This window comes from Thioalkalivibrio sp. ALJ2 (genome assembly GCF_000378325.1).
GTDB lineage: Bacteria > Pseudomonadota > Gammaproteobacteria > Ectothiorhodospirales > Ectothiorhodospiraceae > Thioalkalivibrio.
Genome location: NZ_KB899555.1, coordinates 222,902 through 336,438, shown reverse-complemented (window position 1 = coordinate 336,438; position 113,537 = coordinate 222,902). Strand labels below are relative to the sequence as shown.

Sequence of the window (113,537 nt, the reverse complement as noted above, 5' to 3'; positions counted from 1 at the left end):
ATCCGGCCCGGATGGCACCCAGGCCCGCGGTACCGCCCGGCGCTGGACCACCACCCGCCACGACGACCAGACCCAGCAGATCCGATTACGCGAAGGTACCGAGGCCATCATCCTGGTCGGCGAAACCGAGGCCCACGGCTTCCGCGTATTCGCCGGCCGCGCCGGCTTCGGCATGGAACCCGTCTTTCGCGACACCGCCCGCGGCTTCCGAGTGCAACCCCACACACAGCCCGACGGCCGCATCCGCGTGGATATTTATCAGCTGCACGAACAGCCACCCCACACCACCATGGGCCGCGTGGAACGCCAGTCCCTCGAATCCTCCATCACCATCGACCCCGGTGCATGGCACGAACTCGCCGGAGTGGGCCGCACCCTCGACCTCGGCGAACGCGGCATAGCCTCCCGTCTCACCACCCGCGAACGCGACGCCCTGTCCCTTCAGATCCGGGTCGACCCGATCGATTGACCACCCGATCAAGGGACGCGGACCTTTCTTCGAGACCGTCGGCGCTCCGTGTAGCGCCCAGCGCCTCGCGATCGTCATTCCGGAAGCCGCGCAGGAATGATCGGCGATCGGGGTGCGTCGCTCGTACCCACCACTTTGCCAATCTCGACGTTATGGATACTGGCCTACCGCTCCACTACGGCCGGCGTGAGGCGATCCAACTGGGCTCCAACGGTGACCCAGGCCGCAGCAGGTCGGTCCAGCTTCGGTCGACGCTTCTGCGACAAGCGGCTTAAAGATAAGCCGGTTCCGGGGACATGTGGGCCAAAAAAAGAAGGCCCACTGCTATAGCGGGCCTTCTGCGGTAGTACTAACGGCAGCGTCGGCTACTGGAACCGATAACGCATCCCGAGATTGAGCGCGGTCTCGTCTCCCGCGCGCACTTCGCCCACAAAGCTGAGGTTGTCGCTGACCAGCTGCTCCATGCCGCCCACGAACCCCAGCTCTCGCTGGTTTCGCATACTGAGCGTGTCGCTCTGACCATCCAGTTCACTCGACCACGAGCTGGAGCGCACCACGTCATAGTCCGACTTGATCCGGCTGTACTTGATGCCGCCGTAAGGACGGAAGCTGCCAGTCGTTCGCTCGACAACCAGGGCTGCATGCCACTCCTCGCTGGAATAGCCATCGATGTCCAGCCGATCTCCGCCGCCATTGTCAGACGCGAGGTTCCAGCTCGCATCGGCATCACGCCACTGATACATCACATCCAGATTCAGCGCCGCGTTCTGCGCTTCCCATTCGTGAAGGTTGAACTTGCCGCCCACTGCGGCCACCCAGCCCGTATCGGTGCGCCCCGAACTCAACTCGTCTCCGGACCGTCGCACCGAGTCTCGCTGAGTGAATTCGTCTTCGCCAGACTGCACTCGCGTGGTCCAATGGTTGTCGAAATCGCTGAATCCACTCAGCCGGGTCCGGCTGGCACCAAGACGTCCATACAGTTCGATCCTCGGCGTGACCGAAAAGTTGATCTGGGCGAACAGGTCCGAGTGATCTTCCCGGGCGTCAATACCACTGATGGATTCGTACTCCGTAGCAACCGGCACCTCGCCTACTTCGCTCACGAGGATGTCACGTTCTAACAGGGATTCCGATCCAACTCGCGTCTCGCCACGCTGCTCCACATCGCGCCGCGAGTGTTCCACCCCAATCGTCACACTCCAGCGGTTATCACTGGAGGTAGCAAAGTTACCAACCGGCGCGGCGGAACCAATGGACGGCGCTATCATCGCCGCCGAGCCCAAAGCGATTGCAGCCACGAGTGCGTTTCGCTTGAAAGCGGTGCTGGTCATATTCTCCCCCTAGACAAACAAGATCGGATCGGGCGTGTATAAAAAGCCCGAGACGTGTGCGTGAGCGAACCATAAAGGTCTACCCAGAAGGGGATCAACGAATCTGGCGCGATTTATCTGCCCATCCGTTACCTGGGCGTGAGGTTGCAACGCATACGCCCGCCTTAGAGGGCCAACTCGGCACGGGGTTGCGCACGCTTCAAGATGGACCGCACGTCGCGCGTACCATTCGCCGCCACCAAGACATCACTTGAAACGCAGGCAGGAGAGTCACTTCACTACGCGCCATGGCGCGTAACTTGGATCACACGGTAGTCACGCGTGTCCGCATTGCCTCGGCGCACTACAGCCCTTCGGGAAGGCCTCAACAAAAAAGCCCCGAACGGGGCCGAAGGTTGTGCATAAAAAGCGGGGCCCCTGGGGGCCCCGTAAAACAAGCTAGTGCTTGTTGTTATACCGCTTGTAGGGAGTGCTTGGGCTTAGAAGGACACCCGCATGCCGGCACCCACACCGGTGAAGGACAGGCTGCGACCGGTAGGCTCGATCACCTCTACGCCATCGTCCTCAACCAGGCGATAACCCAAGTCATCGGTGGAGTTGTAGCCCACGCCGGCGAAGGCCATCACGCGGTTGCTGAAGCTGTGCTTAACAGCGATCGCGGCGTAGTCGGTGTTCGGGATGCTGTTGCCATCGATGCTGTCACGGCGGGTGTGACCCAGGTTCAGCACGAAGTCGTTGCGGCCCATCGTATAGGTGCCGGACAGGAAGTAGGTATTACCTTCGGCGTACAAGCCATCTTCACCGTATTTGAAATCTTCAACTTCGCCGACCACGCGGAACGGGCCGGTCGACCAGTCAACACCAATCTTGCTGTTGCGCTGGGTACTGGCGCCACCCTGGAAATCACCGTAATCCGCGTGCGCGACGTACAGTTCAACCGGGTCGAGATCGATGTTCACGCGGGCGGAGAATGCCGTGTCGGAATCGTCGTTATTGTCGATGAACGCACCAACGTCCAGCCCCACGATTCCGAAGCTGTTGGAATAGCGAATACCACGCTCAACGTAGCCGCCATTACCGAATCCACCAAGTCCGCCGAGGCGAGCACCGTTCGTGCGGCCTTGCATGAAGGTGGCATTCAGCGGGTCCTTACCAGCGGTGTTGTAGGACGACGTCATACGACCAGCGATAACCTGGCCGAAATCGCCACGCAAGCCGACATAGATATCACGCATGCCGCTTTCGAAGCCGGGCTCGTCGCTAGCCGCGCCAGTCTGGAAGTCACCTTCGAATTTGGCCAGGGCGGTCAAGCCATTGCCAAGGTCATGATTGACGTTAACACCCAACCGGTTCGGCCCGGCGCCATCACCGGCACCGCCCGGGAATGCGAAATTGCCCGCACCGAATGGCGCGTCACCGAACTCACTGCTAAGCGCATCCGAGAGAGCACCGCCGGCGATGCCACCCGCGTCGTACTGACGGAAGCCACTCTCGAGCGAGCCACCAGAGGAGCTGGTGTGAACGACCTGCGTCTGCAGCTGGCCGAACAGGGTGACGGAGGAGTCAGCGGCGGCGAAGGCCGGGACTGCGAAGGCGCCGGCAACGGCGACTGCGAGAATCTGTTTTTTCATGTTGCGTATCTCCCAGGAGAGGTGTTTGGTTCGTTTCTACGCCTGCATCCACGGTCGATGCCGCGAATGACAGGTGTTTTATATACACCACGGTGTCGCATTTCAACCCTTTGTGGCGAAAAAATGTCGAGTGCGTTGGAAGTTTGCGCCTCGGTAACCGGGAGGAACGCATGGATACGGGTGAAAGACAGTGCAGAACTTCATCGCAAGGCACTGAATAAGCGCAATAATGGCAACTGCCGAGGATGCACGGTAGTTGTGATGGAGCACCCATATAAGGATGATCTTATTTTGTAGAAAAGTGCGCTTTCAGGCGGGTTAGAGGATGGAATACGGCCGCCCTGAAGCTGTTGCATATGTGCAACGAAGCGGTACAGGACAGGCGTTCGAGAGTATTTGTTGCGGGAAGGCGACAATTGAGCCGACGGCGCGAAGGCTGGAGTGGAGTGATGCGTTTCGCTTGGTTCAACGCATCCTGCGGCGTGCAAGGCGGAAGATGGAGTTGTAGGAGGCCAGCCCTCTGGCCGATTGGGAGTCGCCCAATGCCCGATCGGCCAGAGGGCTGGCCTCCTACAGGGGGTGTGGCAGCGATTGCGCTAATCGAGGCCGAAGGCGCGGCGGGCGAGGCGGCGCTTGACGGGGTCGGCCTGGTCGACCAGGCGCAGGCCGAGGCCGCGCAGTTCGGGGAGCCCGGCGGCCTGGGTGCCGAAGAGGAGCTTAAAGCCGTCCATCGCGCGTTGCATGAAGGCGTTTTCCGGGCGGCGGGCGCGGGTGTAGGCGCGCAGGACGGTCTCCGCGCCCGGGTCGTGGCGGGCGGGGCCCCGCAGCCCGTCGACCAGGGTACGGGCGTCGGCCAGGCCCAGGTTCAGGCCCTGGCCCGCCAGCGGGTGGATGGTATGGGCGGCGTCGCCGGCCAGTACCACACGGCCGGAGTGGTAGGTCTTGGCGTGCCGCGCGGTGAGCGGGAAGCTGGCGCGCGGGGAGGTGGCGGTAATCGCGCCCAGGCAGCCATCGGTCTCCTGCTCCAGCGCCGCACAAAAGGCCTCGTCGTCCAGGGCCAGGGTGTCTTCGGCCGCCGGCCATTCCGGCTGCGACCAAACGATGGAGCAGCGCCCGTCCGCCAGCGGCAGGAGCGCGATGATCCGGTCCTCGACGAAGCGCTGCCAGGCGGTGTCCTGGTGCGGGTGCTCGGTGGTGATGGTCGCGACAACGCCGCGCGCGTCGTAGTCGTGCCCGGTAAACGGGATACCGACGTAGTCGCGGACACGGGAACGCGCCCCGTCGGCCGCGACCAGCAGACGGGCTGAGGCGATCGGCTGCCGGTGGTCACCGTGCACATCGACCCGGTCCGGGCGGCGGTCGAGGGACTTCCATTCGGTCTGCGGGTACAGGGCAACGCCGGCGGCCTCGAGTTCGCTCCATAGCACCGACTCGAGCGCGGCGAGCTCGACCGTCCAGCCAAGCGCCGGGACGCCCAGCGCATCGGCATCAAAGCGGATGTGGCCGGGACCGTTCGCATCCCATACGTACATGCCGGAGAACGCATGGGCGCGGCGCTGCTCCAGCGCCTTGCGCACGCCCAGCTCGTCGAGAAAGGCCATGGAGGCGGAGTTGAGCGTGGCAACCCGCGTGACCGGTGTCGTCTCCGGATCGAACTGGGGCGCGGCGTTGCGTTCCAGCACGCCAACCCGCAGGCCCTGCCGCGCGGCGCCCAGGGCGATCGCCCCGCCGACGGCGCCCGCGCCCACGACCAAGACGTCCAGCGTTTCGTGGGTGCCTTTCGTCATGGCGTGCCCTGCCCGGCTGCGGGTAGATGGGCGAGCGTATGGCGCGGCAGCGGACCCAGCCCCATTGCGGAGCGGGCCAGCGCATCGCGCGCAGGGCGCAGGCGATCGACCGCCATCATGCCGGCCCCCAGCCCGTGGCCGCGCAGCCCGGCGGCGTGCAGCAGGCCCCGGGCGAGGAAATCGGTGGCCGCGACGACGCTACCCACATCCTGTCGCCGCTCTTTCGCATAAGCCTCCAGCACGGCCGCCGCACCCGGGTCAGCGGCAAACGCGGGCGTGCCATCGACTTGCCGGCCCGTGCGCAGCGCACCAAGCAGGCCCGCCACGTCGCGCAGCGACAGGTTGAGCCCCTGCCCGGCGACTGGATGCACGGAGTGCGCGGCATTGCCGAGCAGCAGCGCACGCTCGGCGACCGGGTCCGGCGCGTGGACGCGCTCCAGCGGGAAACGCACGACCGGCCCCGCCGGACGCAGGCGCCCGAGTGTCCAGCCAAAGCGGGCCTGCAACTCGCGCAGGCGTTCCGCCTCGCCCTGCTCCAGGCGCTGTTCACAAGTCTGCGGCGGCGCCACCCAGACGACATTCATGCGGCCATCGGCCTGCGGCAGCAGGGCCAGTGGCCCCTCGTCGGTGAAGCGCTCGAAGGCCTGGCCGTTGTGCGGGCGATCCGGGCGTACGTCGAACACCAGGGCATCGGCGTCGTAGCGCAGACGCTGCACCGGGAGGCCCAGGGCCTTGCGGGTCGGGGAGCTCACGCCGTCCGCCGCGAGGATCAGACGGGCGGACCAGGCCGACTCACCCTTTGCTCCCTGGATGTGCAGCGTCCGCCGGTCGCCCTCGGCCGGATCGAGGCCGTCCAGGGTCGAGTCGTAGTGCAGGTCCACGCCAGCCGCGCGACAGGCCTCGTTCAGCATCGGATCCAGGGCGGCGGCCGGAACGACCTGCCCGAGCGCGGCGCGGCCGTGGTCGCGCGCGTTCAGGTGGACCCGCCCCAGCCCGCCGCGACGGCTGACCACGATGGATCGGATGGGGGTGGCCTGTTCGGCCACGGAGGACCAGTAGCCGAGGTCGTCCAGCAGCTGGACGGAGCCAGCGGCCAGGGCGTAGCCGCGGGTGTCGGGGCGGGTGGTGTCCGGCTTCGGCGCGGCTCCGCGCTCGAACAGGGCCACGGAGTAGCCGGCCCGGGAGAGCGTCGCGGCAGCCAGGCTGCCGACCGGGCCGCCGCCGATGATGGCGATGTCGGGGGTTTGCACGCTCATCTCAGCGCCGCACCCGGTCATTGCGAGGCTCCGAAGGGGCCGTGGCAATCTCCGGACGCTGGCACAGCGGCCGGATCCGGTGGCTTCGGAAGGCGATCGCCGCGGCGCTGCGCGCCTCGCGATGACGGTACCTGGGGCCACGAACCTTCGTAGGATGCCGATGAGCGCAGCGAATCGCATCAAAGGTGTGGCCACGCCCCAGCGACCGGTGCGTTTCGCAAAGCTCAACGCACCCTACGGTTTTGGGGTGGGCCGGGCTTTGGCGGGAGCGGGGACCCGAAGGGGCCGTGACAATCTCCGGACGCTGGCGCAGCGGCGAGGTCCGGTGGCTGTGGAAGGTGATCGCCGCGGCGCTGCGCACCTCGCGATGACGGTACCCGGGGCCACGAACCTTCGTAGGATGCGGATGAGCGTAGCGAATCGCATCGGGGGCGAGGGCACACCCCGGCGATCGGTGCGTTTCGCGGGGCTCCACGCACCCTACGAATTTTGGGTTGGCCGGGTTTGGGCGGGAGCGCATGGTCAGGTCCAGCCCGGGAGGTCGCCGGCCATGCAGGCTTCGATGTCGTCGGGGGTCTTGGGGCAGGCGGCGGTCAGGACTTCGTGTCCGTCGCGGGTGACGGCGACGTCGTCCTCGATGCGGATGCCGATGCCGCGCAGGGCCTTCGGGGCCTCGGAGTACGGGCCGAAGTAGAGGCCCGGCTCCACGGTGGTCACCATGCCCGGCTCCAGCAGGCGCCAGGCGTCGCCGACGCGGTAGTCGCCGACGTCGTGCACATCCAGCCCCAGCCAGTGGCCAGTGCGGTGCATATAGAAAGGCCGGTAGGCGTGGTCCTTGAGCAGCTTGTCGAGCCGGCCCTTGAGCACGCCCAGATCCTTGAGCCCGCGGGTCAGCTCGCGCACCGCGGCATCGTGCGGGTCGTTCCAGTGGTTGCCCGGGCGGGTCTGCTCGATGGCCGCGTGCTGGGCGGCCAGCACGCACTCGTAGACCTCGCGCTGGGTGTCGCTGAAACGGCCGGAGACCGGGAAGGTGCGGGTGATGTCGGAGGCGTAGCCCTGCACCTCGCAGCCGGCATCGATCAGCAGCAGGTCGCCGTCGTTCAGGACATCGCGGTTCTCGATGTAGTGCAGGATGCAGCCGTTCTCGCCACCGCCGACGATGGAGGGATACGCCGGCTCGGTGCCATGGCGGTGAAACTCGTGCAGCAGTTCGGCCTCGACCATGAACTCGGTCACACCCGGTCGCGCCGCCTGCATCGCGCGGATATGGGCCTGGCAGGAGATCGCGGCCGCGTGGCGCATCATGCGCAGCTCCGGGGCCTTCTTGAACAGGCGCTGCTCGTGCACGTAGTGCTCGACCGCGACGTATTCATGCGGGGCCCGTACGCCGTTGCGCGCCTTCGCGCGGACCCGATTGACCCAGCCGAACAGCCGCTGGTCCAGCGCCTCGTCACGCCCGAACGGGGCACACAGCACGCGCCGATTCTCCATCAGGCCCGGCAGGATCTCGTCGATGTCCTCGATCGGGAACGCGCACTCCGCGCCGTAGTGTTCCATCGCCCCGTCCGGTCCGGCGCGCCGCCCCTGCCAGGTCTCCTGCGTGGGGTCGCGGTCGCGGCAGAACAGGATGTACTCCCCGGCCTCGCGTCCGGGGACGAACACGGCGACCGCATCCGGCTCCGGGAAGCCCGTAAGATAGAGGAAGTCGCTGTTCTGTCGAAACGGGTAGTCGACATCGCGATTGCGCACCTGCTCGTGCGCCGCGGGCACCACGATGATCGAGTCGCCACCCACGCCGCGCATCAGGCGCTGACGCCGCCGGGCGAACTCGGCCAGGGTGATGGTCGGGGTCTTGCCGGGCAGCGGGGGGCGCGTGGGGGCATTCATTGCATCGGGATCCGTTTCGGGTCGTCCGGGGCGAGCTCGTCGGCGATCAGCAATACACCGACGCGCACGTATTCGTTGAGTTCCTCGAAGGCGGCGGCGTTGTCTTCGTCGTCCTCCGGCTCCAGTTCGATGCGCGCAATCTCGGCAAAGTCGCGCAGGATTTCACTGGCCTCGGCCGAGGGCTTCATCTGCTGTAGCCGGGGCATCTGCCCGAAACCCGAGATAAAGCCGTCGACCCACTCGGACAGGGCCTGGGCACGCGCCTCGATCGGCTCGTCTTCCGGCAGCAGGGGCCCGAAGCCGAGCTCGACGTCGTACAGCTGCGCCAGCAGTGCCCGGCGGATCGCCTCCACCGTCGCGCGGAAGTCGTCCGGCGCGGCATCGGTCAGCGGCAGCGCCTCGCCCAGGCTTTGTTCCAGCGCCTCGACATCCGCGCCGGGGTCCGCGACCACACAGCCGGTGAACAGCCCGTGGGCGGAGGCCGGCGTTTGCGCGAAGCCCATGCGGCGCAGGCCATGCGCGAGCTGCTCGGCCAGCGCGGTCGGGTCGGATTCAAGGCCGCCGCGCGCCTTGGTCGATTCGCCGGTCGGAGCAGCCATCAGAAGGACTCCAGACGGGCTTCGTACGGAAACAGCAGGAAGCGGTAGAGGTCGTCACCGACCTGCAGATGGGTGAACTGCGGCTCGCCCAGCTTGATCGCGCTGGACCCGGTGGCCGACAGCGCATTCAGACCAAAGCGCTTCTCCGCGATCAGGTCCGCCAGCAGTTGCTCCAGATCCGCGCGCGGGATCGCCCCGGTATTGTCCACGATGCGGCAGGGCTTGCCGTTGTGGGCGGTGCCCTCGATCACGGTGGCCTGCGGGTCGGGTTCGGGGGGCTGAATCATGGGCGCGGCAGTTCCTGAGAAATGATATGCCGCCTATTGTGACCAGCCCGCCATAGGAGTCGCAACAAAGCGCCGTGTCCGCGCGCGTTTGGCCCTGTCGCCGCCGGCAGTCGCGGATGGCAATAGTGAAGGCGCTCCCGCAAAAAGGTCACACAAGTTGACGATTTGCGGGGGGGCCTCCTAGACTCCATGGACTGCGTCGCGCGCCGTGCGCGGTCGCCTTCACCGAACTGGGGCCTGTCGCCATGTCGTCCGAGGATTCCAGCCACGATCCCGTCGAGCGCCTCGAGACCGCGATTACGCGGCTGCTCGATGAACATGCCGCCCTGCGCGAGGAGAACAATCTGCTGCACGAGCAGATTCGTCAGCTCAAAAGCGAGCGCGCGGCCTTCAAGGAACGCAACGAACAGGCCCGCCACCGGGTCGAGACGATGATCGCCCGCCTGCGGTCGATGGAGCACAGCGAATGAGCCAGTCCGAACCCGTACGCGTCTCGATCCTGGGCAAGGAATACCAGATCGCCTGCCCGCCCGAGGAACGCGCCGACCTGTTTGCCTCCGCCTCCCTGGTCGACGAGCGCATGCGCGAACTGCGCGACACCGGCCGCGTGGTCGGCGCCGAGCGCATTGCCGTGATGGTGGCGCTGAACCTCGCTCACGAGATGCTCGAATGCCAGGAGCAGCTCAAGCGCGCCGAGCAGACCGGCCCGGCCCGCATCACCGCCATCGCCGACCGCATCGAACAGTCGCTGGGCACGCCCCGCTCCTGAAGTTCGCGGCCAAGGCCGCTCCCACAGCGCCGGCGGCCAAGGCCGCTCCCACAGCGCCGTAGGATGGGATGAGCCAGGCGAATCCTATCAAGGGTTCCCACGGCGCACGGCACGGTGCGTTTCGCGGTGCTCAACCGCACCCTACTCCTGCCCCCACCCCGCACTGTAGGATGGGATGAGCCAAGCGAATCCCATCAAGGGTTCCCACGGCGCGGCGAATGGTGCGTTACGGCCGATAGATATCCACCCCGGATGGCGGATCGAAGGTAAACGCAGCCTCGTCGACCGGCGCATTGCGCTCGCTTCGCTCGAAGTGAATCTCGGTCTCCTGACCAAAGATGTCGCGAAAGGCCATGCGGGTCAGGTCACCATCCGGCGTCAGGTCCAGCTCGAGATGCGTAAAGTCCGCCTGTTCGTTGCGCGGGATCAGCAGCAGGCGCAGGGCCGAGGCATCACCTACCGGCAGCACATCCATGCGGAAGTGTTCGTCCAGCCGCTCCGGCTGGGTGATCGCCGCGATCGGTGTCGCATCGAAGGCATCCCCCAGCGGGCGCACGGTCGCCTGCGCCAGGTCCGGGTCATAGGTCCACAGGTCCTCGCCATCGGACACGATCGTCTGCGGGAAGGGCTCGGTCACCTCCCAGCGCAGTCGATTCGGCATGCCCAGCTGCATCGAGCCGTCGGACTCCTGCAGCACATAGCCCGTCTCGTCGCGTACCGTCTGCGTGAACTCGGCCGTAAAGGTCTCCAGTCCCTCGACAAAACGGTCCAGCGCCGCGCGCGCATCCGGCGCCGGGCCGCGCTCGGCCGCCAGCGGCCCGGCGAACAGGAACATCGTCGTCGCGGCCAGGGCGAGCAACAGACGGGGGACAAGACGAACGATCATGCGGACTCCGGTTGGGTGTTTACGATGATCCTGCGCCCGGTCGCTTAACCGGACGTGAATACCACAACAGAAAGGTCGAGCCGGATCACAGGATCCGGTACATGGACCCGGCCGAGCGTTAGGGAAACACTGATTAATGTACACACTCGCGTTGGCACCCCAGGTTTTCCGAGACAAGGCGCGTCGCGCAGCGGGTAGTGGTTCTACCTGCAAGCGGCGCAACGCAGGATCGGGGAACCTGGGGTGCCAACCCCGAAGGGGCTCGGCCGCTTTTGCGCGCGCACGGCGTTGCGGCTCCCTTGTGCAGAATGACTGCACGGCAGTCACCGCGCCTTGTTCGCACGCAAAAGCGACTCGAGCGCGAGCGTGTACATTGATCAGTGTTTCCCTAGTCGTTCGGCCCCGGGACCAGGACCTCGCGATTGCCATTGGACTGCACCGGGCTGACCAGCCCGGCGGCCTCCATGTCCTCGACCATGCGCGCGGCACGGTTGTAGCCGATCTTCAGGCGGCGCTGGATGAACGAGATCGAGGCCTTGCGCGTCTCGATCACGATCTGCACAGCCTGGTCGTAAAGCGGGTCGGTCTCCGCCTCGCCATCGCCCGGTGCCTCCAGCCCCGGGATCGCGGCGGCCCCGGCCTCCGGCTCGTCGAGGATCGCCTCGTTGTAGTTCGGCTCGCCGGTAGATTTCAGGTACTCCACCACCTGATGGACCTCGTTGTCGCCGACGAAGGCACCATGTACGCGCTCCGGCATCGCCTTGCCCGGCGGCAGGTAGAGCATGTCGCCGTGGCCCAGCAGGTGCTCGGCCCCCATCTGGTCGAGGATGGTGCGCGAGTCCACGCGCGAGGAGACCTGGAAGGCGATACGGCTGGGGATGTTCGCCTTGATCAGGCCGGTGATCACGTCCACCGACGGGCGCTGGGTGGCCAGGATCAGGTGGATACCGGCGGCGCGCGCCTTCTGCGCCAGGCGTGCGATCAGCTCCTCCACCTTCTTGCCCACCACCATCATCATGTCGGCGAACTCGTCGACCACGATCACGATGAACGGCAACGGCTCTAGCTCCGGCGCCTCGGTCTCGGTCAGCGCCTCCTCCGGCTTGAACAGTGGGTCCTTCAACGGCTCGCCGGCGGCCTCGGCATCGCGCACCTTCTTGTTGAAGCCGCCGATATTGCGCACGCCCATCGCCGACATCAGCTTGTAGCGCCGTTCCATCTCTGCCACCGCCCAGCGCAGGGCGTTGGAGGCATCCTTCATGTCGGTCACGACCTCGCACAGCAGGTGCGGGATGCCGTCGTACACCGACAGCTCCAGCATCTTCGGGTCGATCAGGATCAGGCGTACGTCGTCCGGCGTGGACTTGTACAACAGCGACAGCAGCATCGCGTTCACGCCGACCGATTTCCCGGAGCCGGTCGTCCCGGCCACCAGCAAATGCGGCATCTTCGCCAGATCCGCCATCACCGGGCCGCCACCGATGTCCTTGCCGAGCGCCATGGTCAGCGGCGACTTGTTCGAATCGAACAGATCCGAACGCAGGATCTCGGAGAGCGCCACGATCTCGCGGTTCTCGTTGGGGATCTCCAGGCCCACGGTGGACTTGCCCGGGATCACCTCGACGATGCGCACCGCCATCACCGACAGCGAGCGCGCCAGATCGGTGGACAGCCCGGAGATGCGCGAGGCCTTGACCCCGGCCGCCGGCTGCAGCTCGAAGCGCGTGATCACCGGGCCCGGCTGCACCGCGACCACCTCGACCTCCACGCCAAAGTCCTTCAGCTTCAGCTCGACCAGGCGCGAGAGTGCCTGCAGCGACTCCTCCGAGAAGCCATCCGGCGGGGGTGGCGCCTCGTCCAGCAGGGACAGCGGCGGACGCGGATCGGCCCCGGACCCTTCGGTGAACAGCGGGACCTGCTTTTCCTTCTGTACGCGCGGGCTGGGCGCGGGCGCCTCGATGCGCGGCTCCACGCGCGAGGGCGCGCGCTTCTCGGTGCGCTTGCGCTCCTTTTCCACCCGCGTCTCGCGCTCGGCCCGCTCGCGCGCGCCGATGCGGCGATCCCGGGCCGAATCCAGCTGAGCGCGAAGCCGCTCGAAGCCACGGATGGTCAACTGACCCAGCCGGTCCATCAGCAGGAACCAGGACAGGCCCGTGAACAGCGTCACCCCGGCCAGGAACAGCGCCAGCAGCACCAGCGTCGCCCCGACCAGGCTCAGCCCGGCCACGGCCCAGCCGGCAAACAAGTCTCCGAGGATGCCGCCCGCGTGCACCGGCATCCCGCCCGGGAGCAGGTGCAACGCGGCCAGCGCCGCGCCCGAGATCAGTGCCACAATCAGCGCGACCCCGCGCACGGTCAGTTCCATCGGGCTGGCGATCCGCGCCTCGCGGCGATGCCGGAACAGCCACCAGCCGATGCCGCCGACCGCCAGCGGAATCAGGTAGGCCAGATAGCCCAGCAGGTGAAACGCGATGTCCGCAAACCAGGCGCCGGTGGTGCCACCCAGGTTGCGCAGGCTCTCGCCATCGCCGGTGGTGGACCAGGCCGCATCGCCCGGGTGATAGCTCACCAGGGCGACCAGCAGATAAAGCGCCAGCATGCCGAAGATCAGCAGCGCACCCTCGCGCAGCCCGCGCAGCAACTGCCCGCTCAGGCTGGGTGCCGCAGCCGGCTCTGCCGTCTTCCTGCCCTTGCCCCCGGATTTGGCCTTGCTTGCGGCCATGCGCTCCCCATTGTGTTCGGCCCGCGACACGGGCATTGCGAATCATCGCGCAGTTTACCGATTAAGACGTCGTTCGTGGGGGCCGATCTCCCTCCCTGCGAAACGGGTCCGGATCGGCCGACCAGATCCAGCCCTCGCGGCCCGCCAGCGCCGCCTCATCCGCGGTCGGCGCGACTGCGTGTCCGGCCAGGAAATCGACCCCGGCCAGCACGCACAGCGCCGCATCCAGCGTATCGTCGGTGGCGACACTCAGGTCTGGCACGGGCCCCTCGAAGGCCTCGGGCAGCCGGGCCCGGACATCGACACGGGTATCCCAGCCACGGACCCTGCGCAGGGCGGCCGGATACACCTCGATCGCAGCTGAATCGGCAACCGGCCCAGCAACCCGGGGCAGCGGAAGCGCCCGTCCGCTCTGGTCGCGCAGCGCTTGCAGCAGATTGACCGCCGCCAGCGCAGTGCGCGCGATGAAGTTCGCCCCCACCTCCAGCGGGCGCTTGCCGAGGCGCTCCCGAATCACCCGGTCGGTATGGCGGTGGAACATCGCATCCGCGTCCGCCGTAATGCCCGCACCGGCCTGGTGCCCCGACAGTTCCCGCGCCAGGGCGCTGGGCCAGCCGAGCGGGGCATCCAGGCACAGCAGAACGGGTCCCGGCGTATCCATCCAGCCGGCCACGATCGCGGCCGCCGGCTCGCTCGGGTGCGCGCGGCGGGCTTCCTCCAGGCGCAAGTCGTCGCCGGACCAGCGGGCACAGGCCAGCCCGGTCTTGCGCGGCTGGGTGGCACAGTCGACGCCGATGATGCGGATGGGGTTGCTCACGGACACCGGCCCCAGACCGCGAACACCGGGTCGGCATAATCCAGGCGCCCGGCATAAGGGTCGTCCGGCGGGCGCGGCAGGCCGCGCAGCGAGAGCGTGGAAAGGTCGTCGAACCCTGCGCGCAGGAACAAATCGAGCACCAGCCCCATGCGCTCGAAGTCGTACAACTGCTCCCAGACCGCGATCGCCTTGGTCGGGAAGCAGCGATCGGAGAACGCCACCACGAACACCCCACCCGGGCGCAGAAGCTCGCGCACCGAGGCGAATACCGCTTGGGGGCGCGTCAGGTATTCCACCGAGGCGGTGCACACCACCGCATCGAAGCTCGCGGGCGGCAGCGGAATCGCCGGCTGCCGGTTCAGGTCGTGCACCAGGGCCTGATCCAGGGCCTCGTTGGCGGCCAGCTCCTCGTGGTTCATGCCCAGCCCGACAACCGCCTCGGGCCCTCGCAGCTGATCGAGGTGCGATGCCCAGCTGCTCATCAGGTCCAGCACCCGTGCACCCTGCGGGATCAGCGTGGCGTACAGCGCCGCGATCCGGGCACGGGCCGTGGCATCCAGGTGATGCACCATGCATGGCCCGGCGTAGAACTCGCGATCGGGCGCGGGATCCTCGCGCTCACAGGCCTCCCCAGACCAGAAGTCCGTCGGCCGCCCGTGCCACCGCGCCTGCATCCCCGGGCCGCGCGCCGTCAGCATCCGGGTAACAGCCACCGCCCGATCGTCTTCGCGTCCCTGCTCGTGAAACGCCATTACCCGAGCGCGCAGCTGCAGGTCGTCCATGCCCGCCAGCGGATGGTTCAGGTCCGCGACGAGCCGCGCGTCTTCCAGCTTGCCGATGCGGAACAGCTCGCGGTCGCCGGCCTCGATGCCGGCATGGCCGGCGATGAACGCACGCGGATAGAAACGCCCGGCCCGGGGTTCCACCACCCGATGCCGGCGCAGGCGGCGATTGAACGCCGCCGGCGGCAGTTCGACCTCCCCGGCCGGGTCCCACCCCGGGACCAAAGGTGCCCCCGGAACGTCTACTGCCTCGCCGACATCCACGCCGGCCAGCTGCGACCCGATGGCGCCCGGCCAGACGTCGTGCGCCGGCATCAGCCACGGCAGGAACAGGCACTCGCGATGCCGCACCTCGGCACTGCTCCAGTCCAGGGTAAAACCGACATCCAGCGCCGGGCGCGGCGTACCCATGGCCGTTGGCGCGCGTTCCGGGCAGGCAAAGGGGTCGTACATCCGTTGGTGTTTCCCTGTGGGCATTCCCGGTATGGTACGGCGAATCACCTTGAGGATATGCCCATGCCCCGTAGCGGTCGCGCTCTGTTGTACCTGATCGTTCTGACTGTGCTCGCGGGGCTGCTGGCTGCCCCTGCCGCGGCCCAGCCCCCCGGGGCCACGGCAGGCTCCGATCTCGGTGAGACGGAAACACTGCGGGTCGGCACCCGCTTCGTACCTCCCTTCGTGATCCCGCCGGACGATGCCGAGGGCCACCCCACCGGCATCGCGATCGAACTGTGGGAGCGGGTCGCGGAGCGCCTGGAGCTGGACTACGAGTACCGCGAGACCAGTCTCGAGGGGCTGATCGACGGGCTGGGGGACGGGCGTATCGATGTCTCGGTCGCCGCCCTGACCGCCACCTCGGACCGCGCCGAGCGGGTCGATTTCACTCACCCCTATTACACTACCGGGCTGTCCATCGCCGTGCCTCAGCAGGGCAACCCGGTGGCCGGGGCGCTGCGGGCCTTCATCTCCGTTCCCTTTCTGATGGTGGTACTGGCCCTGGCCGGACTGCTCCTGCTGGTGGGCGCGCTGCTGTGGCTGTTCGAGCGTCGGCGCAACGCCGACGAGTTCGGTGGCAACGCCGCCCAGGGGCTCGGCTCCGCGTTCTGGTGGGCCGCAGTCACCATGACCACGGTCGGCTATGGCGACAAGGCCCCGCGCACCCTGCCAGGACGCATGATCGCGCTGGTCTGGATGTTCGCCGCGCTGATCCTCGTGTCTACATTTACTGCCGCGATCGCGACCACGCTGACGGTCAGCTCGCTGGATACCGGCATCCAGAATGTCTCCGACCTGGAGGGTCAGCGTATCGCCACCATCGGCGGCTCCAGTGCTGCCGCCTGGCTGAACGATCAGGGCTTTGCCTACCGCGACCACCAGGACCTGACATCCGCCCTCACGGCGGTGGCCGAGGGGCGCGCCGATGCGATGGTCTACGACGCCCCGCTGCTGCGCTACCAGACGCGCGAACACTTCGCCGGCGAACTGGAGGTCCTGCCGGTGGAGTTCCTGCGCCAGGACTACGCCCTCGCCCTGCCCCAGGGCTCGCCCCTGCGCGCCCCGATGAACGTTGCCATACTGGAGATTCTGGAATCCGACGACTGGCAGCGCGTGCTGCGCCGCTATCTCGGCAACTGACCAGCCGGGCGGGGAGTAAAGACATCATGGCTGAAACATTTCTGGTGGCCATCGTCGATCAGGATCGCGAGGACCTGGCGCTGGCGATCGCGGCCGAGGAAGGCGGCGCGGACGGCACGGTGATGCACGGCGCGGGGCTCGGCTTTCCGGACCACATGACCTTTCTCGGCGTGACCTACCAGGGCCGGGAGTCGATCTGCATCTGGGAGCTGGACGAGGAACGCGCCGAGCGCATCGCCCGCCGCCTGAACCTGGAACTGGACCTGCTGCAGCCGTACAACGGCCTGGCCTTCACACTGGATGCCCAGGCCCTGGCGGGCATGCAGTTCGCGGGTACCCCCGCCCAACCCTAAGGAAACACTGATCAATGTACACGCTCGCGTTGGTACCCCAGGTTTTCCGAGACAAGGCGCGGTGCGCAGCCGGTAGTGGTTCTACCGGCAAGGGCCGCAACGCAGGATCGGGGAACCTGGGGTACCAACCCCAAGGGGCTCGGCCGCTTTTGCGCGCGCACCGCGTTGCGGCTCCCTTGTGCAGAATGACTGCACGGCAGTCACCGCGCCTTGTTCGCACGCAAAAGCGACTCGAGCGCGAGCGTGTACATTGATCAGTGTTTCCTAATCTTCTGCGCGAGGAACGCCATGCAATTCGTACTGCTCGCCGCCGTGGTCCCGCGCAACCGGGCCGACCGTGCCATCGAGACCGTGCGCCGCGAGGGCGCCGCCGGCCTGACGCTGCTGGAGGGCCAGGGCATTGCCCAGCTGCGCCGCACACCGATCATGGATCTGAAGGACTCCGCGGCCCGCAACGTGCTGCTAATGATCCTGGAGGCCAGCCTCGCCGAACGGCTGCTGAAACGCCTGGACGAAGAACTCGCTTTGAGCGAGGTCGGCAACGGCTTCGCGTTCACCCTGCCGATCAAGGACATCGCCGGCATCAAGCCGGAGCAGATCGAGCACCTGCGCAAGACACTGGAGCAGGGCTCGCCTTAGGGAAACACCGATCACGAAGGCGCTTGCCGCTACTTGCCTCGGACTTCGCCACGGAATACTGTATTTATGAACAGTTATCCGTGGAGCACCCGCCGTGTCCCTGACCGCGCGCCAGCAGGCCATCCTCGACTACATCAGCGAGACCGTCGCCACCCAGGGCACGGCCCCAACGCGCAGCGAGATCGCCCGTGCCTTTGGTTTCCGCTCGCCCTATGCGGCCGAATGCCACCTGAAGGCCCTGGAGAAAAAGGGCGCGATCGAACTGGTGGGCGGGGCCGCGCGCGGTATCCGCCTGGCCGGTACGCATGCGGCCCGACCGGCCGAACTACCTCTGGTCGGGCGCGTGGCCGCCGGCTCGCCGATCCTCGCCACCGAGCATATCGAACGCCACTACCGGATCGACGACAGCCTGTTCCGGGCCCGCCCGGACTACCTGCTGCGCGTGCATGGAGAAAGCATGCGCGACGCCGGCATCCTCGATGGCGACCTGCTGGCCGTCCGCCAGACCCCGGAGGCCCGCCCCGGCCAGATCGTCGTGGCCCGCATCGAGGACGAGGTGACGGTCAAGCGCTTCGAGCAGGACGGTGCCCGCGTGCGCCTGCTGCCGGAGAACCCCGACTTCGCCCCGATCGAGATCGACCTGGAGCGCCAGGAGCTGGCGATCGAGGGTATCGGGGTCGGCGTACTGCGCGATCTTGAAGCGCAGGGCTAAGCCCGTGCCCGGCATTGATGCCCTGCTCGATCATCCGGCGCTGTGGCGCGGGCGCAGCGCCGCCCCTGCCGCGAATGCCCCGGTCTGGCCGAGTGGTCACCCGGCGCTGGACCGGGCCCTCGGGGGCGGCTGGCCGCGCGGCCAGCTGATCGAACTCCTGGGCTCCCCCTTTGGCTGTGGCGAGACCCGTCTGCTGGTCCCCATGCTCGCGGCCTGCGGTCGCGAGGGGTACTGGATCGCACTGCTGGCGCCGCCCGCCACGCCCTGGCTGCCGGGCTGGCAGCCGCTTGGCATCCCGCCGGAACGGTTGCTGCTGATCCGCACCGAACACAACCGCGACACCCTCTGGGCCGGCGAACAATGCCTGCGCGACCCGGCCTTCGGGGTCCTGCTGGCCTGGCTGGGCGGCCCGGTGGAAACCGCGTTGTTGCGTCGGCTGCGCCTGGCCGCGGCCGAAAGCCAGGCCTGCGCCATCCTGTACCGCCCGCCGCGCGCCGCGGAGCAGCCCTCCCCGGCCCATCAGCGCCTGCGCTGGCAGCCCGCCACCGACGGCCTCGAACTGAACTGCCTGAAGGGCATCGGCGACTGGGCCCGTTCCGGCCAGGCCCTGCACATCCCGGTGCCCTGAGATGGGCCATCCGGAGCGACCACAAGCCGTCCCGCACCCGCGTGCCTCGCGCCCGGCCCGCGCATGGCACCAGGCAGCACTGATTCCGCCCTCGATTGCACCCTCGGAGCATCCAGCGGAGTCCGGCCCTGCCCCACGGATCGGACCACGCTCAGCAAACGAACAGTGGATGGCGGTCGAGCTGCCGCACCTGGCGCTGGAGACCCTGGCGCGTGCCGAGGCAGACCGTTCACGGCTGACCGAACGCCCCCTGCTGGTGGTCGAGGCCGGCGCCGCTCCACGCGTGCATGCCGCTAATCGCGCCGCGCGCCGCACCGGGGCCCGACCGGGCATGGCGCTGGCCGATGCCCTTGCCATCCTCGACACCCCGGAACTCGTCGAGCACGACCCGCAGGCCCAGACCGCGCAGATCGCCATGCTGGCCGGCGTGCTGCTGCAGTTCTCCGATCACGTGCACCCGGAGCCGGAGGCCCGGCGCATCCTGCTGGAGGTCGGCCGCAGCCGGCGCCTGTTCGGCGGGCTCGCCGCCCTGCGGGAACGGGTGCGGGGCACCCTGGAGGGACTGGGCTTCCACCCGCGCATCGGCCTGGCACGCAGTCCGGCCGCCGCTCGCCTGCTGGCCACCCTGCGTAATCCCGCGATCCCCGAAGATAGCGAGGCCCTGCGCCGCACCCTGTCACCGGTCCCGCTGGAGACCCTGCCGCTCTCCGCCGCGACCCGGGAGGGCCTGCGGGCCATCGGCCTGCGCCAGCTCGGCGACCTGCTGCGGCTGGCGCGCCCCGAACTCGCGCGCCGCCACGGCCCGGAGTTGCTGGCACTGCTGGATCGGCTGCTGGGGCGGCGCACGGAGACCCTGCCGCGCTTCGACCCGCCCCCGGAACTGGACCTGTCGCTACGCCTGGAACACGAGATTCATGCGACCGAGGCCCTGGCCTTCCCGCTCAAGCGCCTGCTGCGCCAGGCCGAGGCCCAGCTGCGCGGCCTGAACCGCAGCCTGCAGGGTATGACGCTGGAGTTGAAGCATCGCGAGGCGCATGCACGTATTACCTCCTCTACCCGAATAACGCTGGAGCGCGGCCACCCCGGTATCCGCGCCGAGGACTGGCTGCCCCTGTGGCAGACCCGGCTGGAACGCGAGGCCCTGCGCGCCCCGATCATCGGTCTGCGCCTGCGCGCCACGCGGCTGCTGGACCCGCCCGCACAGGGCGCCAGCCTGCTGGCCGAGACCCCGGGCCACCCGCCGCCGGATGCACAGTTGCCGGCCGTGCTGGCCCGCCTGAGTGCCCGCCTGGGCGAGCAGGCGATCGTCCGGCTGACCGCAAGCGGCATCCCGCGTCCCGAGGCCGCCCAGGACGCGCGGCACGATCTCGACTCGGCGGCGACCTCGCCCCCACTGCCGACACCCGCACAAAAAACCTGCGGCACGGCGCTCTGGCTACAGGACCCGCAGCCGGTCCCGCCCCCGCTGCATACGCACGGGCTGGGCCGGCTGGAGGATGGCTGGTGGGACCGCGGGCAGGATGTGCGCCGCGATTACGCAGTCGCACGCGACCGGCAGGGGCGCAGGCTGTGGCTGTACCGCTGCCTGCGCAGCGGCCAGTGGTTCCGGCAGGGGTACTGGGGGTAGCGCGCCAGTACGGCGCGCCCGGGTTACTGATCAGACGCGGTAGTACTCGCGATACCACTCGACAAAGCGGGCGATACCGTCTTCCACCGCGGTCGCGGGGGCATAGCCCACGTCCTCGCGCAGGGCCTCGACATCGGCGTAGGTGTCCGGCACATCGCCCGGCTGCAGGGGCAGGAGGTTTTTCTCGGCCTTCTTGCCCAGACAGTCTTCCAGCACCTCGATGTAGCGCATCAGCTCCACCGGCTCGTGGTTGCCGATGTTGTACAGCCGGTAGGGGGCCGCACTCGTCGCCGAGTCGGGCTCGGCCCCGGTCCACGCGGGATTGGACCGTGCCGGACGGTCCAGCGCACGGATCACGCCCTCGACGATGTCGTCGATGTAGGTGAAGTCGCGGCGGTGATGGCCGTAGTTGAAGACGTCGATCGGCTCGCCCGCCAGGATCTTCCGGGTGAACAGGAACAGCGCCATGTCCGGCCGGCCCCAGGGGCCGTAGACGGTAAAGAAGCGCAGGCCCGTCACCGGGAGCTGGTACAGATGCGCATAGGTATGCGCCATCAGCTCGTTGGCCTTCTTGCTCGCGGCGTAGAGGCTCAGCGGGTGGTCGACGTTATCGTGCACCGAGAACGGCATCGTGGTGTTGGCGCCGTAGACGGAGCTGGAACTGGCGTAGACCAGGTGCTCCACGCCGTTGTGCCGGCAGCCCTCCAGGATATTGCCGAAACCGACCAGGTTGGTGTCGACATAGGCCGCCGGGTTCTCCAGCGAGTAGCGCACCCCGGCCTGAGCCGCCAGGTTGACCACCCGTTCCGGGCGATGCTCGCGAAACACCCGCTCCATCGCCGCGCGGTCGGCGATGTCCTCGCGGACCTCGGTATAGCTCGGGTGGTCCTGCGTGCGCGCCAGGCGTGCCTCTTTCAGCGAGACATCGTAGTAGTCGTTGAGGTTGTCGACGCCGATGACCTCGTCGCCCCGCTCCAGCAGGCGCAGGGAGAGGGCGCTGCCAATAAAACCGGCGCTGCCGGTGACCAGGATTCTCATGGACGGATCATGTGCCTTATGCCGATGTTAAGCCGATGGAGGCCGGGGCAACCCGCCGTAGGAGGCCAGCCCTCTAGCCGATGGGGGCCGGGTCTGGCTCCCCATCGCTCAGGGGGCTGAGCTCCTACAGCGAGAGACGGGCTGAACATATGCTAGCCCCGATCGTCGGGCAGGGTGATATTCAACTCCAGCACCTCGCAGTCGCCCTCGCGGTCGACGTTCATCTGCACGGCGTCGTCGTTGACCTTCACGTACTTGCGGATGACCTGCAGCAGTTCCTGCTGCATCGCGGGCAGATAATCCGGCCCGCCCCGGGCCGCACGTTCGCGCGCCACGATGATCTGCAGGCGTTCCTTGGCAACACTGGCGCTTTTCTGCCGCGGCTGGCGGAAGTAGTCGAAGATGCCCATGGTCAGCCCCCGAACAGGCGTCCGAAGAAGCCCTTCTTCGGTACATCGACAAAGCGAAGCGGGCGCTCCTCGCCCAGGAAGCGATCCACTGCATCCTGGTAGGCCTGACCGGCGTCGGATTCCTCGTCCAGCACCACGGGCTGGCCGGCATTCGAGGCGTTCAGCACGGCCTGCGACTCGGGGATCACACCCAGCAGGTCGATGGCCAGGATCTCACCCACGTCCTCGATACTGAGCATCTCGCCGCGCGCGGCGCGCTCCGCGGCATAGCGGGTCAGCAGCAGGCGCCCCTGGATCGGCTCGCCGCCCTGTTCCACCTGCCGGGTCTTGCTGGCGAGGATACCGAGGATGCGGTCGGAGTCACGCACCGAGGAGACCTCGGGGTTGGTGACGACGATGGCCTCGTCAGCAAAGTAGGCCGCCATCAGCGCGCCCCGCTCGATACCGGCCGGGCTGTCGCAGATGATGTACTCGAAGTCCTCGGACAGCTCGTTCAGCACGCGTTCCACGCCTTCCTGGCTCAGGGCATCCTTGTCGCGCGTCTGCGAGGCCGGGAGGATGTACAGGTTGTCCGCGCGCTTGTCGCGGATCAGCGCCTGTTTCAGGTTGGCGTCGCCATTGATCACGTTGACGAAGTCGTACACCACACGGCGCTCGCAGCCCATGATCAGGTCCAGGTTGCGCAGACCGACGTCGAAATCGATCACGGCCGTCTTGTGGCCGCGCAGGGCCAGACCGGTGGCGATCGCGGCAGAGGTGGTGGTCTTGCCGACCCCGCCCTTGCCCGAGGTAATCACTACGATGCGTGCCATGGTGGCTGCTTCTCCTTGGTCGTCGTGCGAGGGCATGTGCAAGGCCGAGCGGCCCCACGCCGCTCGCTCAGATTTCAGCGATCTTGAGGCTTTCGCCCGCGAGTGTCACCAGCCGGTTCTCGCCGCGCTCGGACTCGGCGATATCCTCGGCCACCCGGTAATGTCCCGCGATAGACAAAAGCTCTGCATCCAGTCGCCGGCAGAAGATCCGAGCCGTCTCCAGGCCCCGCACGCCGGCGAGTGCCCGCCCGCGCAGAGGACCCAGCACATGGATGTGGCCATCCGCGAGCAGTTCAGCACCGGCGGACACCGCCCCGGTCACCAGCAGGTCGCCGCCGCGGGCGTAGATCTGCTGCCCGGAACGGACAGGACGATCCACCACACGGGTCGCGCTGTGGACCGCGGGGGCGGCCTCGGCCAACCTGTCCGCGGATTTCTTGCCCTTCTTGCTCGGCGCCGGCTCCGGCGGCTCGCCTTCATCCAGGGGCACCTCGCCACTGGGCGCGCCACCGCGGCCACCCAGTTGCAGCACGGGCAACACATCGAATAGCTCGGAATAGCTCTGCAGACGCTCGGCGACCTCGCCGGCATGCAGGCCGATCAGCTTGAAGCCCTCGGCGCGTACCTGCTCGATGGTCGCTTGCAGGTCGCTCTCGGGGGCCTCGGCCACCGGCTCGAGGTCCAGCACGATGGGCATGTCGCGCATCAGATCCGGGGCCTGTTCACGGTGTGCGATCAGCTGCTCGCCGAGTTGCCGGGGGTCAGTCTGGAACACCCGCAGCACCGACACCAGCATCATGCGCCCTTTCAGTTCAATGGTCTGGACGGGACTCGGCGTAGCGCTCATGCGTGCGTAGGGCCCTGCTGTGAGATCGGCGATCGGGAAACACGGCCTCCGACGCGCGTCGGAACACCGGAAAGATGCGCGCTTTATAGCGCGGACGGGGAAAGCACAGCAAGGGAGTACCACCGAAATCGGCGGCGGATCCGTGTTTCCTTAAGATCGTGGCGGACCCGGGATCAGCGTATTGGTGCGCCGCGCATAGTCCGCATAGCCCGGCCGCGAGGCATGCAGACGTTTTTCCAGTAACGTGACGCCCGACACACGCAGGATCAGCACGATCATCAGGATCGCCGAGGGCACCGCCCACCAGCCCCCGGCGGCCAGCGCGAGCAAGCCGTAGCCCACCCAGACGACGATCTCGCCGAAGTAGTTCGGGTGCCGACTGTAGCGCCATAAACCCTGGTCCATGACCTTGCCCCGCCTTGCAGGATCGCCCCGGAAGCGCGCCATCTGCGCGTCCGCGACCGATTCATACAGCGTGCCCAGCACCCAGACCGCCACGCCCAGCGCCGCCAGCGGCCACCAGATGCTTGCGGCATTCGTCACCGCCAGCATCGGCAGGCCGATTACGGCCACCAGCGCACCCTGCAGCCAGAAGATCGTGACCAGGCTGCGCGCGGCGAAGGCCCGGTCCGACAGCCCCTCGCGCATGTCGGTATAGCGCCCGTCCTCGCCATGGCCCCAGTTGCGCCAGGTAATGAACAGCGACAGCCGCAGACCCCACACCAGCACCGGGATCGCGATCCAGAGGCCCTGCGACGGCCAGCCCGCAAGCCCCCACCAGACCAGCGTCACGACCACGAAGCCCAGCCCCCAGTAACGGTCGACCAGGCTGGCGTCGTGGCGCCATACGCTGCCGGCCCAGACCAGGGTCATCAGGCCCATGCTGGCCAGAAGCCCCCAGAGAAACGCCATCAGTGTCTCCATCGCGATCAGTCTCCCGGCCGTTCGAACAGCACATGGGAGACGAACCACTCGTCGCCGCCGCCGTAGTCGAACAGCTCCGCGCAGGCCATGTAGAAGATCCGCCAGCGCTGGCACCAGAGTGCCGCCTGCTGTGCACCATAGGCCGTCTCGAACAGGGGCATCAGCGTGTCGCGGGCACGATCCTGGCGGGCCAGCCACGCATTGAGCGTGCGGGCATAGTGCTGCCCACCGACGCGCCACTGGCGGATCACACGCAGGTCCTCCTGGAAGTGCCGCGCGAGGTCGTCCGACGGCATCAGGCCGTCGCGGAAGAAATACCGCCCCATCCAGTCGTGCTCGCCCTCGGACTCGAACACATACGCGTGTTCGCGATGGGCGAACACATGCATGAAGAAGCGCCCGCCGGGATTGAGCCATCCGGCAATGCGCCGCAGCAGTTCCGGCCAGTTGCGCATGTGCTCGAACATCTCGATCGAGACCGCCCGGTCAAAGCCCGGCGACGGCGGGGCGAACGTGTTCATGTCCGCGGTCAGGACCTCGAGATTGGCGAGCCCGAGGTCATCGCGGCGGGCCTCGATAAAGGCCCGCTGGGTATTGGAGTTCGAGACGGCCGTAATCTCTGCGCCAGGGTACTGCTCGGCCATCCACAGCGACAGCGACCCCCAGCCGCAGCCCAGTTCCAGCACCCGCTGGCCATCGGCAATCCCGGCGCGCTCGCAGGTCAGGTGCAGCATCGCCTCTTCGGCCGCATCGAGGCTGTCGACGCCCTCCGGCCACCAGGCGCTGGAGTACTTGAGGCGCGGGCCCAGGCAATGCTCGAAATAAGCGGTGGGGATCTCGTAGTGCTGCTCGTTGGCAATATCGGTGGACAGGGCAACGGGAGAAGCGCGCATGGATTCGATCAGGGCGTAGCGCCGCTCCATGGTCTCCTCGGCCGTGCCGGAGACCTCTGCCAGGCGCTCCGCCAGCAGCAGGCGGATCCCCGCACGCACCAGCATATCCGGCACGCGTCCCTGCTCCGCCCATTTCATCATCTGCTGCATGCCGCATCTCCCCCTGAGTCCCAGATGGACCCCGGGAAATGTGCCCGGTTCCCGCGATTCAACGCCTACGCATCGCTGCGACGGTCTCCGTAGCCACCGCCGCCGGGTGTGCGTATCTCGATCGCATCCCCTGGCTCTACATGGCGGCGATCGCAGGCGGACATCGGTTCGCGCGTGCCGTCGGCGCGCAGGATCGCATCATCCCCCGTCGCACCCGGCCCGCCACCGGCGATCCCGAACGGCGGCACCCGGCGACGGTTGGACAACAGCACGACCTCCATCGCCTGGTCGAACCCGAGCCGGCGGATCACCCCATCACCGCCCGGATAATGCCCCTGCCCCCCTGAGCCGCGGCGGTAGGCGAAGCGCTCCACCCGCACCGGGAAGCGGCTCTCCAGCACCTCGGGGTCGGTCAGCCGCGAGTTGGTCATGTGGGTCTGCACCGCGCTGGCCCCGGCGTAACCCGGCCCCGCGCCGGCCCCGCCGGCGATCGTCTCGTAGTACTGGTAGTCGGCATTGCCGAAGGTCAGGTTGTTCATCGTGCCCTGGGCCGCCGCCTGCACCCCCAGCGCCCCGAACAGGGCATCGGTGACCACCTGCGAGGTCTCGACATTGCCGGCCACCACCGCGGCGGGCGGCGCCGGGTTCAGCAGGCCGTCCTCCGGAATGACCAGGTCGACCGGCGTCAGGCAGCCATCGTTCAGCGGGATCGCATCCTCCAGCAGGGTACGCAGTACATACAGCACCGCCGCGCGCACGATGGAGCTCGGCGCGTTGAAGTTGTCCCCGCGTACCGCGCTGGTACCGGTGAAGTCGATGCGCAGGCGCCGGTCGGCGGGATCGGGGGCGACCTGTACCCGCACCTCGGCGCCGTTGTCCATCGCATACGCGAACGTGCCGGCCTCGAGCTGCGGGATCAGCCGTTCCACCGCCTCGGCCGCGTTGTCCAGCACGTGGCCCATATAGGCTGTCACCATGGCCGCGCCGTACTCATCCAGGAGCCGGCCCAGCTCCTCCAGTCCCTTGCGGTTGGCCGCGACCTGGGCCTCGAGATCGGCGAGGTTCTGATCGGGGTTGCGCGTCGGCCACGGCCCCTCGCCCAGCAGCGCGCGCATGCGGTCGCTGTCGAATACCCCGTCGCGCACCAGCCGGGTGGGCGGGATCAGCACGCCCTCCTCCTCAAGGCATGTGGAGAACGCGGGCATGGAGCCCGGGGTAATGCCGCCGACATCGGCGTGATGCCCGCGCGAGGCGACGAAGAACGCGGGGGCACCGGCCGCTGCAGACGGGTCTTCGGTCACCTGTTCACCCCCATCCAGGAACACCGGCGTGACCACGGTGATGTCCGGCAGGTGGGTGCCGCCGTTGTAGGGGTCGTTCAGCACGAAGGCATCGCCCGGGCGCAGGTCGCCGGCGAACGCCTCCACCACCGCGCGCACGCTGGCCCCCATGGAGCCGAGATGAACGGGCATGTGCGGGGCATTGGCGACCAGACGGCCCTCGGTGTCGAACAGTGCACAGGAGAAATCCAGGCGCTCCTTGATGTTCACCGAGTGCGCGGTGTTGCGCAGGGTGAAGCCCATCTGGTCGGCGATCGCCATGAAGCGGTTGTTGAACACCTCCAGCAGGATCGGATCGCGCGGGACGGCCTCGGGGCTTGTTGCCGCCGCGCCCGGACGCCGCGCGCTGCCCCGCTCGCGATCCAGCCGCAGGGTCCCGTCCGCCTCGATGCACCCGGCCCAGCCGGGCTCCAGCACCAGCGTCGCGGTCGGCTCGATCACGATGGCCGGACCGGCCAGGGTCATGCCGGGCTGCAGGGATTCCCGCCGGTACAGCGGCACATGGCGTTGGTCGCCGTCGATGACCATCGCGACCGTATCCGCCTCCGGCGCAGGCCCCTGGGCCGCCGCTGCCGCCATGCGCTCCGGTGCGGTCTCCCTCGGGGCGGCGATCGCCTCGGCCGTCGCGATCGCCACCACCAGCTCACGATCCGGCGGGGCAAAGCCGTAGCGCGCGCGGTAGGCCTCGGCAAAGGCCGCCATCAACGCCGCGGGCTCGCCCGCCGGGACCTCCAGCGCGGTGTCCGAACCGGCCAGGCGCAGATGCAGCCGCCGCTCGATGCGCATGTCCGCTGCTGCCACGCCCTGATCCGTCAGCGCGGCGCGGGCAGCCGCGACCTGTTCCGCCAGGGCGGACTCGATCGCCCCGGCATGCGGCTCGTCCAGCGGCCACTCCAGGCTGCGTTCGCGCAGGGCGCGCAACTCGCCCAGCCCCATGCCGTAGGCGGACAGCACGCCACCGAGCGGATGAAACAGGATATGCCGCATGCCCAGCTGCTCCGCCACGCGGCAGGCGTGCTGCCCCCCGGCGCCCCCGAAACAGACCAGCGCATAACGCGAGACGTCATGCCCGCGCTGCACCGATATGGTCTTGATCGCCTGGGCCATATGCTCCACCGCGATCTGCAGCGCCCCCTCGGCCAGACTCTCCGGGGTCGCGGGTTCCCCGGTCGCGGCCGCCACCGCGGCGGCCAGCTCCGCGAACTGTCGGCGCACCGGCTCCGCATCCAGTGGCCGGTCGCGATCCGGCCCGAACACCGCCGGGAAGTACTCCGGGCGCAGCCGCCCCAGCAGCAGGTTGCAGTCGGTCACGGTCAGCGGCCCGCCCTGGCCGTAGCAGGCAGGTCCGGGCTGGGCGCCGGCGGACTCCGGTCCCACGCGCAGACGGATGCCATCGAAGCGGCAGATCGATCCGCCCCCGGCCGCGACCGTATGGATATCGAGCATGGGCACACGCAGCCGCGCACCGGCCACCTCGCTCTCCTGGCGGCGCTCCAGCGCCCCCGCCAGATGCGCGACATCGGTAGAGGTGCCCCCCATGTCGAAGGTGATCAGGCGTTCGAAGCCGAGCGGACCGGCGGTCTTGAGTGCCCCGACGATCCCCCCGGCCGGCCCCGACAGGATCGCGTCGCGCCCGCGAAACCGGGCCGCGTCCACCAGCCCGCCATGCGACTGCATGAACCGCAGGGGTACACGGCCCAGCTCACCCGCCACCTGTTCGACATAACGGCGCAACACCGGCGAGAGATAGGCGTCGACCACCGTGGTTTCGCCGCGCGGGACCAGCTTGATCAGCGGGCTGGTCGCGTGGCTGGTCGCGACCTCGGCGAACCCCAGTTCGCGCGCCAGCGAGGCGATCGCCTGCTCGTGCGCCGGATAGCGATAGCCATGCAGGCAGACGATGGCCACACACCGGATGCCGTCCGCCAGCGCCGCCTGCAGCCGCGGCCTCAGCGCGTCCAGATCGACCGGGATGAGGACCTCGCCGGCCGCATTCACCCGTTCGTGCACCGGCTCCACCCGTGCGTAGACCGGGGACGGCAGGTGGATCTCGCGGGCGAAAAGATCGGGGCGCGCCTGATGGCCGATCGCCAGCGCATCCTCCAGCCCCTCAGTGATCACCAGGAGTGTGGGCTCCCCCTTGCGCTCGAGCAGGGCGTTGGTGGCCACGGTCGTGCCCATGCGCACCTCGTGTACCACGCCCTCCGGAATGGGTGCTTCGGCCGGGAGCTCCAGCAGATCGCGAATACCCTGCACGGCCGCATCGCGGTAGGCCTCCGGGTTCTCCGACAGCAGTTTGCGGGTGTGCAGGCGCCCCGCCGGATCACGTGCGACCAGGTCGGTGAACGTCCCGCCCCGGTCCACCCAGAAATGCCAGTCTTTCGCCGCTGTGGCTTGAGTCATGTCCACCGCTCTGGTTTGATCGCCCGAACTCGCGCCCCGTGACCCGGTCGCAGGCTCGTAATTCACGGGCCTTAAACAAAGGAATTATCGCGCATGGACCCCATTACCCACGCCAGTCTCGGCGCCGTGATCGGCGGCCTCACCCTCGGCTCCCGCCTGGGGCGCAAGGCCGTGGTACTGGGCGCCGGTGTCGCGCTGCTGCCCGACCTGGACGCGTTCATAGCTTACGGGGACGCGGTATCGGAGTTCATCCACCACCGGGGCTTTACGCACTCCTGGCTGGTGCAGTTGCTGGTGGCCACCGGCGTCGCGGGGCTGCTCGCCAAGGTCCCGGCAACGCGGGAAATCGGCTTTGGCCGCTGGTGGCTGTTCTTCTTCCTGATCTGGGCCACCCACTCGCTGAACGACCTGCTGACCACCTACGGCACCCAGGTACTCTGGCCATTGCCAGTCGGCCCCCTGTCCACGGGCTCGATCTTCGTGATCGACCCGTTCTACACCCTGCCGCTGCTGGTCGCGGCGATCGGCGCGCTGTTCTACCGCTTCGCCCCGCGCCTGCTGGTCGCCGGGCTCGTACTCTCGACCGTCTATGCCGGCTCCGGCCTGGCATTGAAAGCCTGGATCGACCACCGCATCCAGCCCGTGCTGGCGGCGATGGAGCTGGAAGAGCAACCGCGAATGGTCCAGCCGACCCCGTTCAACCTGCTGCTGTGGCGTGTCACCGTGATCAACGGCGACGAGTTCCTGGATGCCTGGGTCGGCATCTTCGACGACCCGATCCGACCCGACTTCGAACGCTTCGAGCGCGGTGACCCGGAGCTGCGCGAAGCCGCGCTGGCCCTGGACGACGGGCAGCGCCTGCAGTGGTTCTCCGGCGATTTCCTGCGCTTTCATCGTGCCGCGCGCGACGCGGGCCCCGACCGGCTCGTGGTCACCGACATCCGCCTGGGGGTCCCCGGCTTCTTCCCGTTCGGCTTCGAGATCGCGGAGGAGCGCAACGGCGACTGGGAGCCCATCACCTCGCGCCAGGTCGGCGAACTCCCCCGGCGCGACAGCCTCGACGCCCTCGGCGGCATGCTGCAGCGGATTGTCGATCCCGAGGGCGCGCCCTGCATTATGGACCTGGGCGATCCGGCCTACGCGATCACCGAGCCGCCCCCGCGCTGCCGCATGGGTGGCCGCACATCGCCTCCCGCCGGGGGCGCGCACGACATGCCGTGAGCCAGGACGAAGCCATGACGCCCGGGGTGCCCGGCCCGCCACCGGCCTGCGGGCTGTGCGGCCGGTCGATGGACGACCTGACGCGGCATCACCTGATCCCGCGCAAGCAGCACCGCCGCAAGCGCATCCGGCGCCTGTTCAGTCGGAGCGAGCGCGAACAGCGAATCCTCTGGGTCTGCCGCCCCTGCCACGACCACATCCACAAGCAATTTGACGAGCAGACCCTGGCCGAGCGCCTGAACACCGCGGAGGCCCTGCTCGCCGAGCCGGTCGTGCAGGACTTCGTCGTCTGGATCGCGCGCCACCCGCCCGGCTTCAAGCCGCGCAGCTAGGGAGACGCTGACTTAATCGCACGTCCGCGCTCGAGTCGCTTTTGCGTGCGAACAAGGCGCGGTGACTGCCGTGCAGTCATTCTGCACAAAGGAGCCGCAACGCTGTGCGCGCGCAAAAGCGGCCGAGCCCCTGCGTTCAATGGCTTGTGGGGTTGGTGCCCCCTGTTCCCCGATCCTTCGTTGCGCCGCTTGCGGGTAGAACCACTACCCGCTGCGCGACGCGCCTTGTCTCGGAAAACAGGGGGCACCAACGCGGACGTGCGATTAAATCAGCGTCTCCCTAAAGCAGCTGGATCTTAGAGCTCCCGCAGCCCCAGTACGTCCTGCATGTCGTACAGGCCGTGTTCGGCACCAGCCAGCCATACCGCCGCACGCACCGCCCCCGAGGCGAAAATCCCGCGGTTGGAGGCCTTGTGGGTGATCTCGATGCGTTCCCCCTCGCCGGCGAACAGCGCGGTGTGTTCGCCCACGATGTCGCCGGCACGCACGGTCGCGAACCCGATGGTGCGCCGGTCACGCGCCCCGGTCTGGCCCTCGCGGCCGTAGACGGCGTCGTGCTCCAGGTCGCGCCCCAGGACCTCGGCCACCACCCGGCCGAGCTTCAGGGCCGTGCCCGAGGGGGCATCCACCTTGTGCCGGTGGTGCGCCTCGAGGATCTCGACATCCACGCTGTCGCCCAGGGCACGGGCGGCCAGCTCGACCAGCTTGAAGGTCAGGTTCACCCCGACGCTCATGTTCGGCGCATAGACGATGCGCATCGCCCCGGCCGCGGCTCGCAGCCGCTGCTCCTGCGCGGCATCCAGGCCCGTGGTACCGATCACCAGCGCCTTGCCGTGCGTACGGCACAGCTCCAGGTGCTGCATGGTCGCCTCAGGGCTGGTGAAGTCGATCAGGACATCGAAGTCATCGGCCACGGTCGCCAGGTCCTCGACCAGCTGGACCGAGGCCGCCGACCCCACGGAGGTACCGAGACGCTCGCTGCCCGGTCGTTCGCTCGCCGCCCCCAGCGTGCCTCCGGGGTGATCCTCGACGGCCTGCACCAGGTTCTGCCCCATGCGCCCGGCGGCGCCCGCCACTGCCACTCGAATCATTGCCGTGTTTCCTTCGTTTCTGTTCATTCCCAGCCCGCGAAGACTACGGAAGATCCCGGGCATACGCGAGGAAGACCCCGTGGCCACCGGATTCGAACTCCAGCCAGATCAGCGGCAGATCCGGGAAGGCCTCCTCCACCGCGGGCTGGCTGTTGCCGACCTCGACGATCAGCGCGCCGTCCTCGGTCAGATGGCGGCGCGCATCGGCCAGGATGCGGCGCACGATGTCGACCCCGTCCTCGCCCGCAGCCAGGCCCAATTCGGGTTCGTGGCGGTACTCTTGCGGCAGCTCGGCCATGTCGCGGGCATCAACATAGGGCGGATTGCTCACGATCAGGTCGTAGCGATCCTCCGTCCCCAGCGCATCGAAGACATCGGAGTGCCGCACCTGCACGCGGTCACCGACGCCATGGCGCTCGATGTTGCGCGCTGCGACGGCCAGCGCCGGTTCGGAGACATCGCTCAGATCGACCTGTGCCTGCGGCAGGGCCAGCGCCGTGGCGATACCGATGCAGCCGCCGCCCGTGCACAGATCCAGCACCCGCTCCACCGAATCGGCCTCGATCCACGGTTCGAAACCGACCGCGATCAGCTCCGCCAGGGGCGAGCGCGGCACCAGCACGTGTTCGTCGACAAAGAAAGGCAGCCCGGCAAACCAGGCCTCGCCGGTCAGATAGGCCGCTGGCTTGCGGGTCTCGATGCGCGTGCGCAGCACCGCAATCACCCGCGTGCGTTCGGCCTCGCTCAGGTTCGACGACCACCAGCTCTCGGGCAGATCCAGCGGCAGATGCAGCGTATGCAGCACCAGCCAGGCGGCCTCGTCGAAGGCGTTGTCCGTCCCGTGGCCGAAGCTCAGCCCGGCCGCGCGAAACTGGCTCGCGCCAAAGCGGATGAAGTCGCGCAGCGTGCGCAGTCCTGTGGTGGATTCCATTTGGGCCTTTCCCATTGGCGTGGGGGCCGTCATCATACCGGCTCGCTTTCGTCCCGTGCGCCCGAACCGAGTATTCCAATGAGTGCCCTAGACCCCTGGCTGGCCCGAGCTTCCCACCTGCTGCCGCAGCATGCGCTGTCGCGGGTGGTGCACCGCCTGGCCCGCATCGAGAGCCCGCGCGTTCAGCCACTGCTGCGCTGGTTCGTGCGCCAGTACGGGCTGAACATGGACGAGGCGGCGGAGCCCGACATCGCGGCCTACCCCAGCTTCAATGCCCTGTTCACACGGGCGCTGCGCGAGGACGCCCGCCCCCTGGCGGGTGGCGACAACACGGTCGTGAGCCCCGCCGACTCGCGGGTCAGCGCGGCCGGGCGCATCGAGGCCGGCCAGATCTTTCAGGCCAAGGGCCACCACTATACGGTGCGGGAGCTTCTGGGCGGGGAGGAAGACCTTGCCGAACCGTTTCGCCATGGCCATTTCGTAACGCTCTATCTGTCCCCACGGCATTACCACCGGCTGCACATGCCGTTGACCGGCACGCTGACCCACATGCTGCATGTGCCCGGCCGGCTGTTCTCGGTCGCGCCGCGCATCGTGCGCCATGTCCCGCGCCTGTATGCCCGCAACGAGCGCGTGGTGGCCTGCTTCGACACGCATTTCGGGCCGATGGCCGTCGCCCTGATCGGGGCCCAGAACGTCGGCTCGATCGAGACGGTATGGGCGGGCGAGGTGACGCCGCCGGCCGGACAGCCCTACAGCTGCAGCGAATACCCGGATCGCGAGATCACGCTCGAGCGCGGGGCCGAGATGGGGCGCTTCAACCTCGGCTCGTCGGTGGTGTTGCTGTTGCCGGATCATCCGCTGGAGCTGGGCGCGCACCTGACGCCGGAGACCGAGGTGCAGGTTCGCGGCGCCCTCGGCCGTTTCTACTAGCCTCCGCCTGCCGGCCGGTTTCCGCACCAGTGCCTTACTATGCAGCCCCGCCTGTGGTCAGTTGCCAACGCCGATGAGGCTGGGCCTGGTTCGGCATCCGGGGTTTACGTGCCTTCGGTCCGCATACTGCCGTGCGCTCACTCGCGAGCGCGCCGCGAGGTACTTTCTTGCTTGCCCAAGAAAGTACCCAAAGAAGGGCACCCGGATTCCGCCCGGGACCCTTCCGCAAGGGGCTTCATACGGGGGGATAAGGTCAAGACAACGGCTGGCCTGACGTTCGTGCCAATGGATGGAGGCAAGGTGTCCCGACATCCTGGGCACGCGCGGCCTGCGGCCCTGGCGTGCCGCGCCCGCCAGCGGGCGCCAGACCCCATCGTAGGATGTGATGAGCGCAGCGAATCGCATCAGGGTTGCCCCGACGTTGGAACGGTGCGGGAATTAGGACAGGTGCGGGAACACCGTCGGTTTTGACTTTCCCTCCCGATATGAGCCCCTTGTGGAGGGCGTGACAGGCCGGACGATTCATAATAGACACGGGGCGCTGACTGTCTGAGCGAAGCCAAAGGCGCAGCGAGTTTCAGCGCCGCCGGCCTGGCGCGCCCGGAGCAAGGTTCCTGGGCGAATCCCGGGCGTGTTTCTTGGTTACTTCTTTGCACGAGCAAAGAAGCCCGTTTTTGATTAACAACGGACGCGGCGCGCTCGCGAGTGAGCGCTTGGCGGGCGGCGGACCGAAACCACCGTAAACACTGAAAGACGAACCAGGCCCAGCCTGAACGGCGCAGGGCGCGACGAAGCGCGATCAGTCGTGGGCGGCGGCGGGCGGCAGCTGGATGAAGTGTTCGCGGTAGACGCGAAGTTCGTCGATGGAGTCGCGGATGTCCTGCAACGCCTGGTGCGAGGCGTTCTTCTGCAGCTTCGAGAGCACGTCGGGGGCCCAGCGTCGGGCCAGCTCCTTGAGCGTGGAGACGTCCAGGTTACGGTAGTGGAAATAGGCCTCCAGCTCCGGCATCAGGCGCGCCATGAAACGCCGATCCTGACAGATCGAGTTCCCGCACATCGGCGAGGCCCCTTTCGGCACATAGTCGGACAGGAAGTCGATCGTCTCGCGTTCGGCGGCGGCCGCGTCCGTACTGCTGTGGCGGATGCGCTCGATCAGGCCGGAGGCCCCGTGCGTGCGCCGATTCCATTCGTCCATCGCATCCAGCACGTCGGCGGGCTGGTAGATCGCGAGGACCGGGCCCTCCGCCAGGATGTTGAGTTCCTTGTCGGTGACGATGGTGGCCACCTCGATGATTCGGTCGTTCTGGGGATCCAGGCCGGTCATCTCGAGATCGATCCAGATCAGGTTTTCGGCGCTCGCTGCCATGCCCGCTCCTTTCCTGTGCGCTCAAAGTCTATCATCATGGTCCAGGATGACGTTGTCCGTTTTGCTCACCTGCAACGCGGCCAAGGTCTCGGGGGCCATACGGCCCCGCCGGATCCATTCCCCACAAAGGAGGGAATCATGCGACTGATCATCTCAAGCCTTGCGGCCCTGGGCCTCGGTTTTTCGCTGGGCACCGCCCAGGCCGACGACATCCAGAAGGGCAAGAACCTGCATCAGGACAACTGCATCAGCTGTCATGCCGACATGGTCGGTGGCGACGGTACGGACCTGTACACGCGCGACAACCGGATCGTTGGCGACTATGACCACCTGGTCCGGCAGGTGAACAACTGCAACGCACAACTGGGCACCAACTGGTTCGACGACGAGATCGAGGCGGTGGTGGCCTACCTGAACGCGGAGTACTACCAGTTCGATGAGTGACCTGAAGACCAAGCACTGCCAAGCCTGTGAAGGGTTCACCGAGCCGATGTCGCGCGCGGACGCCGAGCGCGGCCTCGGCCAGCTGGACAGCCACTGGGGCATCGACGAGGCCGGCCGCAGCATCCAGCGCGGCTTCAAATTCAAGAACTTTCACGAGACGATGGCGTTCGTGAACGCGGTGGCCTGGATCGCCCATGTCGAGGATCACCACCCGGACATGGCGGTCGGCTACAACCGTTGCTCGGTGCAATTCTCGACGCACGCGGTGGGTGGCCTGACGGAGAACGACTTGATCTGCGCCGCCCGCATCGATGCGCTCTTTGACTAACAGCGTGACCAGCACGGCACCGGCTGGTCCGACCTCTTGAGCCGGGTCGGCCGGGTTCACGCCCGCCACAACCAGATGGCCGACATCGCAGCGCCGGCGAACGCGGTGCCGCGCCGCATTCGGCTGCACCGCCGGGTGAAGGATCTCGCCTGCGGTGATCGCGTGGAGATGGATGCGACCGGCGAGCAGGTTCAGCGGCGCCTGGCCCGGGACAATACCTTGGTGCGCCAGGACGGCTTTGGCCGGCGCAAGGTCATCGCGGCCAACATCGACACCGTCTGGATCGTGATCGCGCCCTCCCCGATGCCGGCGCGGTACTTGATCGACCGTTTCCTGGTTGCGGTATACAACCTCCCCGCACAGCCACGGATCCTGGTGAACAAGCAGGACGCGGGACCCGCCAACACGGGGGACTGGCTGGCCCCTTACGCTCACCTGGACCTTGACCCCCTGCATGTCAGCGCCCGCAGTGGGTACGGGCTGTCCGCCCTCGCCGAGGCCGCCCGGGGGCATACCAACATCCTGATCGGACAGTCCGGGGTGGGCAAATCCTCGCTGATCGCCGCGCTGCTGGAGCGCCACGGCAGCGGTGATATCAAGCTTCCGGAAACGGGAGATCTCGCGGTGTCCGGCGAGGGCCGCCACACGACGGTCACGGCACAGTGGTATTCATTGACAGGGGGTGGCGCCTGGATCGACTCGCCGGGCGTGCGCGACTTTACGCCGGAACTGGAATCCATCGATGCGCTGGTGCGCGGGTTTCCGGATATCGAAGCGCTTGCCGACAATTGCCGATTTCGCAATTGTCGGCACCAGTCCGAACCCGGCTGCGCGGCAAGGGAGGCCGTCGATCAAGGCACCCTGCCCGTGGCACGGCTCGAGGCCTGGACCGCCCTGCTGGGGACGCTGGAGAAACGCTAGGGGAAGGCGACTAGAACGTCAGCCCCATCTCCACGCCGACCACCGACGACGAAGAGTCGCGGGTACTCTCGAAATCGAGGCGATCGGACATCCAGTCGCTTGAGGTGTTCAGCGAGTAGTCGTCGTAATACAGGCTCAGCGACAACTCGGACTGATTCTGCAGGCGCAGGCGACTGTCGAGGCTGAGATACCCCGCGCTGCGACCCAACTCGCGATGACGGCCCCCGTAGCCGAAGCCGAGGGCATCGTCTCCACTCGTCAGTGACTGGCGCACGCCGACACGGAACTGGCTGTCAAAGCGGCCAGACCCGGACGCAAAGGTGGGGCCGAAGCTGAGGTCGGTGAAATAGGCCGTGGATTCAGTCTCCGGGCCCAGGTCCGACCAGCCCGGACGAGTCTCCATACCAACCCCCAGGTTCAAGCCATAACCAAAGCCCGCGCCCAGCTGCTGGTGGTAAGCCCCTTCCACCTCGAACAGGCGGCTGGAGAGGACGCCCATGCCGGTCTCGTCACCCGGAAGGCCACCAGTGGTCTCGGTGCGCAGCGTCAGTTGATAGCGCCAGTCGCGACTCGCCGAGGCGGGTTCCGGATCGGTCATCGGCAGGACGTTGGGCGCGGAGCGGGCAGAGCCACCGATCGGCTCCATGCCCACCGGGTCCACCACGGTCCCGCTCTCGGATTCGTACTCGGCTTCTTCATCGACGCGATCCGGCCCACCAAGCGTCGACTCGGTGCTGGTGGGGGTATACGTCAGGGAATAGCGATCGTCGGCATGCGCCACACTGGTGGCGGCCACTCCGAACAAGACGGCCAGTGCCAGCGCGACCGGCACACGCGCAGGCGCCAGCTGCGGGCTGTTGCCCCGCGCTGCTTGCCTGGCTTCACCGTGATGATTCCGTCGCGTCACGCCGTATCGTCCGTGTTGTGTTGTCTCGATCAGCCCGGGGGCCAGCTCAGCGCGCGACCGCCCAGTACGTGCATGTGTACATGGTAGACCGTTTGCCCGCCGTCTTGGTTGCAGTTCATCACGGTTCGATAACCGTTTTCCGCAAATCCGCGATCGCGTGCAATCTGTGCCGCCACGTGCGCCATGTGCCCAATCACCGGGGCCGTCTCGGCGGTCAGTTCGTTCAGGGTGGCGATGTGCTGTTTCGGGATCACCAGCACATGCGTCGGGGCCTGAGGATTCAGGTCTTCAAAGGCCAGGACCTGGTCGTCCTCGAACACGACCTTCGCCGGGATCTCCCCCGCGACGATCTTGCAAAAGATGCAGTCAGCCATCTTGTTCTCCTAAACGACGCGCGGGTTTATATCAGGAAACGGTAATGCATTCAATGCATCCCGAAAACCTGATCCCGATCAGTAATCGCGGCGCCCCGACAAGGCATGCGCCAGGGTCCCCGCATCGATGTACTCGAGCTCGCCCCCGGTCGGCACGCCCTGCGCGATGCGCGTAGCGCGAATGCCGTGGCGCGCCGCCATTTCAGCGAGGTAGTGCGCGGTGACCTCGCCCTCGACCGAGGTATTGGTCGCCAGGATCAGCTCGCGTACGCCCTCTTCCTGCAAGCGCGTCTCCAGCTGATCCAGCCCCAGCTCTTCGGGACCAATGCCATCCAGCGGCGACAACCGCCCGAGCAACACGTGGAAACGGCCGGCAAAGTCGGTCGCCGACTCGATGGCCATCACATCGCCCGGGCTCTCGACCACGCAGATCACGCCCGGGTCGCGCTCGGGATCCGCGCAGCGAGGACATACCTCTGCGGTAGTCAGCGTGCGGCACACTTGGCAGTGCCCGACGCGCTCGACCGCCTGATCGACGGCCCGTGCCAACCGGCGCGCACCGTCGCGGTCGCGCTCCAGCAGGTGCAGCGCCATACGCCGCGCGGACTTGGCACCGACACCCGGCAGGCAGCGCAGCGCCTGCACCAGTTCGTCGAGTTCAGCGTCCATCGCGCGCAGCGCCGGTTCCGACCCAGGGAGACGCGATCAGAACGGCAGCTTCATCCCGGCCGGCAGGCCCATACCTTCGGTCAGGCTGCCCATGCGCTCCTGGGTGGTGGACTCGACCTTCTGCACGGCGTCATTGATGGCCGCGGCCACCAGGTCCTCGATCATGTCGCGGTCGTCCTCCAGCAGGCTGGGGTCGATCTTGACCCGGCGCACCGCGTACTTGCCGGTCATGAGCACACTCACAAGACCGCCGCCTGCCTGGCCCTCGATCTCCATTTCGGCCAGCTCCGCCTGCATCTTCTGCATGTCTTCCTGCATCTTCTGGGCCTGCTTCATCAGGCCACCCATGCCACCTTTCATCATGATTTCGCTCTCCTGCCCTGCGCCTTGCGCAGGGGTTATCGTTCAATCGATTGCGACGCGGACGGCTCATCACCCGCACGGTCCTCGCGAATGCGTACCGCGCCCAGTTCGGCCCCGAAGGCCTCGCCCAGGGCCTGTACCACCGGATCCTCGCGCATCGCCGTTTCGGCGCTAGCCTGACGTTCCGCTGCGTCTGCCGCAAGCCGTGCAGCGGGCGTGGCCTGCGAGGGCTGTGTCTGGTCGACAATCTCCAGCCGCACCGAGTGCCCGAGGCGTTTCTCCAGGGCCTCCTTCAGGCGCGTACGGGTTCGATCGGTATAGAGCGTACCCGGGGCTACGGCGATCACGACGCTTTCGTCATCCAGTTGCTGCAATTCGCCATGCAGCGCGAGTTCGCGCACCGTGCCGGTCGGCAGACCTTCGGCAAAGCGATGCCAGTCAAAGGGCCCGGAATCCGGCTCCGGGGGCATGACAGGCTTGGCATCCCGGGGTGGCGGCGTAGACTCGGCCGGCCCGGTATCCGGGCCGGGATCCGGCTCGCGCACCCGCTCCTGAACCCGCTCGCGCGGCGGCTCCGGGATGGGGGGCGGAGCCGACCGCGCCGTGGTGTCGGGCCGGGCCGGGGCCGAACCCGCACTCGGGCCAGCTTGCGGTGCGGCCGGGGCCCCGCCCTGGCGCTCGACGGGCACGACCCCTTCGCCGGGCCCTTCCGGCCGAAAGGCCAGCAGACGCAACAGGGTCATCTCCACGCCCATCTGCGCATCCGGCGCCCAGGGCAGATCGCGGGCTCCATGGATCAGGATCTGGTAGGTCAGCTGCAGGGTTTCCGGATCCACCCGAGCTGCGGTCTCGCGCGCCCAGCGTTCGGCGGCATCGTCACCGTCCGCGCCGGCGGCACTGCGAACCAGCTGCTCCACGGCCACGCGATGCACCAGGGCCGCCAGCTCGTCCAGCAGGCGGGACCAGTCAGGCCCCAGCCCCGTAAGTTCCTGCAAACCCTGCATCAAGCCCGGACCATCACCGGAAAACGCCGCGTCCAGCAGGCCGGTCAGGCGGGTTCGCGGCAGCAGGCCCAGCATGTCGCAGGCATCGGACTCGGTCAGGCGATCGCCGCCGTAGGCGATGGCCTGGTCAGTCAGGCTCAGCGCGTCGCGCATGGAACCCTCGGCCGCCTCGCCCAGGCGCAGCAGCGCGCCCGGTTCGGCCTGCAAGCCTTCGGCCTCGAGGATGCGCGTCAGGTGCTCGGCGATCAGCGCCGGCGGCATCGGCTTGAGATTGAACTGCAGGCAGCGCGACAGCACGGTGACCGGCAGCTTCTGCGGATCAGTCGTGGCGAGCAGGAACTTCACGTGATCCGGCGGCTCTTCCAGCGTCTTCAACAGGGCGTTGAAGCTCTTCTCGGAGAGCATGTGCACCTCATCGATCAGGTACACCTTGAAACGCCCCGCCGTCGGGGCATAGGAGACGTTGTCCAGCAGCTCGCGGGTGTCGTCCACGCGGGTACGGGACGCGGCATCGACCTCGATCAGGTCCAGATGCCGGCCCTCGGCGATCTCCACGCAGGAACGGCACTCACCGCAGGGGGTCGGGGTAACACCCGTCTCGCAGTTCAGACAGCGCGCGAGGATGCGGGCGATCGTGGTCTTGCCCACGCCGCGCGTCCCGGCGAACAGGTAGGCATGGTGCAGACGATCCCCGCTCAGGGCATTGGCCAGAGCACGCACCACATGCGGTTGCCCGACCAGGTCCTCGAAACGACCGGGACGCCACTTGCGGGCCAGAACCTGGTGACTCATGCCTCCCCCGTCAGTGCAGTCTTTCGCGAGCCCGCGTGCGGGGCCATCACCGCAGGAGTCGGGGCCGCAGGGAAAAGGGTGGTGGCCCGCACCCGCCACACCCCGGCGCCCGACGCAGCTGCTACCGTTGCTCCCTTCCGGGCCTGGCGGGATTCACAACCTGTCGTCGCGAGGGGACTGATACGGACCACCATAACGCGGTCCTCGAATCGAGGCGAACTCGAATCGGGGTGGCAAGCTTCCGGGTTTGGCCGGGTGACGTCAAGCATACACAATAGCCGAAAACTAATGACACAATAGAAACATAAAACTGGATCAATCGATGGCCAGGCCTTACCTTGGGTCCCGTAGCCGGGAACTACCCCGGCCGAAAAGAAATCTTCATCCCTGACTGACAAGCAAGCGCCATTTAATTAAGGAGAGTATTTATGGAACTCGAAAATCGCGAAGGCCAGCGCGTCCCGGAAGTCACCTTCCGCTGCCGCAAGGACAACGACTGGAACGACGTACGCTCGGAAGACCTGTTCAAGGGTCGCAACGTGGTCGTTTTCGCCCTGCCGGGCGCGTTCACCCCGACCTGCTCCTCGGCCCACGTGCCGCGCTACAACGAGCTGGCGCCGGTGCTCAAGAAGCACGGCATCGACGAGATCGTCTGCATCTCGGTCAATGACGGCTTCGTGATGGAGGCCTGGCAGGCTGACCAGCAGGCCGACCGCGTGACCTTCATCGCCGACGGCAACGGCGAGTTCACCGAGCAGATGGGCATGCTGGTCGACAAGAGCGACCTCGGCTTCGGCCACCGCTCCTGGCGCTACTCCATGCTGGTGCGTGACGGTGTGATCGAGAAGCAGTTCATCGAGCCGGACGAGCCGGGCGACCCCTTCGTGGTCTCCGACGCCGACACGATGCTCGCCCACGTCGCCCCGGACGCGGCCTGCCCCGAAGACGTGGTCGTCTTCACCAAGCCCGGCTGCCCGTACTGCGCCAGTGCCAAGGAGATGCTCGAGAACGCCGGTCTCGACTACGAAGAGATCGTGCTGGGCCGCGACGCCAGCCTGCGCAGCCTGCGCGCCGCCACCGGTGCGATGACCGTCCCGCAGGTATTCGTGGGCGGCCACCGCATCGGCGACTCGGAAGATCTCCAGGAGTGGATCTCCCGCGAGAAGAAGGCGGCGTAACCCCGCCTGCCGGGTCGGGTCCTTGTGACCCGTCCCCGGTGGTCACCCTGTGGGGTGGCCATCCGTGTCCGGATGCCCGCACAGGCGGACGTCCGGACACGGATGGCAGACCCTGGCGACCGCGCGGAACGCGGTCGTTATGTACCATTTTCACCGAACCCTTCGAGGAACCGACATGGAACACTACGACATCATCGTGATTGGCGGCGGCAGTGGCGGCTTGGCCGTGGCGGAACGCGCCGCCCCGCACGGCGCGCGCGTCGCCGTGTTCGACCCGAAACCGCTCGGCGGTACCTGTGTGAACGAAGGCTGCGTGCCGAAAAAGCTCACCTGGTATGCCGCCGAGCATGCTGCGCAGGCCCGTCAGGCGCACGAGTTCGGTGTCGATGTCGAGATCAAGGGCATCCGCTACACCGATCTGGCGAACCAGCGCCAGGCCATGCTGAAAGGCCTGAACCAGTTCTGGGCCGGGCACCTGGAGAAGCTGGGCGTGACCCACATCCCGGAACGCGCTCGCCTGACCGACAGGAACAAGGTGATCAGCGACAGCGGCACCGAATACACCGCCGAGCGGATCGTGCTGGCGATGGGCGGTGCCCCGATCGTGCCGCCGCTGGAAGGGGCCGAACTGGGCGCGACCTCCGACGACTTCTTCGAGTGGACCGAACTGCCGGAATCCATCGCCGTGATCGGCGCCGGTTACATCGGCCTGGAGATGGCCGGCATGCTGCGCTCCATGGGCGTGAAGACCGACGTGGTTGCGATGGAGGACCGCGTGCTGGAGATGTTCGACCCGATGGTCTCGCAGGCGCTTGATCAACACATGGAGTACCAGGGCATCGACCGCCACCTGGGCGTGAAGGTCGCCGGCCTGGGCGGCAAGCCCGGCGCCGTGACCGTCCAGCTCGAGGGCGGCCAGGAACTGGGCCCGTACGAGAAAGTGCTATGGGCCGTTGGCCGCAAGCCGGCCACCGCTGACATGGGGCTGGAAGACGCCGGTGTCAAACTGGCCCGCGATGGCACCGTCCCGGTGGATGAGTGGCAGGCAACCAGCGTCGACGGCATCTATGCCCTGGGCGACATCATAGGCAAGGGTCCGCTGACCCCGGTTGCCATCGCGGCCGGTCGCCGACTGGCAGATCACTGGTATGCCCCGGAGACGAACCCTGTGCCCGTGGACTACGACCAGATCCCGACGGTCACCTTTACCCACCCGACCGCCGGCATGGTCGGGCTGACCGAGCCGCAGGCCGTGGAGCGCTTCGGTGATTCAGTGCGCATCTACGAGACCCAGTTCGGCGGCCTGGACCGCGCCTTCGCCAAGGGCGAGGTGCCGCCCGTCGCGATGAAGCTGGTCTGCGCCGAAGAGAATGAAAAAGTCGTCGGCATCCACATGATCGGTGCCCATGTAGACGAGATGCTGCAGGGCTTTGCCGTGGCCGTGCGCATGGGCGCCACCAAACGCGACCTGGACCTGACCATTCCGCTGCACCCCACCAGCGCCGAGGAACTGGTGACCCTCAAGGAGGCCCGCCCGGGTCGCCAGCAGGGCCTGGCCAAGGCCAAGGCCGCTTGACAGGCAGCTGGTCGCAAACGGCAAAACGCCGCCCCTGTGCAAAGCGCCGGGGCGGCGTGCCTGTGTTGCCCAGGGCCATGGCGAAACGACCCGGCAAGCCGGATCGGCTTGCTCGCCGATACCCGCCAGGCTTGTATAGCGTCCTTCACTCCCCTAGAAGCGCCAGCCCAGCGACGCGGTAAAGGCGTCCATCTTGTAGTCGCTGTCGAAGTCATAGCGCTCGTATTCCGCGCGAATCATGAACGCGTTCAGATTGACCTGCATGCCGACACCATAGACCGGATCGAAACCGTCCTGACTGCGCAGCGTACGGCCCTCGTCTCCCAGGTTGCCGCGCACGTCCGCATCCCACTTGGCCGCGCCGACCTTCGCGAAGGCCTCTACATAGGGGCCAATCGGCAACTTCCCGAGCACACTGGCACCGTAGGCCGTCGAGCGGACGCTCGAATGGGCACCGTCCTGGTCGCCCCGCAGGTGCACCTCGCCCAGATCGGTATAGAAGCCCTCGACCGCGAGATAGCGATTGAAGTTGTAACCGACAAAGCCGCGCCAGACATTGTCGTCATCGTCGATGCTGTAGTCCGACGTCCCGGACCCAATAAAATCCGCGACCTCGTCGCTGTCATTCTTCAATGAACTGAACCCCGTACCCAGACCCATATACAGGCCTGTGGTGCGGTCGCGCTCCTGCGTCGTACGGTCACGGTCCTGCTGTGCAAGCGCACTCTGGGAACCAAACAGGACGAGCGCCGATACTGCAACCCCGGCAGCCAGATAACGTTTCATCTTCATCTCCTTCTCATTTGCTAATCGTGCTTGAGGACGGCAAAGGAACGGAGATGATTCTTGATTCAATCCAGGCCCCATGGAAGGCGCAATGGTTGAACCGATTCATAATTACACCGATATCTACATGCCCCGGTCATCAATCATTGACAAAGCGCACACCCACTTTGACTCAGGTTAAGGAGAAAGTCAGGGATCAATCTAAAACGACCCATAAAAACAAAAAGGCTGGGGCGCGGATGACCACCCGCTCGTGGCCACCCGCGCCCCAGCCTTCTGGTTCAAACGCCTACGGACTAATCGAAACGAATAGGGTTTCCGTCCCGGTGCTCGTCATAGTACTCGTCTCCGTATTGCTCCTCGTTTTCTTCTTCCTCACGCTGGATTTCGTCTTCGTCCTCACGCTGATCTTCGATCCAGCCGCGTGCCTCATCGCCCGATTCTTCAACGGCATCCACGGCGTCTTCTACCGTTTCTTCGAACGTTGCACCGGCATCATCCGCCGTATCCGAATCGGAACAGGCCGACAAAAACAGCAGGCCTGCCGCAGCCAGCCCCATCGCCACCCAACGAACAGCCGGGGTCTCAGGAGTCTTCTTCATTACGCACCTCGTCCATCAGTTCGTTGATCTTAGCGGCAATCTTTTCCTGGCTATCACCGTATTTCTCGCGAACCCGCGCGGCCAGCTCGTCCATATTGCCCTCGGCCTCGACTACCTCGTCATCGGTCAGGCGGCCCCATTCCTGTTTCAGCCGCGCCTTGAATCGTTCGCTGCGCCCCAGCATCTGATCTTTGTTCATACATTTTCCCTTTGTTGAATGCGTCTGCATCACGCGGGCGGTAAAGCCTGAACAGACCGGATAACGATGGCATTAACCTGAAGCAAAAAGCTCCCCGGAAACGGGAAAAATGAGAACCGAGACACCCTGCGGGCGCTGGACCGCGCAAAAGCGCGGACCATGCCCTACACTTCAGGCGCGATTACAGCCAAAAAAGGAGTGGACGATGCTGGGATGGGCACTGATGTTCTTGATCGTCGGAATCGTAGCCGGCGTGCTGGGCCTGAGCGGGATCGCGGGCGCAGCGACCAATATTGCATGGATTCTTTTCGTGGTGGGCCTGATCCTGGCGGTCATCTTCTTCATCACGGGACGACGCCCCCCGCTATAGACGTCTTTCTGGCACTGCAATCGCCCGGCCTTGAGCCGGGCGATTGCTTTATGAGGCTTCCTCCGCGCAACCGAGGCTTGCGCTTTTCACCCAGTTGGCTTCGCAGTCCAGATAGGCCTGGTGGAATCCGGAGAAGCGTACCAGTCCGTCCATATCCTTGATTCGGATGGCTCCGTCTTCCGTGCTAATGAGGTCCCGCTTGCGCAGCTGGCTGAACGATCGACTCACATGCACCGCGGACATGCCCAGCGCATCCCCGAGCACGCTCTGATTCATCGGGAGCCGTACCTCCTCGGACGGACGCTGCAGGCGCACTTTCATCTCGAGGAGAAAATGCGCGAGGCGCTCGGCCGCGGGCCGGCGGCCGATGTTGATGATGCGCTCCACCAGCATCGACTGTTCGCGCGCCAGGATCAGAAAGAACAGTGAAGCCAGACGCGGGGCCTGCTCGAACACCTCGGTCAACTGACGGCGGGGAAACGGGCAGGCCTCGATGTCCGTCAGCGCGACGAAGTCCGAGCGCGCCTCGTTGAACCCCATCTCGCGCAAGCCCAGGATTTGCCCCGGCAGGAAGATGTCCAGGACCTGACGCCGCCCATCGGCCAGGTCGCGTACCGCACAGGCCCAACCAGAACGCAACGTGTAGAAACGCTCGGCCTCCTCGCCAGCCGCACACAGGCAGGTCTGGGCGGCGTAACGCTTCGGGTCCTTCTCCAGTTGCAACAACAGGGCCTTCTCCTCGGGCACGAGGTCTGCAAACTGGTCAATCTGCTCGAGGATGCAACCTTGCGATACAGGCATCGCGGGCTCCTTTGTCTTCGCAAAAAGCGTTCATGTCACGCATCGAAACACCAGCGTTACCTTGCGTAACACCCGCAAGAAAGTCGTACATCCAAACGACTGATTCCCAATACTGTCCACTTATGGCGTGCTTTTTGCAGGTTGAAGGCCATTCTGTGATCCCGTTCACCCAGGGGAATGCGCCACCGCCATGACCGACGCGCTCGACAGCACCCGCGAGTTCCTCAGCGCCCACGCCCCGTTCGATCAGCTCGAACCCGACGCGCTGGAGTTCCTCGTACCGCGTCTGGAGAGTCGCTTCTACGCGCGCGGGGCCCGCATCACGGATCCCGATGCCGGACCGGCGCGCCGCTTTCACATCATCCGCCAGGGGCGTATCCGTGGCGAGACCCCCAGCGAAGACGAGCAACTCTCGGGCAAGGCGTGGGAACTGATCCCCGGCGAGTGTTTTCCGATCGGCGCCCTGCTCGGTCGCCGGGCCGTTCATACGGTACACCGAGCGGCCGAGGACACGGTATGCCTGGAGCTGGACCTGGAGGACTTCGACCGGCTGCGCACGCGCTCCCGCATCTTCAATGACTTCTGCACGCGACGGCTGGCCAACCTGCTGGACCGCCTGCAACAGGGCCTCGACACCCTGTCCAGCCGTGACGGCGGCGCAGCCGGGCAATTGAATACCCCGCTCGCGCTGCGCATTGCCCGCGTCCCGGTGACCTGCCGTCCCGACACACACCTGCGCGAGGTGCTGACCACCATGCGCGACGAGCGCGTGGGCTCCGTGGTCGCGGTGGACGCCGAACAACGACCGGTGGGCATCTTCACCCTGCGGGACCTGCTGGCACGGGTCGCCCTGAAGGATGTCGACCTCGACACCCCGCTGGACGCGGTGATGACGCCCGAACCGGTCGCCCTGGAGGAAAGCGCGCCGGGCTTCGAGGGCATCGAGGCGATGACCGAACACGGGATGACGCATCTGTGCGTGGTACGCGACGGCCGCCTGGTCGGCGTGCTCGGCGAACGCGACCTGCTCACCAGTCAGCCCCTGACCCTGGACGGCCTGGTGCGCGAGATTCGCCGCGCCGACAGCGTGGCGGCCATTGCCGAACGGCTGCGCCAGGTCCCGCGCCTGATCGAGGCGGTCGTCGGCCAGGGGGCCGAGGCGGATCAGGTGCTGCGCCTGATCACGCGCCTGAACGAGCACGCCACGCGCCGCGTGCTGGCCCTGCTGCGCCCCCAATACGAGGCGATCGAAGGGATCGATTTCACCTGGCTGGCCTTCGGCTCCCAGGCGCGCGAGGAACAGGCCCTGGTCACCGACCAGGACAACGGCATCCTGTTCGATGCCGAGGCCGGCGATGCGGATGCGGTCCGCGAGCGCCTGCTGCCCTACGCCCGGGCCGTGAACGAGGCACTCGCCGAGTGCGGCTTCATGCTGTGCCCCGGCAACATCATGGCGGGCAATCCGGAGTGCTGCCTGAGCGGCCCGGAGTGGGATCGGCGCTTTACCCGCTGGATCGAGCAGGGCACGCCCGATCACCTGCTCAAGAGCACCATCTTCTTCGACCTGCGCGCGGTGGATGGCGACCACGGCCCGGTAGAGGCCCTGCGCACCCAGCTGCTGCAAAAGACCGCCTACAACAGCCGCTTCCGCCGCCAGATGGCGGCCAACCAGCAGGCCTTTCGCCCGCCGCTGGGGCTGTTCGGCGAGATCAAGAGCGGTGCGGACGGCATCGACATCAAGAAGCAGGGGCTGACCCCGTTCGTGGATGCGGCACGCGTGATCGCGCTGGCCGCCGAACTGCCAGCCACCCGCACCCACGAGCGTCTCGACCAGGCCGTTACCGCGGAGGTGATGCGCGAATCCGACGCGCGCGACTATCACGCCGCCCTGCGCTATCTGCAGATGCTGCGCCTGCGGGCCCAGCAAAAGGCGCTGCGAGAAGGACGCGACGACGACAACCGAATCCGGCCGGAGGAACTGGGCACCCTTGAGGGACGCATCCTCAAGGAATCCTTCCGGCAGGCCCGCAAGCTGCAAGGCCAGCTTGAAGTGCAGTACCAGCTGTGACGAATCGCATAGACGAGTCACAGCGAACAATAAAACCTATGAGAGGAGCTACGTCATGTCACAAGAAGACCTGAGCCGGCAGGCCTACTGGCGCGAGCATCTGCGCCTGTTGGCAATCTGCCTTGCCGTCTGGTTTCTCGTGTCCTTCGGGCTGGGGATCATTCTGGCCGCACCGCTGAACGCGTTCTCGATCGGCGGGTATCCGCTGGGCTTCTGGTTCGCCCAGCAGGGCGCGATCTACACCTTCATCATCCTGATCTTCGTTTATGCCTGGCGCATGAACGTCCTGGATCGCAAGTACAACGTCCACGAGGAGTAAGCCTGTCATGGATCAACAGACTCTAAGCCTGCTCGTGGTCGGGGCGACCTTCGCCCTGTACATCGGCATCGCCATCTGGGCGCGCGCCGGTTCGACCAGCGAGTTCTATGTCGCCGGCCGCGGTGTCAATCCCATCGCCAACGGGATGGCCACCGCTGCGGACTGGATGTCCGCCGCGTCGTTCATCTCCATGGCCGGCCTGATCGCGTTCCTCGGCTTTACCGGGGGCGCCTACCTGATGGGCTGGACCGGCGGCTACGTGCTGATGGCCCTGCTGCTGGCCCCGTACCTGCGCAAGTTCGGCAAGTTCACGGTGCCGGAATTCATCGGTGACCGGTTCTACTCGAAGGTCGCGCGTGTGGTGGCAGTCATCTCGCTGCTCGCGATGTCCATCACCTACGTGATCGGGCAGATGCGTGGTGTGGGGATCGCGTTCTCCAACATCCTTGAAGTGCCGCTGGCCATTGGCCTGGTATCGGGCATGGCGGTGGTGTTCATCTACGCGGTGCTCGGCGGGATGAAGGGGATTACCTACACCCAGATCGCACAGTACGTGATCATGATCTTCGCCTACACGGTGCCCGCGGTCTTCATCTCGCTGACGCTCACCGGCCAGGTGTTCCCGCAGATCGGCCTGGGTTCCACCCTGCAGGGTCAGGACACCTACCTGCTGGAGGCCCTGGACCAGACGATGGTGGATCTTGGCTTCACCATGTACTCGGCCACCGAGGGCGGCATGAGCATGCTCAACATGTTCCTGCTGACGATGGCGCTGATGATCGGTACCGCCGGTCTGCCGCACGTGATCATCCGGTTCTTTACCGTGCCGCGTGTGCGCGATGCGCGTAAGTCCGCCGGCTGGGCGCTGGTCTTCATCGGCATCCTCTACACCACCGCCCCGGCGGTCGGTGCGATGGCGATCTGGAACCTCGTCAACACCGTGCATCCGGGCGAGATCGGCACCGAAGAAGGCCACCTGGCCTACGAGGACAAGCCGGCCTGGATGGAGCGCTGGGAACAGACCGGTCTGCTCGCGTTCGAGGACAAGAACGAAGACGGCCGCATCCAGTACTACAACGAGGACAACGAAGAGTTCGCCGCGATGGCGGAAGAGGAATACGGCTGGGAAGGCTCCGAGATCGTGACCCTCGACCGCGACATCATGGTGCTGGCCAACCCCGAGATCGCCGGTCTTCCGGGCTGGGTGATCGCGCTGGTGGCGGCCGGTGGTATCGCGGCGGCCCTGTCGACCGCGGCCGGGCTGTTGCTGGCCATCTCGTCGGCCATCTCGCATGACTTGCTGAAGGGCGTATTCATGCCTCGAATCAGCGAGAAAAACGAGCTGATGGCGGGACGTATCGCCATGGCAGGCGCAATCTTGTTCGCCGGATATCTGGGGTTGAATCCACCGGGCTTTGCGGCCGAGGTGGTAGCACTAGCCTTCGGTCTGGCCGCGGCCTCGCTGTTCCCGACCCTGATGATGGGCATCTTCATGAAGAAGATGAACAAGGAAGGCGCGATCGCCGGCATGCTGGTCGGTCTGGTGACCACCCTGCTGTACATCTTTACCTACAAGGGGTGGTTCTTCTTCTCCGGCACCGCCATGCTCCCGGATACCGAGGAGTACTGGCTGTTCGGCGTGAACCCGACAGGCTTCGGCGCCATTGGTGCGGTGTTCAACTTCGTCGCGGCCTACATCGTGATGAAGCTGACCAAGGAGCCGCCGCAGCATATCCAGGAGCTGGTGGAAAGCGTGCGTGTCCCGCGCACCGACAACCCGAGCTGATGTCGTGCCCGGTCATGCCGGCGGCATGACCGGGCCTCTCGGCCCACCATGAATGGAAATGCATGACGAACGTCCATGCAAGAAAGGGGGATCCGGTTCCCCCGGGGGTCGGCCCGGCGCATGCCGGGTCGGCCTTTTTTCCTTCGGGATAATTCTCCAGTACCCGGCAGAGGCACTGGAGAATTGCTCTGACCCCACCACCCACGCCGCGAACGAAGGTTGCCTGGTACGCACATGAACGGTGAACTGGAAGAGATTCGCGAGTTCCTCGAACGCTGCCCGGAGCTCGCACGACTGCCGTCCGAAACCCGTACCAGCCTCGTTCGGCGCCTGACGCTGCGCTACCTGCGCGAAGACAGCCCGTTCCCGCCCGAAGATGCGCCCCCCGGCGAGCTGTGGATCGTGCGCACCGGGGCCGCCGAACTGTACGACGCCCAGGACCAGCTCCAGGACCGTCTGGGCGAGGGCGACCTGCTCAACACCGCCCACACCGACCACCTGCACGGCCGCATCACCGAGGATGCCCTGATCTACCAGCTCGAGGCCGGTCGTGCCCGCGATCTCGCCGGCCGGGACGAGGCCTTCCGCGAGTTTGTCGATCTCGGCACCGACCGCCTGCGGGCGCCAGCCGCGACCTCGCCGGCGGGCGAGCGCAGCCTGCTGACCACCCCCGTGCGTGCCCTGATGACGCCACGACCCATCATGTCGCCCACCAGCCTCACCCTGCGCGAGGCGGCCCAGCGCATGACCGAGGCGGACATCTCCGCCCTGCTGCTGCACGAGCCCGGAATGGAAGACATCCCCGTGGGCATCCTGACCGACACCGACCTGCGCCATGCCCTGGCCGCCGGCACCGACCCCGGATGCCGCGTGGCCGAATGCATGGCCCGGCCGGTCGCCTCGGTCAGCCGCGACACCCCGGCCTTCGATGCTCTCCTGCGCATGGCGCGGCGGGACATCCACCACCTGCCGGTCACCGATGGCGAGAACGGCCCGCTGGTCGGGATCCTCTCCAGCACCGACCTGATCCGACATCAGGGCACCAGCGCGGTCTACCTGGTACGCGATCTGCGCCGCGCCGACGGCCTCGACGGCCTGCGTGACGTGATGCGCGCCCTGCCCAGCCTTCAGGTGCAACTGGTCGAGGCCGGGGCCGATGCGACCCAGATCGGCCAGACCATCACCACGGTGATCGACACCCTCACGCAGTGCCTGATCGAACAGGCGGAAGAGAAGCTCGGCCCCGCGCCAACCGCCTACGCCTGGCTGGCCAGCGGCAGTCAGGGGCGGCACGAACAGACGGTGCATACCGATCAGGACACGGCGCTGGTTTGCGACGATGCGGCACCCCCCGATGCCGACGCCTGGTTCCAGCGCCTGGCCAACGAGGTCGGCGAAGGCCTGGCAGCCTGCGGCATCCGCCGTTGTCCGGGCGATGTCGACCCAAGCCAGCCCCACTGGCGCCGTTCGACCAGCGACTGGGAGCGCGAGATTCGACGGGTGTTGAGCCACCCCTCACCGCGCGATGCGATGCTCGCCACCCATTACCTCGATCTGCGCGTGATCCATGGCCCGACCCGCCTGTTCGAGCCCATGCGCCACGCGGTCCTGGAACAGGGCTATCGCAGCGAAGCGGTATTGAGCACGCTCGCCGACCAGGCACGGGAGCTGCGCCCGCCGCTCGGATTCTTTCGCCAGTTCGTACTCGAGCGCGGGGGCGAACACGCCGACACCCTGGACCTGAAGATGCGCGGCCTGATGCCGATCGTCGCTCTGGCCCGGGTGTTTGCCCTGCGCGCCGGGTCGGACGCCCGTGGCACGGTCGAGCGACTGCGGGCCGCTCGCCACGCGGGTGTTTTGTCGGAGGGCACAGGCGCCGACCTGATCGACGCCTGGCAGTTCATCGCCACGCTGCGCGCGCGCCTGCAGGCCGAGCAGATCCGGCGCGGGTCCGCCCCCGACAACGCCCTGCCCCCGAACGAGCTGTCCGGGCTGGAGCGCAGCCACCTGAAAAACGCATTTCGTCTGGTGGCCCATGCGCAGAAGGCCGCCCTGGCTCAGGCCGAGCGGGTACACGGGTGACTAGCCCTGTGTGTCGAATTCCTCCCCGGCTTGAGGCCTCCTGATGCCCTGCCCACGGCCGGAGGACACCCCATGGATGCGCCCCATCGGGCACTGGCGTTTTTGCCGGGACCGCCAGCGAGCAGCGCGACACGCCCCGGCAGGGGCCCTGCGGGCCTGCCTGGAGTCACCCCTGCCCTCCGCCCGGCACGTGGTGGCGGGCTGTCGCTTTCTCGCGGTGGATCTCGAAACCACGGGGCTCGACCCGGAGCACGATGCGATCCTGAGCATCGGCTGGGTCGCGATGGACGGTGTACGGATCGACCTGGCGACCGCCGATCAGCGGCTAGTGCGCGCGGATTGCCCGGTGCCGGAACAAAGCGCGGTCATCCACCGCATCACCGACCGCGAGGCCGCCGGAGGGGGCACCGTCGACAACGCCCTGGACGCGTTGTTCGAGGCGCTGCAGGGACGCATCCTGGTCGCCCATCACGCCGCACTGGAGCTCGGCTTTCTGGAGGAGGCGTGCCAACGTCTGTACGGCGTGCGTCCCCCACTCCCGGTGGTAGACACCCTGCGCCTGGCCGAGCGCCAGCTGCGCCGTGCAGGACGCCCCATCCCGGCAGATGGCATGCGCCTGCACACCCTGCGCACACGCTACAATCTGCCGCAGTACCGTGCGCACGATGCACTGTTCGACGCGCTGGCCGCGGGCGAGCTGTTCGCCGCCCTGGTCAGCCAGCTTTCCCCGGACGCGCAGGTCCCGCTGGCGCGCGTACTGTTCCGTCCCGGCTGGTTCTGAAAGCACGGATCCCGACGGTCGGCATGCTATCCTCAGCCCCCAAAATGCCACGAATTGATCACGATTCCCGAACTGAATCACGGAGGCCCTGATGAGCGACACCATCGAGTCCACGCTGCACGAGACCCGTCACTTCGCGCCGCCGGCGGAGTTCACGAAGAACGCCCGTCTGAAGCCCGAGGATCTCGAGGCCCTGTACAAGAAGGCCGATGCCGACTACGAGGGCTTCTGGTGCGACCTCGCGCGCGAGAAGATCGACTGGCAGACCGAGTTCACCGAAGGCCTGGACAGCTCGAACGCCCCCCACTACCGCTGGTTCGCCGACGGGCGCATGAACGTGTCCTACAACTGCATCGACCGCCATCTGGAGGTCCGCGGCGACAAGACCGCAATCATCTTCGAGGCGGAGAACGGCGAGACCCGCAACCTGACCTACCGCGACCTCTACAACGAGGTCGGGAAGCTCGCCAACGCGCTCAAGACCATGGATGTGGAAAAGGGCGACCGGGTGATCATCTACATGCCGATGAACGCCGAGGCCGTGATCGCCATGCAGGCCTGCGCCCGCATCGGCGCGATCCACTCGGTGGTCTTCGGGGGCTTCTCCGCCGATGCCCTGCGTGACCGCATCGTCGACTCCGGCGCAAAGCTGGTCATCACGGCGGATGGTGGCGTGCGCGGTGGCAAGACCGTGGCACTCAAGGCCAACGTCGACAAGGCGCTGGACTCCAATCCGGCCGACGTCGAGAAGGTCATCGTCTGCAAGCGGGCCGGCAACGACGTGACCATGCAGGACGAGCGCGACGTCTGGTGGGACGACGCCGTGGACGGCGAGTCGGTGGACTGCGAGCCGGAGTGGGTCGAGTCCGAGCACCCCCTGTTCCTGCTCTATACCTCCGGCTCCACCGGCAAGCCGAAGGGCATCCAGCACTCCAGTGCCGGCTACCTGCTGGGCGCGATCATCACCAACCAGTGGGTGTTCGACCTGCAGGGCGACGACGTCTACTGGTGCACCGCCGATGTCGGCTGGATCACCGGCCATACCTACGTCGCCTACGGCCCGCTGGCGGTCGGCGCGACGCAGGTCGTCTACGAGGGCGTGCCGACCGTGCCCGACGCCGGGCGCTGGTGGAAGATGTGCCAGGACCACGGCGTGACCGTGTTCTACACCGCCCCAACGGCGATCCGCGCGCTGATGAAGGCCGGCGACGATTTCCCTGCCCAGCACGACCTTTCGAAGCTGCGTCTGCTGGGTACGGTCGGCGAGCCGATCAACCCGGAGGCCTGGATGTGGTACTACCGCGTGGTCGGCGGCGAACGCTGCCCGGTGGTCGACACCTGGTGGCAGACCGAGACCGGCGCCAACATGATCGCGCCGATCCCCGGCTCCACCACCCTGGTGCCCGGATCCTGCACCCAGGCCCTGCCCGGCGTCGACGCCGATGTCGTCGACGAGAATGGCAACAGCCTGCCGGCCGACCAGGGTGGCTACCTCGTGATCAAGAAGCCGTGGCCCTCGATGCTGCGCACCGTTTGGGGCGACGATCAGCGCTACAAGGACACCTACTGGCCCAAATTTGGCGGCAAGTACTACCTGGCCGGCGACTCCGCCCGCCGCGATTCCGAAGGCAACTTCTGGATCATGGGCCGCATCGACGACGTGCTGAACGTCTCCGGACATCGCCTCGGAACCATGGAGGTCGAATCCGCACTGGTCGCGCACAAGGCCGTGGCCGAGGCCGCCGTGGTCGGACGTCCGCACGACGTGAAGGGCGAGTCCATCGTGGCCTTCGTGATCATGCACGGCGACCGTCCCACGGGCGACAGCGCGGAAAAACTGGTCAAGGAACTGCGCGACTGGGTGGCCGACCAGATCGGGCCGATCGCCAAGCCGGACGACATCCGCTTTGCCGACGGCCTGCCGAAGACCCGCTCCGGCAAGATCATGCGCCGCCTGCTGCGCTCCATCGCCAAGGGCGAAGAGATCACCTCGGATACCTCCACCCTCGAAAACGAGGCCGTGATCCCGCAGCTCCAGGGCAAGGCCTGAGTCACGGGCCGGGGCCCACCGCCCCGGCCCTGCTTTGATCTTCCTGTAGGAGGCCAGCCCTCTGGCCGATTGGGCGCCGGAAAGGGCCGATCGGCCAGAGGGCTGGCCTACTACCGTTTGTGCCTTGGCGGCGATCCCCATTCCGGGCACCATATCCGTTCCACCCGGGGCACCCAAGGCATGACGACACACCACTCCGATCACTCGCAAACCCCGCGCCTGCGCGTGCTGCTCGGCGAAGTCACGGCCATGGGTCCGGGCAAAGCCATGCTGCTGGAGGCCATCCGCGAGAAGGGCTCCATCTCGGCCGCGGCACGCAGTGTCGGCATGTCGTACCGGCGTGCCTGGGATCTGGTCGAGACGATGAACCAGAGCTTCCGTGAGCCCATGGTCGAGACGGCCAAGGGAGGCTCAGGTGGTGGCGGCGCACAAGTAACGGAGTTCGGCGAGCGGGTACTGGCGCGCTACCGGGAGATGGAAGCCCGCGCGACAGCGGCCATTCGCGAGGAGCTGGACGACTTCAGCGAATTCCTGACCGACCCAGCCCGCCCGGACTAATACTCTTCCGCCACCAACCCTTCGGCCAGCAACGTGGCAAAGCGCTCGGCGGGTAGCGGGCGGCTGGCCAGATAGCCCTGGTAGTGATCGCAGCCCAGCTCGCGCAGCGCGCCGAGCTGCTCGCGCGTCTCCACCCCCTCTGCCAGCACGCTCAGGCCCAGCCCGTGTCCCAGCGCCACGATCGCCCGCGCAATCGAGCGGTCATCAGCATCGTGCGCACCCGCCGCCAGGCCATCCACGAAGCTCTTGTCGACCTTCAGCGTATCGACCGGGAAGCGCTTGAGCTGGGCCATGGACGAATACCCAGTCCCGAAATCGTCCACCGCGAAGCTCACGCCCCGCTCGCGCAGCCGCTGGAGGATACGCCGGGCGCGTTCGGGGTCGAACATCAGTGCCGATTCCGTAATCTCCAGCTCCAGATACTTGGCCGGATAACCATGCCCCTCCAGCAGATCGGCCACCTGCTGGTCGATCGCCACCCGCTGAAACTGGAGTGCGGAGACATTCACCGCCAGGCGTACAGCCGGATAGCCGGCATCGCGCCAGGCCTGCCCCTGCGCCAGCACGCGCCGCAGCACCCAGTCGCCCAGCTCCACGATCAGGCCAGTCTGCTCCGCCACCGGAATGAAGCGTCCGGGCGATACGGGCCCCAGTTCGGGATCGGTCCAGCGCAGCAGGGCCTCGGCCCCGATCAGCACACCATCACTGACGCGATACTGCGGCTGGTAGTGAACCTCAAGGCTGTCCTGCTCGATCGCGCGCCGCAGCCGCGCATTCAGGTCGATGCGCTCGCGGGCCGCTTCAGTAAAGGCATCCGAGTAGTAGCGATAGCCGCCGCGCCCGTCTTCCTTGGCACGCGACAGCGCCGTACCGGCCTGCTGCAACAGGGTCTCGGCATCCGCCCCGTGGTCCGGGAACACCGCGATACCAATCGTCGCCGCGATCTCGATCTCGACACCATCACCGATATCCGCCGGACGCCCCACTTCGCGAAGGATGTCTTCAGCGACCAGTGCCGCATCATCCACATGGGCCAGGTTGTCCGCCAGCACGGCAAACTCGTCGCTGGCCAGGCGGGCGACCGTGTCGGTCCCCCGCCGCCCCGCCTGGAGACGATCGGCGACAATCTTCAGCAGGCGATCACCCGCGGCATGCCCTCTTGAGTCGTTGATGTCCTTAAAACGGTCAACGTCGATAATCAGTACCGCCAGCAGACCATTACGCCGCCGCATCAGCCCGATCGCCTGTGCCAGTCGAGCACGTAGCAACCGGCGGTTGGGCAGTTCCGTCAGGGGGTCGTGGTGCGCGAGAAAGTCGAGCTCGGCCTCCGAGGCCTTGAGGCGGGAGATATCCGCGAACACGGAGACATAGTGTGTCAGGCGACCCTGGTCATCGCGCACTGCCGTGATGCTTTGCAGCTCGGGGAAGATCTCGCCGGTCTTGCGCCGGTTCCAGATCTCGCCCTGCCAGTGCCCTTCGGTCTCGATCTGACGCCGCATGTTGGCGTAGAAGGCCTGGTCGTGGCGACCCGACTGGAACATCTTGGGCGTGCGCCCCACTACCTCGTCCTGGGTATATCCCATCAACTCGGTGAATGCGCCATTGACCGACAGGATATGGGCGGTGGCGTCGGTAATCACCACGCCCTCGCGGGTGTTCTCGAATACCACCGAGGCCAGCCGTCGGCGCTCCTCCTCCTCGCGCCGCTCGGTGATATCCTCGATGGTTGCGACCACGCGATCCACGGCGCCGTCGGCGGTACGCGTGCACTTCACATCGATGTCGGTGACCAGAACGCGCCCATCCCGGCGCAGCAGTCGCTTCTGGATGCTGTAACTATCCCGCTCGCCGGCCTGCATGGCCGCGTCCAGCGGCGCTTCACAGCCGCGATCCTCGGGCACCGCCAGCCGATCCCAGTCGGTCCGCACCAGTTCCTCTGGCGAGTAGCCCAGCATCTGTGCCAGGAACGGGTTGACCCGCTCCCAGCCCCTGCCGCCCGGATACGAGATCGCCATGCCCAGAAACGGCATGTCGAAGTACAACCGCAGCAGACGGTCCTGCTCGGCATGCGAATGCATCAGCTGCAAGTGATGGCGCAGCCATTGCTGACGCCAAAGCAGACCGCCCCCTGCCAGCACGACCAGCCATACAAAGAGCGTGGCCGCCCCCATCCAGATCGCCTGCTGGCGCGGAACGATCGCCAGGGGTGCGACATCTCGCTTGAGGATCAGGTCCCATCCCGGCGCCGACAGTGGCTGTACGCCCGCCAGAAAACCACCATCGGCGTCATCGAACAACGCCACGCGCACACCGTCTCGTTCCTGATCGAGCAGCTCGCTGCGCAAGCGCGCAAAGGCCTCGGGCGGGTCGATAATTCGTCCGCCCCCTGCCTCGATCCGCGCGATCGTAGCCCAGCGTGCGTCCTCCCGAGCCACTACATGCGGGTCCACGGTGCCCGCTTCCTCGCCCACGGTCAGGAGCGCCCGCAGCGTCTCGATACCGGAGGACAACACGACTACGGCAACCGCCTCGCCCTCCGGGTCCACGCGGTCCTCGACGGGGACCGCCCAGCTGATACGGGCCTCGCCCCGGGCATTCGCATGCAGATGGGGGGTGCTCACCTCGCCGCTGACCAGGGCCTCCGTCACCGCCTTGTCCACCGCGGCATGGTCCAGCGAGTTGTGCCCCACCTCGACAATCGGGCGCCAGTCGCGGTCAATCAGCGTGATGGCGTCATAGTCGTAGCGCTCGTGCATCAGTTCCAGGCGGTGACGGACCTGTTCCAACGCCAGCGCCGACTGCATCTCGACCGCGGTTCGTGCAAAGACGGAGAAGTCCCGCGCCTCGGCGAGTACCATCGCATCGCCTTCGCGCTCGGCCAGCCAGCGATCCAGCAGCCCGGCTTTCAGGAAGGCAGAGCGGTGCAACTCCTCTTGCGCCTGCCGCTGGGCCGAGGCGTACTGCACATGGTAGGTCACCAGGGTGGCCCCGATGATCGAGACAATCACGACCAGCACGAGCAATAGCCAGGGCCCGTAGCCGAAACCCCCGGGGCGCAGCGGGCTGGTGACTGCCCCCCCCTCCGGAGGGCGCGCCAGGACCCAGCGGATGGCCAGCAACAGGGCCATACCCGAGACGATCACGAACCCGAAGCCCTTCCCGAGATTCGCTACTGTCAGCGCGTCGCCGACCTGCCCACCCGACCACCAGGCCACCACCGCATCAGACAATGCAATCCACAGCAGACCCAGTACCGTGTAGGTACCGGCAATCCAGGCTGCAGGGCGCAGGGGGCTGTGTACGCGTTCATTCACGCGCAACCGCCCGTCCACGCCGTACCGCGTGACCTGCGCCAGCTTTCGTCCGGCCCCACCCTGCTCACTCGCATGCCGCTCCCAATGGTCGATCCATGCCGCACTCCGGACAGGCGACATAATCGGTAAGCGATATGCCGCTCGCGCATTATGCCCACAAAAGCGAATGGGGCACGTCCCGGACGTGCCCCATTCGCTGCTTCATCAACCGCGCCCCCGAATTCCGGGTCCGCGGGTCGAGTTGGAGGCGGATTATTCCGCTACAGTCTGCTCGATGATGGCCTCGATCTCGTTGCTGGAGAGTTCCATCACCTCCGCAATCTCGTCCGGCATCATCGGCAGGAAGGCCGGGACGTTCATCCGCGAGATAAAGACATCCCCCTGGCTGTCCTGGTAGATGCTGACGCGGCAGGGCATGAAGGCCGAGACCGGCCGAAACGCGTCTTCCTCGAGAATGCGGGCGCTGTACTCCCCGCTGCAGACGTCGATGATGACTACCGGATCCAGTGTGAAACCACGCTGCGAGAGCACACCGGACATGTAGTTCTTGTTCAGCACGCTCCAGCCGGCGTCTTTCACCTGGGCCTCGAAGGCCTCGACCGTGTCCGGGAAGGACATCGGGCTGGGCGTGACCTTGACCATGTCCGGCTGCTCGCCGCCATGGCTGCCGGCCTGGGCGGCACCGGCGAGCAGCAAACCCGCGAACAGCATCGCGAAAATCGGCAGGAACCGGGCACCGGCGCGTGATGTCATCTTTGTAAGCGTTCTGGTCATTGCAATTCTCCTGGCGTGAATCGGCACAAGCTTGTGATTAGAGGCCGCCCGGAGAGTTCCCGGAGGCTGCGGGGCCATTATTCGGGCACCGGCGCCGGAAGGTATTGACCCAGATCAACGGAATGCGACTCAGACGCGCTCCAGCCCCTGCGGGCAATGCGGACGCGATCCACGAAGCCAGACGACAAGGAGCACGACATGGAGGCCACACTGAAGGACGGGACCCTAACCCTGAAGATCGACAAGAAGACCGCCGAGAGCATCGCGGAGAACATCACCGAGCTTGAGGGCGAGATCAGCAACGGGGCGCGCGCGCTCGGCTCCGTACTGCAGCAGGGCGTCTACGAGCTGGGGAACGAATTCCGCCAGCCGCCACATGCCTTCGACGAGCACGCACCCAAGCAGCCATCGATCGAGGACTGACGCGAGCCCGCTCGTATACACACGGACCCCGCGAGGAGGACGTTATGCACCTGGAAAAGGCCGAGAACGGCGAATTGCTGATCACGATGCCGGAGGCGGAGGCCTCCGATGCCCTGGCCACGCTGAAAAAGCGCGCCGATGAACTGGACGAATGCGAGGAACTGACCGAAGCCCTCGAAGAGGCCGGGATCCAGCTGCCCGCGCAGCCCGATCACATCCGGCACGAGTACATGCCCCCGGCGGATTAATGATCCGATCTGCCACCCGGCCCGCGAGCGGGCCGGGTTTTCCCATCAGGCGTTGACCTGTTCCACGGCCCCCAGGGGATCGTCACATACCTCGAGGATGGTCAGGAACCCGCTGATCTCGAACACCTCGCGAATCGGATCCCCGATCTCGCACAGCACCAGTCTTCCACCGTTCTGCTTGACCTTCTTCGCGGTCATCAGCATCACGCGAAGGCCCGCGCTGGAGATGTAGTCGACGTCGCCAAAGCGGATGACCAGCGACGGGTGATCTTCCATCCGCTGGAACAGATGGGCCTCGAATTCGGGCGAGGTATTGCTGTCCAGACGGCCGGTCGGACTGACGACCAGCACGCCGTCGATCGTCTCTTCGTTGACTTGCATCGGTGCGCCTTGCCTTTTCGTTTGCGTTGAATAGCGGCCCCGCCCACACGCGCTACACCGCGCGGACGCGACCGGAATCAGACCGGTTGCTTGCGCAGGGTCAGACGATTGACGCCATCGGCGGATCGGTAGTCGATCTCGTCCATCAGCGTCTTCATGAAATGAATCCCCAGCCCGCCGACCTGACGCGACTCGATATCACCGTCGAGCTGGGCCTCGGGGGCATCGGTCAGCGGATTGAAGGCCTGGCCGTCGTCGGTGACCGTAATCGTCAACCCGTCATCCGCCTTGCGCAGCTCCACCTCGATGGTGTGCTCCGCGCCATCATCGAAGGCGTAGGTGATCAGATTGGTCAGCCACTCGTCCAGCACCAGATTAATCGGGTAGACCGAGGACATCGAGACGCCGGCCTCCTCGCAGAAGGCCTCCACCTGCTCGGCCAGGCGCGGGATCTCCCGCAGTTCAGTCTGGATCCGGAACGCCCGCTGCATCATGCACTCCCTGCCGGCGCTCGACGAGCGAACGCCCGTCGAGTCAAAAGGTATTCGCGACGCTGGCAACCCCCGGCGCGCGCGAGCGCACCAGGCGCTCGACCACGTTCTTCAGATCCAGCGTCGAACGCGGGCAGCCTACGCAGGCCCCCTTCAAGCGCACCCGTACGGTGCGCCCGTCGAGCTCCACGAACTCGATATCGCCGCCGTCCTGCATCAGGATGCGCCGTGCCTCCTCGATCGCCGCGCGCACCGCATCTTCGTCGATCGGCCCGTCCGCCGGGACATCGGACGCCTCGCGCTCGGCGAAGGTCTGTGCCCGGTCCAGGCGCAGGGCCAGTTCCGGATCAAGCTCCTCGATCGCGTCCAGTTCGTCCTCACTGTACACATGATCCGGGTCGTCGTTCAGCAGGTGGGAGACGTCCACCATCACCTGTGCCTTGTCGGGTCCCGCCATGGTCGGTCCTCCGCATGATCGCATTCGCGCCAGTATAGCAACGCCCCATGCCCAACCGGCCCGAAGCCGCACGCGCCAACCGGATTCCGGTGTTGCGACTGGCGGCCAGCGCAGGCGGACCCGCAGCCGGCGCAGGTCATCAGGATCCATGCGCGCGGCATGCAGCCAGAGCCGCCACAGGCGCCCCCCGTCCCGTTCGCGCAGCACCAGCAGGACCATCCCGGCCAGGACCCGGCTGTCGGGCAACAACTCCACCCAGGTTACCTGTTCCTGGCGAAGGCCCTCGCGGGTCGCGACCCAGGTATCCCCCTCCGGCGTCTGCCCCAGCCAGGCCCAGTCCGGTGCCGCATCGCGACGCTGCCACCACCAGCCGACGGCCGCCAGGCCCCAGACGGGCAGCAGCATCCACAACGGGCTGTAGACCAGCACAAAACCGGAGACGGCGAGGACCAGCAGGATTTGCCCGGCCTGCGCGAGCCGCGGCAGGACGGGGTCAGGGTGCAGTCTCAGCCGCAGCGGCGGCGCGGATCGCCGGGACAAGCCGCGCTATCCCGTCATCCACCGTGGTCTGGCGACCCATAACCACATCCAGTAGCACATTGTCGGGGTAGTCGAGCAGGCGCTCGAAGGCATCGCGACCCTCCTGGTCCAGTTGCGCATATCCCTGCGCGAGAAACTGCCCGAGCAGCCAGTCGTTCTCCAGCATGCCGCGGCGGCAACGCCAGCGGGTGCGGCTGTCGGGTTCCATCACAGCGACTTCTTGAGCATGGTGCGGCGGATATCGCCGATCGCCCGGCTCGGGTTCAGGCCCTTCGGGCAGACCTGCGTGCAGTTCATGATGGTGTGGCAGCGGTAGAGCTTCCAGGCATCGTCCAGCTCAGCCAGGCGGTGATCGGTGGCCTCGTCGCGGCTGTCCTGGATGAAGCGCGCGGCCTGCAGCAGTGCGGCCGGGCCGAGGAACTTGTCCGGGTTCCACCAGTACGACGGGCAGGCGGCGGAACAGCAGCCGCACAGGATGCACTCGTACAGGCCGTCCAGCTGGTCACGATCCTCCGGGCTCTGCTTGCGCTCGACTTCGGGCTCCGGGCTGTCGTTGACCAGCCAGGGCTCGGCTCTTCGGTACTGCTCCCAGAAGTTGCCCATGTCCACGATCAGGTCGCGGATCACCGGCATCCCCGGGAACGGACGCAGCGTGACCGGCCCCTCCAGATCCGCCAGTGGCGTGATGCAGGCCAGGCCGTTCATGCCGTTAATGTTCATGCCGTCGGAGCCGCAGACCCCGTGCTGGCAGGAGCGGCGAAAGCCCAGCGAGTCATCCTGCTCCTTCAGCAACAGCAGGGCATCCAGCAACATCATCCCCGGCTCGATCTGGTCGTCGGGCAGGGTGAAGCGCTGCATCTTCGGCAGCGTGTCCGTCTCCGGGTTGAAGCGGTAGATCGAGAATTCCAATCGTCTCTCCTGTCAGCGTTGCTACAGGTTGTCTATTGCGATCCAGTCCCCTGAAATCGCCGCCTCCTGATCTCATACGGTCCGTGGTGCGCGGGATGTGTCAATCCCTGCGAAATGCACCGAACGTGGTCCGATCAGGCGCCTGTTGATGCGATTCGCTAAGCTCATCGCATCCTACGGCCCTCATCGCATCCTGCGAGGCTTCCCTTCAAGCAGCACCGGCCGTCAATACACCCGCTCCTTCGGCGGGAACGAGGCCACGGTGTTCGGCTGGGTGCGCACCGGCTTGTAGTCGAGGCTGTCGTCGGCCAGCGAGTACAGGCTGTGCTTGAGCCAGTGCTGGTCGTCGCGCTCGGGGAAGTCAATGCGCGAATGCGCCCCGCGGCTCTCCTCGCGTCCCAGCGCGGAGCGGATGGTCGCGATCGCGCAGTCCATCAGGTTCTCCAGCTCCATCGCCTCCACCCGCGCGGTGTTGAAGGTGGCCGAGTGGTCCGCGATCACCGCGTGGTTCAAGCGCTCGCGCAGCGCGCGGACCTTCTCCACCCCCTCGCGCATCACCTCGTCGCTGCGGAACACCGAGCAGTGGTCCTCCATCACCTTGCGCAGTTCGCGCTTGAGCGGTTCGACCTGCTCGGCGGAGCCGTCGCCCGGGTCCTTGCGGTCCCAGCGCGTGAGCCGCGCCATCGCCTGCTCCACCGCCGTCTCGTCCAGCGGCCGGTGATAGCGGTTCTCGCCCAGGTACTCGAGGATGTGATTGGCCGCCGCACGCCCGAATACGAGGATATCCAGCAGCGAGTTGCCGCCCAGGCGGTTGGCCCCGTGCACCGAGACACAGGCGGCCTCGCCGGCCGCGTACAGCCCCGGAACCGGGTCCTCCGGGGTGTCCTTGACCGGCGCCACCACCTGGCCGAAGCGGTTGGTCGGGATCCCGCCCATGCTGTAGTGGCAGGTGGGGAACACCGGGATCGGGGCCTCGATCGGGTCCACCCCGAGGAAGGTCATGCTGGTCTCGCGGATGCCCGGCAGACGCTGCATGATCGTGTCCGAGCCCAGGTGGCGCAGATCCAGCAGCACATGGTCGGCATTGCGCCCGCAGCCCCGGCCCTCGCGCACCTCGGTGGCGATGGAACGGCTGACCACGTCGCGCGAGGCCAGGTCCTTCGCCCGCGGGGCATAGCGCTCCATGAAGCGCTCACCCTCGGAGTTGATCAGGAACCCGCCCTCGCCGCGCGCGCCCTCGGTAATCAGCATCCCGCGCCCGGCGATCCCGGTCGGATGGAACTGCACGAACTCCATGTCCTCCAGCGGCACCCCGGCGCGCAGCGCCATCGCCATGCCGTCGCCGGTGTTGATCAGGGCGTTGGTGGTCGTGCGGAACAGCTGCCCCGCCCCGCCGGTGGCGATCAGCGTGGTCTTGGCCTCGATCACGATCGGCTCGCCGGTCAGGATCTCGAAGGCCAGCACACCAAGCACGAAGCCCTGCTCGTCGCGCAGGAGGTCCACCGCGAAGTACTCGTCAAAAAAGTGCGTGCGCGCGCGCAGGTTCTGCTGGTACAGCGAGTGCAGGATCGCGTGCCCGGTACGGTCGGCCGCCGCACAGGTGCGCGCCGCCTGGTCCTGACCGAAGTTCTGGCTCTGCCCGCCGAAGGCGCGCTGGTAGATGTTGCCGTTGTCCAGACGCGAGAACGGCACGCCGAAGTGGTCCAGCTCGTAGACCACCTTGGGCGCCGCGCGGCACATGTACTCGATCGCATCCTGGTCGCCCAGGTAGTCCGAGCCCTTCACGGTGTCGAACATGTGCCAGTGCCAGGAGTCCGGCAGCACGTTGGCCAGCGCGGCGTTTACCCCGCCCTGCGCGGCGACGGTGTGCGAACGCGTGGGAAACACCTTGGAGACCACCGCGACCTTGGCATCGCCGTTGGACAGCTGCAGCGCGGCGCGCAGGCCCGCGCCACCGGCGCCGATGATGAGCGCGTCGAATTTGCGCCGGGTCAGATTCATGCAAGCCCCGTTCGAATCAGGAGGTAGAGGGCCCACAGGCCCAGAAGGATGAGCGCGCCCGCGCCGAGGGTCAGCACGGTCAGGCGCAGCGCCAGCGGCTTCACGTAGTCGAGCACGACATCGCGCAGCCCGATCCACGCATGCAGCAGCAGGAGCACGACAAACAGTGCACTGCCCAGCGCCACCACCGGGTGCGCGATCACCGCCACCCAGGCCGCGTGATCGGCCGGCGGGGCGATCAGGAAATAGCCCAGGGCTGCGATCACGAACAGCCCCACGTAGACCGCGGTGATCCGCTGCAGCAGCCAGGCGCCCTGCCCCGACAGCAGCCTCACAGGATCAGCCCCAGCCAGACGGCGAGCGTGGCGAAGATTGCGGCGTACAGGGCATCACGCGCGGTGCGCAGCGAGCCGGCCCGGTCCTCCCCGATGCCGAACTCCATCAGCAGATAACGAATCCCCGCGAACAGGTGATGCAGCAGCCACCACAGGCCGATCAGCAGCAGCGCCAGCCCGACCGGGTGCCGGATGATCGCGGCCACCTGCGCAAAGCCCTCCGGGCTCGCCAGCGAGCGATCCAGCAGCCACAACAGCACGGGGATGGCGAGAATCAGGAGAATCCCGGTAATACGGTGCAGGATGGAAACTACGGCATTCAGCGGTAGGCGGATCTTGCGCAGATCCAGGAAAACGGGCCGTGCCGGAGAACTCATGCCACCCCCAAAACCGGATGATGAAAAATGTCGGGCTGACACCCTGCAAGAGGTTCGTCTACTATCGACCCGCTTGGTTCAGCCGGTCGCCCGACCTGTGTTGAGCTTACCACCTCAATCCGCCGCCGTGGGTCCCCAAGGCCACCAGCCGAACGGACACACGACGCGCTGCCACGGGAGAGTTTTCGATGCGCGAAGACTGGAAGAATCACCTGATCGACGCCGGGGCCGAGTTCGAGGACGACGACCTCCTGCACTACGGAAACCCCGAACGCGAACGCCGCATGGCCATCAATGGCGAGGTGATCTGCGACCTGTCCCACCGGGGCCTGCTGGAGGTCCGCGGCGAGGACGCGACCGAGTTCCTGCAGGGCCAGTTCGGCAACGACATCACCCAGGTCGATGCCAGCCACAGCCAGATTTCCAGCTACTCCAGCCCCAAAGGGCGCGCCTACGCGGTGTTTCGCGTGCTGCGCACCGCGGACAGCTACCTCCTGGAGATGCCGGCTGACCGCATCGAGACCATCGCCAAGCGGTTGCGGATGTTCGTGCTGCGGGCCCATGTGGTGATCGAGCGCGCCGACGACTCGCGCATCCACTTCGGGTTTTCCGGCCCCGACGCCGAAACCGAACTGAACAACGCACTGGGCGCCCGCCCCGCGAACGTGGACGACGTGGTCGAGAAAGACGGCGTGACCATCGTGCGCGTGCCCGGGGTGCACCCGCGTTACGAGCTGTTCGGCGAGCTCGAACCGATGCGCACCGCCTGGGACAAGCTGAACGTGCGCTCGGGCCCGGTGGGGCCGCGCGAGTGGGCACTTCTCGACATCCTCGCCGGGATGCCGACCGTGGTCGAGGCGACCAGCGAGATGTTCGTGCCGCAGATGCTGAACCTGCACGCGCTGGGGGCGATCAACTTCGAGAAGGGCTGCTACCCGGGACAGGAGGTGGTGGCCCGGATGCACTACCTCGGCAAGCTGAAGCGGCGCATGTTCCGCCTGGCAATCCCCGCCTCGGAGCTGCCGCAGCCGGGCTCACCGGTATTTCGCGCCGGAGGCAACCCGGAGCAGTCGGACGGCGAGATCGTGGCCGCGGAACTGCACCCGGACGGCCTCTACTCGGCCCTGGCGGTGGTGCAGGTGGCGGCGGCCGAAGGCGAGCTGCACTGGGGGGCACCGGATGGACCTCGGGCGGAGGTCGTCGACCTGCCCTACGCGGTACCGGAAGGAGCCTGAGCCATGCGATTCCTGTTCTTCTTCTTCGTCCTGATCCTGCTCGCGCTGTGGGCGGCCTTCTTCAGCCGCCCCAACAACCCGACGCTGTCCAATTGGCTGTACGTACTGTCCGGGGTCCTCGCCGTGCTGTTCCTGATCGGCTACCTGCGCCTGGACGGGGTGATATAGCGCGGACGAGCACGAGGAGGAGCGCCCTGCGCTATTCGCGGCCCCGGGATATTCGTGGCCCGGGCTATTCGTGAATGTAGTCGACGACCTCGAGCCCGAAACCGCCCAGGCCATGGAAGCGCTTGGGCGCGGACATCAGCTTCATGCGGCCCACGCCGCAGTCCGCCAGGATCTGCGCGCCGATGCCGTACATGCGCCACTCGGCCGAATTCTCGCGCCCGCCACGCTCCTCCTGCGGCGGCTGCCCGAGCTGTTCCAGGCGCTGCGCCAGGGCCTCGGCGCTCTCGTGCTTGCGCAGCACCACCACGACGCCCTCGCCCGCCTCGTCGATGCGGCGCAGAGCGTCGTCCAGCGGCCAGCCACGATCCGGGCCGGCATAGCCCAGGGTGTCATGCAGCGTGTTTTCCAGGTGCACGCGCACCAGGGTGCCCTGCTCCGGCTTCGGCTCGCCGCGCACCAGCGCAAAGTGTAGCTGGTGGTCGACCTCGTCCTGGAATGACAGCAGGCGGAATTCGCCGTGCGCGGTCGGGAACGGGCGCTCCGAGACGCGCTGAACGGTCTTCTCGTTCTCGATGCGGTAGCGGATCAGGTCCTCGATCGTGCCCATCTTCAGGTCGTGTTCGGCACAGAAGCGCTCGAGGTCCGGGCGCCGCGCCATCGTACCGTCCTCGTTGAGGATCTCCACGATCACCGCGGCCGGCTCGGCCCCGGCCAGGCGCGCGAGGTCGCAACCGGCCTCGGTATGGCCGGCGCGCACGATCACCCCGCCCGGCTGCGCCATCAGCGGAAAGACATGTCCCGGCTGGACGATGTCACCCGGCTGCGCGTTGGGCGCCACGGCCGTGCGGATGGTGTGCGCGCGGTCATAGGCGGAAATACCCGTAGTCACGCCCTCGGCGGCCTCGATGGACAGCGTGAAGTTGGTGCCGTGCACATCGTTGGTGTCGGTCACCATCAGCGGCAGCGCGAGCTGCTTGCAGCGCTCGCGGGTCAGCGTCAGGCAGATCAGCCCGCGGCCGTACTTGGCCATGAAGTTGATGTCCTCGGGGCGCACATGCGAGGCGAGCATCAGCAGATCGCCCTCGTTCTCGCGGTCCTCGTCGTCGACGATGACCACCATGCGCCCGGCCTGCAGTTCCTCGAGGATGGTTTCGGTATTGGAAAATTCCATGCGTGCCTTCGGTCGGGGGCCGTGCGCTCAGTCGCGCGGCCCGGAATGATTGGGGAAGCCCTGTTCGGCCAGCCAGGCCTCGGACAGATCGCCGGCATCCGTGCCCGGCTCGGCCGCGCGCTCGCCCAGCATCAGGCGCTCGAGGTAGCGCGCGATCAGGTCCACCTCCAGGTTCACCGGCGTGCCCACCGCGTAGACAGAGAAGCGGGTCAGCGACCAGGTGTGGGGGATGATGTTGACCTCGAACTCGGCCCCGTCGACGCGGTTCACGGTCAGGCTGGTGCCATCGATGGTGATCGAGCCTTTCGCCGCGATATAGCGTGCCAGCGCGGCGGGGGCACGAAAGCGCACGAGGGTCGAGCGTGCGTCCGGCTCCATCGCGACCACCTCGCCCACGCCATCGACATGGCCCGAGACCATGTGGCCGCCGAGGCGGTCGCCCAGGGCCAGTGCCCGCTCCAGGTTGACCCGGTCGCCGGGCCCCAGCCCGCCCAGCGTGGTCACGTTCAGGGACTCGCGCGATACGTCGGCGGCGAAGCCCGCGGCCGTCAGGTCGGTCACGGTCAGACACACGCCGTTGACCGCGATGGAGTCGCCCAGGCGCGTGTCCGACAGGTCCATCCCAGGTGCATTCACATGCAGGCGCACGTCGCCGCCGCTGGGCGTCAGGCGATCCAGGCTGCCAAGGGTCTCGATGATTCCGGTGAACATGGGCCTTGTATCGGTTTCAGGCCGCCCCGGGAAGGGACGCCGCGAGCCGCCCATCTTAGGGAAACGCGAAGGCGTTCGCACCACACGATGGAGGACGTATGGATTTAGCACCCGACAAGGCGCAGGACGATCGGACCATCAGGAGCGCGGACGGGCCCGCAGGCGCAGGCTGTCACCGACCCAGCGGCTCTCGAGGATCTCCAGCTCCGCGCGTTCGTCCATGCGCGCCAGCGGCCACTCCACCAGCGGACGGGCACTCGAGCCCAGCAGCAACGGCGCCTGGTACAACAGCCACTCGTCCACCCAGCCCCCGCGGGCCAGGGCGCCGGCCAGACCGGGGCCGGACTCGACATGCAGTTCGTTGACCTCGGCGCGTGCCAGCTCCACCAGCACCTCGCCGAGGTCCAGTCCGCCCTCGGGCGAGTCGCTGGCCAGCGCGATCGGCCGCACATCCGCGCCATGCCCGCGCAACGTATCCGCGACCGGCGAACGCGCGGCATCCGGCCCGGTCAGGACCCACACAGGGCCGCTCTTCAGGATCTGGGCGCCGGGGGGCGTGCGCAGCCGGGCATCCAGGATCACCCTGAGCGGCTGCCGGGTGGGCAGATCCGAGTAGTGCGGGTCATCGGGAAAACCGGCCTGGGCAGCCAGCTGATGCGGTTTCATGCGCACGGTCAGGCGCGGGTCGTCGGCCACCACGGTACCGCTGCCGGTCAGGATCGCCCCGGCGCGCGCCCGCCACAGCTGTACGTCGCGACGCGCGGCCTCGCCGGTAATCCAGCGGGACTCGCCCGAGGCCATCGCCGTGCGCCCGTCCAGGCTCGCCGCGAGCTTGATCCGGACCCAGGGACGTCCTTGCTCCATGCGCTGGACAAAGCCCGGGTTCAGTGCCCGGGCCTCGGCCTCGAGTACGCCGGTCTCGACCTCGATCCCGGCCGCGCGCAGCGCCTCCATGCCGCCACCACAGACCCGCGGGTTCGGGTCCTGCATCGCAATCACGGCCCGGGCCACGCCGGCCTGGATCAGCGCCTCGGTACAGGGAGGAGTGCGACCGTGGTGACTGCACGGCTCGAGCGTCACGTAGACAGTGGCCCCGCGCGCGGCTTCGCCGGCCGCGTGCAGGGCGTTCACCTCGGCGTGCGGCTCGCCGGCACACCAGTGCAGCCCCTCTCCGACGACCTCGCCATCGCGCACCAGCACACAGCCCACCCGAGGATTGGGATCGGCACTGAAGCGGCCATAGTCGGCCAGCTCCAGCGCCCGCGCCATGTGACGCCGATCCTCCACCGCCTGTTCGTGTCCCGGCTGTGCCATCAACTGCCCTCCTGCGAATCCCCCGGCGCGGCGGCATCCGTGTCGGCGAGTCCCTCATCGATCAGACGCAGCTGTGAACGGCGCATCTCCGGCGTCAGGTCATCCTCGAGCCGCTCGATGGCCTCGCGGAAGGACTGCACACTGGCAAAGCTCAGATAGATGGAGGCAAAACGGATATAGGCCACATGGTCCAGGGCATGCAAGGCTGCCAGGACCATTTCGCCAATACGGTCGGACTTGACCTCGGGGGCCGCCAGGGACGCGAGCTGGCGCTTGATGTCGTCGATCACGCGCTCGACATCCTCGGTCTTCACCGGGCGCTTGTGCAACGCCCGGCGCAGACCACTGCGCAACTTGTCTTCGTCGAAGGCAACGCGCTCGCCGGAGCGCTTGACCACCCGCGGCAGGCTGAACTCCGCCCGCTCGAAGGTGGTAAAGCGCGCCCGGCACTCGCGGCACTCGCGCCGGCGCCGGATCTGCTCCTGCTCCGGACCGGCCACCCGCGAGTCGACCACGCGGGTGTCCTGAGCGCCACAGGCCGGGCAGCGCATGGCGGGCCGCCGCTACGCCGCGTTATTCGGGGGCGCCGTAGACCGGGAAGCGGCGGCAGATCTCGACGACCTTGTCGCGGGTCGCGTCGATCACCTGCTCGTTCTCGTGGTCGTCCAGCACGTCGGCGATCCAGCCGGCCAGCTCGCGCGACTCCGCTTCGGTGAAGCCACGCGTGGTCAGAGCGGCGGTGCCGATGCGGATGCCGGAGGTCACGAATGGGGATTCCGGATCGTTGGGCACGGCGTTCTTGTTGACCGTGATGTTGGCGCGACCCAGCGCGGCGTCCGCGGCCTTGCCGGTCATGCCCTTGGACACCAGGCTCAGCAGGAACAGGTGATTGTCGGTCCCGCCGGAGACGATGTCGTAGCCACGCTCGACCAGGACCTCGGCCATTGCGCGGGCGTTGGCGATCACCTGCTTCTGATAGGTCTTGAATTCCGGCTCCAGGGCCTCCTTGAAGGCCACCGCCTTGCCGGCGATCACGTGCATCAGCGGGCCGCCCTGGGTACCCGGGAAGATCAGCGACTGGAACTTCTTGTTCAGCTCCGGCTGGCCCTTGGTGATGATGAAGCCGCCACGCGGCCCGCGCAGGGACTTGTGCGTGGTAGAGGTGACCACGTGGGCGTGGTCGATCGGGTTCGGGTATTCGCCGGCGGCGATCAGGCCGGAGACGTGGGCCATGTCCACCATCAGGTAGGCGCCCACGGAATCGGCGATCTCGCGGAAGCGCTTCCAGTCGACCACGCGCGAATAGGCGGAGAAGCCGGCGACGATCATCTTCGGCTGGTGCTCGGTGGCCAGGCGCTGGACCTCGTCGTAGTCGATCAGACCCTCGTCGGTGATGCCGTACTGCACCGCGTTGTAGATCTTGCCGGAGAAGTTCGGCTTGGCGCCGTGGGTCAGGTGACCGCCGGCGTCCAGGCTCATGCCCAGCACGGTGTCATGCGGCTGCAGCAGGGCCATGTACACGGCCGCGTTGGCCTGCGAGCCGGAATGCGGCTGCACGTTCGCGTAGTCGGCGCCGTAGAGCTGCTTGAGGCGATCGATCGCGAGCTGCTCGACGATATCCACATACTCGCAGCCACCGTAGTAGCGCTTGCCCGGATAGCCCTCGGCGTACTTGTTGGTCAGCACGGAGCCTTGGGCCTCCATCACGCGCGGGCTGGTGTAGTTCTCGGAGGCGATCAGCTCGATATGCTCTTCCTGGCGCTGCGCCTCCTTGCTGATGGCGCCCCAGAGTTCGTCGTCGTAGCCGTGGATACTCATGTCGATCGAAAACATTCGGATCTCCCGTTTCATTACTTTCGTGGATTCGGTTTCCCGGCGCGCCGACTCACCGGCGCAGGCCTGGGAAGGGGGAAACAAAGACGCGTAATGATAGGGGATGCGGGGCTTTTTTTCAGGTGGCCGCCACGCCATGGCCAGACCACCGTCCAGGTAGCGCACAACGCAAGAATCCAAAGCCTTCCGTATTTTCAGCTACATACGGCCTATTGCGCGCTGCCGGGCAAGCTCGACAGGGTAGCCATGGCCTCCGGCGCGCACGGCCTAGTGTCCCGTTTCTTTACACCCAATCCTGGCCGGGTAAACCCCTCTCGCGGCACTGAGAACGTACCCGCCGGGCGCCACTCACCCGAACGGCGTAGTCGTCGGTGTCACACTTTTTTACGCCCATCCAGTCCCGCTGCCATCCGGCAAAAGGCGCATCCTCCTATCGGTCTGTTTTTTCGAATGAATTAGCGCGCATATGGGAATGGCACCGTTTCTGCATAGCCCTGAGTGCACAAGGACCGGATGGGCCGGATCCGCGCAAGCCACCCAGGGGGCTATTCCCAGGGAAGGTGCATCGAATGAACCCCAAACGTATTACACCCTATTTCGCGAGTGCCGCCCTGTTGCTGGGCCTGGGCCTTTCCGGCGCCGCACAGGCTTCGTTGATCAGCTGCGCCAGCCTGGATGGCGGCGTTGAAAACCGCGTCACCGCCAACATCGGCTGCCAGATCCTCGAACCCCTGGATGGGCATGCAAACGACCCTGTGGGAGGCGACCCCTCCAACTGGATCGTCAACACGGCCGGTGGCACGGGCTTTTTCGGCATCAGTGACTGGCAGTTCGATGGCCGCTGGGAAGATCCGCCGAACAGCAACGGCGATCCGCTGGAGTTTGATCCGGCCGATCCGACCCTCAACCTGGTCACGCTGGACGGAACCTCCCAGGGCGGGACCTGGACACTGGATCCGAGCTTTGTCTACGGCGACCTGCTGTTCCTGTTCAAGGATGGCCGCGGCACCAATCTGACCGGGTTCCTGATGACTGGCTATAACGGCAGCTACCTCTCGCCATTCATTGACCCGCCGTTTGACTTCCCGGGTGCAAGCCCCAAAGACATCTCCCACGTGAGCATCTACTACCGTCCGAACGGGCAGGTACCGGAGCCCCACACACTGTTGCTACTGGGTCTGGGTCTGGGCTTGCTGGGTATCGCCGTCCGCCGCAAAGCACGCAGGGACACGATGGCGGCCTGATCACGTCCTGCTCGACTTGGCATGATGGCGCCCATGTGGCGCCATCATTTCGTTCATGCCTCCTGATCCACAGTGATTCGCTCGCCTCGACCGAACATGTCCGGTTCTTTTACATCTCGGCCGTAACCCACGACCGCCTCTCCACATCAAATCTCACAAGCGATTGTTTCATCGCCCGAATCCCCCATCTCGTCGAACATGGCACGAAGCGTGCTGCATTCCCGCCTTGTGAGTGATGGCACTTTCAGGCGATCCGCGCCCCAGCCGCATTCATGAGAAACCATGGAGGGACTTTCGTCCCATGGAGGTAAGCTCGATGTCATGCAAGCCATTGCTCTCGTTCCTGGCCGGAACGGTGTTCCTGTTGACCCTGTCGCTCTCCGGGGCCACCCAGGCCGCACTGCTCGATTGCACTGCCCTGTCCGGCAACGTCGGTGACAAGGTCACCAACAATCTCGGCTGTCAGATTTTGTCGCCACTGGATGGCGCAGCCACCGACTCCACCACCGGCGATCCCTCCAGCTGGCTTGTGAATACCGCGGGCGACACCGGATTCTTCGGAATCAGCGACTGGCTATTCGACGGCCGCTGGACCTCCCCCGGGTCGAACAGCTCGACCCTCGCCAGCTTTGATGGCAATCGCCACAGCGGGCAATGGAACCTCGATTCCGAATGGGACTATGGAGACCTGCTGTTCGTGTTCAGTCATGGCAGCGGCACCAACCTGGTCGGCTTCCTGATGACCGGGATCAATGGCGATTACAGCTCACCCTTCACCCAACCGCCCTTCAGCTATCCGGGTGTGGCCACACGCAACATCTCGCATATCAGCGTCTATTACCGTTCGGGCGAGGTCGGCACCGTCCCCGAACCGAAGACGATGCTGCTGATGGGACTGGGGCTCGGCCTGCTCGGGCTGATGCTTCGCCGGAACCGACGCCAGGGGCCCCGTTTTCCGGCCTAGGCGAACGCCCAACGGCCCGTCGCCGCGCCATCAAGGGCACGCCTGTCGGGCGTGTCCTTTACCCTGATTGAAGAGGGGCCTGCACAGGACCGCGGATGACCGAAGGCGAGGCGATCCCCATCGCCCCCGGCCCGCAGGCACAGTCGACCTGAACGCGAACGTGCTATTTGATCGGCGTCTCCCTAGAATCCTCGGCACTGCCGCGATTCGTTCCCGGCATGACCCCGGAGGGCGTATGAATCGATCCAGTGTGCCGAGGGCCGACCGGCGATGGCTGCAACGCCTGCTGCCAGTGCTCACCCTGGTCAGCCTGCTACTGGGCACCAACGCGCAGGCCGAATCGCGCTTCATCAATATCGGCACAGGCGGGGTCACCGGCGTGTATTACCCGGCGGGCCAGCACCTGTGCCGCCTGTTCAACACCCGTCGCGACGAGCACGGGATGCGCTGCACAGCGGAGAGCACCGGCGGCTCGGTCTTCAATCTCAACATGATCCGCTCGGGCGACATGGACTTCGGCGTCGCGCAGTCGGACCTGCAGTACCACGCCTATCGGGGCTCCGGGCGTTTCGAGGAATTCGGGCCCGCTCCCCATCTCCGGGCGGCGTTCAGCCTGCATGCCGAACCCCTCACCCTGGTGGTGCGCCCCGACGCAGACATCGAGGGGCTGGATGACCTGCCCGGCAAGCGCGTCAACATCGGCAACCCAGGCTCGGGCCAGCGCATCCTGATGGAAGAACTGATGGGGGCGCTGGGCTGGGACCAGGACACCTTTCGCCGGGTGAGTGAGCTGCCCTCGCGCGAGCAGGCCCAGGCGCTTTGCGACAACCGCATCGACGCCTTTGTATTTTCCGTCGGCCACCCCTCGGCCGCGATTCAGGAACCCATCGCGACCTGCAACGCCCGACTGGTGTCGATCGAGGGTTCAACCGTCGACCAACTGGTCGAGGACACCCCTTATTACCTGCGCGCGCTGATCCCCGCCGGCACCTACCCGGGCCAGGACGACGACATCCATACCTACGGTGTCGGCGCCACGCTGGTGACCTCGACCCGCACCTCGGAACGCGCGGTCTACGAGATCACCCGCGCGGTGTTCGAGAACTTCGAGACCTTTCGCGGCCTGCATCCGGCCTTTGGCCCGCTGGAGCGCGAGACGATGGTGGACGAAGGACTGTCGGCCCCCCTGCATCCGGGGGCCCAACGCTATTTCCGTGAAGCGGGGCTGATCGAATGAGCGATACCAGGGGGACCACCGGGGGGGCCACGGAACCGGCCGACAACGCGGCCGAGACTGCTCAGGAGCTGGAATCCGGCGCACGTCATCCGGGGCGCGGCACGCGCAGCCTGATCTGGCTGACGGCGGTGGCCTGGTCTCTGTTCCAGATCTGGATCGCCTCGCCCCTGGGCGACTGGCTGGATTTCTTTGTCGTCTCGGACACCGAGGCGCGCTCGATCCATCTGGCCTTTGCAGTCTTCCTGGCCTATCTGCTGTTTCCCGCGATCCGGCCGGGCACACGCCACGTGTCCTGGCCACGCGCCATTGGCGTGACCTATGCCCTGGGCGGGCTGGTCCTGATGGTGTTCGGGATCTGGCAATTGCTGGGCCTGGAGCGCCTGGCCGAGGTCTACGTGATCATCGGGCTGACCCTTCTGGTGGTCGCATTGCCGCTGCTGCGCGGCCATGACCCCATCCACCACATACCGCTGACCGACTGGATGTTCGCTGCAATCGCGGCCTTCAGTGCGCTGTATCTGTACCTGTTCCACGCCGAGCTGGCTGACCGTCCCGGGGCGCCCTCGGACGTCGACCTGATCGTCGCCGGGATCGGCCTGATCCTGCTGCTGGAGGCCACCCGGCGGGTACTGGGCCCGGCGCTGACGATCATTGCCGCGATCTTTTTGTTCTACACCTTCGCCGGCCCGATCATGCCGGACATCATTGCCCATCGCGGCGCCAGCTATCCGCGCGCGATGGCCCAGCAGTGGCTGTCCAACGAAGGCGTGTTCGGGATCGCGCTCGGCGTCTCGACCAGCTTCGTGTTCCTGTTCGTGCTGTTCGGCGCGCTACTGGAACGGGCCGGCGCCGGCGACTACTTCATTCGCGTGGCGTTCTCGCTGCTGGGGCACATGCGCGGTGGCCCGGCCAAGGCGGCGGTGATGGCGTCCGGGATGACCGGCGTGGTCTCGGGCTCGTCCATCGCCAATGTCGTCACCACCGGGACCTTCACCGTGCCCCTGATGAAGCGGGTCGGCTTCAGCCCGCACAAGGCCGGGGCCGTGGAGGTCGCCAGCTCGGTGAACGGGCAGCTGATGCCGCCGGTGATGGGTGCGGCCGCGTTCCTGATGGTCGAGTACGTCGGGATTCCCTATGTCGAGGTCCTCAAGCACGCGATCCTGCCGGCCCTGATCGCCTATATCGCGCTGATCTACATCGTGCACCTGGAGGCCTGCAAGAACGGCATGGAGGGCCTCAAGCGCGCTACCGTCACCACCTGGCGCGGCCGCCTGATCAGCTTCGGGATTACCGTCTCCAGCCTGATCATCCTCGCCGCCGCGGTGTACTGGGGGCTCGGCTGGATCAAGGACCTGGCCGGCGACGCCGCCGCCTGGATCATCGCCGCTTTGCTGTTTACCGCCTATATCGTGCTGCTGTGGATTGCCGCCCACGAGCCGGAGGCGGAGCCGCTGGATACCGAGCGTCCCCTGCCGCGCGTGCTGCCCACAGTGCTGGGCGGCCTGCACTACGTGCTGCCGCTGGTGGTGCTCGTCTGGGCCCTGGTCGTGGAGCGCCTGTCGCCGGGGCTTTCCGCCTTCTGGGCCGTGGCGTTCATGATCTTCATCGTGCTGACCCAGCGGCCGCTGGTGGCGCTGTTCCGGCGCCAGGGCCGGCTCGCCCAGGCGACCTGGGTCGGGGTGTGGGAGCTGTTCCAGGGCTTCGAGACCGGCGCGCGCAACATGATCGGCATCGGGGTGGCGACCGCGGCGGCCGGGATCATCGTCGGCACCGTCGCGATGACCGGGGTCGGACTGGTGCTGACCGACCTGGTCGACACCCTGTCCGGCGGCAACCTGCTGATGGTGCTTTTGCTGACCGCGCTGATCAGCCTGGTGCTGGGCCTGGGGCTGCCGACCACCGCTAACTACATCGTGGTCGCGACCCTGATGGCCCCGGTGATCGTGGAGCTGGGCGCGCAGAACGACATCCTGATCCCGCTGATCGCCGCGCATCTGTTCGTGTTCTATTTCGGCATCATGGCGGACGTGACGCCGCCCGTGGGGCTGGCCTCGTTCGCCGGGGCGGCCGTCGCCAAGGCAGACCCGATCCGCACCGGCATACAGGCCTTCGCCTACAGCCTGCGCACCATCGCGCTGCCGTTCTTCTTCATCTTCAACAGCCAGCTGCTGCTGATCGGCGTGGATAACGTGTTCCAGCTGCTGCTGGTCTTCCTCGGCTCGCTGGCGGGCATCCTCCTGTTCACTGCGGCGACCCAGGGCTGGTTCCTGGCCCGCAGCCGGCGCTGGGAATCGGCACTGCTGCTGGTCAGTGCGTTCGTGCTGCTGGCCCCGACCGTACTGATGGACCGCGTGGCGGAGCCCTACGAGCGTGTGCCGGCCGAACAGCTGTTCGAGGTCGTGGAGACCGTCCCGGATCGCGAATCGCTGCGGGTCGAGGCCACCGGCATCGACCTGGAGGGCCGCGAGATCACCCGCACCGTGATGTTCCCGCTGGGCGACCCGGGCCTGGAGCCGCGCGAGCGCCTGTCCGATGCCGGACTCGATGTCACCTTCGATACGGACACGGAAAAAGCGCGCATCCAGACGGTTGCTTTTGGCAGCCCGGCCGGCCGAGTAGGCTTGGAAGGAGGCTGGACGATCACCAGCGTGCTCGTGGATACGGACCGCCCGAGCCCCTACTGGTGGTACCTCCCGGGCCTGCTGCCGGCGCTGCTGGTGGCCTGGAACCAGCGCCGTCGCGAACCGCCCGCCGGGCCGACCGCGACGGCACCGGCGCTCAGCGCCTGACGACCCACGCGACAGGAAGACGGCACCATGGAACAACCCAAGTACGGCTTTAACGTGATTCTGAGCGTCCCGATGGATACGGCCATCGAGCGCACGACGGCGGCACTGGGCGAGGAGGGCTTCGGCATCCTCAGCGAGATCGATGTAGCCGCCGCCTTCAAGAAGAAGCTGGATCTCGATCATCGCCCCTATCGCATCCTCGGCGCCTGCAACCCGCATCTCGCGCGTCATGCCATCGAGGCCGATCCCAACATCGGGCTGCTACTACCCTGCAACGTCCTGGTGCAGGACAACCAGGACGGGACCTGCACCGTCGGCTTCATGGACCCGGTAGCGGTGATGGCCCTGGTGGACAAACCGGGCGTCGAGGCCCTTGCCAGCGATGTCCGGGAACGCCTCGAACGGGTCCGCCAGGCACTGGAAGCCGGTGAGCCTGCCACCCGGTGAGAGATAACAAGGACCATGCCGCGCCGCTCGCGGAGGCGATTCGCGAGGCCAGCGTTGCGGGGACCCGAATCGCCGTGCGCGGCGGGCGCCAGCATGGTGATCAGAGCTTCCCCGACGGCCTCCCCTCCGGTGTACTCCAGCTGGAGACCCGCGAGCACCGGGGTATCGCGACCCTGGAGCCGAGCGAGCTGGTCGTCACCGTGCGCAGCGGAACGCCCGTGGTCACGCTGGACCAGGCGCTGGCCGAGGTCGGCATGATGCTCCCCTTCGAGCCCGCGCTGGGTACTCCCGAAGCCACCGTCGGCGGCATGGTCGCGCTGGGGATGTCGGGACCGCGGCGCCCGTGGGCCGCCGCGCTACGCGATGCGGTGCTGGGCACCCGGGTTGTGAACGGACGTGGCGAGATCCTGCAGTTCGGCGGCCAGGTCATGAAGAACGTCGCCGGCTTCGATGTCTCCCGTCTGATGTGCGGCAGCCAGGGCGGTCTCGGGCTGATCCTGGAGACCAGCTTCAAGCTGCTGCCAAGACCGCCCTGCGAGCGCTACCTGCAACGCGAGGATGATGCGGAGTCGTTCGTCGCGCGCTGCAGCGCCTGGGGGCGCACCGGGTGGCCGTTCTCGGGGATCGCCTGGCACGACGGCGTCACCCATATTCGGCTCGGTGGCGGCGAGGAGGCGGTCGACGAGGCCATCCAGCGCATCGACGCCGAACCGGGCGACCCGGCCCGGGGCTTCTGGGACGCGCTGAGGGACCGCAGCCTGCCCCTGTTCACGGACGAGCTGGCCGCCGAGGCCCGGCTGTGGCGGATCAGCCTGCCGCCGGCGACGGAACCGCTCGCGCTTTCCGGCGAATGGCTGATGAACTGGGGTGGCGCGGAGCGCTGGCTGCGCACGACGGAGCACGCTGAGACCGTGCGCCGCGTCGTGACCGACGCCGGCGGGCACGCCCGCCTGTGGCTCGGCGACGCCCCGGGCGTGCCCCGCCTGCACCCGCGCGGGGAGGCACTGGAGGCCCTGGAAGGCCGCCTGCGCGAGTCCCTGGACCCGGATGGCGTCTTCTTCGCCCCCCTGCTGCCGAACCCGCGCTCCCGCCGGCCGCGCACGACCTGAGCCATGGAGACCCGGCTGCACAAACGCTTCGCCGATGACCCGGCCGCGCGCATTGCGGAGGATGCGCTGCGCGCCTGCGTGCACTGCGGCTTCTGCAACGCGACCTGCCCGACCTACCAGGAACTGGGCGACGAGGTCGACGGCCCGCGCGGCCGCATCTACCAGATCAAGGAAATCCTCGAATCCGGCGAGGCCAACCCGACCGCGCGCACCCACCTGGACCGCTGCCTGACCTGTCTCAACTGCATGACCACCTGCCCCTCCGGCGTGGATTACAACCACCTGGTCGCCTATGGCCGGGAGGTGATCGAGCACGACCTCGACCGAAACTGGCGTGACCGGGGCCTGCGCAGCCTGCTGGCCCACGCCCTGCCCGCACGCTGGCCGTTCCGAATGGCCCTGGGGCTGGGGCGCCTGGTCCGCCCCGTCCTGCCGGCGACCCTGCGCCGTCGAGTACCCGCGCGACAGGAAGCCCACGAAACGACACAACCGACCCCTTCGCCAACCCTGGAAGGTTTCCCCCACGGGCGCATCCTGCTGCTGGCTGGCTGCGTACATGACGCGATTGACGCACGCACCAACGCCTCGCTGAAGAACCTGCTGGGGCGCCTCGGCATCGACGTCGTGGAAGTCGCTGAAACGCGTTGCTGCGGCGCGGTCGAACATCACCTGGCGTTCGAGGAGCGCGCCCGGCAACGGGTGCGCGCCAACCTCGACGCCTGGAAAGGCGTACTCGACCAGGGCGTGGACGCGGTGGTCAGCACCGCCAGCGGCTGCGGTGTGATGCTGCGCGACTACGGCCACCTGCTGGCCGGCGACCCCGACTACGCGGAACGCGCACGCACCGTTGCCGAGCGCGTACGCGATCCGGTGGAACTGTTCACCCCCGCTGCCGTACAGAAGCTGGGCATCCGCGCGCCGCAAGGCCACGACCCGATCGCCTGGCACGCCCCCTGCACCCTGCAGCATGGCCAGCGCCTGGCCGGGCGCGTAGAGCCGCTGCTGCAGACGGCCGGCTTCGAACTGGTACCCACAGCGGAGCCACACCTGTGCTGCGGTTCGGCGGGGACCTATTCGATCACCCAGCCGGCGATGGCCGCCCGGCTGCGTACCCGCAAGCTGGACAACCTGGAGGCCGCCACGCCCGCGCGCATCGTGACGGCCAACGTCGGTTGCCAGACGCATCTCCAGTCCGGGACCGACACCCCGGTCGAGCACTGGCTGACGCTGCTCGAACGCCATTGCCCGGCAACTCCCGCCGGTGCGTAGGGGCGCTTGCCCGGACCGGTACGGCACACTAGATTCCCCCTTTTCCAATCCGGTAGACGCATCCATGCAGGCAAAATCCTTCCTCCCCCCGCAGCGCACCCTGATGGGCCCCGGCCCCTCCGACGTGAATCCGCGCGTGCTGAGCGCGATGAGCCGCCCGATCATCGGTCACCTGGATCCGGTGTTCGTCGGCATGATGGAGGAGATGAAAGGCCTGCTGCAGTACGCGTTCCAGACCGAGAACGCGCTGACCCTGCCGGTCTCCGCTCCCGGCTCTGCCGGCATGGAGACCTGCTTTGCCAACCTGGTGGAGCCGGGCGACAAGGTGATCGTCTGCATCAACGGCGTGTTCGGCACGCGCATGAAGGAGAACGTCGAGCGCTGCGGCGGCACGGCGGTGGTGGTCGAGGATGACTGGGGCGCCCCGGTCTCCCCGGGCAAGGTCGAGGACGCACTGAAGGGCAACCCGGACGCGAAGATCCTCGCCTTCGTGCATGCCGAGACCTCCACCGGCGCCTGCTCCGACGTCGAGACCCTGTGCCGGATGGCCCGCGAACACGACTGCCTGACCATCGTGGACGCGGTCACCAGCCTGGGCGGCAGCCCGCTGAAGGTCGACGACTGGGGCGTGGATGCGATCTACTCCGGCTCGCAGAAATGCCTGTCCTGCACCCCGGGTCTTTCGCCGGTCAGCTTCAGCCAGCGTGCGGTGGAGCGTATCCAGGCGCGCAGCCACAAGGTGCAGAGCTGGTTCCTCGACCTGAACCTGGTGATGGGCTACTGGGGCGGCGGCGGCAAGCGCGCCTACCACCACACCGCACCGATCAACGCCCTGTATGCGCTGCACGAGTCGCTGGTCATCCTCGCCGAGGAAGGCCTGGAGAACAGCTGGACCCGCCACGCCCGCCACCACGCAGCCCTGCGCGCGGGCCTCGAGGCCATGGGCCTGACGTTCCTGGTCGACGAGGCCCACCGCCTGCCGCAACTCAACGCCGTACACGTCCCCGAAGGCGTGGACGAGGCCGCCGTGCGTGCGGAGCTGCTGGAGCGCTACAACCTCGAGATCGGCGCCGGGCTCGGCCCCTATGCCGGCAAGGTCTGGCGCATCGGCCTGATGGGCCATGGCGCCAACGAGCGCAACGTGTCGCTGTGCCTGTCCGCGCTGGAGGCGGTACTGGCCGACATGGGCGCAGTGAAGCCGGGCCAGGCCCTGGCCGCCGCCCGCGCGAGCTACAAGCAAGCGTAGCGCTGGACCACCCGAGCCAATAACGAAACCTGCGGGAGACGCAACATGACGCTATCCGAACTGCTGCAGTACCTGGACGAAAATATGGACGGGGTCTTCCTGGACGGCGACCCAGCCGCCACGCTGGACAAGGCACGCGAAGGCTCGCACCGCAACCCAATCGCCGCCGAGGTGCTGGTGGCGTTGATGGACGGTGCCGGCGCCGATCGTCCGGATGCCACCCTGGAGCGCGCCGAGGCGGTCAAGGCCATCGGCCCGGTACGCCTGAAATACATGGCCGACGACGCCCCGGTCGAGGGCTTCCGCCTGGTCGAAAAGACCATCGTCACCATCGACGCCGCCTACAACGACGAGGCCCTCTCCTCACGCGGCTGACCCCCATCCCCCGCCGTCCCGGAAACCGCATGGCGGTTATCCGGGACCTCGCGTGCACTGGCGGCGGCCGGCACGACGGAACACTTCCTGGACGACAGGTCGCAACCGCACCATCGGGCCCGTTCAAACCAGACCGGCCAGTGCCAGCACCGCCCCGGCCATACTGGCCCCGATCAGCGCCCCCATCGCGACGTCGCTGGGATAGTGCAGCGCCAGCACCAGGCGCGAAGCGGCGACCAGGGCGGCGAACGGCACCACCAGCCAGACCCAGACGGGGAACCATGCCACCAGCACGACGGTGAATCCCACCGCATGCATGGTGTGGCCGGAGGGGAAGCTGAACTCGTCCAGTGGATCTACCGTGCGGGTGAACGGACGGTCGCGGTTGCACGGTCGCGGTCGGCTGGTGCGGCGTTTCAGCCACTTGTACAGCGGTAATGACGCCAGCCCCACCGCGGCCATCTGCAGGCTGACCCAGGCGGCCTGCGGACCGTGGAACAGCGGCAGCAGGAGCATCAGCCCGTACCAGAACACCCCGTCCCCCAGCCGGCTGATCAGTCCGAAGAAGCGGCTGATTGCCCACTGACGATTGACCTGATTGCACAGCTGGCAGATCGCCAGCTCCGCCTCATCCATGCGCCGAGGCATGCGCATCACGGGCCTCCGTCTGCACCAGTTGCACCAGGACCGACTCGAAGCCGCCGATCACTTCGGACCAGTCCAGCGTGGACGCATGCTCCCGCGCACGCGCGCCGAGCAGCGGCCACTGCTCGGGATGGCCGGCGAGCTCGCGTGCCGCGCGCACGAAGGCCTGCTCGTCGACCCGGCGACTGCCGGTCAGCGAAACGCGGACACCCGATACGCCATCGGCCAGGTGCTCGTGAGCGGCGGCCGTATCGAAAGCGAGCACCGGAAGGCCGCTGGCCATGGCCTCGATCACCACATTGCCGAAGGTCTCCGAGGTCGACGGGAACAGGAACAGGTCCCCACTGGCGTAGTGCTGCGCGAGGGCCTGTCCGGTCTGCTGCCCGGCGAGAATGACATCCGGATGCGTACGCGCCAGACGCTCGCGCTGAGGGCCATCCCCCACCAGCACGAGCCGCGCATCGGAACGAATCGTCTGGATCGCGCGGAAGGCGGCGATCACCAGATCCAGATTCTTCTCCGCGGCCAGGCGTCCGACATGGATCACGACCGGCGCCGGGCCACTCGCGCCCCACTGCCCCCGCAGCGTCCGGGAACGACGCGCGGGGGTGAAACGCCGGGTATCCACGCCTCGCGCCAGCACCCCCACCCGTCGAAAACCCTGATCCCGAAGCTCCTCGGCCAGTGCGCGGGTGGGTACCAGGGTCGCTCCACAACGGTTGTGAAACCGGCGCAGCAGACGCCGCACCGGGAGCGTCAGCAGCCCCAGCCCGTAATGGCGGGCATAGCCATCGAAACGCGTGTGAAAACCCGAGGCCACCGGGATACCCAGTTGCCTGGCCACCGCCAGCGCGGCATGCCCGAGGGGTCCTTCGGTGGCGATGTACGCGACATCCGGGGGTGAGTGCCGCCACAGGCGGCGCAAGCGGCGCGTGGAGGGCAAACCCATCCGCAGCCCCCGGTAGCCGGGGATCGCCAAACCGGGCAGCGTGACATCCTCGGGGCTCGAAACATGCCGGGGACCCGCGACGGGCTGATCCAGCGCCTGCCGCGGGCGAATCACCTGGACCCGATGGCCCCGTTCCCGCAGCCCCTCGGTCAGCCGTTCGAGGGTATGCGCCACACCATTGACCTCGGGTGGCCAGGTCTCGGTCACGAGGGCCACGTTCAAACGAGCTGGATTCGGGCCACGCGATGCAAGGGGAAACGGGGCTGGCATCGTCGCGGCCTCCATGGTCAGCGCGCCTTTCGTCGCTTCGTGGCGGGCGGGTCCAGGGGCTCGGCGGGCAGCCCCAGTCGCTCGACGATCGCGTCCCGCGAGGCCTCGGCCAGCGAACGGCGATCCTCTTCGGCGGTTTGCAGCGGCGCGAGGAAATGCACCTGCACGCGGGTCTCGCGGCGGCACAGCAGCTGCCAGGCATTCACCAGCAGGCGGTCGTCGTCGGTATAGGCGACGGGGACCGGGCCGCCCTCGGGGCGCTCGTAGTCCAGCGCCACCGGCTGCACCGGATGGCCGTTCTCGGCCACCGCGGCAAACAGGCGCGGATGAAAGCGGCGCACGCCCTGCCCGCGGCTGGTCGTCCCTTCCGGGAACACGACGAAGTGCCGGCCCTCGTCGAGGCCCTCGCGCATGGCCTCGATGTGGGCGTTTGCCTCGCCCGCGCCACGGCGGATGAAACGCGTGTCGTGCTGGCGTGCCAGCCAGCCGATCACCGGCCAGCGGGCGATTTCGTCCTTGGACAGAAAGCACGGGTCCACGGCCGCGCCGATCAGCGGAATGTCCAGCCAGGAGACGTGGTTGGCGACCACCAGCGAGGCCCGTTCAGGCGGTGTTCCGGTCAGGCGAAAACGCACACCGGCCAGCCACAGCGCGCGGTCGTACCAGTCGCGGCGGATGCGGCTGCGCGTCTCGAAGTCATCGCCCCGGCGCGACATGCGCCAGGTCAGCCAGACGCCCTTCAGCAGGTGTAGGAGAATGCGCATCAGCCTACCCGATGCCCGCAGGCTTCCCGTCATGGTGCAACCCTCGGCTTGCGGGCGCGGTCGCGCCCAGGAAATGCCGATGGTAGCGATCCGGAAGGTCCCTGACATCCAGCAGGACCAGCAGGTCGGCGACGTTGAAGTCGGGATCGTGACAGGCCTCGCCACAGATACGGGCGCCCAGGCGCAGGTAGGCCTTGAGCAGGGGCGGCAGACCGGCACGCGACGGCGTGCCGTGCCAGATGCTCAGGGAATTGGGCAGCGGGCGGCGCGGCGTGACTCGGAGGCGCGACGGGCCGCGGTGGAACAGGCGCAGCCACGAGAGCTGAGCCGGGGTCTGTTCGGTCAGCGGCAGACTGGCGCAGCCCATCAGATACTGATACTGCCTCGCGGTCATAAAGCGGGCGAGACCGGACCACAGCGCGTTGATCGCCGCACCCTGGCGCTGATCCGCGCGCACACAGGTGCGCCCGATCTCCAGCGTCTTGCCGGGCAGATTCATCAACGGACCCAGCTCGAACTCGGCCAGTGAGTAGAAGCCACCGGCAATGGCCGCGCTCTCCTCGGTCAGGATGCGTGTGCAGGCGACCAGCTCCCCGGTGCGGGGCTCGCGTACCAGGAGGTGATGGCAGTGGGGGTCCAGATAATCGGCACCCAGCTCGCGTTCGGCGTCGGGGATCCGCGCGCCCATCTCCTCCGCGAACACGGAGTAGCGCAGGCGCTGAGCGGCCTCCAGATCGCCCGGTCCGGCGGCCAGATGAACGCGAAAGCCCGTCTCGGCGTGAGCCGCCTTTACGGGCGGGATGATCTGCGGTGCGGACATGGGCGCCACCTCCGGTTGAACTGTCCCGGAGACTACGCCCGCGATTTGACGGCCTCGTGTAACCCGCGTGACGTTCCCGTGAACACGCCACGGGTGTCAGCAGGGAGGGTTTTCTACGGCAGCTGACCGGTATAGGCGCCGGATTCCACCGGCAGGTCCTCGGCCTCCCAGCCCTTTATGCCGCCGGCCACGTTCACGACCTGGCCAAAGCCCATCTCGCGCAGGCGCTGCACCGACATCGCGGCACGTCCGCCCGTGGCGCACATCACGGCCACCGGCTTCTCGCGGGCGTTGACCAGTGCATCGATGCGATGCGGGGTGTTCGGATCCGCCGCGCCTTCGAGCAGGCCGCGCGGGATCAGCAGCGAATTCGGCACATGGATCTTTTCGTATTCATACGGCTCGCGCACGTCCACCAGCAGCCAGTCCTCGCCGGCCTCCATCTTTTCGGAGAGGTCCTCGGGGGAGATCTCCTCGACGTTCTGGCGCGCCTCGGCGACGAAATCCATCAGCTTCTTCTCGCTCATTCGAACCTTCCCTTTTGCAATGATCTGGATGTTTTTGTGGGAGCCTGCTTGCGGGGCTGACCCATTCTACTGTGGGTGCGCGACCAGGCGTTTCAACCCGGTGAGAGCGCGTTGTCCAGCGCCGCGGGGTCGGTTACCGGCGCCTCGCAGTGCAGGCCGCGGCAGAGATAGGCGCGCACGCCAGACTCCGGCGGCGCCTTCTCCGCCAGGGCCGCCGGCAGGTCGTCGACCTCGCCCGCGATGGCGAAGCCCCATGCCGGATGGCCCTGTGACCGCAGGCGCTGCTGCCAGGCCGGCAGCTCGTCCGCCGCGCCGCGCAGCACGACGAGCGGCGGCGGCTGCTGGTGCATATCCAGCGCAATCAGCAGGCTCATGTGGCCCAGCGGGGCCTGCTCGATCATCGGCCCGGCGTTGGCCAGCGTGCGTTCGGCGGCCTCCAGGTAGCGCGGCTCGGCCAGCAGGAAGCCGAGTTTCTGCATGGCCTGCGCGGCGATGCCATTGCCGGCGGCCATCGCGTCGTCGGCGTAGACCTTAGGCCGCTGGATCAGCGCCTCGTGATCGCGCGCGGTGTAGAAGAAGCCGCCGTGCTCGGTATCCTCGAAGTCGTCCAGCAGGGCCTCCGCCAGGGTCGTAGCCCAGCCCAGCAGGTCGCTGTCCCATTCGGCTTCCAGCAGCGCCAGCGTGGCCTCCAGCAGCAGGGCGTGGTCGTCCAGATAGGCCCGTGGCAGCTCGCCGGTCGCCCCTTCGCGGTAGCTGGCAAACAGCCGGCCATCGCGCCAGAGCCGTTCGCGCACCGCATCCATCGCCGCGCGGGCGAGTCCCAGCCAGTCGGGCCGCTCCATCGCACGCGCGGCGCGGGCGAGCCCGGTAATCATCAGCGCGTTCCAGGCGCCCAGGATCTTGTCGTCGCGATGCGGCCGCACGCGCTGCTCCCGCGCGGCCAGCAGGCGCTCGCGGGCGCGGCCGAGGCGCGCGTTCGCCTCGGGCTCGTCGATGCCCAGGGCATCGGCCACGGTCGCGATCGGGACCACCTCGTGCAGGTGCCAGCGACCCTCGAAGTTCGCCGGGCCGTTCAGTCCCCAGACCCGACTGGCGACCGCCCATTCGTCCTCCGCCAGCAGGCCCTCGACCGTCTCCGGATCCCAAACGTAGAAGCGGCCTTCCTCCCCTTCCGAATCGGCATCGAGACTGGAGTAGAACGCGCCGGAGGGGTCGCGCATCTCGCGCTCCAGCCAGGCGACCGTCTGCTCGGCCACATGCCGCGCGCGGTCGTCACCGGCGGCCGCGCGCTCGGCATACAGGCCCAGCAAAGGCCCGTTGTCGTAGAGCATCTTCTCGAAGTGCGGGATCATCCAGCGCGCATCCACCGAGTAGCGGCAGAAGCCGCCGCCGACCTGGTCGAAGATCCCGCCGGCGGCCATCGCCGCGAGCGTCCGCTCGAGCATCCGGTCGGCCTCGGCGTCATCGTGGCGCGCCGCGTGCCAGGCCAGCCATTCGAGGCTGGCCGGGTGCGGGAACTTGGGTGCGTCGCCGAAGCCCCCGAACTGCTCGTCGAAGGTCTGCGCCAGTTCCGCCCGCGCCTTGTCCAGCACGCCGACCGCCGGGATCGCCCCGCCCGCCGGGCGGTAGATACGCGCCAGCGCCTGTTGCAGCGATTCGTTCTGGCGCTGGATCTCGTCGGGATGCTCCGCGAGGAAATCGGCCACCCGGGTCATCAGGTCGACGAACGACGGAAGCCCGTGGCGCGGAGTACTTGGGAAATACGTGCCGGCAAAGAACGGCACCTGGTCAGGGGTCAGGAACACCGTCAGCGGCCAGCCTCCCGGGCGCTGGGACAGCAGCATGTGCGCGTTCTGATAGATACGGTCGAGGTCGGGACGCTCTTCGCGATCCACCTTGATGTTGATGAAACGTTCGTTCATCACCTCGGCGGTGGCCGGGTCCTCGAACGATTCATGCGCCATCACGTGGCACCAGTGACAGGCGGAGTAGCCGATCGACAGCAGGATCGGCTTGTCCTCACGGCGGGCGCGCTGCAGCGCGTCCTCGCCCCACGGATACCAGTCCACCGGGTTGTCGGCATGCTGTAGCAGATACGGGCTGCTGGCCCCGGCCAGTCGATTCATCGCACGACCTCCCTGGAAAGCGGATTCGCCCCGACGGGTACAGGTGCACGCCAGGGCCAGGCCGGGTAGCATGTGCAGCCGATTTTCCATCCGCAAGCGACCATGCCCACGCACCCGTTTATCGATCCGGTAGCCCTGTCGCTGGGCCCCCTGACCCTGTACTGGTACGGGCTGATGTACCTGATCGGCTTCGTGGCCTTCTGGGCACTGGGCGCCTGGCGTGCGCGCACGCAGGGCTGGGCGCCCCTGCAACCGGTTCAGGTCGGCGACCTGCTGTTCTGGGGCGCGATCGGCGTAATCATCGGCGGGCGCCTGGGCTATGCCCTTTTCTACAACCTGGATGCCACACTCGCCGACCCGGTCAGCCTGTTCCGTGTCTGGGAAGGTGGCATGGCGTTCCACGGCGGCCTGGTCGGGGTACTCGTAACCTCCTGGCTCTATGCACGCCGGCTGGGCGTGGGCTTCTTCCGCCTGACGGATTTCATTGCACCGCTGATCCCGATCGGCCTGGGCGCGGGACGCATCGGGAACTGGATCAACGGCGAGTTGTGGGGCAAACCCACCGACCTGCCCTGGGCGATGATCTTCCCGGCCGCCGACTACGTGCCGCGCCACCCATCGCAGCTCTACCAGGCGTTCCTCGAGGGGCTGGTGCTGTTCGTGGTGCTGTGGATCGTCTCGCGTCATCCGCGCCGCACGGGGCTGGTCTCCGGGCTGTTCCTGACGCTCTACGGCGGCTTCCGCTTCCTGGTCGAATTCGTGCGCGTGCCGGATGCGCATATCGGCTATCTGGCCTTCGACTGGCTGACGCTCGGCCAGGTACTGAGCCTGCCGGTCATCCTGTTCGGGATTGGTCTGATCCTCTGGTCACGCAAGAATGCCGTGCCGGAATCCCGCCCGGCCACCGAGAACCCCTGACATGCAGCAATACCTCGACCTCGTCCGCCACATTCGTGAACACGGCACCGACCGCCCGGACCGCACCGGCACCGGCACGCGCTCGGTGTTCGGCTACCAGATGCGCTTCGACCTGGCCGCGGGCTTTCCGCTGGTCACCACCAAGCGCACCCACCTGCGCTCGGTGATCCACGAACTGCTGTGGTTTATCCGCGGCGAGACCAATATCGGCTATCTCAAGGAACACAAGGTCCGCATCTGGGACGAGTGGGCCACCGAGGACGGCGATCTGGGCCCGATCTACGGGGCACAGTGGCGCAACTGGGCCGGGCACGACCAGCTGGCCGAACTGGTGGACAACCTGAAGCAACGCCCCTACTCGCGGCGCCACATCATCAGCGCCTGGAACGTGGCCGACCTGCCGGACGAGTCCGTCTCACCACAGGAGAACGCGACCGCCGGGCGCATGGCGCTGGCGCCCTGCCACACCCTGTTCCAGTTCTACGTCGCCGACGGCCGGCTGTCCTGCCAGCTCTACCAGCGCAGTGCCGATGTGTTCCTGGGTGTGCCGTTCAACATCGCCAGCTATGCCCTGTTCACGCACATGCTGGCGCAGGTGGCCGGCCTGGAACCGGGCGACTTCGTGCATACCTTCGGCGACGCCCACCTGTATCACAACCACGAACAGCAGGTGAACGAGCTGCTGGGCCGCGAACCCCTGCCTCTGCCCACCCTGCACCTGAATCCCGAGGTCACGGACCTGTTCGCGTTCACCTTCGACGACATCGAGGTGCGCGACTACCAGTCGCACCCGCCGATCAAGGCGCCGGTGGCGATCTGATGGCGGCCCCCGAGATCCACCTGATCGTCGCGCTGGACCCGGACCATGTAATCGGACGCGACAACGATCTGCCCTGGCATCTGCCGAAGGACCTGCAGCACTTCAAGCGCGTGACCAACGGGCACCCGATGATCATGGGCCGGCGCACGTTCGAGTCCATCGGTCGCCCCCTGCCGAAGCGCCGCAACCTGGTGCTGACCCGCCAGGCAGACTGGCAGGCCCACGGCGTGGAGGTCTATCCGGACCTGGACAGCGCCCTCACCTCCATCCCCGAGGGCCCGGCCTTCGTGATCGGCGGCGCAGGGCTGTTTGCCGAGGCCCTGCCCCGGGCCTCCGTGCTGCACCTGACACGCGTGCACGAACCCCATGCCGGGGACACCTGGTTCCCGGCCATCAACCCCGATGACTGGGATTGCGTCTGGTCCGAACACCACGAACCCGACGACCGCCACGCCTGCGCCTTCACCTTCCAGCGTCTGGAACGTCGCCGCTAACCCCCACCCTGCCATGGGACACTGTGCCGGCCCGGAAAGCCTTCGCGGGCAGGCCGCGCCACTCGTGCCTATACTCGGTAGAAACACCCAGGACCGCAGGTCGCCCTGACGGCGCTGCACCCGATGGTTCCGGACCGGCAAGCTCGCCAGCGGCGCGCTGTTGGTCGAGCCCGGTCATATCCAACAGCTTCGCGCGGAGGGATGCCATGCTGCGCAAGACGACCTACACGATCCTTGCGGCCGGGGCGCTTGCCCTTTCCGGCTGTGCACACTACGGGGGACAGGAGCAGGCCGGCATGGTGATCGGCGGCGCCCTGGGAGGCCTGCTCGGCGCCGAGGTCGGCGCGGGGCGTGGGCGCACCGCCGCGATCATCGCCGGCACCCTGGCCGGCGCGGCGATCGGCGGCGCAGTCGGCCGCTCGATGGACGACGTCGACCGCATGAAGACCGCCCAGACCCTGGAGACCGTACGCACGGGGGTGCCAGCGCAATGGGTCAATCCGGATACCGGACACCAGTATGCGGTGACCCCCACCCGGACCTTTGATACCGCGACCGGACCCTGCCGCGAGTACACCATCGATGCGACCATCGGTGGTCAGCGCGAACAGGTCTATGGCACGGCATGCCGCCAGCCGGACGGGAGCTGGCAGATCCAGAGCTGACCGCAGCACACCCAGCCCGGTCGCTGCCCGAGCGATGGGTCAGCGCCAGGGCGGATCCACGCCCTCGACCCGGTACTCGCGGCCCAGCGCGCGCATCAGGCTGATGCAGCAGAACACCAGGATGATGGCGACCGGCAGCCCGGCGGTCAGGGAACCGGTCTGCAGGCTGTCCAGCGCGCGCTCGCCGCCAACGATCAGCAAGGTGGCGGCCACTGCCCCCTCGGTAATGCCCCAGATCACCCGCTGGCGCTTCGGCGAGTGCTTCGAGCCGCGCGAGATCAGCGCATCGACCACATAGGTGCCCGAGGCCGACGAGGTGATGAAGTAGGTCGCAATCAGCAGGGTCGCCACGCCGGAGGCGATCGTGGTCCAGGGCAGCTGCGCCAGGGTCGCGTACAGGGCCACGGTGGTGTCCTCGGCGACCGCCGCGGCGATACCCGCGCCATCGTCGAACAGCTCCATGTGCAGCGCGGTGCCGCCGAAGATCGCCATCCAGGCGAACACGAACAGGCTGGGCAGGGCGAGCACGCCGACGATGAACTCGCGGATGGTGCGCCCGCGCGAGATGCGCGCGATGAAGATGCCGACGAACGGCGACCAGGCGATCCACCACGCCCAGTAGAACATGGTCCAGTCCTTCTGCCACTGCGAGCCGCCGATGGCATCGGTGTGCAGGCTGAGCTGGACGATCTGCTGCAGATAGCCGCCGGTGGAGTCGAGGAAGAAGCGCAGGATGAACAATGTGGGCCCGGCGATCAGCACGAACAGCATGAAGCTGATCGCCAGTACCAGGTTGAACACGCTGACCCACTTCAGCCCGCGGTCGAGCCCGGAGATCACCGACAGCACCGCCACCGCGGTGATCGCGGTGATAATGCCCACCTGCCACCAGTGCGAGACCGGCATGTCGACCAGCACGTTGAGCCCGGTATTGAGCTGCATCGCCCCGAAACCCAGCGAGGTGGCCAACCCGAACAGGGTGCCGAATACCGCGAGGATGTCGATCACATGCCCGATCGGGCCGTAGATGCGGTCCCCCAGCAGCGGGTAGAAGATCGAACGAATGGTCAGCGGCAGGCGGTGACGGAAGCTGAAATAGGCGACCGACAGCCCCAGCACCACGTACACCGCCCAGGCGTGCAGTCCCCAGTGAAAGAAGGTGTAGACCATCGCCTGGCGCGCGGCCGCGTCGGTCTCGCCATCGCCGGTCGGCGGGTGCTGATAGTGCAGGATCGGCTCGGCCACGCTCCAGAACACCAGCCCGATCCCCATGCCGGCAGAGAACAGCATCGCGAACCACGCGGCAAAACCGAACTCCGGCCGGTCATCCGGCTGCCCCAGGCGGATGGCCCCGTAGCGGCTGAAGCCCAGCCAGATCAGAAAGCCGAGGAAGAAGGTCACCACCAACAGGTAGCCCCAACCGAGATACTCGGTGATGAAGCCGTGGATCCTGGCGAACACCTCGCTGGCGGTGTCGGGGAAGATCACCCCGAAGGCGACGAACACCACCACCATAATCGCGGAGGCAGTGAACACCGTCGGGTTCACCGTGGCGAAGAAGGCCTCCGGGCGATAGTGGCTCATGCCGCGGCCTCCCCGCGGGCGGAATCAGGCCGGCGCATCGGGATCCGCGCCCGCGTCCGCCGAGCACAGCGCCCCGGTGAGGTCCGCCTCGTCGAGCACGTGCCCCTCGGCCACGGAATCGAACTGGCTGCGGGTCGCCCCCGCCTCCAGCTCCAGCTCGGCATCCAGCGCCAGCAGGCGGAAGCGGTAGTGATGACAGCCCTCCGGCGGCACCGGGCCGAGATAGCCGACCTTGCCGAAGGCATCCATCCCCACGCGCCCCTCGCGGGGCAGGTGCAGGGCATCCACGCAATGCGTATCCGGTGGCAGGTTCCAGACCAGCCAGTGGGTGACCTCCCCCAGCGGCGAGTCCAGGTCTTCCAGGATCAACGCGAGACTGCGTGCACCCGCCGGCACATCACGAATGTCCAGCTGCGGCAACTCGTTGGCATCCCGCGCCGAGACCTCGATCGGCATCCGTTCTCCGTCTGCAAACGCCGGACTGCTCAGCCGCATCGCCTTGCAACCTACCCCGTGGTCCTGTTGACAGCCTCGCCCGCCGGCCGGGGTGGGTCAACCCATGCGGTCAACTGCCACGCCCGGGGTTGATCCGGATCAAGTGCGAACGCTTTGCTTGCCCATTACACCCACGTCCCGCGTACACTTCCCCTCATGGCACAACTGACCTTTCAGGGGGCAACCGGCGAGGTCACCGGTTCGCGTTATCTCCTCGAGACCGACGACGCCCGCATCCTGCTGGAATGCGGCATGCACCAGGGTAACAGCGAAGCGGACGAGGCCAACCGCGCCTCGCTCGTCGAACTGGCGGAAACACTCGACGCAGTGGTGCTGTCGCACGGCCACCTCGACCACTCGGGGCTCCTGCCCAAGCTGGTGCGCGATGGCTACCGCGGCCCGATCTACTGCACGCCAGGCACCGAGGAGCTGCTCGAGATCATGCTCGAGGACGCCGCGTTCGTGATGAGCAAGGACATCGAGTGGGAGAACAAGTGGCGCCGGCGCGCGGACAAGCCGCTGCTGGAGCCGGTCTATGACATCGACGACGTCGCCACCACCCTCGGGCTGTGCGAGGCCGTGCCCTACGGCCAGGCGCGCAAGATCGCGGGCGGAATTGGCCTGACCTTCCGCGATGCCGGGCATATCCTCGGTTCCGCGATCGTGGACCTGATCGTGCCCTCCGGCGGGCGCGATCGGCACCTGGTGTTCTCGGGCGATCTCGGCAACGCCGACGCCGTGCTGATGCACGACCCGGCACGCCCGGAACACGCGGATCACGTGCTGCTGGAGAGCACCTACGGCGACCGCGACCACCGCCCGATGGAGGAGACGGTCGAGGAGTTCGCGCAGGTCCTGGCCGAGGCCGACAAGAGCGGCGGCAACGTGCTGATCCCAGCCTTCGCCGTGGGCCGCACCCAGGAGATCCTCTACCACCTGAGCATGTTGCACCACGCCGGGCGCCTGCCGCAGCAGAAGGTCTTCCTCGACAGTCCGATGGCGATCAAGGTCACCGAGCTGTACGCCCGCCTGCGCCGCACGCTGGACCCGGAGGACATGGACCGGCTGCACCAGGCCGCGAATGGGGATCCGGCGGCCTACCTGCCGGGGCTGCAGGTCTGCCGCTCGGTCGAGGAATCCATGGCGATCAACCGGATCACCGGCGGCGCGATCATCATCGCCGGCTCCGGCATGTGCAATGGCGGGCGCATCCGGCACCACATGAAGTACAACCTGTGGCGGCGCGAGGCGCATCTGGTGATCGTCGGCTTCCAGGCGACAGGCACGCTGGGCCGGCGCCTGGTCGACGGCGCCGAGCGAGTCAAGCTCCTGGGCGACGAGGTCGCGGTGAACGCGAAGGTCCACACCCTGGGCGGCTTTTCCGCCCATGCCGGGCGCAGCCAGCTGATCGACTGGGCGCGCGCCTTTCAGGACCAGCCGGTATTCCACCTCGTGCACGGCGAGCCGGAGGCGCGCGAGGCCCTGGCCACCGGCCTGCGTGACGAGCTGGGGGCCGAGGCGCATGCACCCGCCTTCGGCGAGACCATTACGCTGTAACTGCGCGAAAAATAAGGACCGATGCCGGAGGCCGAAGCCGTCAGCACCTACGCCCTGATCGCCGGCTTCCTCGGCGGTCTCGGGCTGTTCCTGCTCGGGATGACCCTGCTGACCGACGGCCTGAAGACCGCCGGCGGCAGGGCGTTGCAGCACATCCTCGGGCAATGGACCCGCACCCGGCCGCGTGCCCTCGCCTCGGGCATGGGCGTGACCGCGCTGGTGCAGTCCTCCAGCGCGGTCACGGTCGCCACCATCGGCTTCGCCAATGCCGGTCTGCTGACGCTGGGCCAGTCGGTCTGGGTAATCTTCGGCTCCAACGTCGGCACGACCATGACCGGCTGGCTGGTCGCACTGATCGGCTTCAACATCCGCATCGAGGCCTTCGCCCTGCCGGCGATCGGCATCGGCGCCCTGCTCTACCTGTTCATGAAGGCCGCACGGCCGCGCTATCTGGGCCTGGCGCTGGCGGGCTTCGGTCTGCTGTTCTTCGGGATCGACGTGCTGCGCGAGGCCTTCGAGGGACTGAGCGCCACCTTCGACCTGGGCGCGCTGGCGCGTCCCGGTTTCGCCGGGCTCCTGATCATGGTCGGCATCGGGGCACTCCTGACCGTGCTGATGCAGAGCTCCTCGGCCTCCATGGCCATGGCCCTGACCGCCGCGATGAGTGGCGCGGTACCGCTGGAAGCGGCCGCCGCGGCCGTGATCGGCGCCAACCTCGGCACCACGGTGAAAGCGCTGCTGGTCGTAATCGGCGCGACCCCGAACGCCAAGCGCGTCGCTGCGGCCCATGTGATCTTTAACGGCCTGACCGCGATCGTTGCGCTACTGATCCTGCCCTGGTTCCTGGCCGCCATCGCCTGGATCTGGGGCAGCACCGGCGAGGCCCCGGCGCCGGCGGTGCTGCTGGCGCTGTTTCATACCGCGTTCAACCTGCTCGGGGTGGCGCTGATGGTGCCGGTCGCCCCGCCGATGATCCGCTGGCTGCAGGGCCGCTTCCGCACTATCGAGGAGGACATCGCCCGGCCACAATACCTGGACCGCAGCAGCTCCGGGGTCCCGGATCTCGCCCTGCAGTCGCTGATTCAGGAGACCGAGCGCCTGGCCGACATCGGCCACTCGATGGCCCGCGAAGCCCTGCAGACCGCGCCGCCGGCGGCCGGCACCCTGGACCGCAGGCGCCTGGCCGCGGAGCAGCTGACCCAGGCCATCGCCGACTTCGCGGCCCATACCGCGAACCACCCAATGCCGGAACAGGTCGGGCACGGAATCGCCGAAGCCGTGCGCATTGCCCGCTACCATCGCGAGGTCGCCATACTGGCCGACGACATCGCCGACCTGCGCCGCCAGTCCAGCGGCGAGGAGCGCCCGATCGTGACCGAACAGCGCCGCGCCTGGCAGGAACAGGCGATCCGCGCCCTGGACCTGTGCAACCTGGAGGCGGACGATGGCGACAATGGGCATGAACTGGCCGCCGCAGAGGCTGTAGACACGGTGGAATCCGCCTATGCCGAATTGAAGGCCGCCCTGCTGCGCGAAGGCACCTTCGGCTCGCTGAGCATGGCCGAGATGGAACGACAGCTGCGGATCATCAGCATGGCGCGGCGCCTGGTAACCCAGGCCGGCAAGGCCCGCCGCCACACCGAGGCCCTGAAGGATCAGATCCGGGGCCTGAGGAAGACCCCGACAGAAGAGAACGCATGATCGACCACGAAACACTGCAGGATGCCGTCGCAAATCGCCGCGCCGAGGCCCTGACGTTTGACGGGCTGGAGTACGCACGGCTGCTGGAACCGGTTAATCACTACCCGCGCGGATCAGTAGTATTGCCGGACGGTTCAATAATCCCCGGCTACCCGGCAATCGGACGCATCCAGTCGCTGGAAGCCGGGCTGCCCCGTCAGTTCGACCAGCCCTTCTGGGCGGAGGAGAAGATCGACGGCTTCAACGTGCGCATCCTGCGCTGGCACGGGCGCATCTATGCCTTCAGCCGCGGCGGCTACGTCTGCGCGTTCAGCACAGACCGGGTGACGGATTTCATGGACCCGGTGATCTTCGACGCCGAGCCCGACCTGATCCTGTGCGCAGAGATCGCCGGTCCGGATACGCCGTACCTGGAAGGTTCCACCCCCCGGGTCGCACACGATGTGGGCTTGTTCGTCTTCGACTTGATGCGCCTCGGCCAGCCCGGCTTCGTGCCCCAGCCAGAGAAATTCTCTTTGATCGAGCACCACGCACTGCCCCCGGCGCCCCTGCACGGACAGTTCACCCCACACGACACCCAGGCGCTCGGGCAATTGATACGGCGGCTGGACGAGGAAGGGGCCGAGGGGCTGGTCCTGAAGACCGTGGACGGGCAGCACCGCGCCAAATATGTCACCGGGAGCTCGTGCATCTCCGATATTCGCGTATGTTCGGAACAACTGCTCGACCTGCCGCCAGAGTATTTCACCAACCGCCTGACGCGCCTCGCCATTTTTCTGTCCGAACACCCGTCCCGGCACCACACCGATCTGGAACAGATTCTCGGCGATGCGCTCCTTTCAGGGCTTTACGGGGCGGTCGGGCAGCACCGCCGGCAGGGCCATGTCGGCCATCGCTATCGCTGCCGCTTCCGCGAGCGTGCCAACGCGCTGCATTTCATGAACCACATGCGTGCCACCGGCGGACGCCACGTGGCCTTCGCCGACGACGCACCGCGCCAGGAAGATGGCTACTGGCTGCTGGAATTCGACCGCCAGTTCGACCGCATCACCGGCACACTGGCCTCCGCCCTGGCCGGCGAACGCCAGTACGATTGAGCCGGCGCGCTCAAATGCCGGGGCGCTCCGCCTCTGCGAGGTTCTCCATCACCCGGCGCAGATAATCGGCGGTGACGAGCTTGATGCCCATGCGGTTGCCCAGTTTGCGCATGCCCTCATCGGCACTGGCCAGCTCCGCATCCAGCTCCATCGCCAGCAGAACGGCATCGACGTCCTCACGCGAGTCCACCAGGCCCTTGCGCATGGCCTCGCGAAAGCGCTCGCGCAGCTGGGTGATGAGCTCAGGTTTGAGCGACTCCGCCGCACCCGCCTGGCGCGTGTGCTCCTCGGCGATGCGCAGCCCGCGGTCGATACGCGTGCGCACCTCGTCGATGAACTCGTAGAGGATGTCGCTGGGTAGTGTCAGGGCGAAGCGACGCGGCGAGCGCACCCAGACCACGGTCTCAAAATCCGCGGCCAGGGCCTCCAGGTCGCGCATGCCGCGGAATTCCTCGTACACCGACAGCGGCATGTAGAACTCGGCCGGGCAATCGCGCGCCAGATGCAGAAAGGTGCGCAGGATGTCCTCCGCGTCCGCGCCAAACTGGCCCGCCACATGCGGGTTGGTGAACACACTGGTATCCAGCACGAAGCGGCGCATCACGACCTCCTGTCGGGTTCTTTCTCCATCATCGGCGGCGACCGCAAACCCGTCAACCAAGGCCATGTTCGGATCGGCGCCAGGGGCACCCTGTGGCATAATCCCGCCTGACCTCCCAGCCATACAGGGACGACCCTTGGCCACCCGCGCGGAAGTGGAAAAATTCCTCGAGCGATTGCGCTCGGATCTGGAACGTCAGCAGATCGATATCCCGACCCTTCCGGATATTTCCGTGCAGGCGCTGTTTATCGTGCAGGACGACACCAGCTCCATCGCCGATCTGGTCAACCTGATTTCGCGTGACACGGCGCTGGCGACTCGGCTGGTGCGCCATGCCAACAGCCCCGCCTATCGGGGACTGAGCCGCTGCGCGACCATCCGCTCCGCGGTGACCCGACTGGGCATGGAGCGGGCGCGCCAGACCATCATCGCCCTGTCGATGAAAGAGGTCTTTCAAAGTGGCAACGACGCGATCCGGCAACGCATGGAGGCATTGTGGAACCACAGCCTCGAGGTCGCGATCATCAGCTATCTGCTGGCGCGCCGGCATCCGCATCTGGACCCGGACACCGCCCTGCTCGCCGGCCTGGTGCACGACATCGGGATGATCCCGATCCTGCGCCGTGCGGAGAAGACGCCGGCGATCTACGAGGATCCACGCGCCCTGCAGGCAGCGGCAGATGCCGCACACGTCGCGATCGGCCGAGCGATGCTGAAGAACTGGAACTTCGAGCCGGAGATCATCCGCGCGGTCGCGGACCACGAGAACCTCCAGCGCGAACCAGATGCCGAGTCCCCGATCAGCTACAGCGACGTCGTACAGGCCGCCAACATCGAAAGCCATGTCGGCACCCCCCACCGTCTGGCCCACATCGATCGCGAAGGGGTCGCTTCGCTGCGCCGCCTGGCCCCGCGTTCGTCCACCCGGGACCTGGACTGGGAAAGCGACGCGATTGGCCTGGAGCACGTCAACCAGATCATCGAATAGGGTCGACGCTCACCCCACTGCGGAACGTCCGACCCCGGGCGTGGTCTTCCCTACATATCCATTCAGAGATGTTCCGCTGATGACGCTCCAGCTGGTGTATGTCAGCCGCGCGGCCTTTGCGCGCCACGAACATGCCGCCCAGGGCATCGAGCCCGAGGTCGGGCGGATCCTGCTGCAGTCGCGCCAGAACAACCCCCGGGCCGGCATCGTGGGTGCCCTCTATTACGGCGACGGCCACTTCTTCCAGTGCCTGGAGGGCGAGCCCAAGGCCGTCTACGCGACTCTGGAGCGCATCCGTTGCGACCCGCGCCACGAAGAGATCACCGTACTGCGCGAACGCGAGCTGGAGCGCGCAGGCTTCGGAGAGTGGTCGATGAAATATGTCCCCGCGGCCGGCGAGGTACGCGCCCTGTTGCAGCAATTCGGGCAGCGCCGGTTCGATCCCTTCGGCTTCGACGACCAGCAGATTGAAGCGATGCTGGATCTCCTGCGCAGCGGACGCGACAGCGAACTGGAGACGACACCCGCGATCAGCGGGAGCACGCCTTCAACGAGCCCCGCCCCGCCGGGCGATCGGCGTCGCCTGCTAGCCCTGGCGGGCTGGGTCGCGGCCGCCGTGGCCGCAGGCATCGCCGGTACGGCGGGCTATCTGTTCCTGGCCGGGGGCTGAGTTAGCCACCCCCCGCAGCGGCTATTCCCACTCGATCGTGGCCGGGGGCTTGCCGGAGATGTCGTAGGTCACGCGCGAGATGCCGGGGATCTCGTTGATGATCCGGCGCGAGACGTGGTCGAGGAAGTCATACGGCAGGTGCGCCCAGCGCGCGGTCATGAAATCGATGGTCTCCACCGCGCGCAGCGCGACCACGTAGTCGTAGCGCCGGCCGTCGCCCATCACCCCAACGGACTTCACCGGCAGAAACACCGCAAACGCCTGCGAGGTCTTGTCGTATAGATCCGCGGCACGCAGCTCCTCGATGAAGATGGCGTCCGCCCGGCGCAGTAGCTCAGCGTATTCTTTCTTCACCTCGCCCAAGATGCGCACGCCCAGACCCGGCCCCGGGAACGGGTGGCGGTAGACCATCTCGGTGGGCAGGCCCAGCTCCACACCGATCTTGCGCACCTCGTCCTTGAACAGCTCGCGCAGTGGCTCCACCAGCCCCAGCTTCATGTTCTCCGGCAGCCCGCCCACGTTGTGGTGCGACTTGATCACATGCGCCTTGCCGGTCTTGGAGTCGGCCGACTCGATCACGTCCGGGTAGATCGTGCCCTGGGCCAGCCACTGCACGTTGTTCAGCTTCGCGGCCTCCTCGTCAAAAACGTCGATGAACAGCCCGCCGATGACCTTGCGCTTGGCCTCCGGGTCCTCGACCCCGGAGAGCGCGCGCATGAAGCGGTCTTCGGCGTCCACGCGGATCACGTTCACGCCCATGTGGCGGGCGAAGGTCGCCATAACCTGGTCGCCCTCGCCCAGGCGCAGCAGCCCGGTATCCACGAACACGCAGGTCAGCTGGTCGCCGATCGCCTTGTGCAGCAGCGCCCCGACCACCGAGGAGTCCACCCCGCCGGACAGGCCCAGCACCACGTGGTCGTCCCCGACCTGCTCGCGCACCCGCGCGGCCATGTCGTCGATGATGTTGTCCGCAGTCCACAGCGACTCGCAGCCGCAGATCTCGTGCAGGAAGCGCTCCAGGATGCGCTGGCCCTGAGTCGTGTGCGTGACTTCGGGGTGGAACTGCACGCCGTAGAAGCCGCGCTCCGGATCGGCCATGCCGGCGATGGGCGCGGAGTCGGTGGAGGCCATCAGGCGAAAGCCCTCCGGCAGCTCAGTCACGTGGTCGCCATGCGACATCCACACGTCCAGCAGGCCGTAGCCCTCCGGTGTGGTGTGGTCCTCGATGTCGCGCAGCAACGGGGTGTGGCCGCGCGCGCGTACCTGGGCATAACCGAACTCGCGGCGCTCGGACGGCTCGACCCGCCCGCCCAGCTGCGCGGCCATGGTCTGCATGCCGTAGCAGATACCCAGAACCGGCACGCCCAGTTCGAACACCGCATCCTCGGCGCGCGGCGGCTGGTCGACGTTCACCGACTCCGGGCCGCCGGACAGGATGATGCCGGTGGGATTGAACGCGCGGATATCCGCCGCCGGCATATCCCAGGCGTGCACCTCGGAGTAGACCCCGGCCTCGCGCACGCGGCGGGCGATCAGCTGGGTGTACTGGGAGCCGAAGTCCAGCACCAGAATGCGGTGGGCGTGAAGATCCTGGGTCATGAGGTCATCCGCTATACCGGCCGGACGGCCGGTGGGGTATCGGGACCGGGCCGTGACGGGCCGGTCAGTCCATTCGGTAGTTCGGGGCTTCCTTGGTGATCGCCACGTCGTGCACATGGCTCTCGCGCATGCCGGCGGCGGTCACGCGCACGAAGTGCGGCTTGCTGCGCATCTCCTCGACGTCGTGCGCGCCGACATAGCCCATGGACGAGCGCAGCCCGCCCATCAACTGGTAGATGATCGCGACAATCGAGCCCTTGTACGGCACCCGGCCCTCGATGCCCTCGGGCACGAACTTGTCGGCCGAGCTGTTCGGGTCCTGGAAATAGCGGTCCGAGGAGCCCTGCTGCATCGCACCCAGCGAACCCATACCGCGGTAGATCTTGTAGGAGCGGCCCTGATAGAGCTCGACCTCGCCCGGGGCCTCCTCGGTCCCGGCGAACATCGAACCCAGCATCACGCAGTTGGCGCCGGCGGCGATGGCCTTGGCCAGGTCGCCAGAGAAGCGCACGCCGCCATCGGCGATCATCGGCACACCGGTACCCTTCAGCGCCTCGGCCACATCCGAGATCGCGGTGATCTGCGGCACGCCCACGCCGGCCACGATACGGGTAGTGCAGATCGAGCCCGGGCCGATCCCGACCTTAACGCCATCGGCCCCGGCCGCGACCAGATCCTTCGCGGCGGCGGCGGTGGCGATGTTGCCGCCGATCACCTGCACGTCCGGATAGTGCTTTTTCACCCAGGCCACGCGATCCAGCACGCCCTGCGAGTGACCATGCGCGGTATCCACCACCAGTACGTCCACCCCGGCCTCGACCAGCGCGGCCACGCGCTCGTCGGTACCGGCACCCACGCCGACCGCCGCGCCCACGCGCAGGCGACCGCGATCGTCCTTGCAGGCGTGCGGGTGTTCGGTGGACTTCTGAATATCCTTGACGGTGATCATCCCGCGCAGCTGGAAGTCGTCGTTGACCACCAGCACCTTCTCGATGCGGTGCTTGTGCAGCAGCTCCAGCACGTGACCGCGGTCCGCGCCCTCGGGCACGGTGACCAGGCGCTCGCGCGGGGTCATGATCTCGGTGACCGGGGCCTCCATGCGGGTCTCGAAGCGCAGGTCGCGGGAGGTCACGATGCCGACCAGGTCGTTGCCATCCACCACCGGCACACCGGAGATGTGATTGGCCTGGGTCAGCTCCACGACCTCGCCGATCGTCGCGGTCGGGCCGATGGTGATCGGCTCGCTGATCACCCCGCTCTCGTACTTCTTGACCTGCTGGACCTCGGCGGCCTGGGCCTCGGCCGACATGTTCTTGTGCACGATCCCGAGCCCGCCTTCCTGCGCCATGGCGATCGCCAGGCGCGCCTCGGTCACCGTATCCATCGCGGCGGAGACGACCGGCGCGCTCAGCTGGATTTCGCGGGTGATGTTCGTGGTCAGATCAACATCGCGGGGGACGACATTCGAATGCCCCGGGATCAGCAGCACGTCATCGAAGGTCAGGGCTTCACCGAGTATCCGCATGCATCGCTCCAGGACAGTCCAGCGGGGGAAAGAACCGATATCTTTCCCGGAATGATAAATAGCCGTTCAGTATAAATTTTCCGGCCACCTCCCGACAAGCAGACCGGGCGAACGCCGTACATGTCGCCCGGCAGACGCGAAATCGGCACCCTGCTACGATGACCGTCCTCGTTTCAAGCCACCGAGCCCCTTCATGCCCTGCCTGAGCCGCCGCCGACTGCTTGCCCTGATGCTCGCACCCGGGCTGCTGACGGTTGCCGCGGCACCGACGGCCAGCGCCAGCTGGTGGCCCTTCAACCCCGACGTGCTGCGCGCGCTGACCCGCCGCCCGGACGCCTCCGACCTCACGACGGCCGAGATCATCGAGGCAGTACACGAGGCCCTGATCATCGCCTCCCATTCGGCCACCGAGACCCTGTCCCAGCGCAACGGCTTCTTCGGCAACCCGGACGTGCGCGTCCCGCTGCCGGAGGTACTCGCGACCGCCCGTCGGTCGCTGGATCGCATCGGCATGGCCACGCCGCTGAACCAGCTTGAGGAGCGGATGAACCGGGCCGCCGAGGCCGCTATACGCGAAGCCCGCGAGCCACTGGTACGGGCCGTGTTCGCGCTCGACCTGGACAACGCCCGCGAAATCCTGGTCGGCGACGACGACGCCGCCACCCGGCATCTCGAACACCACGCACGCGCCGAAATCACCGAGACGATGCGCCCGGCCATCCAGCAGAGCCTGGAGCAGGTGGAGGCCCTGGACACCTACGGTGAGCTGAAGGAGCGCATGCGCGACATCCCCTTCCTCGCGCGCGTGCGCTTCGACCCGGTCGAGCACGTCCTTGAGCATGCGATGGAAGGCCTGTTCTTCATGCTGGCGGAGGAAGAGGCCCGCCTGCGCGCCAACCCGCAGGGACGCGGCACCGATGTCCTGCACCGCGTGTTCCGGCGACAATAGCCCTTCGCCACGCACATCCCGAACACCACGTCCGTGAATCCCGAACCATGAGCGACGCCCCCGTACTGACCGTCACCGAACTCAACCAGTGTGCCGACGGCCTGCTGCGCGACGGCCTGGGCCGGGTACGCGTGGAGGGAGAGGTCTCCAACCTGCGCCAGTACGCCTCCGGCCACCAGTACTTCTCGCTCAAAGACGCGAACAGCTCGGTCAGCTGTGTGCTCTTTCGCGGCAATGCCCGCAACGCTGCCCGCTTCGCCGATGGCGACGCGGTGCAGATCCAGGGCCGTGCCGGGATCTACGCGGCACGCGGCCAGTTCCAGATCATCGTCGAGCAGCTGCAGCCGGCCGGCGAGGGCCAGCTCCTGGCAGCCTTCCAGCGCCTGAAGGAAAAGCTCGCCGCCGAGGGCCTGTTCGACCTCGAGCGGAAGAAGCCCCTCCCCACCTGGACCCATCGCCTCGGCGTGATCACCTCCACCCAGGGCGATGTGCGGCACGATATCGAACGCACCCTGGCGCGGCGTTTCCCTCTGCTGTTGCCCTTTACCCTCTACCCCACCGCGGTACAGGGCGCGCAGGCCGCCAGCCAGATCGTCGCGGCCCTGGAGCAGGCCGCCCGCGAGGGCATCGTGGACGTGATGATCCTGGCGCGCGGCGGCGGTTCGCTGGAGGATCTGCAGGCGTTCAACGAGGAAAGCGTGGCCCGCGCCATCGCCGCGTCGCCAATCCCGGTCGTGACGGGTGTCGGGCACGAGACCGATACCACCATTGCGGACTTCGTCGCCGACCTGCGCGCCTCCACCCCGACCGCGGCGGCCGAGGCAGTCAGCCCGGATGGCGCCACCCTGCGCCACCGGATCGAACGGGCGCGCGACCGGATGATTACACTTGCAGGCCAGCGCGTTGCCCAGCACCGGCAGACGCTGAACGCCCTGTGGACCCGACTCGAACGGCGCCACCCGCGCCAGCTGATGGAACGCAACGCGCAGCGCCTGGACGACCAGCACGAGCGCCTGCAACGCGCCTGGCAGCGCCGGCACGAGCAGGCCGGCCAGCGCCTGCAGCATCTACGCCTGCGCCTGGCCGGGGCCTCCCCCGGCAACCGCATCGCCTCCGCGCGAATGCGCCTCGACCACCTGCACCAGCGTCTCGCGCGCGCCGCCCCGGCACACGACATCCGCACACACCGCGAGCGCCTGGCACGCCTGCACCGGGATCTCGAATACCAGATGCGTCAGGCCCTGACGATCCGCCAGCAGCGGCTGCAGGCCACCCGGCGCCAGTTGAACGCCCTCGGCCCCCAGGCGGTCCTGGAACGCGGCTATGCGATCCTGCAAACGAAAGAAGGACAGGTCCTGCGTGACGTCGCAAGAACCGAGATCGGCGCGCCGCTGCAGGCCCGCCTGGCGCGCGGCGCACTCGAGCTGAAGGTGACGGCGACGAAATCGCCCGAGGGAGACTGAAGGGCGCTTCAGCCCGCCTGCTCAAGCGCGGCCTGCAGGCGCGCACGCACCCGTTCACGCCCCAGGTACTCGAAGATGCGCGGCAATTCCGGCCCATGGACCTGACCGGACAGGGCCGCGCGCAGCGGCATGAACAACTTGCGCCCCTTCGCACCCGTCGCCGCGCCGACGGCCTTGGCCAGGGCCGGGAAATCCTCGGCCTCGTCCAGGGCATCCAGGGCAGCGCGGTAGAAATCCGCGCCCGCCTGCTGCAGCTCGGCGGCAGCCGCCTCGCTCAGTGGGGCCGGATCGGCGGCGAAGGCCTCCGTCCAGATACGGGCGTCCTCGGCGCGGGTGATGTTGTCACGCAACAGCCCCGCTAGTGCCGGGCGCTGGTCCTCTGGCACCTGCCCGAACACCTCGAAGTCCTCGAGATAGGCCAGCAAATCGCTATCGGACAGCTGGCGCAGGGCCTCGGCCTGCCAGTGTTCCAGCTGCTGTGCATCGTGGCGCGCAGCGCTGTGACCGATACGCTCCGGGCTGAACCCGGTGGCCAGTTCCTCATCGCTCAGCAGTTCGTCCGACTCGTAGCGGTGCCCGAGGCGTGCGAGATGGTTGAGGATCGCGAGCGGCAGGTAACCCGTAGTGCGCAACTCCTCGACACTGGCCGACCCATTGCGCTTGGACAGCGGCGCACCGTCGTGTCCCATCACCAGCGGCAGGTGATGGTAGGCCGGCGCCGCCAGCCCCAGCGCCTCCAGCAGCAGCATCTGGCGCGGGGTGTTGGCGATATGGTCCTCGCCGCGCACCACATCGGTCACGCCCATCAGGGCGTCGTCGATCGCATTGGAGAAGAAGAAGGCGGGCGTGCCGTCGGAGCGGCGGATCACGAAATCGCCGATCTCGTCGGTCCGAAAGCTCACCGGCCCGCGTACCCCGTCCTCGAAACGGACCGTTTGGCCCAGCGGCACACGAAAGCGCAGGGTCGGCTTCTGCCCTTCGGCCGCGCGCCGCTCGGCCTCCTCCGCGCTCAGGTGGGAGCAGGTCCCCGGATAGCGCGGCGGCTTGCCTTGGGCGCGCATGCGCTTGCGTCCCCGTTCCAGCTCGGCGGGCGAACAGAAGCAGGGGTAGGCCTGACCGGCATCGATCAACTGCTGGTAATAGCCGTCGAAGATCCCGCCGCGTTCGGACTGGGCATACGGTCCGGAATCGCCACCGGCGTCAACGCCCTCGTCCCAGTCCAGCTTCAGCCAGCGCAGATCGCGCATCAGCGCGACCACGAACTCCGGGCGCGAGCGCTCGGCGTCGGTGTCCTCGATCCGCAGCAGAAAATGCCCGCCGCGCGAGCGGGCGAACAGCGCGCTGAACAACGCGGTGCGCACGTTGCCGAGGTGGAGAAGCCCGGTGGGACTGGGCGCGAAACGGGTCTTGGTCGGCGGTGTCGTCATCGCGCGCATGGTAGCGGAGCACCCCGCGGGCCACCAGCCGGGCCGGCCGTGGCCCTAGGGAGACGCTGATTGAATCGCGCGTCCGCGCTCGAGTCGCTTTAGCGTGCGAACAAGGCGCGGTGACTGCCGTGCAGTCATTCTGCACAAGGGAACCGCAACGCTGCGCGCGCGCCCGTTTTTGATCAACAACGGGCGGCCGAGCCCCTGATTTCGATGGCTTGTGGGGTTGGTGCCCCCCGTTCCCCGATCCTGCGTTGCGCCGCTTGCGGGTAGAACCACTACCCGCTGCACGACGCGCCTTGTCTCGGAAAACAGGGGGCACCAACGCGGACGTGCGATTCAATCAGCGTCTCCCTAGTAGCATTGCTGGCAGGCACCCCGTCTGCCGGGTACCATGGCCGCCCGACACTCATCCGGAGGGCCAGTCCCGTGCAGCGATCCCGTTTCCGGCTCGGCATTGTGCTGGCCACCGCCCTTCTTGCCCTACTGCTTTCAGGAGCCCCCATGGCCGATACCAATCCGCAGGTCGCGATCGAAACCAACCATGGCCGCATCGTGCTGGAACTCAATGCCGAGGCCGCCCCGGAGACGGTCGCCAACTTCATGTCCTACGTGGATGACGGCTTCTACGACGGCACGATCTTTCACCGCGTGATCCCGGGCTTCATGGTCCAGGGCGGCGGCTTCGACAAGAACATGAGCCAGAAGTCCGCTGGCGAGCCCATCCGCAACGAGGCGGACAACGGCCTGAAGAACGAGGTGGGTGCGATCTCCATGGCCCGCACCCAGGATCCGCACTCGGCCACCGCGCAGTTCTTCATCAACGTGAACGACAACGACTTCCTCAACCACACGGCCCCGAATGCGCAGGGCTGGGGTTATGCGGTCTTCGGCAAGGTGACCGAGGGCATGGACGTCGTGCGCCAGATCGAGTCCGTACCCACCGGCCGTTCCGGCATGCACCAGGATGTGCCGCAGGAGCCGGTCGTGATGGAAAGCGTGAAGCGCGTCGAGGACTGAGCCACCCCGTGGCTTCCAGCGCGCCGGCCCTGGTCATTTCCGACCTGCACCTGGATCGCGAGCCCGGCCCCCTGCTGGAGGCCACACTCGCCTTCCTGAAGGGACCGGCGCGCAGCGCCTCGGCGCTGTACATCCTCGGCGACCTGTTCGAATACTGGGTCGGCGATGACGCCGGATTCCCGGCCGCCGAACAGCTCGCCGAGGCCCTGCAGACACTCGAGATCCCGGTGGCCTTCATCCATGGCAACCGGGATTTTCTCGTGGGCCCGGACTATGCCGCCCGCGCCGGGATGCAGCTGGCGCCCGAGCCGCTGCACGCGGCCCTGCCCTGCGGGCCCGCCGTGCTGCTGCATGGCGATTCCCTGTGCACCGACGACACCGAACACATGGCCTTTCGCCAGCAGGTACGCGGCGGCGAATGGCAGCGGGCCTTCCTGGCCCAGCCGCTGGAGGAACGCATCCGGCAGGCGGAGTCCATGCGCGCCACCAGTCGTGACAACAGCCGGATGAAGGCCGACGCGATCATGGATGTGAATGCCGACGCCGTAGCGGATACCTTCCGCGACGCCGATGTCCCGCTGATGATCCATGGCCATACCCACCGGCCCGCGATCCACGACCTGACGGTCGACGGCCAGCCACGGCAGCGCTGCGTCCTCCCGGCCTGGGACGAGCACCCGGGCTACCTGGAGGTCGCGGCGACCGGCCCCGTCCTGCGCGAACTGGACGGCTCGCCCTACCCCACGCACCTGCTGCACGCCTGAACCACGCGCTTCGCGCCGTTGTACGGCTGGGCCTGGTTCGGCATCCGGTGTTTACGTGCCTTCGGCCGGCCGCCTGCCATGCGCTGTCTCGGCAGCGCACCCCGAGGTACTTTCTTGCTTGCCCAAGAAAGTACCCAAAGAAGGGCACCCGGATTCCGCCCTGGAACCTTGCTCCAGGGTCCTCGGGCCGGCGGCGCTGAAACTCGCTACGCCTTCGGCTTCGCTCAGACAGTCAGCGCCTCTCTTCCGTCCCGAGAACCCTTCCGCAAGGGGCTTCATACGGGGGGATGAAGGTCAAAACAGAAGTTATCCCCGCGCCTGCAGCCAACTCCAACGCCGTAGGGTGCGGTTGAGCACAGCGAAACGCACCGTTCCGACGTCGGGGCAACCCTGATGCGATTCGCTGCGCTCATCGGCATCCTACCCCCCCCGGCGCCCGCTGGCGGGCGCGGCACGCTATGGCCGAAGGCCGCGCGTGCCGAAGATGTCCGAAGACCTAGCCTCCATCCGTAAGCACAATCGTTGGGACAGCCGTTGTCTTGACCTTCACCCCCGTTGTCGTCGCGCCGAGTGGAGAGGGTTTTCGCGGGAAGAGAGGCGCTGACTGTCTGAGCGAAGCCGAAGGCGCAGCGAGTTTCAGCGCCGCCCGCGAAAACCCTCTCCACTCGGCGCGAGGGAAACCCCGGCCCGCATAGCGGGCCGGGGTCGCGGCAGTCGGGCGTGTTTCTTGGTTACTTCTTTGCACGAGCAAAGAAGTAACTCGCGGCGCGCTCGCGAGTGAGCGCATGGCAGGCGACTGGACGAAGGCACGTAAACACCAGATGCCGAACCATGGCCAGCCACAAAACGGAACAGAGCCGATCCACTGGAGTCTAGGGCGATGGTTCGCCGATGGCCTGGGCCTCCAGTTGCACCATCTCGGAGTCGGTGAAGCCGGCGGCGCGGCGCGCCTCGTGGGCGAAGGGCGGGCGTACGCGGCCCGGCATGTACTCGGCCAGCAGCTCGAGGAAGAGCGGCTCGGGATCGAGCCCGCGTACGTGCGCCAGCTCGCGGAACCAGCGCGTGCCGATCGCCACGTGAGCGACCTCCTCGCGCTGGATGATCTCCAGAAGCGCCACGGTAACGAGATCACCCGCCGCCGTCAGGCGCTCGATCATGCCCGGGGTCACGTCCAGCCCGCGCGCCTCCAGCACGCGCGGCACCAGGGCCATGCGGATCATCACGTCGTGGTCGGTCGCGAGTGCGGCCTCCCACAGCCCGTTGTGGGCCGGCAGGTCACCGTAATCAGCCCTCAGCTCGGTGAGCCGCGCACGCAACAGCCGGAAATGGCGCGCCTCCTCGGCCGCCACCTGCAGCCAGTCGCTGACAAAGGGTGCCGGCATGTCGCGAAAGCGATAGACGGCATCCAGCGCCAGGTTGATCGCGTTGAACTCGATATGCGCAACCGCATGCACCAGCGCCACCCGCCCGGCCGTCGTGTGCAACCCGCGTCGCGGCAGGTCCTTCGGGTACACCAGCACCGGCCGTTCCGGACGCCCGGGCACCTCCAACCGTTCCGGCCCGGAGCTGGCGACCGCCTCCAGCTCATCGGACCACCAGGCCTGCATCAGCGCCAGCACGCGCTCGCACTTGGTCTCGGGATCGCACTCGCGCAGCGCCATTTCGGCCGCTTGGTAGAGATCCGGGCTCGCGGGATGGGTGATCGGCTGACTCATGGCGGCCAAGGATACCCGTTCAGCGCTCGTCGGTCGGCATGCTGCGGCGCAGCAGGATGGAGTTGCCGATGACCGAGAGCGAGCTGGCGGTCATCGCGATCACGCCGATCATGGGGTGCAGCAGGCCGGCCGCGGCGATCGGGATTGCGGCGGAGTTGTAGCCCCAGGCCCAGAACAGGTTCTGCACGATCTTGCGGAAGGTCAGGCGCGAGAGCTGCACGGCCTCGACCACCTTGGTCAACTCGCCGCGCACCAGGGTGACGTCCGCGGCCTCGATGGCCACATCCGCGCCGGCCCCGATCGCGATGCCGACGTTCGCCTGCTGCAGCGCCGGGGCATCGTTGATGCCGTCGCCCACCATCGCCACGTGGTCGCCGTACTGCGCCTGCAGTTCGCGGACCGCTTCGACCTTGCCCTCCGGCAGCACGCCGGCTCGGACCTCGTCGATCCCCACCTGTGCGGCCACCGCGTTTGCGGTGCGCTCGTTGTCGCCGGTGACCATCACGCAGCGTATGCCGAGGCTATGCAGCTGCTCAATGGCGCTCTGCGACTCCTCCTTGAGGGTGTCGGCGACCGCGACAATGCCGGCCGGTCGCTCGCCAATGGCCACCAGCATCGCGGTCTTGCCGGCATCCTCGAGCCGCCGCAGCGATTCCAGCAGGCCGGACGGATCCAGGCCCTGCTCCTCCAGCAGCCGCTGGCTGCCGACCAGGACGCGTTCCCCGTAAAGGTGAGCCTCCACCCCGCGCGCGGTGTGCGACTGGAACTGTTCGACCTCGGCGATCGCCAGCTCCCGGTCGCGCGCACCCTGCACGACGGCCTCGGCCAGCGGGTGCGCGGAGCCGGCCTCCACGGCCGCGGCCGCACCGAGCACGCGAGCGTCATCGAAGCCCTCGGCCGCGATCACGTCGGTCAGTGCCGGCTGCCCGCGGGTGATGGTCCCGGTCTTGTCGAGCACGATCACGCGGATGTCCTTCAGCGTCTGGATCGCGGAGCCCGAGCGGATCAGCACTCCGCGCTCGGCGCCCATACCGGAGCCCACCATCAGCGCGGTGGGCGTGGCCAGTCCCAGCGCACAGGGGCAGGCAATGACCAGCACGGCGATCGCCGCCAGCAGCGCCAGCACGATCGGCGGCCGTTCCGAGTCCACCCAGGGCAGGAAGCCCTCGCCCCAGATCAGGATCGGCTGCAGCGCCCCGGAGAACGCCAACCAGGCCGCAAACGCGGCCAGCGCAATGACCAGCACCGCCGGCACGAAGCGCGCGGTGATGCGGTCCGCCAGCTCCTGCACCGGCACCCGCGAACCCTGGGCCTCGTTCACCAGACGGATCACCTGCGACAGGAAGGTGTCGGCCCCCACGCGGGTCGCACGCACCTTCAGCCGCCCCTGCTGGTTCAGGGTCGCGCCGAGCACGCTATCGCCCTCGCCCTTGTCCACCGGCACCGACTCACCGGTGGCGATGGATTCGTCCACCGTGCTCTCGCCGGCGACCACTTCGCCATCGGTGGGGATCTTCTCGCCCGGGCGCACGATCATCAGCTCGCCCACCTGCAGC

Annotated in this window: 110 protein-coding genes and 1 other RNA gene (2 of these 111 running past the window's edge); 51 read left to right on the top strand and 60 right to left on the bottom strand. The window is 67.2% G+C overall.

The window, feature by feature from the left end; genetic code table 11:
• Window positions 1-469: the 3' portion of a hypothetical protein gene (locus F468_RS0106845; RefSeq protein ID WP_018994815.1), read on the top strand. 272 nt of this gene lie to the left of the window's left edge; only the last 469 of its 741 coding nucleotides appear in the window; its start codon lies beyond the left edge, outside the window; the stop codon is at window positions 467-469.
• A 365-nt stretch (window positions 470-834) separates the two neighbouring features.
• Here the strand turns inward: F468_RS0106845 and F468_RS0106840 are convergent, their stop codons facing one another.
• The 7 genes from F468_RS0106840 to F468_RS0106805 form a co-directional block, all read right to left on the bottom strand.
• A complete protein-coding gene (locus F468_RS0106840) occupies window positions 835-1,632 on the bottom strand; it encodes a hypothetical protein (RefSeq protein WP_026296506.1) in 798 nt (265 codons plus the stop codon).
• Between the two features lie 647 nt (window positions 1,633-2,279).
• Complete coding sequence (locus F468_RS0106830) at window positions 2,280-3,431, bottom strand: porin (protein WP_018994813.1); 1,152 nt, start codon at window positions 3,429-3,431, stop codon at window positions 2,280-2,282.
• A gap of 596 nt (window positions 3,432-4,027) precedes the next feature.
• The gene (locus tag F468_RS0106825) at window positions 4,028-5,218 is read right to left on the bottom strand and encodes an FAD-dependent monooxygenase (protein ID WP_018994812.1); all 1,191 of its coding nucleotides are present in this window, start codon (window positions 5,216-5,218) and stop codon (window positions 4,028-4,030) included.
• Window positions 5,215-6,474, bottom strand: a complete 1,260-nt coding sequence (locus F468_RS0106820) for an FAD-dependent monooxygenase (RefSeq protein WP_026296505.1) — start codon at window positions 6,472-6,474, stop codon at window positions 5,215-5,217. The genes F468_RS0106825 and F468_RS0106820 overlap by 4 nt, the downstream gene beginning before the upstream one ends.
• A 522-nt stretch (window positions 6,475-6,996) precedes the next feature.
• Window positions 6,997-8,361 (bottom strand): Xaa-Pro aminopeptidase, encoded by a 1,365-nt coding sequence (pepP, locus tag F468_RS0106815; protein WP_018994810.1) that lies wholly within the window; start codon window positions 8,359-8,361, stop codon window positions 6,997-6,999.
• Window positions 8,358-8,960: a UPF0149 family protein gene (locus tag F468_RS0106810; RefSeq protein WP_018138364.1), complete on the bottom strand. Its 603-nt coding sequence runs from the start codon at window positions 8,958-8,960 to the stop codon at window positions 8,358-8,360. The genes pepP and F468_RS0106810 overlap by 4 nt, the downstream gene beginning before the upstream one ends.
• On the bottom strand, window positions 8,960-9,247 hold the full coding sequence (locus tag F468_RS0106805) for a hypothetical protein (protein ID WP_018138363.1): 288 nt from the start codon (window positions 9,245-9,247) through the stop codon (window positions 8,960-8,962). Before F468_RS0106805 ends, F468_RS0106810 begins: the two co-directional genes overlap by 1 nt.
• Window positions 9,248-9,492: 245 nt before the next feature.
• Between F468_RS0106805 and zapB the strand changes: the two genes are divergently transcribed.
• Window positions 9,493-9,717 carry a cell division protein ZapB gene (gene zapB / locus F468_RS0106800; RefSeq protein WP_018138362.1) on the top strand — a complete coding sequence of 75 codons (225 nt, stop codon included), beginning with the start codon at window positions 9,493-9,495 and terminating at the stop codon, window positions 9,715-9,717.
• On the top strand, window positions 9,714-10,016 hold the full coding sequence (locus F468_RS0106795) for a cell division protein ZapA (protein ID WP_012983191.1): 303 nt from the start codon (window positions 9,714-9,716) through the stop codon (window positions 10,014-10,016). Before zapB ends, F468_RS0106795 begins: the two co-directional genes overlap by 4 nt.
• A 226-nt stretch (window positions 10,017-10,242) precedes the next feature.
• Here F468_RS0106795 and lolA read toward each other — a convergent pair whose 3' ends face one another.
• From lolA to F468_RS0106775, 4 genes are all read right to left on the bottom strand, one after another.
• Window positions 10,243-10,902, bottom strand: a complete 660-nt coding sequence (lolA, locus tag F468_RS0106790; RefSeq protein ID WP_018138361.1) for an outer membrane lipoprotein chaperone LolA — start codon at window positions 10,900-10,902, stop codon at window positions 10,243-10,245.
• A gap of 388 nt (window positions 10,903-11,290) precedes the next feature.
• Entirely contained in the window at window positions 11,291-13,660 is a 2,370-nt protein-coding gene (locus F468_RS0106785; protein WP_018138360.1) for a DNA translocase FtsK, read from the bottom strand.
• Window positions 13,661-13,685: 25 nt separating this feature from the next.
• Window positions 13,686-14,441 (bottom strand): DUF429 domain-containing protein, encoded by a 756-nt coding sequence (locus tag F468_RS0106780; RefSeq protein ID WP_020404934.1) that lies wholly within the window; start codon window positions 14,439-14,441, stop codon window positions 13,686-13,688.
• Window positions 14,438-15,676, bottom strand: a complete 1,239-nt coding sequence (locus F468_RS0106775; protein WP_018138358.1) for a methyltransferase domain-containing protein — start codon at window positions 15,674-15,676, stop codon at window positions 14,438-14,440. The genes F468_RS0106780 and F468_RS0106775 overlap by 4 nt, the downstream gene beginning before the upstream one ends.
• Window positions 15,677-15,739: 63 nt before the next feature.
• Between F468_RS0106775 and F468_RS0106770 the strand changes: the two genes are divergently transcribed.
• From F468_RS0106770 to F468_RS0106745, 6 genes are all read left to right on the top strand, one after another.
• Window positions 15,740-16,858 carry a transporter substrate-binding domain-containing protein gene (locus F468_RS0106770; RefSeq protein ID WP_018138357.1) on the top strand — a complete coding sequence of 373 codons (1,119 nt, stop codon included), beginning with the start codon at window positions 15,740-15,742 and terminating at the stop codon, window positions 16,856-16,858.
• A 26-nt stretch (window positions 16,859-16,884) separates the two neighbouring features.
• The gene (locus F468_RS0106765) at window positions 16,885-17,211 is read left to right on the top strand and encodes a hypothetical protein (protein ID WP_018138356.1); all 327 of its coding nucleotides are present in this window, start codon (window positions 16,885-16,887) and stop codon (window positions 17,209-17,211) included.
• A 288-nt stretch (window positions 17,212-17,499) separates the two neighbouring features.
• Window positions 17,500-17,850 (top strand): hypothetical protein, encoded by a 351-nt coding sequence (locus F468_RS0106760; protein ID WP_018994809.1) that lies wholly within the window; start codon window positions 17,500-17,502, stop codon window positions 17,848-17,850.
• Between the two features lie 94 nt (window positions 17,851-17,944).
• Window positions 17,945-18,562, top strand: coding sequence for a transcriptional repressor LexA (lexA, locus tag F468_RS0106755; protein ID WP_018137559.1), 618 nt, complete (start codon window positions 17,945-17,947; stop codon window positions 18,560-18,562).
• Window positions 18,563-18,566: 4 nt separating this feature from the next.
• Window positions 18,567-19,190, top strand: coding sequence for a translesion DNA synthesis-associated protein ImuA (gene imuA, locus F468_RS0106750; RefSeq protein WP_018994808.1), 624 nt, complete (start codon window positions 18,567-18,569; stop codon window positions 19,188-19,190).
• 169 nt (window positions 19,191-19,359) lie between these two features.
• The gene (locus F468_RS0106745) at window positions 19,360-20,817 is read left to right on the top strand and encodes a DNA polymerase Y family protein (RefSeq protein ID WP_018994807.1); all 1,458 of its coding nucleotides are present in this window, start codon (window positions 19,360-19,362) and stop codon (window positions 20,815-20,817) included.
• Window positions 20,818-20,847: 30 nt separating this feature from the next.
• Here the strand turns inward: F468_RS0106745 and F468_RS0106740 are convergent, their stop codons facing one another.
• The 7 genes from F468_RS0106740 to F468_RS0106710 all read right to left on the bottom strand — a co-directional run bounded on the left by F468_RS0106740 (window position 20,848) and on the right by F468_RS0106710 (window position 29,634).
• Entirely contained in the window at window positions 20,848-21,855 is a 1,008-nt protein-coding gene (locus F468_RS0106740) for an NAD-dependent epimerase (protein WP_018994806.1), read from the bottom strand.
• A 152-nt stretch (window positions 21,856-22,007) separates the two neighbouring features.
• A complete protein-coding gene (minE, locus tag F468_RS0106735; RefSeq protein WP_018137595.1) occupies window positions 22,008-22,265 on the bottom strand; it encodes a cell division topological specificity factor MinE in 258 nt (85 codons plus the stop codon).
• Between the two features lie 2 nt (window positions 22,266-22,267).
• On the bottom strand, window positions 22,268-23,077 hold the full coding sequence (minD, locus tag F468_RS0106730) for a septum site-determining protein MinD (protein WP_018137596.1): 810 nt from the start codon (window positions 23,075-23,077) through the stop codon (window positions 22,268-22,270).
• Window positions 23,078-23,144: 67 nt separating this feature from the next.
• Complete coding sequence (minC, locus tag F468_RS0106725; protein ID WP_051068161.1) at window positions 23,145-23,924, bottom strand: septum site-determining protein MinC; 780 nt, start codon at window positions 23,922-23,924, stop codon at window positions 23,145-23,147.
• 150 nt (window positions 23,925-24,074) lie between these two features.
• Window positions 24,075-24,848, bottom strand: coding sequence for a DUF1295 domain-containing protein (locus tag F468_RS0106720; protein ID WP_018994805.1), 774 nt, complete (start codon window positions 24,846-24,848; stop codon window positions 24,075-24,077).
• A gap of 5 nt (window positions 24,849-24,853) precedes the next feature.
• Window positions 24,854-25,891, bottom strand: a complete 1,038-nt coding sequence (locus F468_RS0106715; protein ID WP_018994804.1) for a cyclopropane-fatty-acyl-phospholipid synthase family protein — start codon at window positions 25,889-25,891, stop codon at window positions 24,854-24,856.
• A 65-nt stretch (window positions 25,892-25,956) separates the two neighbouring features.
• Window positions 25,957-29,634, bottom strand: a complete 3,678-nt coding sequence (locus F468_RS0106710; RefSeq protein ID WP_026296504.1) for a hydantoinase B/oxoprolinase family protein — start codon at window positions 29,632-29,634, stop codon at window positions 25,957-25,959.
• Window positions 29,635-29,727: 93 nt separating this feature from the next.
• Here F468_RS0106710 and F468_RS0106705 point away from each other — a divergent pair, with 93 nt between their 5' ends.
• Together F468_RS0106705 and F468_RS0106700 are read left to right on the top strand one after the other, a co-directional pair.
• The gene (locus F468_RS0106705) at window positions 29,728-30,855 is read left to right on the top strand and encodes a metal-dependent hydrolase (RefSeq protein WP_018994802.1); all 1,128 of its coding nucleotides are present in this window, start codon (window positions 29,728-29,730) and stop codon (window positions 30,853-30,855) included.
• A gap of 14 nt (window positions 30,856-30,869) precedes the next feature.
• Window positions 30,870-31,187 carry a hypothetical protein gene (locus tag F468_RS0106700; protein WP_018994801.1) on the top strand — a complete coding sequence of 106 codons (318 nt, stop codon included), beginning with the start codon at window positions 30,870-30,872 and terminating at the stop codon, window positions 31,185-31,187.
• A 296-nt stretch (window positions 31,188-31,483) separates the two neighbouring features.
• Here F468_RS0106700 and dapB read toward each other — a convergent pair whose 3' ends face one another.
• Window positions 31,484-32,278, bottom strand: a complete 795-nt coding sequence (dapB, locus tag F468_RS0106695; protein ID WP_018994800.1) for a 4-hydroxy-tetrahydrodipicolinate reductase — start codon at window positions 32,276-32,278, stop codon at window positions 31,484-31,486.
• Between the two features lie 43 nt (window positions 32,279-32,321).
• On the bottom strand, window positions 32,322-33,209 hold the full coding sequence (prmB, locus tag F468_RS0106690) for a 50S ribosomal protein L3 N(5)-glutamine methyltransferase (protein WP_018994799.1): 888 nt from the start codon (window positions 33,207-33,209) through the stop codon (window positions 32,322-32,324).
• Window positions 33,210-33,287: 78 nt separating this feature from the next.
• On the opposite strand from prmB, the gene asd reads away from it, so the two are divergent.
• Window positions 33,288-34,142: an archaetidylserine decarboxylase gene (gene asd / locus F468_RS0106685; RefSeq protein ID WP_018994798.1), complete on the top strand. Its 855-nt coding sequence runs from the start codon at window positions 33,288-33,290 to the stop codon at window positions 34,140-34,142.
• 799 nt (window positions 34,143-34,941) lie between these two features.
• Here asd and orn read toward each other — a convergent pair.
• Window positions 34,942-35,508 (bottom strand): oligoribonuclease, encoded by a 567-nt coding sequence (orn, locus tag F468_RS0106680; RefSeq protein ID WP_018138496.1) that lies wholly within the window; start codon window positions 35,506-35,508, stop codon window positions 34,942-34,944.
• A 138-nt stretch (window positions 35,509-35,646) separates the two neighbouring features.
• Between orn and F468_RS0106675 the strand changes: the two genes are divergently transcribed.
• The 3 genes from F468_RS0106675 to rsgA all read left to right on the top strand — a co-directional run bounded on the left by F468_RS0106675 (window position 35,647) and on the right by rsgA (window position 37,201).
• Window positions 35,647-35,952 carry a cytochrome c gene (locus F468_RS0106675; RefSeq protein ID WP_018138495.1) on the top strand — a complete coding sequence of 102 codons (306 nt, stop codon included), beginning with the start codon at window positions 35,647-35,649 and terminating at the stop codon, window positions 35,950-35,952.
• Window positions 35,945-36,280 (top strand): 4a-hydroxytetrahydrobiopterin dehydratase, encoded by a 336-nt coding sequence (locus F468_RS0106670; protein WP_018138494.1) that lies wholly within the window; start codon window positions 35,945-35,947, stop codon window positions 36,278-36,280. The genes F468_RS0106675 and F468_RS0106670 overlap by 8 nt, the downstream gene beginning before the upstream one ends.
• 75 nt (window positions 36,281-36,355) lie before the next feature.
• Window positions 36,356-37,201 (top strand): ribosome small subunit-dependent GTPase A, encoded by an 846-nt coding sequence (gene rsgA / locus F468_RS0106665; RefSeq protein WP_018994797.1) that lies wholly within the window; start codon window positions 36,356-36,358, stop codon window positions 37,199-37,201.
• A gap of 10 nt (window positions 37,202-37,211) precedes the next feature.
• Here the strand turns inward: rsgA and F468_RS0106660 are convergent, their stop codons facing one another.
• The 6 genes from F468_RS0106660 to ffs form a co-directional block, all read right to left on the bottom strand.
• Window positions 37,212-38,033, bottom strand: a complete 822-nt coding sequence (locus F468_RS0106660; protein WP_018175488.1) for a hypothetical protein — start codon at window positions 38,031-38,033, stop codon at window positions 37,212-37,214.
• Window positions 38,034-38,137: 104 nt separating this feature from the next.
• Complete coding sequence (locus F468_RS0106655; RefSeq protein WP_012983218.1) at window positions 38,138-38,482, bottom strand: histidine triad nucleotide-binding protein; 345 nt, start codon at window positions 38,480-38,482, stop codon at window positions 38,138-38,140.
• Between the two features lie 78 nt (window positions 38,483-38,560).
• Complete coding sequence (gene recR / locus F468_RS0106650) at window positions 38,561-39,151, bottom strand: recombination mediator RecR (protein WP_018138491.1); 591 nt, start codon at window positions 39,149-39,151, stop codon at window positions 38,561-38,563.
• 36 nt (window positions 39,152-39,187) lie between these two features.
• Entirely contained in the window at window positions 39,188-39,514 is a 327-nt protein-coding gene (locus tag F468_RS0106645; RefSeq protein WP_018138490.1) for a YbaB/EbfC family nucleoid-associated protein, read from the bottom strand.
• Between the two features lie 35 nt (window positions 39,515-39,549).
• Window positions 39,550-41,310 (bottom strand): DNA polymerase III subunit gamma/tau, encoded by a 1,761-nt coding sequence (gene dnaX, locus F468_RS0106640; protein ID WP_018994796.1) that lies wholly within the window; start codon window positions 41,308-41,310, stop codon window positions 39,550-39,552.
• 86 nt (window positions 41,311-41,396) lie between these two features.
• Window positions 41,397-41,493: signal recognition particle sRNA small type (gene ffs, locus F468_RS14145), an RNA gene on the bottom strand.
• A 245-nt stretch (window positions 41,494-41,738) separates the two neighbouring features.
• On the opposite strand from ffs, the gene F468_RS0106635 reads away from it, so the two are divergent.
• Window positions 41,739-42,488, top strand: a complete 750-nt coding sequence (locus F468_RS0106635; protein WP_018138488.1) for a glutathione peroxidase — start codon at window positions 41,739-41,741, stop codon at window positions 42,486-42,488.
• A gap of 175 nt (window positions 42,489-42,663) precedes the next feature.
• Window positions 42,664-44,064: a glutathione-disulfide reductase gene (gorA, locus tag F468_RS0106630; protein WP_018138487.1), complete on the top strand. Its 1,401-nt coding sequence runs from the start codon at window positions 42,664-42,666 to the stop codon at window positions 44,062-44,064.
• Between the two features lie 153 nt (window positions 44,065-44,217).
• Here the strand turns inward: gorA and F468_RS0106625 are convergent, their stop codons facing one another.
• From F468_RS0106625 to F468_RS0106615, 3 genes are all read right to left on the bottom strand, one after another.
• On the bottom strand, window positions 44,218-44,850 hold the full coding sequence (locus F468_RS0106625; RefSeq protein ID WP_018994053.1) for a porin family protein: 633 nt from the start codon (window positions 44,848-44,850) through the stop codon (window positions 44,218-44,220).
• A 296-nt stretch (window positions 44,851-45,146) separates the two neighbouring features.
• Window positions 45,147-45,410: a hypothetical protein gene (locus F468_RS0106620; protein WP_018994794.1), complete on the bottom strand. Its 264-nt coding sequence runs from the start codon at window positions 45,408-45,410 to the stop codon at window positions 45,147-45,149.
• Between the two features lie 25 nt (window positions 45,411-45,435).
• Window positions 45,436-45,651, bottom strand: a complete 216-nt coding sequence (locus F468_RS0106615; RefSeq protein ID WP_018138484.1) for a CsbD family protein — start codon at window positions 45,649-45,651, stop codon at window positions 45,436-45,438.
• A gap of 205 nt (window positions 45,652-45,856) precedes the next feature.
• Between F468_RS0106615 and F468_RS14140 the strand changes: the two genes are divergently transcribed.
• On the top strand, window positions 45,857-46,021 hold the full coding sequence (locus F468_RS14140; RefSeq protein ID WP_012983227.1) for a DUF1328 domain-containing protein: 165 nt from the start codon (window positions 45,857-45,859) through the stop codon (window positions 46,019-46,021).
• A 48-nt stretch (window positions 46,022-46,069) separates the two neighbouring features.
• On the opposite strand, the gene F468_RS0106605 is transcribed toward F468_RS14140, so the two are convergent.
• Window positions 46,070-46,822, bottom strand: a complete 753-nt coding sequence (locus F468_RS0106605) for a Crp/Fnr family transcriptional regulator (RefSeq protein WP_018994793.1) — start codon at window positions 46,820-46,822, stop codon at window positions 46,070-46,072.
• A gap of 190 nt (window positions 46,823-47,012) precedes the next feature.
• Here F468_RS0106605 and F468_RS0106600 point away from each other — a divergent pair, with 190 nt between their 5' ends.
• From F468_RS0106600 to F468_RS0106570, 7 genes are all read left to right on the top strand, one after another.
• Entirely contained in the window at window positions 47,013-48,890 is a 1,878-nt protein-coding gene (locus F468_RS0106600; protein WP_018994792.1) for a DUF294 nucleotidyltransferase-like domain-containing protein, read from the top strand.
• A gap of 55 nt (window positions 48,891-48,945) precedes the next feature.
• Entirely contained in the window at window positions 48,946-49,209 is a 264-nt protein-coding gene (locus F468_RS0106595; RefSeq protein WP_018138481.1) for a DUF4212 domain-containing protein, read from the top strand.
• A 7-nt stretch (window positions 49,210-49,216) separates the two neighbouring features.
• Complete coding sequence (locus F468_RS0106590) at window positions 49,217-50,995, top strand: sodium:solute symporter family protein (protein ID WP_018138480.1); 1,779 nt, start codon at window positions 49,217-49,219, stop codon at window positions 50,993-50,995.
• Between the two features lie 234 nt (window positions 50,996-51,229).
• Window positions 51,230-53,077, top strand: coding sequence for a putative nucleotidyltransferase substrate binding domain-containing protein (locus F468_RS0106585; protein ID WP_018138479.1), 1,848 nt, complete (start codon window positions 51,230-51,232; stop codon window positions 53,075-53,077).
• 190 nt (window positions 53,078-53,267) lie between these two features.
• Window positions 53,268-53,858, top strand: a complete 591-nt coding sequence (locus tag F468_RS0106580; RefSeq protein WP_018138478.1) for an exonuclease domain-containing protein — start codon at window positions 53,268-53,270, stop codon at window positions 53,856-53,858.
• A gap of 91 nt (window positions 53,859-53,949) precedes the next feature.
• A complete protein-coding gene (gene acs, locus F468_RS0106575; protein WP_018138477.1) occupies window positions 53,950-55,908 on the top strand; it encodes an acetate--CoA ligase in 1,959 nt (652 codons plus the stop codon).
• A gap of 180 nt (window positions 55,909-56,088) precedes the next feature.
• Window positions 56,089-56,466, top strand: coding sequence for a winged helix-turn-helix domain-containing protein (locus F468_RS0106570; protein WP_018138476.1), 378 nt, complete (start codon window positions 56,089-56,091; stop codon window positions 56,464-56,466).
• Here the strand turns inward: F468_RS0106570 and F468_RS0106565 are convergent.
• Together F468_RS0106565 and F468_RS0106560 are read right to left on the bottom strand one after the other, a co-directional pair.
• Window positions 56,463-59,798 carry a GGDEF domain-containing phosphodiesterase gene (locus F468_RS0106565; protein WP_018138475.1) on the bottom strand — a complete coding sequence of 1,112 codons (3,336 nt, stop codon included), beginning with the start codon at window positions 59,796-59,798 and terminating at the stop codon, window positions 56,463-56,465. The two genes, F468_RS0106570 and F468_RS0106565, sit on opposite strands and share 4 nt — an antisense overlap.
• A gap of 234 nt (window positions 59,799-60,032) precedes the next feature.
• Window positions 60,033-60,533, bottom strand: a complete 501-nt coding sequence (locus F468_RS0106560; protein ID WP_018138474.1) for a DUF302 domain-containing protein — start codon at window positions 60,531-60,533, stop codon at window positions 60,033-60,035.
• A 219-nt stretch (window positions 60,534-60,752) separates the two neighbouring features.
• Here F468_RS0106560 and F468_RS0106555 point away from each other — a divergent pair, with 219 nt between their 5' ends.
• Both F468_RS0106555 and F468_RS0106550 read left to right on the top strand, forming a co-directional pair.
• A complete protein-coding gene (locus F468_RS0106555; protein ID WP_018138473.1) occupies window positions 60,753-60,977 on the top strand; it encodes a hypothetical protein in 225 nt (74 codons plus the stop codon).
• Window positions 60,978-61,021: 44 nt separating this feature from the next.
• The gene (locus F468_RS0106550; RefSeq protein WP_018138472.1) at window positions 61,022-61,225 is read left to right on the top strand and encodes a hypothetical protein; all 204 of its coding nucleotides are present in this window, start codon (window positions 61,022-61,024) and stop codon (window positions 61,223-61,225) included.
• A 45-nt stretch (window positions 61,226-61,270) separates the two neighbouring features.
• On the opposite strand, the gene F468_RS0106545 is transcribed toward F468_RS0106550, so the two are convergent.
• From F468_RS0106545 to sdhC, 8 genes are all read right to left on the bottom strand, one after another.
• A complete protein-coding gene (locus tag F468_RS0106545; RefSeq protein WP_018138471.1) occupies window positions 61,271-61,606 on the bottom strand; it encodes an STAS domain-containing protein in 336 nt (111 codons plus the stop codon).
• 77 nt (window positions 61,607-61,683) lie between these two features.
• Complete coding sequence (locus tag F468_RS0106540) at window positions 61,684-62,097, bottom strand: ATP-binding protein (protein WP_018138470.1); 414 nt, start codon at window positions 62,095-62,097, stop codon at window positions 61,684-61,686.
• 43 nt (window positions 62,098-62,140) lie between these two features.
• Complete coding sequence (locus tag F468_RS0106535) at window positions 62,141-63,094, bottom strand: NifU family protein (RefSeq protein WP_018875327.1); 954 nt, start codon at window positions 63,092-63,094, stop codon at window positions 62,141-62,143.
• Window positions 63,048-63,302 carry a succinate dehydrogenase assembly factor 2 gene (locus tag F468_RS0106530; protein WP_018175480.1) on the bottom strand — a complete coding sequence of 85 codons (255 nt, stop codon included), beginning with the start codon at window positions 63,300-63,302 and terminating at the stop codon, window positions 63,048-63,050. The genes F468_RS0106535 and F468_RS0106530 overlap by 47 nt, the downstream gene beginning before the upstream one ends.
• Entirely contained in the window at window positions 63,302-64,003 is a 702-nt protein-coding gene (locus tag F468_RS0106525; protein ID WP_018138467.1) for a succinate dehydrogenase iron-sulfur subunit, read from the bottom strand. Before F468_RS0106525 ends, F468_RS0106530 begins: the two co-directional genes overlap by 1 nt.
• Window positions 64,004-64,228: 225 nt before the next feature.
• Window positions 64,229-66,004: a succinate dehydrogenase flavoprotein subunit gene (gene sdhA / locus F468_RS0106520; protein ID WP_018994058.1), complete on the bottom strand. Its 1,776-nt coding sequence runs from the start codon at window positions 66,002-66,004 to the stop codon at window positions 64,229-64,231.
• Complete coding sequence (sdhD, locus tag F468_RS0106515) at window positions 66,001-66,339, bottom strand: succinate dehydrogenase, hydrophobic membrane anchor protein (protein ID WP_018138465.1); 339 nt, start codon at window positions 66,337-66,339, stop codon at window positions 66,001-66,003. The genes sdhA and sdhD overlap by 4 nt, the downstream gene beginning before the upstream one ends.
• On the bottom strand, window positions 66,336-66,716 hold the full coding sequence (gene sdhC, locus F468_RS0106510; protein ID WP_018138464.1) for a succinate dehydrogenase, cytochrome b556 subunit: 381 nt from the start codon (window positions 66,714-66,716) through the stop codon (window positions 66,336-66,338). Before sdhC ends, sdhD begins: the two co-directional genes overlap by 4 nt.
• A gap of 188 nt (window positions 66,717-66,904) precedes the next feature.
• Between sdhC and F468_RS0106505 the strand changes: the two genes are divergently transcribed.
• On the top strand, window positions 66,905-67,951 hold the full coding sequence (locus tag F468_RS0106505; protein WP_018649306.1) for a folate-binding protein YgfZ: 1,047 nt from the start codon (window positions 66,905-66,907) through the stop codon (window positions 67,949-67,951).
• Between the two features lie 3 nt (window positions 67,952-67,954).
• Window positions 67,955-68,119: a hypothetical protein gene (locus F468_RS14575; protein ID WP_018138462.1), complete on the top strand. Its 165-nt coding sequence runs from the start codon at window positions 67,955-67,957 to the stop codon at window positions 68,117-68,119.
• A 64-nt stretch (window positions 68,120-68,183) separates the two neighbouring features.
• On the opposite strand, the gene ribBA is transcribed toward F468_RS14575, so the two are convergent.
• The 5 genes from ribBA to glyA form a co-directional block, all read right to left on the bottom strand.
• Window positions 68,184-69,290 (bottom strand): bifunctional 3,4-dihydroxy-2-butanone-4-phosphate synthase/GTP cyclohydrolase II, encoded by a 1,107-nt coding sequence (gene ribBA / locus F468_RS0106495; protein WP_018138461.1) that lies wholly within the window; start codon window positions 69,288-69,290, stop codon window positions 68,184-68,186.
• A 27-nt stretch (window positions 69,291-69,317) separates the two neighbouring features.
• Entirely contained in the window at window positions 69,318-70,001 is a 684-nt protein-coding gene (locus F468_RS0106490) for a riboflavin synthase (RefSeq protein ID WP_018994791.1), read from the bottom strand.
• 138 nt (window positions 70,002-70,139) lie between these two features.
• Complete coding sequence (gene ribD / locus F468_RS0106485) at window positions 70,140-71,315, bottom strand: bifunctional diaminohydroxyphosphoribosylaminopyrimidine deaminase/5-amino-6-(5-phosphoribosylamino)uracil reductase RibD (protein ID WP_018138459.1); 1,176 nt, start codon at window positions 71,313-71,315, stop codon at window positions 70,140-70,142.
• A complete protein-coding gene (gene nrdR / locus F468_RS0106480; protein WP_018138458.1) occupies window positions 71,315-71,866 on the bottom strand; it encodes a transcriptional regulator NrdR in 552 nt (183 codons plus the stop codon). Before nrdR ends, ribD begins: the two co-directional genes overlap by 1 nt.
• 22 nt (window positions 71,867-71,888) lie before the next feature.
• A complete protein-coding gene (glyA, locus tag F468_RS0106475; protein WP_018138457.1) occupies window positions 71,889-73,148 on the bottom strand; it encodes a serine hydroxymethyltransferase in 1,260 nt (419 codons plus the stop codon).
• 569 nt (window positions 73,149-73,717) lie between these two features.
• Between glyA and F468_RS0106470 the strand changes: the two genes are divergently transcribed.
• The 9 genes from F468_RS0106470 to F468_RS0106430 all read left to right on the top strand — a co-directional run bounded on the left by F468_RS0106470 (window position 73,718) and on the right by F468_RS0106430 (window position 83,828).
• Window positions 73,718-74,392, top strand: coding sequence for a PEP-CTERM sorting domain-containing protein (locus F468_RS0106470; RefSeq protein WP_018994790.1), 675 nt, complete (start codon window positions 73,718-73,720; stop codon window positions 74,390-74,392).
• Between the two features lie 331 nt (window positions 74,393-74,723).
• Window positions 74,724-75,356 carry a PEP-CTERM sorting domain-containing protein gene (locus F468_RS0106465; protein ID WP_018994789.1) on the top strand — a complete coding sequence of 211 codons (633 nt, stop codon included), beginning with the start codon at window positions 74,724-74,726 and terminating at the stop codon, window positions 75,354-75,356.
• Between the two features lie 235 nt (window positions 75,357-75,591).
• Complete coding sequence (locus tag F468_RS0106460; protein ID WP_018994788.1) at window positions 75,592-76,593, top strand: TAXI family TRAP transporter solute-binding subunit; 1,002 nt, start codon at window positions 75,592-75,594, stop codon at window positions 76,591-76,593.
• Window positions 76,590-79,382, top strand: coding sequence for a TRAP transporter permease (locus F468_RS0106455; protein WP_018994787.1), 2,793 nt, complete (start codon window positions 76,590-76,592; stop codon window positions 79,380-79,382). The genes F468_RS0106460 and F468_RS0106455 overlap by 4 nt, the downstream gene beginning before the upstream one ends.
• Window positions 79,383-79,409: 27 nt before the next feature.
• Window positions 79,410-79,829, top strand: coding sequence for a DUF302 domain-containing protein (locus F468_RS0106450; protein WP_018138452.1), 420 nt, complete (start codon window positions 79,410-79,412; stop codon window positions 79,827-79,829).
• Entirely contained in the window at window positions 79,826-80,938 is a 1,113-nt protein-coding gene (gene glcE, locus F468_RS0106445) for a glycolate oxidase subunit GlcE (RefSeq protein WP_018649304.1), read from the top strand. The genes F468_RS0106450 and glcE overlap by 4 nt, the downstream gene beginning before the upstream one ends.
• 3 nt (window positions 80,939-80,941) lie before the next feature.
• Entirely contained in the window at window positions 80,942-82,207 is a 1,266-nt protein-coding gene (gene glcF, locus F468_RS0106440) for a glycolate oxidase subunit GlcF (protein ID WP_018994786.1), read from the top strand.
• A gap of 64 nt (window positions 82,208-82,271) precedes the next feature.
• Window positions 82,272-83,453, top strand: a complete 1,182-nt coding sequence (locus F468_RS0106435) for an alanine--glyoxylate aminotransferase family protein (RefSeq protein WP_018175470.1) — start codon at window positions 82,272-82,274, stop codon at window positions 83,451-83,453.
• A 45-nt stretch (window positions 83,454-83,498) separates the two neighbouring features.
• Window positions 83,499-83,828: a hypothetical protein gene (locus F468_RS0106430; RefSeq protein ID WP_018138448.1), complete on the top strand. Its 330-nt coding sequence runs from the start codon at window positions 83,499-83,501 to the stop codon at window positions 83,826-83,828.
• A gap of 123 nt (window positions 83,829-83,951) precedes the next feature.
• Here the strand turns inward: F468_RS0106430 and F468_RS0106425 are convergent, their stop codons facing one another.
• The 6 genes from F468_RS0106425 to F468_RS0106400 all read right to left on the bottom strand — a co-directional run bounded on the left by F468_RS0106425 (window position 83,952) and on the right by F468_RS0106400 (window position 89,929).
• Window positions 83,952-84,482, bottom strand: coding sequence for a phosphatase PAP2 family protein (locus F468_RS0106425; protein WP_018175469.1), 531 nt, complete (start codon window positions 84,480-84,482; stop codon window positions 83,952-83,954).
• Window positions 84,457-85,644: a glycosyltransferase family 1 protein gene (locus tag F468_RS0106420; protein WP_018175468.1), complete on the bottom strand. Its 1,188-nt coding sequence runs from the start codon at window positions 85,642-85,644 to the stop codon at window positions 84,457-84,459. The genes F468_RS0106425 and F468_RS0106420 overlap by 26 nt, the downstream gene beginning before the upstream one ends.
• Window positions 85,645-85,709: 65 nt before the next feature.
• Window positions 85,710-86,456, bottom strand: a complete 747-nt coding sequence (locus tag F468_RS0106415) for a 1-acyl-sn-glycerol-3-phosphate acyltransferase (RefSeq protein WP_018175467.1) — start codon at window positions 86,454-86,456, stop codon at window positions 85,710-85,712.
• Window positions 86,457-86,460: 4 nt separating this feature from the next.
• Complete coding sequence (locus F468_RS0106410; RefSeq protein WP_018175466.1) at window positions 86,461-87,276, bottom strand: GNAT family N-acetyltransferase; 816 nt, start codon at window positions 87,274-87,276, stop codon at window positions 86,461-86,463.
• A gap of 113 nt (window positions 87,277-87,389) precedes the next feature.
• Entirely contained in the window at window positions 87,390-87,803 is a 414-nt protein-coding gene (locus tag F468_RS0106405) for a rhodanese-like domain-containing protein (protein WP_018175465.1), read from the bottom strand.
• A gap of 92 nt (window positions 87,804-87,895) precedes the next feature.
• Window positions 87,896-89,929, bottom strand: a complete 2,034-nt coding sequence (locus tag F468_RS0106400) for a thioredoxin domain-containing protein (protein WP_018994785.1) — start codon at window positions 89,927-89,929, stop codon at window positions 87,896-87,898.
• 72 nt (window positions 89,930-90,001) lie between these two features.
• On the opposite strand from F468_RS0106400, the gene lgt reads away from it, so the two are divergent.
• The 4 genes from lgt to F468_RS0106380 all read left to right on the top strand — a co-directional run bounded on the left by lgt (window position 90,002) and on the right by F468_RS0106380 (window position 92,826).
• Window positions 90,002-90,847 (top strand): prolipoprotein diacylglyceryl transferase, encoded by an 846-nt coding sequence (lgt, locus tag F468_RS0106395; protein WP_026296502.1) that lies wholly within the window; start codon window positions 90,002-90,004, stop codon window positions 90,845-90,847.
• A 1-nt stretch (window position 90,848) separates the two neighbouring features.
• Window positions 90,849-91,667 carry a thymidylate synthase gene (locus tag F468_RS0106390; protein WP_018138440.1) on the top strand — a complete coding sequence of 273 codons (819 nt, stop codon included), beginning with the start codon at window positions 90,849-90,851 and terminating at the stop codon, window positions 91,665-91,667.
• Complete coding sequence (locus F468_RS0106385) at window positions 91,667-92,161, top strand: dihydrofolate reductase (protein ID WP_018994783.1); 495 nt, start codon at window positions 91,667-91,669, stop codon at window positions 92,159-92,161. Before F468_RS0106390 ends, F468_RS0106385 begins: the two co-directional genes overlap by 1 nt.
• Before the next feature lie 206 nt (window positions 92,162-92,367).
• On the top strand, window positions 92,368-92,826 hold the full coding sequence (locus tag F468_RS0106380) for an RT0821/Lpp0805 family surface protein (RefSeq protein WP_018863668.1): 459 nt from the start codon (window positions 92,368-92,370) through the stop codon (window positions 92,824-92,826).
• A gap of 39 nt (window positions 92,827-92,865) precedes the next feature.
• Here F468_RS0106380 and F468_RS0106375 read toward each other — a convergent pair whose 3' ends face one another.
• Complete coding sequence (locus F468_RS0106375) at window positions 92,866-94,410, bottom strand: BCCT family transporter (RefSeq protein ID WP_018138437.1); 1,545 nt, start codon at window positions 94,408-94,410, stop codon at window positions 92,866-92,868.
• A 24-nt stretch (window positions 94,411-94,434) separates the two neighbouring features.
• Window positions 94,435-94,866 (bottom strand): YbhB/YbcL family Raf kinase inhibitor-like protein, encoded by a 432-nt coding sequence (locus F468_RS0106370; RefSeq protein WP_018994782.1) that lies wholly within the window; start codon window positions 94,864-94,866, stop codon window positions 94,435-94,437.
• A 195-nt stretch (window positions 94,867-95,061) separates the two neighbouring features.
• On the opposite strand from F468_RS0106370, the gene F468_RS0106365 reads away from it, so the two are divergent.
• Genes F468_RS0106365 through F468_RS0106355 form a run of 3 tightly spaced genes read left to right on the top strand, consistent with a single transcriptional unit; the run spans window position 95,062 to window position 99,260 of the window.
• Window positions 95,062-96,462: an MBL fold metallo-hydrolase RNA specificity domain-containing protein gene (locus F468_RS0106365; RefSeq protein ID WP_018994781.1), complete on the top strand. Its 1,401-nt coding sequence runs from the start codon at window positions 95,062-95,064 to the stop codon at window positions 96,460-96,462.
• Window positions 96,463-96,483: 21 nt separating this feature from the next.
• Window positions 96,484-98,163: a Na/Pi cotransporter family protein gene (locus F468_RS0106360; RefSeq protein ID WP_018649297.1), complete on the top strand. Its 1,680-nt coding sequence runs from the start codon at window positions 96,484-96,486 to the stop codon at window positions 98,161-98,163.
• Window positions 98,160-99,260, top strand: coding sequence for an RNA ligase (locus F468_RS0106355; RefSeq protein ID WP_018138433.1), 1,101 nt, complete (start codon window positions 98,160-98,162; stop codon window positions 99,258-99,260). Before F468_RS0106360 ends, F468_RS0106355 begins: the two co-directional genes overlap by 4 nt.
• Before the next feature lie 10 nt (window positions 99,261-99,270).
• On the opposite strand, the gene F468_RS0106350 is transcribed toward F468_RS0106355, so the two are convergent.
• Window positions 99,271-99,861, bottom strand: a complete 591-nt coding sequence (locus tag F468_RS0106350; RefSeq protein ID WP_018138432.1) for an RNA ligase partner protein — start codon at window positions 99,859-99,861, stop codon at window positions 99,271-99,273.
• Window positions 99,862-99,997: 136 nt separating this feature from the next.
• Here F468_RS0106350 and F468_RS0106345 point away from each other — a divergent pair, with 136 nt between their 5' ends.
• Entirely contained in the window at window positions 99,998-100,849 is an 852-nt protein-coding gene (locus tag F468_RS0106345; RefSeq protein WP_018138431.1) for an HDOD domain-containing protein, read from the top strand.
• A 79-nt stretch (window positions 100,850-100,928) separates the two neighbouring features.
• Entirely contained in the window at window positions 100,929-101,519 is a 591-nt protein-coding gene (locus tag F468_RS0106340; protein ID WP_018994780.1) for a BLUF domain-containing protein, read from the top strand.
• A gap of 21 nt (window positions 101,520-101,540) precedes the next feature.
• Here the strand turns inward: F468_RS0106340 and guaA are convergent, their stop codons facing one another.
• Window positions 101,541-103,118 carry a glutamine-hydrolyzing GMP synthase gene (guaA, locus tag F468_RS0106335; RefSeq protein WP_018994779.1) on the bottom strand — a complete coding sequence of 526 codons (1,578 nt, stop codon included), beginning with the start codon at window positions 103,116-103,118 and terminating at the stop codon, window positions 101,541-101,543.
• Between the two features lie 64 nt (window positions 103,119-103,182).
• Complete coding sequence (guaB, locus tag F468_RS0106330) at window positions 103,183-104,643, bottom strand: IMP dehydrogenase (protein ID WP_018994778.1); 1,461 nt, start codon at window positions 104,641-104,643, stop codon at window positions 103,183-103,185.
• A 193-nt stretch (window positions 104,644-104,836) separates the two neighbouring features.
• Between guaB and F468_RS0106325 the strand changes: the two genes are divergently transcribed.
• Window positions 104,837-105,592 (top strand): DUF4197 domain-containing protein, encoded by a 756-nt coding sequence (locus F468_RS0106325; protein ID WP_018138427.1) that lies wholly within the window; start codon window positions 104,837-104,839, stop codon window positions 105,590-105,592.
• A gap of 47 nt (window positions 105,593-105,639) precedes the next feature.
• Window positions 105,640-107,055, top strand: a complete 1,416-nt coding sequence (gene xseA / locus F468_RS0106320) for an exodeoxyribonuclease VII large subunit (RefSeq protein WP_018994777.1) — start codon at window positions 105,640-105,642, stop codon at window positions 107,053-107,055.
• An 8-nt stretch (window positions 107,056-107,063) separates the two neighbouring features.
• Here xseA and gltX read toward each other — a convergent pair whose 3' ends face one another.
• Window positions 107,064-108,491, bottom strand: coding sequence for a glutamate--tRNA ligase (gltX, locus tag F468_RS0106315; RefSeq protein WP_018994776.1), 1,428 nt, complete (start codon window positions 108,489-108,491; stop codon window positions 107,064-107,066).
• Window positions 108,492-108,986: 495 nt separating this feature from the next.
• Between gltX and F468_RS0106310 the strand changes: the two genes are divergently transcribed.
• Window positions 108,987-109,502: a peptidylprolyl isomerase gene (locus tag F468_RS0106310; RefSeq protein ID WP_018137548.1), complete on the top strand. Its 516-nt coding sequence runs from the start codon at window positions 108,987-108,989 to the stop codon at window positions 109,500-109,502.
• 8 nt (window positions 109,503-109,510) lie between these two features.
• On the top strand, window positions 109,511-110,266 hold the full coding sequence (locus F468_RS0106305) for a UDP-2,3-diacylglucosamine diphosphatase (protein ID WP_018175457.1): 756 nt from the start codon (window positions 109,511-109,513) through the stop codon (window positions 110,264-110,266).
• Between the two features lie 872 nt (window positions 110,267-111,138).
• Here F468_RS0106305 and F468_RS0106300 read toward each other — a convergent pair.
• Both F468_RS0106300 and F468_RS0106295 read right to left on the bottom strand, forming a co-directional pair.
• Entirely contained in the window at window positions 111,139-111,981 is an 843-nt protein-coding gene (locus F468_RS0106300) for a ferritin-like domain-containing protein (protein WP_018994775.1), read from the bottom strand.
• Window positions 111,982-112,000: 19 nt separating this feature from the next.
• Window positions 112,001-113,537 carry the 3' portion of a heavy metal translocating P-type ATPase gene (locus tag F468_RS0106295; protein WP_018994774.1) on the bottom strand. Its footprint extends 968 nt past the window's final position, so only the last 1,537 of its 2,505 coding nucleotides appear in the window; the start codon falls outside the window, past its right edge; its stop codon occupies window positions 112,001-112,003.

Bases quoted from the DNA above. Each gene is read 5' to 3' on its own strand.
- F468_RS0106830 (WP_018994813.1), bottom strand. From the start codon at position 3,431: ATGAAAAAACAGATTCTCGCAGTCGCCGTTGCCGGCGCCTTCGCAGTC.
- F468_RS0106825 (WP_018994812.1), bottom strand. From the start codon at position 5,218: ATGACGAAAGGCACCCACGAAACGCTGGACGTCTTGGTCGTGGGCGCG.
- F468_RS0106820 (WP_026296505.1), bottom strand. From the start codon at position 6,474: ATGAGCGTGCAAACCCCCGACATCGCCATCATCGGCGGCGGCCCGGTC.
- pepP (WP_018994810.1), bottom strand. From the start codon at position 8,361: ATGAATGCCCCCACGCGCCCCCCGCTGCCCGGCAAGACCCCGACCATC.
- F468_RS0106810 (WP_018138364.1), bottom strand. From the start codon at position 8,960: ATGGCTGCTCCGACCGGCGAATCGACCAAGGCGCGCGGCGGCCTTGAA.
- F468_RS0106805 (WP_018138363.1), bottom strand. From the start codon at position 9,247: ATGATTCAGCCCCCCGAACCCGACCCGCAGGCCACCGTGATCGAGGGC.
- zapB (WP_018138362.1), top strand. From the start codon at position 9,493: ATGTCGTCCGAGGATTCCAGCCACGATCCCGTCGAGCGCCTCGAGACC.
- F468_RS0106795 (WP_012983191.1), top strand. From the start codon at position 9,714: ATGAGCCAGTCCGAACCCGTACGCGTCTCGATCCTGGGCAAGGAATAC.
- lolA (WP_018138361.1), bottom strand. From the start codon at position 10,902: ATGATCGTTCGTCTTGTCCCCCGTCTGTTGCTCGCCCTGGCCGCGACG.
- F468_RS0106785 (WP_018138360.1), bottom strand. From the start codon at position 13,660: ATGCCCGTGTCGCGGGCCGAACACAATGGGGAGCGCATGGCCGCAAGC.
- F468_RS0106775 (WP_018138358.1), bottom strand. From the start codon at position 15,676: ATGTACGACCCCTTTGCCTGCCCGGAACGCGCGCCAACGGCCATGGGT.
- F468_RS0106770 (WP_018138357.1), top strand. From the start codon at position 15,740: ATGCCCCGTAGCGGTCGCGCTCTGTTGTACCTGATCGTTCTGACTGTG.
- F468_RS0106765 (WP_018138356.1), top strand. From the start codon at position 16,885: ATGGCTGAAACATTTCTGGTGGCCATCGTCGATCAGGATCGCGAGGAC.
- F468_RS0106760 (WP_018994809.1), top strand. From the start codon at position 17,500: ATGCAATTCGTACTGCTCGCCGCCGTGGTCCCGCGCAACCGGGCCGAC.
- F468_RS0106745 (WP_018994807.1), top strand. From the start codon at position 19,360: ATGGCGGTCGAGCTGCCGCACCTGGCGCTGGAGACCCTGGCGCGTGCC.
- F468_RS0106740 (WP_018994806.1), bottom strand. From the start codon at position 21,855: ATGAGAATCCTGGTCACCGGCAGCGCCGGTTTTATTGGCAGCGCCCTC.
- minE (WP_018137595.1), bottom strand. From the start codon at position 22,265: ATGGGCATCTTCGACTACTTCCGCCAGCCGCGGCAGAAAAGCGCCAGT.
- minD (WP_018137596.1), bottom strand. From the start codon at position 23,077: ATGGCACGCATCGTAGTGATTACCTCGGGCAAGGGCGGGGTCGGCAAG.
- minC (WP_051068161.1), bottom strand. From the start codon at position 23,924: ATGAGCGCTACGCCGAGTCCCGTCCAGACCATTGAACTGAAAGGGCGC.
- F468_RS0106720 (WP_018994805.1), bottom strand. From the start codon at position 24,848: ATGGAGACACTGATGGCGTTTCTCTGGGGGCTTCTGGCCAGCATGGGC.
- F468_RS0106715 (WP_018994804.1), bottom strand. From the start codon at position 25,891: ATGCAGCAGATGATGAAATGGGCGGAGCAGGGACGCGTGCCGGATATG.
- F468_RS0106710 (WP_026296504.1), bottom strand. From the start codon at position 29,634: ATGACTCAAGCCACAGCGGCGAAAGACTGGCATTTCTGGGTGGACCGG.
- F468_RS0106705 (WP_018994802.1), top strand. From the start codon at position 29,728: ATGGACCCCATTACCCACGCCAGTCTCGGCGCCGTGATCGGCGGCCTC.
- F468_RS0106700 (WP_018994801.1), top strand. From the start codon at position 30,870: ATGACGCCCGGGGTGCCCGGCCCGCCACCGGCCTGCGGGCTGTGCGGC.
- dapB (WP_018994800.1), bottom strand. From the start codon at position 32,278: ATGATTCGAGTGGCAGTGGCGGGCGCCGCCGGGCGCATGGGGCAGAAC.
- prmB (WP_018994799.1), bottom strand. From the start codon at position 33,209: ATGGAATCCACCACAGGACTGCGCACGCTGCGCGACTTCATCCGCTTT.
- asd (WP_018994798.1), top strand. From the start codon at position 33,288: ATGAGTGCCCTAGACCCCTGGCTGGCCCGAGCTTCCCACCTGCTGCCG.
- orn (WP_018138496.1), bottom strand. From the start codon at position 35,508: ATGGCAGCGAGCGCCGAAAACCTGATCTGGATCGATCTCGAGATGACC.
- F468_RS0106675 (WP_018138495.1), top strand. From the start codon at position 35,647: ATGCGACTGATCATCTCAAGCCTTGCGGCCCTGGGCCTCGGTTTTTCG.
- F468_RS0106670 (WP_018138494.1), top strand. From the start codon at position 35,945: ATGAGTGACCTGAAGACCAAGCACTGCCAAGCCTGTGAAGGGTTCACC.
- rsgA (WP_018994797.1), top strand. From the start codon at position 36,356: ATGGCCGACATCGCAGCGCCGGCGAACGCGGTGCCGCGCCGCATTCGG.
- F468_RS0106655 (WP_012983218.1), bottom strand. From the start codon at position 38,482: ATGGCTGACTGCATCTTTTGCAAGATCGTCGCGGGGGAGATCCCGGCG.
- recR (WP_018138491.1), bottom strand. From the start codon at position 39,151: ATGGACGCTGAACTCGACGAACTGGTGCAGGCGCTGCGCTGCCTGCCG.
- F468_RS0106645 (WP_018138490.1), bottom strand. From the start codon at position 39,514: ATGATGAAAGGTGGCATGGGTGGCCTGATGAAGCAGGCCCAGAAGATG.
- dnaX (WP_018994796.1), bottom strand. From the start codon at position 41,310: ATGAGTCACCAGGTTCTGGCCCGCAAGTGGCGTCCCGGTCGTTTCGAG.
- F468_RS0106635 (WP_018138488.1), top strand. From the start codon at position 41,739: ATGGAACTCGAAAATCGCGAAGGCCAGCGCGTCCCGGAAGTCACCTTC.
- gorA (WP_018138487.1), top strand. From the start codon at position 42,664: ATGGAACACTACGACATCATCGTGATTGGCGGCGGCAGTGGCGGCTTG.
- F468_RS0106625 (WP_018994053.1), bottom strand. From the start codon at position 44,850: ATGAAACGTTATCTGGCTGCCGGGGTTGCAGTATCGGCGCTCGTCCTG.
- F468_RS0106620 (WP_018994794.1), bottom strand. From the start codon at position 45,410: ATGGGGCTGGCTGCGGCAGGCCTGCTGTTTTTGTCGGCCTGTTCCGAT.
- F468_RS0106615 (WP_018138484.1), bottom strand. From the start codon at position 45,651: ATGAACAAAGATCAGATGCTGGGGCGCAGCGAACGATTCAAGGCGCGG.
- F468_RS14140 (WP_012983227.1), top strand. From the start codon at position 45,857: ATGCTGGGATGGGCACTGATGTTCTTGATCGTCGGAATCGTAGCCGGC.
- F468_RS0106605 (WP_018994793.1), bottom strand. From the start codon at position 46,822: ATGCCTGTATCGCAAGGTTGCATCCTCGAGCAGATTGACCAGTTTGCA.
- F468_RS0106600 (WP_018994792.1), top strand. From the start codon at position 47,013: ATGACCGACGCGCTCGACAGCACCCGCGAGTTCCTCAGCGCCCACGCC.
- F468_RS0106595 (WP_018138481.1), top strand. From the start codon at position 48,946: ATGTCACAAGAAGACCTGAGCCGGCAGGCCTACTGGCGCGAGCATCTG.
- F468_RS0106590 (WP_018138480.1), top strand. From the start codon at position 49,217: ATGGATCAACAGACTCTAAGCCTGCTCGTGGTCGGGGCGACCTTCGCC.
- F468_RS0106585 (WP_018138479.1), top strand. From the start codon at position 51,230: ATGAACGGTGAACTGGAAGAGATTCGCGAGTTCCTCGAACGCTGCCCG.
- acs (WP_018138477.1), top strand. From the start codon at position 53,950: ATGAGCGACACCATCGAGTCCACGCTGCACGAGACCCGTCACTTCGCG.
- F468_RS0106570 (WP_018138476.1), top strand. From the start codon at position 56,089: ATGACGACACACCACTCCGATCACTCGCAAACCCCGCGCCTGCGCGTG.
- F468_RS0106560 (WP_018138474.1), bottom strand. From the start codon at position 60,533: ATGACATCACGCGCCGGTGCCCGGTTCCTGCCGATTTTCGCGATGCTG.
- F468_RS0106555 (WP_018138473.1), top strand. From the start codon at position 60,753: ATGGAGGCCACACTGAAGGACGGGACCCTAACCCTGAAGATCGACAAG.
- F468_RS0106550 (WP_018138472.1), top strand. From the start codon at position 61,022: ATGCACCTGGAAAAGGCCGAGAACGGCGAATTGCTGATCACGATGCCG.
- F468_RS0106545 (WP_018138471.1), bottom strand. From the start codon at position 61,606: ATGCAAGTCAACGAAGAGACGATCGACGGCGTGCTGGTCGTCAGTCCG.
- F468_RS0106540 (WP_018138470.1), bottom strand. From the start codon at position 62,097: ATGCAGCGGGCGTTCCGGATCCAGACTGAACTGCGGGAGATCCCGCGC.
- F468_RS0106530 (WP_018175480.1), bottom strand. From the start codon at position 63,302: ATGGAACCCGACAGCCGCACCCGCTGGCGTTGCCGCCGCGGCATGCTG.
- sdhA (WP_018994058.1), bottom strand. From the start codon at position 66,004: ATGAATCTGACCCGGCGCAAATTCGACGCGCTCATCATCGGCGCCGGT.
- sdhC (WP_018138464.1), bottom strand. From the start codon at position 66,716: ATGAGTTCTCCGGCACGGCCCGTTTTCCTGGATCTGCGCAAGATCCGC.
- F468_RS0106505 (WP_018649306.1), top strand. From the start codon at position 66,905: ATGCGCGAAGACTGGAAGAATCACCTGATCGACGCCGGGGCCGAGTTC.
- F468_RS14575 (WP_018138462.1), top strand. From the start codon at position 67,955: ATGCGATTCCTGTTCTTCTTCTTCGTCCTGATCCTGCTCGCGCTGTGG.
- ribBA (WP_018138461.1), bottom strand. From the start codon at position 69,290: ATGGAATTTTCCAATACCGAAACCATCCTCGAGGAACTGCAGGCCGGG.
- F468_RS0106490 (WP_018994791.1), bottom strand. From the start codon at position 70,001: ATGTTCACCGGAATCATCGAGACCCTTGGCAGCCTGGATCGCCTGACG.
- ribD (WP_018138459.1), bottom strand. From the start codon at position 71,315: ATGGCACAGCCGGGACACGAACAGGCGGTGGAGGATCGGCGTCACATG.
- nrdR (WP_018138458.1), bottom strand. From the start codon at position 71,866: ATGCGCTGCCCGGCCTGTGGCGCTCAGGACACCCGCGTGGTCGACTCG.
- glyA (WP_018138457.1), bottom strand. From the start codon at position 73,148: ATGTTTTCGATCGACATGAGTATCCACGGCTACGACGACGAACTCTGG.
- F468_RS0106470 (WP_018994790.1), top strand. From the start codon at position 73,718: ATGAACCCCAAACGTATTACACCCTATTTCGCGAGTGCCGCCCTGTTG.
- F468_RS0106460 (WP_018994788.1), top strand. From the start codon at position 75,592: ATGAATCGATCCAGTGTGCCGAGGGCCGACCGGCGATGGCTGCAACGC.
- F468_RS0106455 (WP_018994787.1), top strand. From the start codon at position 76,590: ATGAGCGATACCAGGGGGACCACCGGGGGGGCCACGGAACCGGCCGAC.
- F468_RS0106450 (WP_018138452.1), top strand. From the start codon at position 79,410: ATGGAACAACCCAAGTACGGCTTTAACGTGATTCTGAGCGTCCCGATG.
- glcF (WP_018994786.1), top strand. From the start codon at position 80,942: ATGGAGACCCGGCTGCACAAACGCTTCGCCGATGACCCGGCCGCGCGC.
- F468_RS0106435 (WP_018175470.1), top strand. From the start codon at position 82,272: ATGCAGGCAAAATCCTTCCTCCCCCCGCAGCGCACCCTGATGGGCCCC.
- F468_RS0106430 (WP_018138448.1), top strand. From the start codon at position 83,499: ATGACGCTATCCGAACTGCTGCAGTACCTGGACGAAAATATGGACGGG.
- F468_RS0106425 (WP_018175469.1), bottom strand. From the start codon at position 84,482: ATGCGCATGCCTCGGCGCATGGATGAGGCGGAGCTGGCGATCTGCCAG.
- F468_RS0106415 (WP_018175467.1), bottom strand. From the start codon at position 86,456: ATGCGCATTCTCCTACACCTGCTGAAGGGCGTCTGGCTGACCTGGCGC.
- F468_RS0106410 (WP_018175466.1), bottom strand. From the start codon at position 87,276: ATGTCCGCACCGCAGATCATCCCGCCCGTAAAGGCGGCTCACGCCGAG.
- F468_RS0106405 (WP_018175465.1), bottom strand. From the start codon at position 87,803: ATGAGCGAGAAGAAGCTGATGGATTTCGTCGCCGAGGCGCGCCAGAAC.
- F468_RS0106400 (WP_018994785.1), bottom strand. From the start codon at position 89,929: ATGAATCGACTGGCCGGGGCCAGCAGCCCGTATCTGCTACAGCATGCC.
- F468_RS0106390 (WP_018138440.1), top strand. From the start codon at position 90,849: ATGCAGCAATACCTCGACCTCGTCCGCCACATTCGTGAACACGGCACC.
- F468_RS0106385 (WP_018994783.1), top strand. From the start codon at position 91,667: ATGGCGGCCCCCGAGATCCACCTGATCGTCGCGCTGGACCCGGACCAT.
- F468_RS0106380 (WP_018863668.1), top strand. From the start codon at position 92,368: ATGCTGCGCAAGACGACCTACACGATCCTTGCGGCCGGGGCGCTTGCC.
- F468_RS0106375 (WP_018138437.1), bottom strand. From the start codon at position 94,410: ATGAGCCACTATCGCCCGGAGGCCTTCTTCGCCACGGTGAACCCGACG.
- F468_RS0106370 (WP_018994782.1), bottom strand. From the start codon at position 94,866: ATGCCGATCGAGGTCTCGGCGCGGGATGCCAACGAGTTGCCGCAGCTG.
- F468_RS0106365 (WP_018994781.1), top strand. From the start codon at position 95,062: ATGGCACAACTGACCTTTCAGGGGGCAACCGGCGAGGTCACCGGTTCG.
- F468_RS0106360 (WP_018649297.1), top strand. From the start codon at position 96,484: ATGCCGGAGGCCGAAGCCGTCAGCACCTACGCCCTGATCGCCGGCTTC.
- F468_RS0106355 (WP_018138433.1), top strand. From the start codon at position 98,160: ATGATCGACCACGAAACACTGCAGGATGCCGTCGCAAATCGCCGCGCC.
- F468_RS0106350 (WP_018138432.1), bottom strand. From the start codon at position 99,861: ATGCGCCGCTTCGTGCTGGATACCAGTGTGTTCACCAACCCGCATGTG.
- F468_RS0106340 (WP_018994780.1), top strand. From the start codon at position 100,929: ATGACGCTCCAGCTGGTGTATGTCAGCCGCGCGGCCTTTGCGCGCCAC.
- guaA (WP_018994779.1), bottom strand. From the start codon at position 103,118: ATGACCCAGGATCTTCACGCCCACCGCATTCTGGTGCTGGACTTCGGC.
- guaB (WP_018994778.1), bottom strand. From the start codon at position 104,643: ATGCGGATACTCGGTGAAGCCCTGACCTTCGATGACGTGCTGCTGATC.
- F468_RS0106325 (WP_018138427.1), top strand. From the start codon at position 104,837: ATGCCCTGCCTGAGCCGCCGCCGACTGCTTGCCCTGATGCTCGCACCC.
- xseA (WP_018994777.1), top strand. From the start codon at position 105,640: ATGAGCGACGCCCCCGTACTGACCGTCACCGAACTCAACCAGTGTGCC.
- gltX (WP_018994776.1), bottom strand. From the start codon at position 108,491: ATGCGCGCGATGACGACACCGCCGACCAAGACCCGTTTCGCGCCCAGT.
- F468_RS0106310 (WP_018137548.1), top strand. From the start codon at position 108,987: ATGGCCGATACCAATCCGCAGGTCGCGATCGAAACCAACCATGGCCGC.
- F468_RS0106300 (WP_018994775.1), bottom strand. From the start codon at position 111,981: ATGAGTCAGCCGATCACCCATCCCGCGAGCCCGGATCTCTACCAAGCG.